General features: G+C 65.0%; 111 protein-coding genes, 2 tRNA genes and 1 pseudogene (1 of these 114 cut by a window edge). 48 read left to right on the top strand and 66 right to left on the bottom strand.

The features are described from left to right. From G566_RS0112100 to G566_RS0112070, 7 genes are all read left to right on the top strand, one after another. A protein-coding gene (locus tag G566_RS0112100) for a CoA-acylating methylmalonate-semialdehyde dehydrogenase (protein ID WP_022680935.1) crosses the window boundary here: on the top strand, positions 1-28 show its 3' end. 1,469 nt of this gene lie to the left of the window's left edge; only the last 28 of its 1,497 coding nucleotides appear in the window; its start codon lies off the left edge, out of view; it ends in the stop codon at positions 26-28. A gap of 147 nt (positions 29-175) precedes the next feature. After that, complete coding sequence (locus tag G566_RS15495) at positions 176-436, top strand: hypothetical protein (RefSeq protein WP_156874517.1); 261 nt, start codon at positions 176-178, stop codon at positions 434-436. 18 nt (positions 437-454) lie between these two features. After that, complete coding sequence (locus tag G566_RS0112090) at positions 455-1,228, top strand: enoyl-CoA hydratase (RefSeq protein WP_022680933.1); 774 nt, start codon at positions 455-457, stop codon at positions 1,226-1,228. Next, entirely contained in the window at positions 1,167-2,108 is a 942-nt protein-coding gene (gene mmsB / locus G566_RS0112085; protein ID WP_084706866.1) for a 3-hydroxyisobutyrate dehydrogenase, read from the top strand. Before G566_RS0112090 ends, mmsB begins: the two co-directional genes overlap by 62 nt. A 49-nt stretch (positions 2,109-2,157) precedes the next feature. After that, positions 2,158-2,820: an ATP phosphoribosyltransferase gene (hisG, locus tag G566_RS0112080; protein WP_029131622.1), complete on the top strand. Its 663-nt coding sequence runs from the start codon at positions 2,158-2,160 to the stop codon at positions 2,818-2,820. Beyond that, positions 2,804-4,102 carry a histidinol dehydrogenase gene (hisD, locus tag G566_RS0112075; protein ID WP_022680930.1) on the top strand — a complete coding sequence of 433 codons (1,299 nt, stop codon included), beginning with the start codon at positions 2,804-2,806 and terminating at the stop codon, positions 4,100-4,102. The genes hisG and hisD overlap by 17 nt, the downstream gene beginning before the upstream one ends. Next, positions 4,099-4,536, top strand: a complete 438-nt coding sequence (locus G566_RS0112070; RefSeq protein ID WP_029131621.1) for a hypothetical protein — start codon at positions 4,099-4,101, stop codon at positions 4,534-4,536. The genes hisD and G566_RS0112070 overlap by 4 nt, the downstream gene beginning before the upstream one ends. Positions 4,537-4,538: 2 nt before the next feature. Here G566_RS0112070 and G566_RS0112065 read toward each other — a convergent pair whose 3' ends face one another. The 6 genes from G566_RS0112065 to G566_RS0112040 form a co-directional block, all read right to left on the bottom strand. After that, on the bottom strand, positions 4,539-5,687 hold the full coding sequence (locus tag G566_RS0112065; protein WP_022680928.1) for a serine hydrolase domain-containing protein: 1,149 nt from the start codon (positions 5,685-5,687) through the stop codon (positions 4,539-4,541). A gap of 82 nt (positions 5,688-5,769) precedes the next feature. Beyond that, positions 5,770-7,356, bottom strand: coding sequence for a bifunctional phosphoribosylaminoimidazolecarboxamide formyltransferase/IMP cyclohydrolase (gene purH / locus G566_RS0112060; protein WP_022680927.1), 1,587 nt, complete (start codon positions 7,354-7,356; stop codon positions 5,770-5,772). A 57-nt stretch (positions 7,357-7,413) separates the two neighbouring features. Further along, positions 7,414-9,171, bottom strand: a complete 1,758-nt coding sequence (locus tag G566_RS0112055; RefSeq protein WP_022680926.1) for a heparinase II/III family protein — start codon at positions 9,169-9,171, stop codon at positions 7,414-7,416. Continuing rightward, complete coding sequence (rpe, locus tag G566_RS0112050; protein ID WP_022680925.1) at positions 9,171-9,833, bottom strand: ribulose-phosphate 3-epimerase; 663 nt, start codon at positions 9,831-9,833, stop codon at positions 9,171-9,173. Before rpe ends, G566_RS0112055 begins: the two co-directional genes overlap by 1 nt. A gap of 89 nt (positions 9,834-9,922) precedes the next feature. Next, positions 9,923-11,143, bottom strand: coding sequence for a peroxiredoxin family protein (locus G566_RS0112045; RefSeq protein ID WP_022680924.1), 1,221 nt, complete (start codon positions 11,141-11,143; stop codon positions 9,923-9,925). A 72-nt stretch (positions 11,144-11,215) separates the two neighbouring features. Beyond that, positions 11,216-11,761, bottom strand: coding sequence for a DnaJ domain-containing protein (locus G566_RS0112040; RefSeq protein ID WP_022680923.1), 546 nt, complete (start codon positions 11,759-11,761; stop codon positions 11,216-11,218). Positions 11,762-11,855: 94 nt separating this feature from the next. Between G566_RS0112040 and G566_RS0112035 the strand changes: the two genes are divergently transcribed. Continuing rightward, positions 11,856-13,097: an MFS transporter gene (locus G566_RS0112035; protein ID WP_029131620.1), complete on the top strand. Its 1,242-nt coding sequence runs from the start codon at positions 11,856-11,858 to the stop codon at positions 13,095-13,097. Here G566_RS0112035 and G566_RS14385 read toward each other — a convergent pair. Both G566_RS14385 and G566_RS0112025 read right to left on the bottom strand, forming a co-directional pair. After that, entirely contained in the window at positions 13,048-14,100 is a 1,053-nt protein-coding gene (locus G566_RS14385; RefSeq protein ID WP_022680921.1) for an SO2930 family diheme c-type cytochrome, read from the bottom strand. The two genes, G566_RS0112035 and G566_RS14385, sit on opposite strands and share 50 nt — an antisense overlap. Beyond that, positions 14,097-15,314, bottom strand: a complete 1,218-nt coding sequence (locus G566_RS0112025) for a parallel beta-helix domain-containing protein (RefSeq protein ID WP_022680920.1) — start codon at positions 15,312-15,314, stop codon at positions 14,097-14,099. Before G566_RS0112025 ends, G566_RS14385 begins: the two co-directional genes overlap by 4 nt. Positions 15,315-15,446: 132 nt before the next feature. Between G566_RS0112025 and G566_RS0112020 the strand changes: the two genes are divergently transcribed. Next, a complete protein-coding gene (locus G566_RS0112020; protein WP_022680919.1) occupies positions 15,447-16,196 on the top strand; it encodes an ABC transporter ATP-binding protein in 750 nt (249 codons plus the stop codon). Then, the gene (locus tag G566_RS0112015; protein WP_022680918.1) at positions 16,193-17,662 is read left to right on the top strand and encodes a hypothetical protein; all 1,470 of its coding nucleotides are present in this window, start codon (positions 16,193-16,195) and stop codon (positions 17,660-17,662) included. The genes G566_RS0112020 and G566_RS0112015 overlap by 4 nt, the downstream gene beginning before the upstream one ends. Here G566_RS0112015 and eda read toward each other — a convergent pair whose 3' ends face one another. Genes eda through zwf form a run of 3 tightly spaced genes read right to left on the bottom strand, consistent with a single transcriptional unit; the run spans position 17,663 to position 20,686 of the window. Further along, the gene (eda, locus tag G566_RS0112010; protein ID WP_022680917.1) at positions 17,663-18,274 is read right to left on the bottom strand and encodes a bifunctional 4-hydroxy-2-oxoglutarate aldolase/2-dehydro-3-deoxy-phosphogluconate aldolase; all 612 of its coding nucleotides are present in this window, start codon (positions 18,272-18,274) and stop codon (positions 17,663-17,665) included. Further along, positions 18,274-19,248, bottom strand: a complete 975-nt coding sequence (gene glk, locus G566_RS0112005; protein ID WP_022680916.1) for a glucokinase — start codon at positions 19,246-19,248, stop codon at positions 18,274-18,276. The genes eda and glk overlap by 1 nt, the downstream gene beginning before the upstream one ends. Next, entirely contained in the window at positions 19,241-20,686 is a 1,446-nt protein-coding gene (gene zwf / locus G566_RS0112000; RefSeq protein WP_022680915.1) for a glucose-6-phosphate dehydrogenase, read from the bottom strand. The genes glk and zwf overlap by 8 nt, the downstream gene beginning before the upstream one ends. 108 nt (positions 20,687-20,794) lie before the next feature. Here zwf and G566_RS0111995 point away from each other — a divergent pair, with 108 nt between their 5' ends. Then, on the top strand, positions 20,795-22,117 hold the full coding sequence (locus tag G566_RS0111995; protein WP_029131619.1) for a flavin-containing monooxygenase: 1,323 nt from the start codon (positions 20,795-20,797) through the stop codon (positions 22,115-22,117). Here G566_RS0111995 and G566_RS0111990 read toward each other — a convergent pair. From G566_RS0111990 to typA, 4 genes are all read right to left on the bottom strand, one after another. Beyond that, positions 22,077-23,465: an MATE family efflux transporter gene (locus G566_RS0111990; RefSeq protein WP_022680913.1), complete on the bottom strand. Its 1,389-nt coding sequence runs from the start codon at positions 23,463-23,465 to the stop codon at positions 22,077-22,079. The two genes, G566_RS0111995 and G566_RS0111990, sit on opposite strands and share 41 nt — an antisense overlap. A 73-nt stretch (positions 23,466-23,538) precedes the next feature. After that, positions 23,539-24,093, bottom strand: a complete 555-nt coding sequence (locus G566_RS14380) for a hypothetical protein (RefSeq protein WP_022680912.1) — start codon at positions 24,091-24,093, stop codon at positions 23,539-23,541. Between the two features lie 59 nt (positions 24,094-24,152). Beyond that, positions 24,153-24,749 carry a GTP cyclohydrolase I FolE gene (folE, locus tag G566_RS0111980; RefSeq protein WP_029131618.1) on the bottom strand — a complete coding sequence of 199 codons (597 nt, stop codon included), beginning with the start codon at positions 24,747-24,749 and terminating at the stop codon, positions 24,153-24,155. A gap of 204 nt (positions 24,750-24,953) precedes the next feature. Then, a complete protein-coding gene (gene typA, locus G566_RS0111975; RefSeq protein ID WP_029131617.1) occupies positions 24,954-26,789 on the bottom strand; it encodes a translational GTPase TypA in 1,836 nt (611 codons plus the stop codon). A 221-nt stretch (positions 26,790-27,010) separates the two neighbouring features. Between typA and G566_RS14900 the strand changes: the two genes are divergently transcribed. From G566_RS14900 to G566_RS0111950, 5 genes are all read left to right on the top strand, one after another. Further along, complete coding sequence (locus tag G566_RS14900) at positions 27,011-27,922, top strand: helix-turn-helix domain-containing protein (protein ID WP_022680909.1); 912 nt, start codon at positions 27,011-27,013, stop codon at positions 27,920-27,922. A 17-nt stretch (positions 27,923-27,939) separates the two neighbouring features. Next, complete coding sequence (locus G566_RS14370; protein WP_022680908.1) at positions 27,940-28,848, top strand: tol-pal system YbgF family protein; 909 nt, start codon at positions 27,940-27,942, stop codon at positions 28,846-28,848. Then, complete coding sequence (tilS, locus tag G566_RS14365; RefSeq protein WP_243442449.1) at positions 28,845-29,831, top strand: tRNA lysidine(34) synthetase TilS; 987 nt, start codon at positions 28,845-28,847, stop codon at positions 29,829-29,831. The genes G566_RS14370 and tilS overlap by 4 nt, the downstream gene beginning before the upstream one ends. 107 nt (positions 29,832-29,938) lie before the next feature. Then, the gene (gene ftsH / locus G566_RS0111955; RefSeq protein ID WP_022680906.1) at positions 29,939-31,885 is read left to right on the top strand and encodes an ATP-dependent zinc metalloprotease FtsH; all 1,947 of its coding nucleotides are present in this window, start codon (positions 29,939-29,941) and stop codon (positions 31,883-31,885) included. 41 nt (positions 31,886-31,926) lie between these two features. Then, complete coding sequence (locus tag G566_RS0111950) at positions 31,927-32,298, top strand: VOC family protein (RefSeq protein WP_029131616.1); 372 nt, start codon at positions 31,927-31,929, stop codon at positions 32,296-32,298. Here G566_RS0111950 and G566_RS0111945 read toward each other — a convergent pair whose 3' ends face one another. Continuing rightward, the gene (locus G566_RS0111945; protein WP_022680904.1) at positions 32,299-33,696 is read right to left on the bottom strand and encodes an MFS transporter; all 1,398 of its coding nucleotides are present in this window, start codon (positions 33,694-33,696) and stop codon (positions 32,299-32,301) included. It abuts the gene before it with no gap. Between the two features lie 28 nt (positions 33,697-33,724). On the opposite strand from G566_RS0111945, the gene G566_RS0111940 reads away from it, so the two are divergent. After that, positions 33,725-34,738, top strand: a complete 1,014-nt coding sequence (locus tag G566_RS0111940; protein ID WP_022680903.1) for an NAD-dependent epimerase/dehydratase family protein — start codon at positions 33,725-33,727, stop codon at positions 34,736-34,738. 1 nt (position 34,739) lies between these two features. Here the strand turns inward: G566_RS0111940 and G566_RS0111935 are convergent, their stop codons facing one another. The 4 genes from G566_RS0111935 to G566_RS0111920 form a co-directional block, all read right to left on the bottom strand. After that, entirely contained in the window at positions 34,740-36,563 is a 1,824-nt protein-coding gene (locus tag G566_RS0111935) for a DUF885 domain-containing protein (RefSeq protein ID WP_022680902.1), read from the bottom strand. Positions 36,564-36,614: 51 nt separating this feature from the next. Beyond that, positions 36,615-37,892, bottom strand: a complete 1,278-nt coding sequence (locus G566_RS0111930; RefSeq protein ID WP_022680901.1) for a metal-dependent hydrolase family protein — start codon at positions 37,890-37,892, stop codon at positions 36,615-36,617. Positions 37,893-38,042: 150 nt separating this feature from the next. Beyond that, on the bottom strand, positions 38,043-38,468 hold the full coding sequence (locus tag G566_RS0111925; RefSeq protein ID WP_022680900.1) for a CoA-binding protein: 426 nt from the start codon (positions 38,466-38,468) through the stop codon (positions 38,043-38,045). A gap of 4 nt (positions 38,469-38,472) precedes the next feature. Continuing rightward, positions 38,473-39,495, bottom strand: a complete 1,023-nt coding sequence (locus tag G566_RS0111920) for an Mrp/NBP35 family ATP-binding protein (protein WP_022680899.1) — start codon at positions 39,493-39,495, stop codon at positions 38,473-38,475. 133 nt (positions 39,496-39,628) lie between these two features. Here G566_RS0111920 and hflK point away from each other — a divergent pair, with 133 nt between their 5' ends. The 3 genes from hflK (at position 39,629) to G566_RS0111905 (ending at position 43,256) form a co-directional block, all read left to right on the top strand. After that, positions 39,629-40,741 carry an FtsH protease activity modulator HflK gene (gene hflK, locus G566_RS0111915; protein WP_022680898.1) on the top strand — a complete coding sequence of 371 codons (1,113 nt, stop codon included), beginning with the start codon at positions 39,629-39,631 and terminating at the stop codon, positions 40,739-40,741. A 14-nt stretch (positions 40,742-40,755) separates the two neighbouring features. Next, positions 40,756-41,604: a protease modulator HflC gene (hflC, locus tag G566_RS0111910; protein WP_022680897.1), complete on the top strand. Its 849-nt coding sequence runs from the start codon at positions 40,756-40,758 to the stop codon at positions 41,602-41,604. Between the two features lie 86 nt (positions 41,605-41,690). Beyond that, entirely contained in the window at positions 41,691-43,256 is a 1,566-nt protein-coding gene (locus G566_RS0111905; RefSeq protein WP_022680896.1) for a Do family serine endopeptidase, read from the top strand. Positions 43,257-43,307: 51 nt separating this feature from the next. Here the strand turns inward: G566_RS0111905 and G566_RS0111900 are convergent, their stop codons facing one another. The 5 genes from G566_RS0111900 to G566_RS0111880 form a co-directional block, all read right to left on the bottom strand. Continuing rightward, positions 43,308-44,462, bottom strand: coding sequence for a hypothetical protein (locus G566_RS0111900; RefSeq protein ID WP_022680895.1), 1,155 nt, complete (start codon positions 44,460-44,462; stop codon positions 43,308-43,310). Between the two features lie 42 nt (positions 44,463-44,504). After that, positions 44,505-45,605, bottom strand: a complete 1,101-nt coding sequence (gene lptG, locus G566_RS0111895) for an LPS export ABC transporter permease LptG (protein ID WP_022680894.1) — start codon at positions 45,603-45,605, stop codon at positions 44,505-44,507. 9 nt (positions 45,606-45,614) lie between these two features. Beyond that, positions 45,615-46,832 carry an LptF/LptG family permease gene (locus G566_RS0111890; RefSeq protein WP_022680893.1) on the bottom strand — a complete coding sequence of 406 codons (1,218 nt, stop codon included), beginning with the start codon at positions 46,830-46,832 and terminating at the stop codon, positions 45,615-45,617. Positions 46,833-46,916: 84 nt separating this feature from the next. Then, complete coding sequence (spt, locus tag G566_RS0111885; protein ID WP_022680892.1) at positions 46,917-48,146, bottom strand: serine palmitoyltransferase; 1,230 nt, start codon at positions 48,144-48,146, stop codon at positions 46,917-46,919. A gap of 4 nt (positions 48,147-48,150) precedes the next feature. Then, a complete protein-coding gene (locus G566_RS0111880) occupies positions 48,151-48,402 on the bottom strand; it encodes an acyl carrier protein (RefSeq protein WP_022680891.1) in 252 nt (83 codons plus the stop codon). Between the two features lie 72 nt (positions 48,403-48,474). Between G566_RS0111880 and G566_RS0111875 the strand changes: the two genes are divergently transcribed. After that, positions 48,475-49,050 (top strand): Pycsar system effector family protein, encoded by a 576-nt coding sequence (locus G566_RS0111875; RefSeq protein WP_156874516.1) that lies wholly within the window; start codon positions 48,475-48,477, stop codon positions 49,048-49,050. A 9-nt stretch (positions 49,051-49,059) separates the two neighbouring features. Here G566_RS0111875 and G566_RS0111870 read toward each other — a convergent pair whose 3' ends face one another. Both G566_RS0111870 and G566_RS0111865 read right to left on the bottom strand, forming a co-directional pair. Then, positions 49,060-49,992: an NAD-dependent epimerase/dehydratase family protein gene (locus G566_RS0111870; RefSeq protein ID WP_022680889.1), complete on the bottom strand. Its 933-nt coding sequence runs from the start codon at positions 49,990-49,992 to the stop codon at positions 49,060-49,062. Positions 49,993-50,022: 30 nt separating this feature from the next. Then, positions 50,023-51,783, bottom strand: coding sequence for a fatty acyl-AMP ligase (locus G566_RS0111865; protein ID WP_022680888.1), 1,761 nt, complete (start codon positions 51,781-51,783; stop codon positions 50,023-50,025). A 123-nt stretch (positions 51,784-51,906) separates the two neighbouring features. Here G566_RS0111865 and G566_RS0111860 point away from each other — a divergent pair, with 123 nt between their 5' ends. Then, a complete protein-coding gene (locus tag G566_RS0111860; protein WP_022680887.1) occupies positions 51,907-52,476 on the top strand; it encodes a regulatory protein RecX in 570 nt (189 codons plus the stop codon). Here G566_RS0111860 and G566_RS0111855 read toward each other — a convergent pair whose 3' ends face one another. Beyond that, the gene (locus tag G566_RS0111855) at positions 52,477-52,680 is read right to left on the bottom strand and encodes a hypothetical protein (RefSeq protein WP_022680886.1); all 204 of its coding nucleotides are present in this window, start codon (positions 52,678-52,680) and stop codon (positions 52,477-52,479) included. A 125-nt stretch (positions 52,681-52,805) separates the two neighbouring features. Then, positions 52,806-55,148 carry an ATP-dependent Clp protease ATP-binding subunit ClpA gene (gene clpA / locus G566_RS0111850; protein WP_029131609.1) on the bottom strand — a complete coding sequence of 781 codons (2,343 nt, stop codon included), beginning with the start codon at positions 55,146-55,148 and terminating at the stop codon, positions 52,806-52,808. A gap of 214 nt (positions 55,149-55,362) precedes the next feature. Between clpA and G566_RS0111845 the strand changes: the two genes are divergently transcribed. Continuing rightward, positions 55,363-56,118 (top strand): acid phosphatase, encoded by a 756-nt coding sequence (locus G566_RS0111845; RefSeq protein WP_022680884.1) that lies wholly within the window; start codon positions 55,363-55,365, stop codon positions 56,116-56,118. Positions 56,119-56,172: 54 nt separating this feature from the next. Here G566_RS0111845 and G566_RS0111840 read toward each other — a convergent pair whose 3' ends face one another. From G566_RS0111840 to G566_RS0111820, 5 genes are all read right to left on the bottom strand, one after another. Next, complete coding sequence (locus G566_RS0111840) at positions 56,173-57,399, bottom strand: acyl-CoA dehydrogenase family protein (RefSeq protein ID WP_022680883.1); 1,227 nt, start codon at positions 57,397-57,399, stop codon at positions 56,173-56,175. A gap of 59 nt (positions 57,400-57,458) precedes the next feature. Beyond that, entirely contained in the window at positions 57,459-58,556 is a 1,098-nt protein-coding gene (locus G566_RS0111835) for an acyl-CoA dehydrogenase family protein (protein ID WP_022680882.1), read from the bottom strand. A gap of 94 nt (positions 58,557-58,650) precedes the next feature. Further along, positions 58,651-59,367, bottom strand: coding sequence for a sulfotransferase-like domain-containing protein (locus G566_RS0111830; protein ID WP_156874515.1), 717 nt, complete (start codon positions 59,365-59,367; stop codon positions 58,651-58,653). Then, on the bottom strand, positions 59,364-60,305 hold the full coding sequence (locus G566_RS0111825; protein WP_022680880.1) for an aminotransferase class IV: 942 nt from the start codon (positions 60,303-60,305) through the stop codon (positions 59,364-59,366). The genes G566_RS0111830 and G566_RS0111825 overlap by 4 nt, the downstream gene beginning before the upstream one ends. 6 nt (positions 60,306-60,311) lie before the next feature. Beyond that, complete coding sequence (locus G566_RS0111820; protein WP_022680879.1) at positions 60,312-60,509, bottom strand: DUF1192 domain-containing protein; 198 nt, start codon at positions 60,507-60,509, stop codon at positions 60,312-60,314. A gap of 45 nt (positions 60,510-60,554) precedes the next feature. On the opposite strand from G566_RS0111820, the gene G566_RS0111815 reads away from it, so the two are divergent. Continuing rightward, positions 60,555-61,553 carry an NAD(P)H-quinone oxidoreductase gene (locus G566_RS0111815; protein WP_022680878.1) on the top strand — a complete coding sequence of 333 codons (999 nt, stop codon included), beginning with the start codon at positions 60,555-60,557 and terminating at the stop codon, positions 61,551-61,553. On the opposite strand, the gene G566_RS0111810 is transcribed toward G566_RS0111815, so the two are convergent. Next, entirely contained in the window at positions 61,546-62,766 is a 1,221-nt protein-coding gene (locus tag G566_RS0111810; protein WP_022680877.1) for a kynureninase, read from the bottom strand. The two genes, G566_RS0111815 and G566_RS0111810, sit on opposite strands and share 8 nt — an antisense overlap. A 100-nt stretch (positions 62,767-62,866) precedes the next feature. Here G566_RS0111810 and G566_RS0111805 point away from each other — a divergent pair, with 100 nt between their 5' ends. Then, positions 62,867-63,553, top strand: coding sequence for a DUF1013 domain-containing protein (locus G566_RS0111805; RefSeq protein ID WP_022680876.1), 687 nt, complete (start codon positions 62,867-62,869; stop codon positions 63,551-63,553). Between the two features lie 58 nt (positions 63,554-63,611). Here G566_RS0111805 and scpB read toward each other — a convergent pair whose 3' ends face one another. The 6 genes from scpB to G566_RS14360 form a co-directional block, all read right to left on the bottom strand. Next, on the bottom strand, positions 63,612-64,193 hold the full coding sequence (gene scpB, locus G566_RS0111800; RefSeq protein ID WP_022680875.1) for an SMC-Scp complex subunit ScpB: 582 nt from the start codon (positions 64,191-64,193) through the stop codon (positions 63,612-63,614). Continuing rightward, positions 64,186-64,998 (bottom strand): segregation and condensation protein A, encoded by an 813-nt coding sequence (locus G566_RS0111795; protein ID WP_022680874.1) that lies wholly within the window; start codon positions 64,996-64,998, stop codon positions 64,186-64,188. Before G566_RS0111795 ends, scpB begins: the two co-directional genes overlap by 8 nt. Next, complete coding sequence (locus G566_RS0111790; RefSeq protein WP_022680873.1) at positions 64,959-66,011, bottom strand: glycoside hydrolase family 3 N-terminal domain-containing protein; 1,053 nt, start codon at positions 66,009-66,011, stop codon at positions 64,959-64,961. Before G566_RS0111790 ends, G566_RS0111795 begins: the two co-directional genes overlap by 40 nt. Next, positions 66,011-66,865 (bottom strand): SPOR domain-containing protein, encoded by an 855-nt coding sequence (locus G566_RS0111785; protein WP_022680872.1) that lies wholly within the window; start codon positions 66,863-66,865, stop codon positions 66,011-66,013. Before G566_RS0111785 ends, G566_RS0111790 begins: the two co-directional genes overlap by 1 nt. Beyond that, positions 66,865-68,586 (bottom strand): arginine--tRNA ligase, encoded by a 1,722-nt coding sequence (argS, locus tag G566_RS0111780; RefSeq protein ID WP_022680871.1) that lies wholly within the window; start codon positions 68,584-68,586, stop codon positions 66,865-66,867. Before argS ends, G566_RS0111785 begins: the two co-directional genes overlap by 1 nt. A gap of 93 nt (positions 68,587-68,679) precedes the next feature. Continuing rightward, complete coding sequence (locus G566_RS14360; protein WP_022680870.1) at positions 68,680-69,279, bottom strand: J domain-containing protein; 600 nt, start codon at positions 69,277-69,279, stop codon at positions 68,680-68,682. 194 nt (positions 69,280-69,473) lie between these two features. On the opposite strand from G566_RS14360, the gene G566_RS14895 reads away from it, so the two are divergent. Together G566_RS14895 and G566_RS0111765 are read left to right on the top strand one after the other, a co-directional pair. Next, positions 69,474-69,971: a globin gene (locus G566_RS14895; RefSeq protein WP_022680869.1), complete on the top strand. Its 498-nt coding sequence runs from the start codon at positions 69,474-69,476 to the stop codon at positions 69,969-69,971. 27 nt (positions 69,972-69,998) lie between these two features. After that, positions 69,999-70,682, top strand: a complete 684-nt coding sequence (locus G566_RS0111765) for an aquaporin (protein ID WP_084706865.1) — start codon at positions 69,999-70,001, stop codon at positions 70,680-70,682. Between the two features lie 11 nt (positions 70,683-70,693). On the opposite strand, the gene G566_RS15490 is transcribed toward G566_RS0111765, so the two are convergent. The 5 genes from G566_RS15490 to G566_RS0111745 form a co-directional block, all read right to left on the bottom strand. Beyond that, positions 70,694-70,870, bottom strand: coding sequence for a hypothetical protein (locus G566_RS15490; protein WP_156874514.1), 177 nt, complete (start codon positions 70,868-70,870; stop codon positions 70,694-70,696). A 53-nt stretch (positions 70,871-70,923) separates the two neighbouring features. Then, positions 70,924-71,070 (bottom strand): hypothetical protein, encoded by a 147-nt coding sequence (locus G566_RS15485; protein ID WP_156874513.1) that lies wholly within the window; start codon positions 71,068-71,070, stop codon positions 70,924-70,926. Positions 71,071-71,241: 171 nt separating this feature from the next. Beyond that, positions 71,242-71,448 carry a cold-shock protein gene (locus G566_RS0111755; protein WP_022680866.1) on the bottom strand — a complete coding sequence of 69 codons (207 nt, stop codon included), beginning with the start codon at positions 71,446-71,448 and terminating at the stop codon, positions 71,242-71,244. Positions 71,449-71,675: 227 nt separating this feature from the next. Further along, a complete protein-coding gene (gene cpaB / locus G566_RS14890; protein WP_243442448.1) occupies positions 71,676-72,605 on the bottom strand; it encodes a Flp pilus assembly protein CpaB in 930 nt (309 codons plus the stop codon). 48 nt (positions 72,606-72,653) lie between these two features. Further along, positions 72,654-74,396 carry an acyl-CoA dehydrogenase gene (locus G566_RS0111745; protein ID WP_022680864.1) on the bottom strand — a complete coding sequence of 581 codons (1,743 nt, stop codon included), beginning with the start codon at positions 74,394-74,396 and terminating at the stop codon, positions 72,654-72,656. Positions 74,397-74,441: 45 nt separating this feature from the next. On the opposite strand from G566_RS0111745, the gene G566_RS0111740 reads away from it, so the two are divergent. After that, a complete protein-coding gene (locus tag G566_RS0111740) occupies positions 74,442-75,380 on the top strand; it encodes an L-threonylcarbamoyladenylate synthase (RefSeq protein WP_022680863.1) in 939 nt (312 codons plus the stop codon). Between the two features lie 88 nt (positions 75,381-75,468). Here G566_RS0111740 and G566_RS0111735 read toward each other — a convergent pair whose 3' ends face one another. After that, positions 75,469-76,071, bottom strand: a complete 603-nt coding sequence (locus G566_RS0111735) for a PadR family transcriptional regulator (RefSeq protein ID WP_022680862.1) — start codon at positions 76,069-76,071, stop codon at positions 75,469-75,471. A 146-nt stretch (positions 76,072-76,217) separates the two neighbouring features. On the opposite strand from G566_RS0111735, the gene G566_RS0111730 reads away from it, so the two are divergent. Continuing rightward, entirely contained in the window at positions 76,218-77,897 is a 1,680-nt protein-coding gene (locus G566_RS0111730) for an N-acyl-D-amino-acid deacylase family protein (RefSeq protein ID WP_040605644.1), read from the top strand. Positions 77,898-77,901: 4 nt separating this feature from the next. On the opposite strand, the gene G566_RS0111725 is transcribed toward G566_RS0111730, so the two are convergent. The 7 genes from G566_RS0111725 to G566_RS15480 all read right to left on the bottom strand — a co-directional run bounded on the left by G566_RS0111725 (position 77,902) and on the right by G566_RS15480 (position 84,078). After that, positions 77,902-78,957, bottom strand: coding sequence for an alpha/beta fold hydrolase (locus tag G566_RS0111725; RefSeq protein ID WP_022680860.1), 1,056 nt, complete (start codon positions 78,955-78,957; stop codon positions 77,902-77,904). Between the two features lie 70 nt (positions 78,958-79,027). Further along, entirely contained in the window at positions 79,028-79,450 is a 423-nt protein-coding gene (locus G566_RS0111720; protein WP_022680859.1) for an FG-GAP repeat domain-containing protein, read from the bottom strand. Further along, positions 79,447-80,514 carry an FG-GAP-like repeat-containing protein gene (locus G566_RS0111715; protein WP_022680858.1) on the bottom strand — a complete coding sequence of 356 codons (1,068 nt, stop codon included), beginning with the start codon at positions 80,512-80,514 and terminating at the stop codon, positions 79,447-79,449. The genes G566_RS0111720 and G566_RS0111715 overlap by 4 nt, the downstream gene beginning before the upstream one ends. A 697-nt stretch (positions 80,515-81,211) precedes the next feature. Further along, positions 81,212-82,843, bottom strand: a complete 1,632-nt coding sequence (locus G566_RS0111710) for a sulfatase-like hydrolase/transferase (protein WP_022680857.1) — start codon at positions 82,841-82,843, stop codon at positions 81,212-81,214. Next, positions 82,840-83,295 (bottom strand): hypothetical protein, encoded by a 456-nt coding sequence (locus tag G566_RS0111705; protein WP_022680856.1) that lies wholly within the window; start codon positions 83,293-83,295, stop codon positions 82,840-82,842. The genes G566_RS0111710 and G566_RS0111705 overlap by 4 nt, the downstream gene beginning before the upstream one ends. Then, positions 83,292-83,924: a hypothetical protein gene (locus G566_RS0111700; RefSeq protein WP_022680855.1), complete on the bottom strand. Its 633-nt coding sequence runs from the start codon at positions 83,922-83,924 to the stop codon at positions 83,292-83,294. The genes G566_RS0111705 and G566_RS0111700 overlap by 4 nt, the downstream gene beginning before the upstream one ends. Beyond that, positions 83,917-84,078, bottom strand: a complete 162-nt coding sequence (locus tag G566_RS15480; RefSeq protein WP_156874512.1) for a hypothetical protein — start codon at positions 84,076-84,078, stop codon at positions 83,917-83,919. Before G566_RS15480 ends, G566_RS0111700 begins: the two co-directional genes overlap by 8 nt. Here G566_RS15480 and G566_RS0111695 point away from each other — a divergent pair. The 3 genes from G566_RS0111695 to G566_RS0111685 are packed head-to-tail and all read left to right on the top strand — an operon-like array spanning position 84,077 to position 86,567. Continuing rightward, positions 84,077-84,697 carry a TetR/AcrR family transcriptional regulator gene (locus tag G566_RS0111695; protein ID WP_022680854.1) on the top strand — a complete coding sequence of 207 codons (621 nt, stop codon included), beginning with the start codon at positions 84,077-84,079 and terminating at the stop codon, positions 84,695-84,697. The two genes, G566_RS15480 and G566_RS0111695, sit on opposite strands and share 2 nt — an antisense overlap. Next, on the top strand, positions 84,697-85,611 hold the full coding sequence (locus G566_RS0111690) for a formylglycine-generating enzyme family protein (RefSeq protein ID WP_022680853.1): 915 nt from the start codon (positions 84,697-84,699) through the stop codon (positions 85,609-85,611). Before G566_RS0111695 ends, G566_RS0111690 begins: the two co-directional genes overlap by 1 nt. A gap of 59 nt (positions 85,612-85,670) precedes the next feature. Next, positions 85,671-86,567, top strand: coding sequence for a haloalkane dehalogenase (locus G566_RS0111685; RefSeq protein WP_022680852.1), 897 nt, complete (start codon positions 85,671-85,673; stop codon positions 86,565-86,567). A 61-nt stretch (positions 86,568-86,628) separates the two neighbouring features. On the opposite strand, the gene G566_RS14345 is transcribed toward G566_RS0111685, so the two are convergent. The 5 genes from G566_RS14345 to G566_RS0111660 form a co-directional block, all read right to left on the bottom strand. After that, a complete protein-coding gene (locus tag G566_RS14345; RefSeq protein WP_156874511.1) occupies positions 86,629-87,738 on the bottom strand; it encodes a hypothetical protein in 1,110 nt (369 codons plus the stop codon). A 128-nt stretch (positions 87,739-87,866) separates the two neighbouring features. Continuing rightward, a complete protein-coding gene (locus G566_RS0111675) occupies positions 87,867-89,657 on the bottom strand; it encodes an arylsulfatase (RefSeq protein ID WP_022680850.1) in 1,791 nt (596 codons plus the stop codon). Further along, positions 89,654-90,649 (bottom strand): glutathione S-transferase N-terminal domain-containing protein, encoded by a 996-nt coding sequence (locus G566_RS14335; protein ID WP_022680849.1) that lies wholly within the window; start codon positions 90,647-90,649, stop codon positions 89,654-89,656. Before G566_RS14335 ends, G566_RS0111675 begins: the two co-directional genes overlap by 4 nt. Positions 90,650-90,811: 162 nt before the next feature. Then, complete coding sequence (locus tag G566_RS0111665) at positions 90,812-91,591, bottom strand: sulfite exporter TauE/SafE family protein (RefSeq protein WP_022680848.1); 780 nt, start codon at positions 91,589-91,591, stop codon at positions 90,812-90,814. Between the two features lie 21 nt (positions 91,592-91,612). Continuing rightward, complete coding sequence (locus tag G566_RS0111660) at positions 91,613-91,933, bottom strand: ArsR/SmtB family transcription factor (protein WP_022680847.1); 321 nt, start codon at positions 91,931-91,933, stop codon at positions 91,613-91,615. 65 nt (positions 91,934-91,998) lie between these two features. On the opposite strand from G566_RS0111660, the gene G566_RS0111655 reads away from it, so the two are divergent. Further along, complete coding sequence (locus G566_RS0111655) at positions 91,999-92,865, top strand: MBL fold metallo-hydrolase (RefSeq protein ID WP_029131602.1); 867 nt, start codon at positions 91,999-92,001, stop codon at positions 92,863-92,865. On the opposite strand, the gene G566_RS15475 is transcribed toward G566_RS0111655, so the two are convergent. Beyond that, positions 92,851-93,192: a hypothetical protein gene (locus tag G566_RS15475; protein ID WP_040605641.1), complete on the bottom strand. Its 342-nt coding sequence runs from the start codon at positions 93,190-93,192 to the stop codon at positions 92,851-92,853. The genes G566_RS0111655 and G566_RS15475 overlap by 15 nt on opposite strands. Before the next feature lie 77 nt (positions 93,193-93,269). Next, positions 93,270-93,356, bottom strand: a tRNA-Leu gene (locus G566_RS0111645). Positions 93,357-93,498: 142 nt separating this feature from the next. On the opposite strand from G566_RS0111645, the gene G566_RS0111640 reads away from it, so the two are divergent. The 6 genes from G566_RS0111640 to G566_RS14325 all read left to right on the top strand — a co-directional run bounded on the left by G566_RS0111640 (position 93,499) and on the right by G566_RS14325 (position 102,453). Beyond that, positions 93,499-94,482 carry a complex I NDUFA9 subunit family protein gene (locus tag G566_RS0111640; protein ID WP_051136043.1) on the top strand — a complete coding sequence of 328 codons (984 nt, stop codon included), beginning with the start codon at positions 93,499-93,501 and terminating at the stop codon, positions 94,480-94,482. Next, positions 94,479-95,285: an undecaprenyl-diphosphate phosphatase gene (locus tag G566_RS0111635; protein WP_022680843.1), complete on the top strand. Its 807-nt coding sequence runs from the start codon at positions 94,479-94,481 to the stop codon at positions 95,283-95,285. Before G566_RS0111640 ends, G566_RS0111635 begins: the two co-directional genes overlap by 4 nt. A gap of 150 nt (positions 95,286-95,435) precedes the next feature. After that, a complete protein-coding gene (locus G566_RS0111630; protein WP_022680842.1) occupies positions 95,436-96,860 on the top strand; it encodes an NAD(P)-dependent oxidoreductase in 1,425 nt (474 codons plus the stop codon). A gap of 22 nt (positions 96,861-96,882) precedes the next feature. Beyond that, on the top strand, positions 96,883-97,476 hold the full coding sequence (locus G566_RS0111625; RefSeq protein ID WP_022680841.1) for a DUF2059 domain-containing protein: 594 nt from the start codon (positions 96,883-96,885) through the stop codon (positions 97,474-97,476). A 5-nt stretch (positions 97,477-97,481) separates the two neighbouring features. Continuing rightward, positions 97,482-102,026 carry a glutamate synthase large subunit gene (gene gltB / locus G566_RS0111620; RefSeq protein ID WP_029131600.1) on the top strand — a complete coding sequence of 1,515 codons (4,545 nt, stop codon included), beginning with the start codon at positions 97,482-97,484 and terminating at the stop codon, positions 102,024-102,026. Between the two features lie 61 nt (positions 102,027-102,087). Then, on the top strand, positions 102,088-102,453 hold the full coding sequence (locus G566_RS14325) for a hypothetical protein (protein WP_040605640.1): 366 nt from the start codon (positions 102,088-102,090) through the stop codon (positions 102,451-102,453). Here the strand turns inward: G566_RS14325 and G566_RS0111610 are convergent. Both G566_RS0111610 and G566_RS14320 read right to left on the bottom strand, forming a co-directional pair. Continuing rightward, positions 102,450-102,749 carry a PepSY domain-containing protein gene (locus G566_RS0111610; RefSeq protein WP_029131599.1) on the bottom strand — a complete coding sequence of 100 codons (300 nt, stop codon included), beginning with the start codon at positions 102,747-102,749 and terminating at the stop codon, positions 102,450-102,452. The two genes, G566_RS14325 and G566_RS0111610, sit on opposite strands and share 4 nt — an antisense overlap. Continuing rightward, entirely contained in the window at positions 102,746-103,327 is a 582-nt protein-coding gene (locus tag G566_RS14320) for a ferric reductase-like transmembrane domain-containing protein (protein ID WP_022680839.1), read from the bottom strand. Before G566_RS14320 ends, G566_RS0111610 begins: the two co-directional genes overlap by 4 nt. A 98-nt stretch (positions 103,328-103,425) precedes the next feature. Here G566_RS14320 and G566_RS0111600 point away from each other — a divergent pair, with 98 nt between their 5' ends. Next, complete coding sequence (locus G566_RS0111600; protein WP_029131598.1) at positions 103,426-104,091, top strand: glutathione S-transferase family protein; 666 nt, start codon at positions 103,426-103,428, stop codon at positions 104,089-104,091. A gap of 27 nt (positions 104,092-104,118) precedes the next feature. Next, positions 104,119-105,345, top strand: a complete 1,227-nt coding sequence (locus G566_RS0111595) for an MFS transporter (RefSeq protein WP_022680837.1) — start codon at positions 104,119-104,121, stop codon at positions 105,343-105,345. 105 nt (positions 105,346-105,450) lie between these two features. On the opposite strand, the gene G566_RS0111590 is transcribed toward G566_RS0111595, so the two are convergent. Together G566_RS0111590 and G566_RS14315 are read right to left on the bottom strand one after the other, a co-directional pair. After that, positions 105,451-105,849 carry an SMI1/KNR4 family protein gene (locus G566_RS0111590; RefSeq protein WP_169522855.1) on the bottom strand — a complete coding sequence of 133 codons (399 nt, stop codon included), beginning with the start codon at positions 105,847-105,849 and terminating at the stop codon, positions 105,451-105,453. 210 nt (positions 105,850-106,059) lie between these two features. Continuing rightward, positions 106,060-106,749: pseudogene (locus G566_RS14315) on the bottom strand (NAD-dependent deacylase); the annotation flags it as partial. A gap of 128 nt (positions 106,750-106,877) precedes the next feature. Between G566_RS14315 and G566_RS0111580 the strand changes: the two are divergent. From G566_RS0111580 to dapB, 3 genes are read left to right on the top strand one after another with little or no spacing between them, the layout of a single operon-like run. Continuing rightward, entirely contained in the window at positions 106,878-107,462 is a 585-nt protein-coding gene (locus tag G566_RS0111580) for a hypothetical protein (RefSeq protein WP_022680834.1), read from the top strand. After that, entirely contained in the window at positions 107,462-108,172 is a 711-nt protein-coding gene (locus tag G566_RS14310; protein ID WP_022680833.1) for a cytochrome c3 family protein, read from the top strand. The genes G566_RS0111580 and G566_RS14310 overlap by 1 nt, the downstream gene beginning before the upstream one ends. A gap of 40 nt (positions 108,173-108,212) precedes the next feature. Next, positions 108,213-109,016 carry a 4-hydroxy-tetrahydrodipicolinate reductase gene (dapB, locus tag G566_RS0111570; RefSeq protein ID WP_022680832.1) on the top strand — a complete coding sequence of 268 codons (804 nt, stop codon included), beginning with the start codon at positions 108,213-108,215 and terminating at the stop codon, positions 109,014-109,016. On the opposite strand, the gene G566_RS14305 is transcribed toward dapB, so the two are convergent. Further along, positions 108,986-109,465: a DUF2244 domain-containing protein gene (locus G566_RS14305; RefSeq protein ID WP_022680831.1), complete on the bottom strand. Its 480-nt coding sequence runs from the start codon at positions 109,463-109,465 to the stop codon at positions 108,986-108,988. The two genes, dapB and G566_RS14305, sit on opposite strands and share 31 nt — an antisense overlap. Positions 109,466-109,525: 60 nt before the next feature. Here G566_RS14305 and nth point away from each other — a divergent pair, with 60 nt between their 5' ends. From nth to G566_RS0111545, 4 genes are all read left to right on the top strand, one after another. Further along, entirely contained in the window at positions 109,526-110,191 is a 666-nt protein-coding gene (gene nth, locus G566_RS0111560; RefSeq protein ID WP_022680830.1) for an endonuclease III, read from the top strand. Positions 110,192-110,247: 56 nt separating this feature from the next. Then, complete coding sequence (locus G566_RS0111555; protein ID WP_022680829.1) at positions 110,248-110,637, top strand: hypothetical protein; 390 nt, start codon at positions 110,248-110,250, stop codon at positions 110,635-110,637. 46 nt (positions 110,638-110,683) lie between these two features. After that, a tRNA-Arg gene (locus G566_RS0111550) sits at positions 110,684-110,760 on the top strand. Positions 110,761-110,912: 152 nt separating this feature from the next. Beyond that, a partial coding sequence (locus tag G566_RS0111545; protein ID WP_022680828.1) for a tyrosine-type recombinase/integrase occupies positions 110,913-112,006 on the top strand: 1,094 nt, incomplete at its 3' end.

Here is a 112,006-nt window from a genome sequence, read left to right as displayed (position 1 = left end):
GGCGTTTGTCATCCCGACGATGGGGTGAGGCATGCCGGCCAGGTCCTTGCTTGCGCTTGGGCTGATGCTTGCAGGAGTGCCGGCATCGGCGGCCGGCCCCCCGGTTCCCAAGCCATTCTGGGGGCGCTGGAGCTCTTCGGTTGCGACCTGCGAGGCTGGGCCGCCGCTGCACGAAGTGAGGATCGATGCTAATGGCCTCCATTATTGGGAAACCAGCCACGAGCAGATCAGGATCGTTTCTCAAAGCCCCAGTCGTGTGCGCATTCGCGCTGCGTTCTGGAATTCCGAAGCAACCGATCCCAACAAACCGGAGGCCACGGAAAGCTTGGAAATCAGGTTGCTGGCCGGCGGGCTGCGGCTCGCTATTCAGGTCGACGGGCAGTCTCCGGTCTTCTATGTGCGCTGCAAGGGCGAGCGCCGTGACCAGAATTGGTAAGACTGTCGGAGTGAACCTATGAGCTTTGAAACCATCCTCGTGGAAACTCACGGCGCCGTCACTCTGCTGCGCCTCAACCGGCCGCAGGCGCTGAATGCACTGAACTCCCAGGTGCTGGCCGATCTGATCGCCGCCTTTGCTGCGTATGATGCCGATGCTTCGCAGCGCTGTCTGGTCATCACCGGTAGCGAAAAGGCCTTCGCCGCCGGCGCCGACATAAAGGAAATGAGCGGGCAGTCGTTCGCCCAAATGTACGGCGGCAATTTCTTTGCCGGCTATGACCATGTCACCGCCACCCGCAAGCCGTGGATCGCGGCCGTGTCCGGCTTTGCGCTCGGCGGCGGCTGTGAGCTGGCGATGATGGCGGACATCATCATTGCGGCAGAGAACGCAAAATTCGGCCAGCCCGAAATCAAGCTGGGCGTGACGCCCGGCATGGGTGGATCGCAGCGGCTGGTGCGCGCCATCGGCAAGGCCAAGGCCATGGAAATGTGCCTGACCGGCCGGATGATGGACGCGGCCGAAGCCGAACGCTCCGGCCTCGTCGCCCGCGTCGTTCCCACCGAAGCGCTGCTCGATGAAGCGCTGAAGCTGGCCGAGACCATTGCCGGCATGGCCCCTCTCGCCAGCATCGCGGTGAAGGAAGAAATCGACGCCGCCTTCGAAATGAGCCTGAAGGAAGGCGTCCTCTTCGAGCGCCGGCTGTTCCACGGCCTGTTCGGCAGCGCCGATCAGAAGGAAGGCATGGCCGCCTTCGTGGAAAAGCGGCCCGGCAACTGGACGGGGCAGTAACATGGCCATCATCGCCTTCATCGGGGTCGGCAACATGGGGGGCGGCATGGCCCTCAACCTGGTCAAGGCCGGCCACGAAGTGTGGGCGTTCGACCTGTCCGCCGATGCGCTGGCGCGGGTCGTGGCGGGCGGTGCAACGGCCGCCACCAGTGCGGCCTATGCCGCCGCTGGCGCTGATGTGATCATCACCATGCTGCCGGCGGGCAGCCATGTGCGCGCGGCCTATGAAGGCGATCTGTTTGCCGTCGCCCAGCCGCACGCCATCCTGATCGATTGTTCCACCATCGATGTCGCCACGGCCAAGGCGATGGGCGAAGCGGCCGCCAGCAAAGGCCTGGCGATGGTTGATGCGCCGGTTTCGGGCGGCACGGCGGCGGCGGATGGCGGCACCCTCACCTTCATGGTCGGCGGGCCCGATGCGGCCTTTGCCACGGCGCAGCCGATCCTGGAAAAGATGGGCAAGGCCGTGATCCACGCCGGCGGGGCCGGCATGGGCCAGGCCGCCAAGATCTGCAACAACATGATCCTCGGGGCCACCATGGTCGCCACCGCCGAAGCTTTCGTGCTGGCCGAAAAGCTGGGGCTGGAGGCGCAGACCTTCTTCGACATCAGCAGCAAAGCCAGCGGGCAAAGCTGGTCCATGACCAGCTATTGCCCCGTCCCCGGCCCGGTGCCCACCGCGCCGTCCAACCGCGATTATGCCGGCGGGTTTGCAGCAGCGTTGATGCTGAAGGATCTGAAACTGGCGTGCCAGGCCGCGCAGGGTGCCGGTGCCAGCGTGCCGATGGGGGCGGAAGCGGAAGCGCTTTACCAGCTGTTCGTCAACAACGGCGGTGCTGCCACCGATTTTTCCGGCATTATTCGGTTGCTGCGCGGCTGATCTGCCGCGTTGGCATTTCGCTGCCATCCGCGCTATGCCGCGCCGCATCATGTCCACGCCGCTGATCATCGCGCTCCCCAAGGGCCGCATCCTGAAGGAGGCGCTGCCGCTGTTGGCGCGCATCGGCATCGTGCCGGAAGCGGATTTCACCGACGAAAACAGCCGCAAGCTGACCTTTGCCACCTCCCGCGACGATGTGCGGGTGATCCGGGTGCGCAGTTTCGATGTGGCGACGTTTGTGGCGTTTGGCGCGGCGCAACTGGGCATTGCCGGCAACGATGTGCTGATGGAGTTCGATTTTTCCGAAATCTACGCGCCCGTCGATCTCGGGATCGGTCATTGCCGGCTCAGCGTGGCGCAGCCGGCGGCGCTTGATCCCGATTTGTCGCGCCTTTCGCACGTCCGGGTGGCGACCAAATATCCCGGCCTTACCCGCCGGCACTTCGCGGCGCGTGGCCTGCAGGCCGAGGTGATCAAGCTGAACGGTGCGATGGAGCTGGCGCCGCTGGTTGGCCTGTCTAGCCGCATCGTCGATCTGGTTTCCACCGGCAAGACGCTGGCCGAGAATGGCCTGGTAGAAGTGGAAGTGATCGCCAACATCACCAGCCGCCTGATCGCCAACCGCGCCGCCTTCAAGACGGATAGCCGTGTCGTCGCCATCATCGATGCCATGCGGGAACTGACGGAAAAATCCGATGCCGCAACGGCTTGACGCAAGCGACGCTGGTTTTGCCTCTGCTTTCGCCGCGCTGGTTGATGCCAAGCGCGACGATGCCGCCGATGTGTCGGCCACCGTTGCCGCCATCATCTCGGGCGTGAAAGCGCGCGGCGATGCCGCTGTGGCCGAACTCACTGCCAAGTTTGATCGCGTCGATCTGAACGCCGCTGGCTGGGAGATTCCCGGCGTCGATCTTGATGGGGCGCTGGCGAGTTTGGCCCCAGAGTTGCGCGCTGCGCTTGATCTCGCCGCCGCCCGCATCCGTGCCTTCCACGAACGCCAGAAGCCGCAAGGCAATGACGCGGTGGACGATGCCGGCGTGCGCACCGGCGTGCGCTGGTCGCCGGTCGACGCGGCTGGCCTTTATGTGCCAGGTGGGCGTGCCGCCTATCCCTCATCGGTTCTTATGAACGCTATTCCCGCCGTGGTGGCCGGCGTGCGTGATCTGATCATGGTGACTCCCACCCCCGATGGCGTGGTTAACCCGCTGGTGCTGGCCGCGGCGCGCGTGGCCGGTGTCAGCCGCGTGTTCCGCATCGGCGGTGCCCAGGCGGTGGCGGCCCTGGCCTTTGGCACCGCACACATCCCGCGGGTCGATGTGATCACTGGCCCCGGCAATGCCTTTGTCGCCGAAGCCAAGCGCCAGCTGTATGGCATGGTCGGCATCGACATGGTGGCCGGACCATCCGAAGTGGTGATCGTGTCCGACGGCAAGTCCAATCCTGAATGGATCGCGGCTGACCTGCTGGCCCAGGCTGAACATGATCCGGTGGCACAATCCATCCTGATCACCACCTCGCCGGCCGAAGCCGATGCCGTGGAAGCTGCTGTGGCCCGCCAGCTTGAAACCTTGCCCACAGCCGCCGTGGCCGGCGCCTCGTGGCGCGATTTCGGCGCAATCATCCTGGTGCCCGATCTCGCCGCCTGCCTGCCGTTGCTCGACGCGCTGGCCCCTGAGCACGCCGAATTGATGGTGGATGATCCCGATTGGCTGTTCGCCCGCATGCGCCACGCTGGCTCGGTCTTCCTGGGTCGCCACACGCCGGAAGCCGCGGGCGATTATCTGGCTGGGCCCAACCACGTGCTGCCGACCGGCCGCCGCGCCCGCTTTGCGTCCGGCCTGTCGGTGGTGGACTTCATGAAGCGCACCACCTTCCTCGATTGCGGCCCGCGCGGCTTGGCCGCCATCGGCCCGGCCGGCGCTGCCATTGCCGATGTGGAAGGCTTGGCTGCCCACGCCGCGTCGATCAGGCTGCGACTGGAGACCGGAAAATGAACGCTCAAACAATGCGGCGCATCCGCCAGCTTCATCTTTATATTGGCGTGTTCTTTCTGCCAGCGATCCTGTTCTTTGCCATCAGTGGCGGGTTGCAGGCCTTCCGGCTGCAACAGGCCAGCGGCTGGGATGGGGCGCCGCCGCCGGCATGGATGGGCAGCGTGCATATCGATCAGACGGTGCCGCACGCCGAACCGTCGAAACAGCCGGCGGCTGCCAAAGCGCCAGCTGATCCTGTCAAGGAGGCAGAGCGGGCGGCCCGCAAGCGCGCTGCGCTGCCGATGAAGATCTTCGTTGCGGTGTTGGCAGCGGCGCTTGCCCTGTCCGCCTTGCTGGGCGCGGCCATTGCGCTGAACAGCCGCGCGACGCGGCGTACGGCCGTGTTGATGCTGGTGGCTGGCACGGCGGTTCCGTTGGCGCTGCTGCTGGCCTGAACCTATTTGCCGTAAACCGCGCGTTCGAACGCCCGCAGCACTTCCACCGTGGTCGGTTCGCCAAAGGGCAGATGCTGCATGCACAACACGGCGGCGATATCGGATTCGGGATCGATCCAGTAATAGCTGTTGGCGATGCCGGCCCAGGCCAACGAGCCTGCAGCGCGGCCATCCGGTCCGGGTTCCGGGTTGATTAGGAAGCCCAGGCCCCACCCGCAATCCATCATCGGGAACAGATCGAAATCGCTGGAAAAGCCGGGCAGGTTGCTGGTCATCCGGCCGGCTGGCATGGTCACCTGGTTGCTGGCCATGTCGGTGACGGTTTCGGGGCGCAGGATGCGGGCACCGTTCAACTGGCCGCGGTTCAGGAACATCCGGCAAAATTGCAGATAATCGCGCGCGGTGGAGATCAGGCCACCGCCGGCGCCCTGAAACTCGGCCTTGTCCCCGCCGCCGAAATGCACCGGGAAGGGCATCAGGCCACCATCGGGGGTGCGCTCGTGCAGCGGCGTTAGCCGCGCCTTCACCGCATCGTCGAAAGCGAATGTCGTGTCGTTCATGCGCAGCGGCCCGGTGACATGACGGGTCAGCCAGTCGCCCAGCTTCATGCCCGAGGCGGCTTCCACCGCCAGCCCCACCCAATCGGTGGAGATGCCATAGATCCACTGCGTGCCGGGATCGGCCAGCAGCGGCGCTTTCAGGCTGGCGAGGCTGCCGGGTGCGGCCGGGTTGTGCTGGCGAAACTGGGTCAGCTCCGCCGACATGAATTCATAGCCAAAGCCTGACGTGTGGGTGAGCAATTGTCTGAGCGTGATCGGCCCGGCGGCCGGCCGGGTGACCGGTTTGCCCTCGTCGTCAAAGCCTTCCAGCACTTCGGGGCTGGCGAGCTGCGGTAGCAACGTGCCGAGATCATCATCAAGGTTGAGCCGGCCCTGTTCCACCAGTTGCATGGCGGCGACGCTGGCGATGGCCTTGGTCATCGATGCGATCTGGAACAGATCATCCTGGCTCAGGGGCGGGCCGCCGGGGCCCTTGGTGCCCACCGCCACTTCCGCCAATGTGCCGCTGCTGTTGCCGACGACGGCCACGGCTCCGGGTACGTTGGCTGAGGCAAGCGTGGTTTCGAGTGCCGTCTTGATCCGTTCGAGCATGGGAGCCTCTCCTTCGCCGCCAAGCTTAGGGAAGATGCCCACCCACGGCCCCTCCCGCAAGCGGGAGGGGAGCAGCAAAATCTCAATGCCGGAAGTGGCGCATCCCGGTGAACACCATCGCCAGCCCGCGCTCATCAGCCGCTGCGATCACGTCCTTGTCGCGGATGGAGCCGCCGGGCTGGATGATGGCGGTGGCGCCGGCTTCGGATGCGGCGATCAGGCCGTCGGCGAAGGGGAAGAAGGCATCGGAGGCGACACAGCTGCCGATGGTGCGCGGCTGCGCCCAGCCGGCAGTTTCGGCCGCATCAATGGCCTTCCTTGCAGCGATGCGGGTGGAATCGAGCCTGCTCATCTGGCCGGCGCCAACGCCCGCCGTCGCACCGCCATTGGCATAGACGATGGCGTTGGACTTCACGTGGCGGGCCACGGTCCAGGCAAACAACAGATCGGCCCATTCAGCCTCGGTCGGTGCGCGCTGGGTCACCACCTGGCAGGCATCGCGCAGCACGGCGCCATTGTCGCGGCTCTGCACCAGCATGCCGCCGGAAATCGGCTTCAGCATCAGGCCGGGCCGACGCGGATCAGGCAGATCGGCAATCAGCAGCCGCAGGTTCTTCTTGCCCGCAAAGATCTTCAGCGCATCTTCATCTGCATCAGGCGCGATCACCACTTCGGTGAAGATGCCGGTGATGGCTTCGGCTGTCGGGCCGTCGAGCGGCTGATTGACCGCGATGATGCCGCCGAACGCCGAAACCGGATCGCACTGGAACGCCTTTTCATAGGCCTCGGCCAGCGTGTTACCCGTGGCGACACCGCACGGATTGGCGTGCTTGATGATGGCGCAAGCCGGGCCGGCATCGCGCCATTCGGCGATCAGATCGAGCGCGCCATCGGCATCATTCAAGTTATTGTAGCTCAGTTCCTTGCCCTGCACCTGGCTCGCGGCGGCGAGGCCATAGCTGCGGCCCTGCGGCAGATAGAGTGCGGCCTGCTGGTGCGGGTTCTCGCCATAACGCAGCGTTTCCTTGCGGGTCAGCGCCACCGCCAGCACGGCGGGGAACATCTCTTGCTGGTCGGCAAAGGCAAACCAGCTGGCGACCGCGGCATCATAGGCGGCGGTGTGCGCGAAAGCGGCGGCGGCGAGCTTGCGGCGCAGCGCCAGCGGGGTGGCGCCGTCGTTCGCGTCCAGCGCGGCGATGAAGTCGTCATACTGATCGGGGCTGGTCAGGATGGCGACGAAATCATGGTTCTTGGCGGAGGAGCGGACCATCGCCGGGCCGCCAATGTCGATATTCTCGATGATCTCGTCCCGCGGCGCGCCCTTGGCCACGGTGGCGGCGAACGGATAGAGGTTGATCACCGCCAGATCAATGGCGCCGATGCCGTTGTCGGCCATCGCCTGCACATGGTCTTCATTGTTGCGCAGGGCGAGCAGGCCGCCATGCACGCGCGGGTGCAGCGTCTTCACGCGGCCATCCATCATCTCGGGGCTGCCGGTCAGTTCGGCAACGTCCTTCACGGCGTGGCCGAGCGCCCGCAGTGCTGTTGCCGTGCCACCGGTGGACACCAGCTCCACACCGCGTGCCACCAGGGCGGCAGCCAGCGGCTCCAGCCCGGCCTTGTCGGACACCGAAAGCAGGGCACGGCGAATGGAAACGAGGTCGGTCATGGGGAGCGGCTTTCCGGAGCGGTGGACGAATTCGCGCCCGCCTAGCGCCTCAGCCTGCTATTTGCCAGCCCGCTTCAGGCTCCAATGCACATCGGCGGCCATTTTCTGGGTGCCGCCGGAAACCACCAGCTGCTGGGTGCGCTGGATGGTGCCGGCCCCATCCACCCAAACCGATGGTTCGATGGCCAGGCGGCCCGCGCCGCTTTCCAGCCGCACCTTGAACGCCCAGATGCGGCCCGAAGGCGTCTTCAGCAGCGCACCCATGCCATCGGCGGTGGGCGTGGCCGAAACGCCAGGGCCCAAGTGGAAGCGCACATCGAAATTGCGTTCGGCGCGGCGGCGCAGCAGGCCGGCAGGGGCGGCCTCGATCAGATCCTCGCCGGCCAGTTCATTGCCATCGGCGGTGAGGAAGAGGCGCCGGCGCACCAGCATGCCGAACCGCTTAGCATAACCATTGTGGCTGGTCTCGATCAACTGGCCTTCGGCGCTGCTGCGCAGGGCCAGCGTCACTTCCTCCACCCCGGCGGCCAGCGTGCCATCGTCGCGGATGCGGGTGCTGTTGGTGTCGGCAATCACCAGGGTCGAATGGGCGGCGGTGGTGGACAGGCCTGATGCCAGCGCCGGCGCCAGTGGCGCGGCGAGGCCGCGCACGCCGCCGCAATTGCTGATCAGCCGGTCGGGCCCGTCGCTCATCTCAAAGGCGAGGGTACCGGCGTGGCCGCTGTTGGACAGGCGGGCCGATGGCGGCGGCCCGGCATCGATCACCACCACGCTGCGCCCGGCCGAGAGGCGGTGATAGCCGCTCCAGCGGCCGCCGCGGCGGATTTCGGTGCCTGTCGCCGCCTTGCGCGAAAGCCGGTCAAGGGCATCGGCGCCGATCACTGCGCCGCCATGCCACGCACCGATCTGGCCATCGCCCAGCATGAGCCCGCGCAGCGCCGGGGCGAGCCGGGCCAGCGTATCGGCAAATACCGGCGGCGCGCGGTTGCCCAGTGCTTCCGGCGCGCCGGCGGTGAAGATCAACAGATCGGCCAGCGTCAGGCCATCAATCGGCGCGCGGCTGGCGATGCCGCCGTCGGGAAGCACCAGCGCCGGCAGCAACTGGTTGAGCCCGGCCAGCGCCGCACTGGCGCGCACGTCGCCGCCGGGGATCAGTGTGCCAGCGGCATAAAGCCCGCACAGCGCCTTGGCCTGCGCCAGGCCTTCGGTGCCACGCCGGGCGGCGCGATCAAGGTGGCGGGCCCAGGTCGCCATCGCCGACAGCACCGCCGAACGATAGATCTGGTTCGATGATGACAGGATCAGCGGCGCATGGCCCAGCGCCATCAGCAGCCGCGTGCCGGCCAGATCGGCGCGCCAGCCCAGCGCATCATACTCGCCCATGCTGGCCAACCAGCGTTCGACCAGATTCTCCGCCGCGCGCCGCGCGGCCTCGCGATCGGGCAGGATCGCCAGATCGCGCAGCCATTCCCAGCCATGCGCCCATTCCAGCCACTCCGGCGGCGGGCCGGCTTCGCGGAAATTGATGTCCCGCGTCATTTGCGTATGACCGGCGTGGATCAGGCGGCCGGCGATGATGCGCTCACCGATATGGGGGTCGCCGGGCACCGGATCGGCCGGCGCAGCCAGCAGTTTCAGCGGAAAGCGGCCGCGCAGGCGAAAGCTGTGCAGCGGCGAGGCATAGAGCCGCGACGTGAGCCCCGCAGCCAGTTTTTCCGATAGCGACAGGCCGCGATCACCGCTGCCACGGCGCAGGCTGCCATTCTCATCTTCAAGTTCGGGATGAGCCGTGGGAGATTGGGGCGGTTTTGCCATCAATGCCCCTTCAAGGCCGCGATATTAGCGGCATACTGCGCTGCGCCGCCCTTGAAGCTGGCGGTGCCGGCGACCAGCACATCGGCCCCGGCGGCAATCACGGTGGCGGCATTGCCGGCATCCACGCCGCCATCCACTTCCAGATGGATCTGGCGCCCGCTGTCGTCGATCATCCGCCGCAGCCGTTCGATCTTCTTCAGCTGGCTGGTGATGAAGCTCTGCCCGCCGAAACCGGGGTTTACGCTCATCACCAGGATAAGGTCGATATCGCCCAGCACTTCGGCGACCAGTTCCACCGGGCTGGCCGGATTGAGCGATACGCCAGCCTTTTTCCCCAGCGCCTTGATGCGCTGGATGGTGCGATGCAGGTGCGGGCCGGATTCGGGGTGGACGGTGAGGATATCGGCGCCGGCCTCGGCAAAGGCTTCTAGATACAGGTCCACCGGGCTGATCATCAGGTGCACGTCGAATGGCAGGTCGCTGTGCGGGCGCAGCGCCTTCACCACGGCCGGGCCAATGGTGATATTGGGCACGAAATGCCCGTCCATCACGTCGACATGGATCCAGTCCGCCCCGGCGGCGCTGATCGCGCGCACCTCTTCACCCAAGCGGGCGAAATCCGCCGACAGGATCGATGGTGCGATGCGAACGGGAAGGGTCATGCCCGTTATCTAGCAGGGGCTTTGCGGCTGCGGTAGTGGCTGGCCACCACCCGCTGCAACCGACTGTGGATGGTTCGCGTCGGCCTGTCTCAGGCCTTCTGCTTGAGCAGCTTTGTCACCGTCTCGTCGAATTCGCGCTTCACCTTCTCGCTCAGCGCACCGGTCGCCGGCCCGGCCCAGCCCACGTGCACTTCCTTCACCCGGCCATCACGACCGATGAAGATCGTGCTCGGCCACACCTTTACCGGGGCCAGATCGCCCAGCACCTTCTTGGTGTCTTCGGCGTTCGGCTGGCCGCCATAGACCATCGGGTAGGGCAACTTGTACCGGGTCTTGAAGCTGGTGATCTGGCGCATGGCGCGGGCCTGATCGGTGCCATATTCGAACTGCAGGCCGATCATTTCCAGGCCTTCCTTTTGTCGGCGCGCCGCGTAGGGGCCCATGAAAATGGCTTCGTCGTGGCAATTGGGACACCAAGCACCGCCCAGCGTGATCACCACCACCTTGCCCTTGTAGCGGGCGTCGTTCAGGCTGATCATCTGGCCTTCCGGGGTCGGCAGGCGGAACGACAGCCGCTCACCGCCGGGTGCCTCGACCAGCACGGCATTCATCGTCGCTTGGCGTTCCTTCTTCGCTTCCCACGGATTGCCGGCCGGCCGGCTGGTGGCGGCAAACGATGCGCCCTTCAGCGTGTCGCCGGCCAGCGTGCCCTGCCACAGGCTGGTGAAGCTGCCATCGAAAGTGGAAAGCTTGAGCTGGGTGCCGTTCAGTTCGCCCGACAGATAGCGCATGTCGCCTGTTGGCAGCTGCACCGTGCCCGATACCTGGGAACCCACTTGCTTCAGCAACACCAGGCCCTTCACCTTGTTGTCGCCATAGGTGAGGTTCCAGCGGCCGGCCACGTTACCCGCCGGCTTTACCGCGGTTGGCGTGAAGCGCCAGCTGCCGCGCTGGGCGCGGGCAGCGAGCGTGACGGTTCCGGTGGCGCGCAGCACGGTCGCGGTCCCGGCCAGCGTGCCGTTGCCGGCGGCTTTCAGCTCCAGCTTGCTGTTGTAGCTGGGGAAGATCAGCGTGATGCTGTCCCCCGTCACCTGCACCTGCTCAACCTTAAGCCGTTCCGGCGCATTGACCAGCCAGGCCTGCGGGCCCGATTTGCCTTCGCGCACATCCAGCGTGAACGGTAGCGGCCCGCCGGGGTGGGCGTCAAAGCTGACGCGCCATTGGCCATAAAGCCCGGCGGCCAGTGCCGGGGTGGCGGTGAGGCCGGCAATGAGGCCGGCGGCGAACAGGGTGCGAAATCTTGCCATCATGATCCCCCTCAAACAGCGTTGGCCGGTTTTGCTCAACCCCGGCTTTTCTTGTGCTTGCGAAAGCTGGGCTTTCTAACGTGCATCGCGTTCGGCGGCTTGGGCGCGCGCGGCATCTGCAGCCTGCAACACCGCCCATGCCGCCTGCACGGCGCGGAACCGCTCGGCCACTTCAGGGCTCGTGCCGGCCACGTCCGGGTGGCTGGCCTTGGCCGCCGTACGCCACGCGGTTTTGATGCTATCGGTGCTGGCGTCGGCATCCAGCCCCAGCACCCTCAGCGCATCAAGTTCAGCGCGGCTGCGGCTGCCATCGCCTTCGCCGCCCCATTCCCAGTGGCTGGCGCGGCGATAATTGCGCTGCCGGTCTTCCGAAGCCGCGCGGGCGGCGGCCTCTTCTGGCGTCAGGCCGCGGAAATAATCCCAGCCGGCGTTATATTCAGCGGCATGTTCCTGGCAGAACATCCAGCGTTCCGGGCTGTTGGGCGCCTTGGGGGCAGGGCGGTCACCCACGTTGGTGCACCCGTCGCGATCGCACAGGCGCACGGTGGTGGCGGCGCGTTCAGCGCCATAATCCCGCCAGCGCGGGAAGCCCCAATCATCGTTGCGCCGCTGTTTTGGCACGTGCCCGCGTCTCCTCAATCGCTCCTTTTATGCCATGCCGGCCGCCGTTGCGAGTCTGGACGGCTGCGGCACAAACGGGCATGGCTCGCGCCAGATGTTGGCCCTGTTGACCACGCGGCGCTTCGGCCCCCTGTTTGCCACCCAGTTCCTGGGCGCCTTCAACGACAATCTGTTCCGTACCGCGCTGGTGTTCATCGTTGCCTATGATGTGGCGGCGGCTGATCCCAAACAGGCGGCGTTGTTGGCCTCTACGGCGGCCGGGCTGTTCATCGCGCCCTTCTTCCTGTTTTCTGGCATTGCCGGTTCCGTCGCCGATGCGCGTGACAAGGCCGGGATTACACGCCTGGTAAAGCTTTCCGAGATCGCCTTCATGGCATTGGGCTGGGCGGCGCTGGCAATTGGGTCGCTGCCGCTGGCGCTGGTCGTGGTGTTCCTGATGGGATGCCATTCAACCCTATTCGGCCCGGTCAAATATGCCATTCTGCCCCAGCATTTGAAGCCGCAGGAACTGATCGCCGGTACCGGCCTGGTGGAAGGTGCAACCTTCGTGGCCATCCTGCTCGGCCAGGTCGCTGGCGGCCTTCTGGCAACGCAGGCGGTCGGGCCGATCGCGCTCGCCATTGCCGGCCTCGGCTGGCTGGCGTCGCGCTTCATTCCGCCGGCGCCGCCCGAACCGGGGCGCACATTGAACTGGAACCCGGTGTCGAGCAGCCGCGCAGCGTTGGGCCATGCCTTTGCCAATCGCCGGCTGCTCATCGCCACGCTGGCGATCAGCTGGTTCTGGGCGCTGGGCGCGGTTTACACCAGCCAGTTCGTGCCGCTGGCCAAGAACGACATGGGGGCCACGCAAGGTGTCGCCACCCTGTTTCTGGCGGCCTTTTCGGTGGGTATCGCGGCTGGATCAGTGGCGGTGGGGCGCTGGCTGAAGGGGCGCATTTCCACTCGGCTGTGCGGTGCCGCCGGGCTGGCAATGGCGCTGGCCGGCATTGATCTGTGGTTCGCCATCGGCGCGGTGGGCAGTGCGCCGAAGGACGTCACGGCGTTCTTTGCCACGCTGGCCGGCTGGCGTGTGTTGATCGATCTCACCGTGCTGGCGCTGGCCGGCGGGGTGTTTTCGGTGCCGCTCTATGCCGTGCTGCAAACTGCGGGCGAGGCTGGCAGCCGGGCCAGCGCCATCGCCGCCAACAACATCATCAACAGCCTGTTCCAGGTGTCGTCCGTGCTCGGTGCCGGCGCGGCCGTGGGGGCAGGGCTGGGTGTGCCGTTGGTGCTGATGCTGGCCGGGCTTACGGTGCTGCCGCTGCTGCCGGCGCTGAATCGGCTGGGTCGGGCATAGCGGCGATCCACTTGCGGATCAGCGCGTTCCCCTCGTCATGGGCCAGCGCGCGGCCGAATTGGGGCATCATGATGCCGGGTTCGGACGAGGTCATGCGGTGTAGAAGGATGGATTTGTTGGGCTGGCCGGGCAGGATCGAAAACTCATTCCCGCCCGAACCGCGCCCGGCCGCTACCGGACGTTTCAACACGCCCAGATGGGCCGGCGTGACTTCTTCCGGCACCAGATAGAGGCCGGAGTTGGACGCAAAACCGCCCCGACTGTGGCAATGGGCGCAATTTACCGCCAGATAGGCGCGGGCGCGGGCGTTGAGCGGCTCGGCCGCATTGTCCCAGCGTGCCAGCCTTGGCCAACCATCAGCGGGCAGGCCGGCCAGCCGGCCCGATCTGGCCCATGTCATCAACTGGTTCGGCCCGGTGCCATGCAGGCTGCCGTTGAGATTGCCCGCCGTGGGCCCGATCGGCGTGATCGCCTCGCCATCCTGGTGGCAGGTCTTGCACTGGTTCTGGTTGGGCACGGCATAATCGATGGCCTGCGCGCGGCCCGCCTTGTCGATGAACTCCACGGGCACTTTCACGCCGGCGCGCTTCAACACGGCGCCGCCGTCCTGTTCAACATAGCTCAACGCCATCCAGCCGGCCGGCCGGTGGATCAACAGGCGCGTCTCGATGGGGCGCACATCTTTCGCGGGCTGCCGCAGATCAGCCGGGAAGGCAAAGCGTTTGACCAGCACCGTGCCCACCGGAAAGGCCAGCGCGCCCAACGCACGATATTGCGCCTTCGTCCCCGGCGGCAGCCAGGCAAAGCGGAATTTTTCCGCACCATCCGAAAACAGCGGCGTGTTGAGCGTGTAGGGCTGCACCCCCGGCGCCGGGTGGCCGGCGGCATCGAACAGGCCATAATCAGCCAGCCGCGGCGCATCGGTGGTCAGCAGCAATTGGCTCTGCACCACGGGCGCAGGCGCCGCCCCCAGCAACAACAGCGCCGCCCAGATCCGTCTCACTTGGCGCGCGCCTCCAGCGCTGCCGGCAGCACGATGGCGGGCCGTGTGCTCACCACCAGATTTTGCTGCATCGGCGCAGGCCTGGCCTGGGTGGCTGGCGTGCCTTGCAGGCCCAGATTGAGGCTGATGCCCGGTGCATCGATGTTGATGCCGCCCTCGGCCAGCTTCTCGCCGCCACCGCCCGGCACGGCATAGCGGGTGATGCCATCCCACAGCACCGGCGGAATGGTACCGCCCACGGCTGCGGCAATCTCCTTGCCGCCGGCAAAGGCCGGGGCCTTGCCGTTGTCCATGAAATGATTGCCGGCCACCGATACACTGCGCGGCAGCGGGTTGTAGGCCTTGTCAGTGAAGGCCTGGGTATAGGCGACGATCATCACGGCGCTGCCGTTGTTGCCCATCACGTGGTTGTTTTCCACCATCACCTTGGCATTGGCCATCACCATGATGCCGGTGCCCGATGGCACGCCCGCCACGATATTGCCGGGCGCGGCGAAGTTCACATGATTATTGGCGATCACCTGATTGTTCGTCAGCTTCACGTTGCGGCCGCCCTGTTGCGGCAGATCGGGCAGATCGAACACCAGGATACCGCCGGCATTGTTGGTGGCGGTGTTGCCCACCACGTCGGCGTCATAGCTGTTCTCGATCTCGATCCCGGCGACGTTCATTTCGGCCCGGCTGTTCCGCACGATGATGTTCTGCGACTGGCCCACATAGATGCCGGCATCCGAAGCGCCCTTCACCACCGACCGGTCGATCAGTACGTTCTTGGAACTGACCGGATACAGGCCATAGGCGCCGTTGGTGGATTTCGGCCCGCCGGTCCATTCCACCCTGAGATTGACCAGCGCGATGCCGTCGCTGCCCTTGGATTTCACCCCGTTGCCGGCGGCATTCTCGATTCCCAGATCGCGCACCACCACATTGTCCGACGTGATCAGCAGGCCTTCGCCGGCGACTTTCTGCGCGGTGAAATCAAGGATGGTCTTGTCCGGTCCGTCGCCTTTAACGGTGACGCCATCGACATCGAGCGACAGACCATCTGCGAGCGCATAACGCCCGGCCGCGATATGCACCGTGTCACCCGGCTGGGCTTCGATCAGCGCGGTTTGCAACTTTTCCTGGGCGTTGCCGCCCGGCCCGACGTGGATCATCTTCGCCTGCGCCAGCGATGAACTGGCCAAGAGTGCAATCAGAAGCGCCATGCGCATGTGGTGATCCTTCCCCGGTTCCTATTCTTGGGAATGACTTTCCGCCCTTCTGCAGTGCCACTCAACCCCTGAATTCGTCCGGTTAACGCCCATTTATCGCATTGGCGTCGGGGGTTTGTTATCGATGCGCCCATGCACGCTCTGATTCCTGCCCTACAGATCCACGGCCTGGCCAAGGCCTTTGACGGCTTTCTGGCCGTGAATGGCCTCGATCTCGTCGTGCCGGCCGGGCAGATCTATGCGCTGCTGGGCCCGAATGGCGCCGGCAAGACGACAACGCTCAGGATGGTTACGGGCCTCGCCCGCCCTGACGCCGGGGATATCAGCGTGTTCGGGGTGGATGCGCTGGCCGATCCGATTGCGGCCAAGCGCCTGATCGCCTGGCTGCCCGACGAGCCCTTGCTGTACGACAAGCTGACACCCATCGAGTATCTGGCCTTCATCGCCGGCCTGTGGAACGTGCCGGCTGCTGACGCCGAACCGCGCGCCGAAGCCTTGCTGAAGCGCCTGACCCTGTGGGACAAGCGCGACAGCCGCTGCGAAGGCTTTTCGCGCGGCATGAAGCAGAAACTGGCGCTGGCTGGCGCGCTCATCCACGAACCACGCCTGCTCATCCTTGATGAACCGCTCACCGGGCTTGATGCCGCCGCGGCGCGTTCGGTGAAGGACATATTGCTTGAACAGGTCGCGGCGGGCGGCACCGTGATCCTGACGACGCACATATTGGAAGTGGCCGAACGCATTGCCCAGCGCATTGGCATCATCCGCGCCGGCAAGCTGGTGGCGGAAGGCAGCATGGCCGAGCTTTCCGCCGGCCGGGCTGAAGGCACCACGCTGGAACAATTGTTCCTTGAACTGGCACAGGAAGACGTGCCGGCATGATTGCGCTGGCGCGGCCGGGCAGCCTGCCGTGGCTGGTGCTGCACGATGTGCGGGTGAAGGCGCGTGGCCGTGAAGGCCGCTGGGGGCGCATCATCGCCATGCTGCTGCTGGCGCTGTTGCCGATTGCTGGCGGTGCGGTGATGGCGTGGCGTGTGCGGGGCGGCGCCGATCTGCCGCTGGCCGCGCTCGGTTCGGTCGGCGCGGTGCTGCTGGGCATGATGCTGGTGATGGTCAGTTCCGCCTATGCCCATGTGCTGCGGCTGGGCCGGGATCGCGGCGAGCTGGAATTGCTGCTCACCGCGCCGCTGCCGGTGGCTCGGGTGGTGGCGGCCCGGGTGGCGGGCGTGCAGGCGGTGGTGGCGCTGCCGTTCCTCCTGCTCACCGCGCCCTTCTTCCTGTTTTCCGCGGCTTTTGGCCATGTCACCTGGGTGGCCGGCCCACTTGTGGTGATGTCGGTGGCGCTGGTGGCGACCGCACTGGCGCTCACCATCGCCACGCTGCTGGATCGCCTGCTTGGCCCCAAGCTGGCCAAGCTGGTGGCGCAGGTGGCTGGGGTTGGCCTCGCGGCGGCCGTGTTTGCGCTGGGCCAGGCGCCCAATTTTGCCCCCAAATGGTTCGATGCCCAATTGACCTATTTTTCACAGCGCCCACCCGCACCGCTTGATTGGCCAGCGCAGGCGGTGTTTGGCCAGCCGCTGCCGCTGATCACCGTGCTGGGGCTGGCGTTGGCGGCATCGCAATGTTCGGCGTGGCTGGCGGCGAGCCGGATGGAGGCAGCGCCGGCCGATCCCACCGCGGCCCCCCATGTGCCGCGCCGCGGCCGGGCGGTGCGCTTTGGCGGCAGCGCCACGGCCGTGTTGTTCGGCAAGGAACTGAAATTGCTGGGTCGCGATCCGGAACTGATTTCGCAGATCGGCCAGCAGCTGGTGTTCATGGTGCCGATTCTGGCGCTGATCTTCACCGATGGCCAGGTGACGCCGGCGCGGCTGGCGGCGGCCGGCGTGTTTCTGGCCGGCGCCTTATCCTCGTCGCTGGCCTGGCTGGTACTGTGCGCCGAAGATGCGCCCGATCTGATTGCGGCTGCCCCCTTGCGCCCGGGCGTTGCTATTCGGGCCAAACTGGCAGCGGCGCTTACCCCGCCGTTGCTGATGGTGTCCGTGCTGGCGCTGGTGGTGCTGCCGAAGTCCCCGGTCGCGGTGGCGGTGATGCTGCCGATGGCGCTGGTGGCTGGCCTCGCCAGTGCGGCCATGCAGGCCTGGACCCAGCCGCCCGCTCGCCGCAGCGCCTTTCGCAAACGCTATCGCAGTTCGCTGCTGATGGCGGTGGGGGAATTCGTACTGCTGGGTAGCCTCGCCGGTGCAACGCGGCTGATTCTGACTGGCAGCTGGTGGACTCTGGCGGTGCTGGTGGTGCCGGCGCTGATGCTGGCGGGCGTGTGGTGGTTCCGGCCGAAACCGGCTGAGTGATCAGTCGCGCAGGGCTGCTGCTGCTCGCGCCCGCGCTTCGATCGCGGCCCAATCCGTTTCGCCGCGCTTGGCGATCCAGCTGCCGCCCACACAGGCGACGGCCGGGTCCGCAAGCCATTCCGGCGCGCTTTCAAGCGTGATGCCGCCGGTGGGGCAGAAGCGCACGTTGCGAAACGGCGCGGTCAGCGCGCGCAGCATCGGCAGGCCGCCTGCGGCCACCGCCGGGAAGAATTTCAGCCGGTTGAAGCCCATTTCCTGGGCACGGATAATGTCGCTGGCGCTGGAGACGCCAGGCAGGAACGGCACACCGCTGGTGCGCGCCGCCGATCCTAGCGCTGCCGTGATGCCGGGCGAAACGACAAAGCGCGCCCCGGCCACCAGCGCGGCGGCAAGATCACCCGACGAAATCACCGTGCCGGCGCCGACGACGGCACCTGGCACCTTGGCCATTTCGGTGATCACGTCCAGCGCGACCGGCGTGCGCAGCGTCACTTCCAGCACCGGCAGGCCGCCGGCCACCAGCGCTTCCGCCAGCGGCCGGGCGTGGGCGATATCGTCCACCATCAGAACCGGGATCACCGGCGCCAGGCCCATCACGCTGTCGATATCCATCATCGCTTCTTTCGGCCAAAGGCGGCGGCAGCACCGAACAGGCCGGGCTGCGGGTGGGTGATCAGCTTGACGGGAAGGCTGCGCATCAGCGTTTCAAACCGGCCCTTCGCGGCAAAGCGCCCGGCAAAACCGGAACGCGGCAAATGATCGGCCAGGCGAGCGCCCAGCCCACCACCAATTACCACGCCGCCAGCCCCATGCGCTAGCGCGATATTGCCCGCGAACGTCCCCAGCGCTTGGGCGAAGCGGTCGAGCGCGGCGGCAGCCAGGCTGTCTTCACCGCTCATGGCCAGGCTCCACAGGGTCTTGTCGTCCATCGGCTGGATGGCCCGATCGTCCAGCGCCGCCAGCGCCGCGTGGATGTCGGCCAGGCCCGGCCCGGAAATCACCCGTTCCGCCGAAACCCGGCCAAAGCGGCGACGGAAATGCGCCAGGATCGCGTCTTCCAGGCTGTCCACCGGCGAAAAATCGCCATGGCTGCCTTCGGTGGGCAGCACCTGCCAGTCAGGGCCACCGCGTTTCACCAGCAGGCCCACCCCCAGACCGGTGCCGGGGCCCAGCACGGAAATGGTGCCTGTGTCGGGCAACGGCACATCGGGCCCACAGATATGCTGGAACGCGCCTTCCCCGCAGGCCCCTACGGCATAGGCCACAGCTTCGAAATCATTGACCAGCACATGGGCGTCAACGCCCAGTTTCTTGTTCACCATTGCCGGGCGGATCACCCAGGGATTGTTGGTCAGCTTCAGCTCTTTGCCCACCACCGGGCCAGCCACGGCAATGGCGGCGGCACGCGGCAGCGGCCGGCCAATGGTGGTTCCGAAGGTCTCCCACGCCATCTGTAACGACGCATGTTCGGCGCAGCGCATCACCACCGGTTCATCCAGCGCCACAACGTTGCCAGCGCCATCCAGCCGCGCGAGCGCAAACCGGGCGTGCGTGCCACCGATGTCGGCGGCCACAAGCTCAGTCATGCCAACTCACGCCGTCGCGCTCGGTCAGTGCAATGGCGGCGGCCGGGCCCCAGTTGCCGGCGGCATAGGGCTTCACGGCCATGCCGGTCTGGGCCCAGCCGGCGCGGATGGCGTCGATCCAGGTCCATTGTGCTTCCACCTCGTCGCGGCGCACGAACAGCGTTTGCCGACCTTCGACCAGATCGAGCATCAGCCGTTCATAGGCAATGCGCCGGCGCACATCGGCAAAGGCGTTGGTCATGCCGATATCGAGCGGCACGGCGCGCAATTTCAGCCCGTCGCGGTCCAGCCCCGGCACCTTGGCCATCATCTGCAGGCCAACATTCTCGTCAGGCTGGATGGAGATGATCAGCTTGTTGGCTTTCAACGCGGCATCGCCGAACATCGAATGCGGCACGTGGCGGAACTGCACGATGATCTCGCTCACCCGTTCCGGCACGCGCTTGCCGGTGCGCAGATAGAAAGGCACGCCCTTCCAGCGCCAATTGTCGACATGTGCCTTCAGTGCCACGAAGGTTTCGGTATCCGAAGGCTTGGCCAGCTCATCCAGATAACCGGGCACCGGCTGGCCCAATATGGCACCAGCGCCATATTGGCCGCGCACGCTGTGGCTTTCCACTTCGCGGGCGGTGATCGGCCTGAGCGAGCGCAGCACCTTCACCTTTTCATCGCGCACGGCCGCCGGATCAAGCCGCGCCGGCGGTTCCATGGCGACCAGCGCCAGCAGTTGCAGCATGTGGTTCTGCACCATGTCGCGCAGGGCGCCCATGCCGTCATAATAATCGCCGCGGCCTTCCAGCCCCACCGTCTCGCCGACGCTGATCTGGACGGACTGGATGCCGGTGGCGTTCCACAGCGGTTCGAATAAGATGTTGCCGAAGCGCAGGGCGAGCAGGTTCTGGACGGTTTCCTTGCCTAGATAATGATCGATGCGGAAAATCTGGCTTTCGGGGTAGGCAGCGGCCACGGCATCGTTGATCGCCCGGCTGCTGGCCAGATCGTGGCCCAGCGGCTTTTCCAGCGCGAGGCGAGCGCCTGCACAGGCCAGCCCGGCACTCGACAGCCCGGCAATCGTCGATCCGAACAGGCTGGGCGCGGTGGACAGGAAGATTGCCAGCCGGCACGGATCGCCCACTTCAGCGGCGAGTGCGGCAAAGCCTTCGGTGCGGCTGGCGTCCAGCGGCACATAGGCCAGCCGATCAAGGAAGCTGGCCACCGCGGCAGGCGGGCGGCGATCCGCCTCCAGATGCTGTTCCAACGCTTTGGCCGCCAGCTCGCGGAAACTGCCGCTGTCGAGCGTGGAACGGGCGGTGCCGATTATTCTGAGATCGGGGTGAAGCAGGCCATCACCGTGCAGGCCAAACAGCGAGGGGATCAGCATCCGCCGCGACAGATCGCCAGTGGCACCGAACAGCAGCAGGGATGTGGCAGCGGTCATGCCCTAGCCTTGAACAGCATTGCGTGTCCGCCGGCAAGGCGATTGGCCGCGGTGGCACCTGCAAAGCGTCAGGTGGCGCGTCCGCCACATCTGCCTAGGATGGTTGCCATGAGCCCGCTTCCTGTTGCCCTGATCGGTGCCGGCTGTTCCGGTTTCACCACCGCCAAGCGTCTGCGCGACGAGGGGGTGGTGTTCGACTGGTTCGAAGCGTCGGACCGGATCGGCGGCAACTGGGCCTACAACAACCCCAACGGCATGAGCAGTGCCTATCAGTCGCTGCACATCGATACCTCGAAATGGCGGCTGCAGTTCGCGGAATATCCGGTGCCCCCCGACTGGCCGGATTTCCCGCACCACAGCCTGATCGCCCAATATTTCAACGATTATGTCGATCATTTCGGGCTGCGGGGCCTGATCCAGTTCGAAACGCCGGTGACGAAGGTGGCGCGGCGCAGCGACGGCAATTGGGACGTCACCACCAAGAATGGCACCAAGGCTTATCGCGCGGTCGTCGTGGCCAACGGCCACCACTGGAGCCCGAACCGCCCGGTGTGGGAGGGCCCGTTCAACGGCACCATCATCCACGCCCATGATTATCGCACGCCGTTCGAGCCGCTAAACCTGATCGGCAAGCGCGTGCTGGTCGTTGGCCTGGGCAACAGCGCGGTCGATATCGCGTCCGAACTCGGTCAGCGCAGCATCACGGAGAAGTGCTTCGTCTCTACCCGGCGCGGGGTGTGGGTCTTGCCCAAATATTTCAACGGGGTGCCCGCCGACAAGCAGGCCGCGCCGCCGTGGCTGCCGCTGCCGATCGCGCGCTGGATCGGGCGACGCAAGGTGAAAAGCCTGGTGGGCAACATGGAAGATTACGGCCTGCCTACACCCGATCACGAGCCGCTCGATGCGCACCCCACGGTGAGCGGCGAGTTCCTGACCCGGGTCGGCAGCGGCGACATCGGCGTGAAGCCGGCCATCGCCCGGCTCGATGGCGACGGCGTGATCTTCACCGATGGCAGCCGCGAAGTGCTGGACGCGATCATCTGCGCGACGGGCTACAACATCGAATTCCCGTTCCTGTCGCCCGACGACGCGCGGGTGACCGACAATCACATCCCGCTCTACAAACGAATGGTGCAGGCCGATCCCGCCCTGCACGGCCTGTGGTTCATGGGGCTGGCGCAGACGCTGCCAACATTGGTGAATCTCGCCGAGCAGCAGTCAAAGCTGCTGGCGGCATTTCTGGCCGGCCGTTATGCGCTGCCGTCCTCGCAGGAGATGGCACAGACCATCGTGGCCGAGGAAAAGCGTTACCAGGGCCATTATTACGCCAGCCGCCGCCACACGATGCAGGTGAATTTCGAACCTTATGTGGCCGATCTGGCCGCCGAAATCAGACGGGGAGCGAAACGGGCGCCGCGTCTGGCGGCGTGAGCGGCGCGCGGCCCAGGGCCACGAACCGCCCCCACAGCAACACGGCCGACAAGGCGCTGGCGATGACGATCGCCCAGATCAGCCCATCCACACCGCCGCCAGATTTCACCCCCAACCACCAGGCCAGCGGCATCATCACCACCACATAGGAAAAGATGTGGATCACCGCCGGCGCGCGGATGTCTGACCTTGCTCGCAGTGCTTGCGCGGCCACCACCTGCAGGCCATCGGCAGCAAAGAACAGGCTCGAAAGGATCATCGCGCTGGCGATGCCGGCCACCACGGCGGCTTCGCGGGAGTACGCCGCGGCAATGGCTTCGGGGAACAACCACACCCCCAGCGACACGATCAGCAGCACCGCCGCTGTCACACCGAAACCCTGCCCGGCCGAAGCCAGCATGGCACGCCGATCACGCGCACCATAGGCCCGGCCCACCAGCACCGATGTCGCCACCGAAAGCCCCAGCGGCACCATGAACACTGTTGCCGCCACGTTGATCACCACCGCCCAGATCGCCACCGCCGTGACGCTGATCCAGCCGGCAAACACCGCCATCGCCGAAAAGGCCAAGCTTTCGATGAAGTAGCTTACCGCCGCGCCATAGCCGACCGCGCGCATCGCCCGCGCTGCCACGGGATCGCGCGGCGCCGGCGACAGCACGCCCAGTTCCCGCGCGCGCCTCCAGCGCAGGATGACGACCGCCAGCACCACCAGCAGGAACAGCCGGCTGGCAAAGGTGGCCCAGGCGCTGGCCGCGGCCCCGTGCACGCCAAACATATTGTCCCCCGGCACCAGCCACAGATTGACGATGAGATTGACGATATTGGCCAGCCACATCGCCACCATGCCCGGAATGGCGCGGCCATGGGCTTCCAGCCAGAACAGCCCGGCATCGGCAACGATGATCGGCACCAGCGACACCGCCTGCACCTGCAATACCAGGGTCGCGCCTTCGGCCAGGCCCTGGGCCATATCGAAGGCCACCAGCATCGGCCCGCCGGTCACGGCAAGGAACAGCGCGCACGCCACCGAAATCCACGTGGCATAGGCCAGCCCGCGCCGCAGGATCGCCCCGGTATCGGCTTCGCGGCCTTTACCGATGGCCTGGCTGGTCATCACCTGCACACCGGAAAGCAGCCCAAGCGCGGTGGTCAGCACCACGCCGGTCACCGCCCAGGCCAACGCGTGATAACCCAGTTCCGCCGCGCTATAGCGGCCAACCACGATGGTATCGACCAGCCCCATTGCCATGATGCCCAGCCGCGATGCCACAACCGGCCCTGAAAGGCGCAGCAGTGCCGACAGGCCGGATCCGGTCGTCTCGGTCGGGGCCATGGCGGCCGTCATTGCGGGTCATTCCAAGGTGAAAGAGGCCGCTCGCCATACAGGCCGCGGCAGATTCGGGCAAATCGGCGGGTGGTTACTTCTTGGGAGCAGGCTTCTCGGGCGGCGCCGGTACCAGCCTGCAGCCGCGCGCCTTCATGATGCCCTTGATGTAGCTGCGCCTGATCTGACCGGCGAGCCGGGCAGCGGCGGCCTGGCGTGCGGCCTTGTTGGCGCCAGTGATCTGCCGGATGATGCCCTGGCCGGGGACCAGGCTGCCGGTGATGCCCTCGGCGTTATCGAACAACTGCTCGGCCGGGCTGCGGCCCTTTTTGCCAACCAGCGCCGGATCGTCGACGTCGGGGCCAACCAGCCCTGCCATGCGGTTCACTTCGGCATTCAGCTGCCGGCACGTGCGCAGGGAGTTCACCGCATAGGGATTGGCCATGATCACTGCCAGCCCCGGCGCAATCTTGGGCTTCATCACGTTCAGGTCGCGCAAAGGGCGGGTGGCGGCGCGGCCCAGCGCATCATCCACGCCGCCCTTGTCCGGCCCGATCACCTGCTCGGTCCCGCTGTTGGATGGCGGCGATGGTGGCGGCGGCGCCGTCTGGGCAGCGAGCAGGAGCAGCAAGACGGGGGTTGTGATCATCGTCCCAGCTTGGCCTTGTCAGGCCGAATCCTCAAGGCGCGGCCAACCCCTACGCCAGTTCAGCCCTTCCCCATCAGGCGCAACACTTCGCTGCGGCTGCTGTGTTCGTTGCGGAACGTGCCCATCATGCGGCTGGTGGTCATCACAACGCCCGGCGTCATCACCCCACGGGCGGACATGCAGGCGTGAGTCGCTTCGATCACCACGGCAACGCCAACGGGATCAAGATGCTGCTGGATGCAATCAGCCACTTCGGCGGTGAGCCGTTCCTGCACCTGCAGGCGCCGGGCAAAGCCGTGCAGCACGCGCGCCAGCTTGGAAATGCCCACCACGCGGCTGCGCGGCAGATAGGCGATGTGTCCCTTGCCGATGATCGGCGCCATATGATGCTCGCAATGCGACTGGAACGGGATGTCGCGTAGGATCACTATCTCATCATAGCCGCCCACTTCGGCAAAGGTGCGCGACAGGTGCAGGCCGGGATCTTCGGCATAACCCTTGGTATACTCGCGCCACGCCTTGGCGACGCGCTTGGGCGTGTCGAGCAGACCTTCGCGGGACGGATCATCACCTGTCCAGCGAATCAACGTGCGGATGGCATCTTCGGCTTCGGCCTGCGGGATGGTGACGAAATCGGCGGGCGCCGGCGCGTCCATTGGGCTGTCGTCGTCGTAAATCGAACCGTTCATGGCGGAAAACTCCAGCTCGAGGACTGTGCCAACTCGGTGTCAGCCTGGCCCGCTGCGGCCGATGGGGACAATGGGATGGCTCCGGTAGGCGCTGCAGCGACCCCAGACAATCGTTGCATTGTCGCAGCAGCGACTGCTCGCCGCTGCGACTCTTTCCCAATGGATAGGCTGTCAGCCCGCCGAACGCGCTCGGCTGGCGCGCTTGCGCTCGTTCGGATCGAGGTGGATCTTGCGCAGGCGGATGTGATTTGGTGTCACCTCCACCAGCTCATCCTCGTCGATATAGGCGATGGCCTGTTCCAGCGTCAGCTTCTTGGGCGGGCTCAACTGGATGGCATCATCCTTGCCGCTGGCACGGAAGTTGGTGAGCGCCTTTGACTTCAACGGGTTGACCTCAAGGTCTTCCTCGCGGGCGTTCTCACCGATCACCATGCCTTGGTAAACCGATTCGCCAGGGCCGATCATCAATATGCCGCGCGGCTGCAGATAACCCAGCGCATAGGTCACGGCTTCACCGCTTTCGGTGGAGATCAGCACGCCATTGGCGCGGCCCGAGATCGTGCCCTTGTGCGGGCCATATTTCTCGAACAGTCGGTTCATGATGCCGGTGCCGCGCGTGTCCGACAGGAATTCTCCGTGATAGCCGATCAGGCCGCGCGACGGGGCCGAGAAGGTCAGGCGGGTCTTGCCGCCGCCGCTGGGGCGCATGTCGGTCATCTCGGACTTGCGCATCGCCATCTTCTCGACAACCGTGCCGGAATAGGCCTCGTCCACGTCGATCACGACAGTTTCATAGGGTTCGGTGCGCTTGCCAGCTTCGTCGGTGCCGAAGATCACCCGCGGGCGCGAAATCGACAGTTCGAAACCTTCGCGGCGCATGGTTTCGATCAGCACACCCAGTTGCAATTCGCCGCGGCCGGCCACTTCGAATGCGTCCTTCGACGGCAGTTCGGTGATGCGGATCGCCACATTGCCTTCGGCTTCGCGGGCCAGGCGATCAGCGATCATGCGGCTCGTCACCTTGCTGCCGTCCTTGCCGGCATAGGGGCTGTCGTTAACGCTGAAGGTCATCGACAGGGTCGGCGGATCGATCGGCTGGGCGGCCAAGGCTTCGCTCACGCTCTGCTCGGCGATGGTATCGGCCACGGTGGCCTTGGTCAGGCCGGCCAGCGCGATGATGTCGCCGGCAACGGCTTGATCGACGGCAACCCGTTCGAGGCCACGGAAGGCAAAGATTTTCGAGGCGCGGCCGATCTCGGCCACCGTGCTGTCAGGGTTCAAGGCATGGATCGGGCTGTTGACCTTCAGCGTGCCCGACATGATGCGGCCGGTCAGGATGCGGCCCAGGAAATTGTCTCGGTCCAGCAGCGAAACCAGCATGCGGAACGGGGCTTCCGGATCGCCGCTGGGCGACGGTACATGATCGACGATCTTCTGGAACAGCGGCTTCAGGTCGCCAGAACGCACGTCGTCGGTCGGCCCGGCATAACCGCCGCGGCCGGAGGCATAAAGGACGGGGAAATCGAGCTGGTCGTCGTTGGCTTCCAGCGTCACGAACAGATCGAACACTTCATCCAGCACTTCGCTGGCGCGCGCATCCGGACGGTCGATCTTGTTGACGACGACAATCGGTCGCAGGCCCAGCGCCAGCGCCTTGCCGCACACGAACTTGGTTTGCGGCATCGGGCCTTCGGCGGCATCGACCAGCAGAATCACGCCATCGACCATCGACAGGATGCGCTCAACCTCGCCGCCGAAATCGGCGTGTCCGGGGGTGTCGACAATGTTGATGTGGTAGGGATTGTTGTCAGCGTCTGCCCACTCGATGCTGGTGCACTTGGCCAGGATGGTGATCCCGCGTTCCTTTTCCAGGTCATTGGAATCCATGGCGCGTTCGGCCACGCGCTGGTTGTCGCGGAAAGTGCCGGACTGGCGGAACAGCTGGTCGACCAAGGTGGTCTTGCCATGGTCGACGTGCGCGATGATCGCGATGTTGCGGGTGGACATGCGGTACTTCCGGATCAGATGGGCAGGGGCTGGGCGGGCAAAATCGCCAGCATTGCGCCGGCCATATCGGCTGCGCCCATAGGGCAAGCCCGCCGCAAGGGCAAGTCAAGGGTCTCCCGGGGGTGCTGCACTGCCGCAATAACCGGCGAATCCGCCTGCAAATGATTGACTCCAGACGATGACAATGGCCATGTCCGTGTCAAAGCTTGGGGCTCGCCCGGATGGTCGAAGACGAACAGGGAAATGCTGGATATCCGCAAGGTGCCTATCGGGGCCTGACGGTTGGTGCCCTGCTGGCGGAAGCTCGCGCTGCCGCTGGCCGCGAACTGGCCGATCTGGCCCGCGAAACCCGCGTGCCCTTGCGCCACCTGATGGCCATCGAAGCCGATGATCATGAAGCGCTGCCGGCGCTGCCTTACGCGCTGGGCTTCGTGAAGACCTTTGCGCGCAGCGTCGGGCTCAATCCGGAAAGCGTCGGCGCCCAATTCCGCGCCGAAACCCGACTGACCCCGCATGTGCCATACGCGCCCAGCCTGGAACCGCTGGATGAATTCCGATTGCCGTCGCAGGGTCTGGCCTTGGCCGGGTTGGCTGTGCTGGTGCTCGTGATCGGCGGTCTCGGCCTTTATGGCAGCGGCGTGCTCGATCCGGTGCCAAGCGCTCCGCAAGTGGCAGCCCCGGCCCCGGCGGCGATAGACACGGCCACTGCAGCAGCCTCCGCTCCGGCGCCCGCCCCGGCTGCTGCTGCGCCGGGCGCCAGTGCCGCAGCTGCGGCGCCCGCCATCATCCCAACCAGTGGCCCGGTGACGTTGACCGCGCGAACGGACGTGTGGGTGAAAATCTACAGCCGCATCACCGGCCGCAAGGCATTTCAGGGCCTGATGGTTGCCGGCAGCATCTACAAGGTGCCGGAGGACAATGGTCCCCTCGTCCTGCGCGCGGGTCGCGCCGGCGAGATCGAGGTGAGCGTGGCTGGCGTCAAGCTGCCACCGCTGGGCGGGTCGGTCGAAACCGTTGATGGCGTGGTGCTGACCGCGCCGGCCCTGGCGGAACGCTTTGCCGGGTCCGCTGCTGCCGCTGCGCCTGTTCAGGGTTCGGCAAGTCAGGCTGCGCCACAACCGGCGCCACGTTGAGTTTCGGGAGCCTGTTTGTGAGCCGTTTCGTGCCTGTTCTGCTTGCTGCCGCCGTGCTGCTGCCCGCCCCTCTCGCGGCACAGGCGGTGGATGTTGGCAAGCTCGATCGCCGGGTGGGTACGCTCGAATCGGAAATGCGCGCGGTGCAGCGCAAGGTTTTTCCCGGCGGCAACGCGCGATTCTTCGAACCGGAAATCCCCGCTCAGGCTGCAACGCCCGCACCTGCGCCGGAAACGCCGCCCGCCACCACGCCGATTGCCGATCTGACCGGCCGGGTGGACGCGCTGGAAGGCCAGTTGAAAACGATGACCGGCCAGATTGAGGCGATGGAATATAAATTGCGCCAATTGGAAGACGGCCAGCGCCGATTGAAGGGCGATGCCGAGTTCCGGCTGAACGCGCTGGAGAATCCTGGTGGTGCGCCGCCGGCCCCCGCCGCCGATCCCGCCGCGGTGCCAGGCAAGCTGCCCGCCCCCTCAGCTGCAACGCCCGCACCGGCGCCCGCCAAGCCGGCTGTACCCGCCGCCAAGCCCGCCACTGACACGGCGGCCTGGACCGCCGCCTATCCCAAGGTGACAGCACGCGATTGGCCGGGCGTTGAATCGGCGATGAGCCAGTTCATCGCCGATTGGCCGAAATCTATCCACGTGCCGCAGGCCAAATACTGGCTGGGCCGCAGCTTTGCCGCGCGCACCCAGTATCCGCAGGCGGCCAAGGCGTTCCTTGATGTCTATCAGTCCGCCCCGCGTTCGACGCCGGCCCCCGATGCGCTGATCGCGCTGGCTGGCGCCCTGAACGCGATGACCAAGCCCAAGGACGCCTGCCAGGTGCTGGGCGAGCTTGAATCGGTCTATGGAGCCAAGTTGACCGATACGCAGAAGGCCGACGCCGGGCGCCAGCGCACGAAAGCCAAGTGCACTGCGTGAGCGGGCCAAACGTGCGGCCTGATCTGGCCGCACTGATTGCGGCGGCGCTGGGCCGCCCGGTGGCCGCCGATGAACGCATTGCCGTGGCGACTTCGGGCGGGCCTGACAGCCTGGCGCTGCTGTCGTTGGCCGCTGCGGCCTTTCCCGGCCGGGTGACGGCGCTCACCGTTGATCACCGCCTGCGGTCCGAGGCGGCCGCAGAAGCCGCCAGCGTTGCCGCTCAGTGCGCCGCCCGCGGCTTGCCGCATGTGACGCTGGTGCGTGAAGGCGGGGATTTCACCAGCAATATCCAGGCCCGCGCCCGCGCCGCCCGCTATGCCCTTATGGGCGATTGGTGCGCCGCCCACGGCTACGGCCTGCTGCTCACCGCCCATCACGCCGACGACCAGGCCGAAACGCTGCTGATGCGCCTGAACCGCGCCAGCGGCAGTTATGGTCTGGCCGCGATCCGACCGGCCCGGCGATTGCAGCCCGGCGTGATGCTGGTGCGGCCTCTGCTGGCGGTCCGCAAGGCCGATCTGGCGGCGCTTGCCGCGGCTGATGCTTGGCAGCAAGTGGATGATCCCACCAACCGCGATCCCCGCCATGATCGCACGGCCATGCGGGCCTTTCTGGCGGCCACGCCGGCGCTGGATGTGACGGCCCTGGCGGCCAGTGCGGCGCACCTGGCTGCCGACGCTGAAGCACTTGCCTGGGCCGCCGATCTGGCCTGGGCCGGGCGGGTTCAGGAAGCCGATGGCCGGTTGCTGGTTGATGCCGGCGGATTGCCGGCAGCGCTGGTGCAACGGCTGCTGGCAAGCGCGGTGGAAACGCTGGCCGGGCGGCCGGCGCGGGGCAGCGAGATCGCCCGGCTGGCCGCGCGACTCGGGGCCGGAGCAACCGGCACGCTGGCCGGCATCGTCGCGCGTCCCGGCACAATCTGGCAACTTTCCGTCACCCCGCCGCCACAGACGGGCGGCAAAAAGCCACAAAACGCCGCCTGAAACGGGGCAGAACAGCACAGGCGGATTGCAACCCCACCATTCCACCTTATCTTGGGTTGTGCGTGTGATCGCTAGTATCGCCGTGTGTATCTGATCAGGAACTGTCCATGTCCGAAGGCCCCAACAAGCGTCCGCCCAACCCCTGGATGAAGAATCTGGGGTTGTGGATCGTCATCCTGCTAGGCCTCGCCGTGGCAGTGAACGTGATGCAGGGCACCGGCTCTTCGCGCAGCGGTGATACGCTGGCCTATTCGGATTTCCTGGCGCGCGTGGATGATGGCGCTGTGAAATCGGTGGAGATCCGCGGCGAGGAAATCATCGGCCGCACCAGCGGTGACGAGGAGTTCCGCACCTTCAACCCCGGCGACACCCAGTTGATCGAGCGTCTGCGCACCAAGGGCGTGCGGTTTGATGCCCGCCCGGAAGAAAGCCGTTCGGTGATCGCGCAGCTGTTCTTCAACATGCTGCCCTTCATCCTGATGATTGGCATCTGGATCTTCGTCATGCGCCAGATGCAGAATGGTGCTGGCCGTGGCGCCATGGGTTTCGGCAAATCCCGCGCCAAGCTGCTGGTGCAGAAGGAAGGCCGCGTGACCTTTGACGACGTGGCCGGCATCGACGAAGCCCGCGAGGAACTGCAGGAAATCGTCGACTTCCTGAAGGATCCGGGCCGTTTCAGCCGACTGGGTGGCAAGATTCCGAAGGGCGCGTTGCTCGTTGGCCCGCCCGGCACCGGCAAGACGCTGCTCGCCCGCGCCATTGCCGGCGAAGCCAATGTGCCGTTCTTCTCCATCTCCGGCTCCGATTTCGTTGAAATGTTCGTCGGTGTCGGCGCCAGCCGTGTCCGCGACATGTTCGAACAGGGCAAGAAGTCGGCCCCGTGCATCATCTTTATCGATGAAATCGACGCCGTGGGCCGCAGCCGCGGCGCTGGTCTGGGAGGTGGCAACGACGAACGCGAGCAGACGCTGAACCAGCTGCTGGTGGAGATGGACGGTTTCGATGCCAATGAAGGCATCATCATCATCGCTGCCACCAACCGGCCCGACGTGCTCGATCCCGCCCTGCTCCGCCCCGGCCGTTTCGACCGCCAGGTCGTGGTCGGTCGCCCCGATATCGATGGGCGCGAGAAGATTTTGGCCGTCCACATGAAGAAGGTGCCGCTGGCGCCTGACGTCAACGCCCGCACTATCGCCCGCGGCACCCCGGGTTTTGCCGGGGCCGATCTTGCCAACCTCGTCAACGAAGCCGCGCTTTTGGCTGCCCGCCGCGGCAAGCGGCTGGTGTCCATGCGCGAGTTCGAAGACGCCAAGGACAAGGTGCTCATGGGCACCGAACGCAAGACCATGGCGATGACCGAAGACGAGAAGAAGATGACCGCCTATCACGAGGCTGGCCACGCGCTCGTCTCGCTGCACGAGCAGGCGTCTGACCCAATTCACAAGGCCACCATCATCCCGCGCGGCCGCGCGCTCGGCATGGTGATGCGCCTGCCGGAACGTGACCAATACAGCTATCACCGGGACAAGATGTACGCCAACCTGGCTGTGGCTATGGGTGGCCGTGTCGCGGAAGAAGTGATCTTCGGCTATGACAAGGTCAGCTCCGGCGCCTCGTCGGACATCAGCTATGCCACCGATCTGGCGCGCTCGATGGCGACTCAGTGGGGCATGTCCGATAAGTTGGGCCCGCTGAAATATGTCGAGAACCAGGAAGAAGTGTTCCTCGGCCACAGCGTGACCAAGGCGCAGAACATGTCGGAAGAAACCGCGCAGATGATCGATAGCGAAGTGCGCGCCATCGTCACAACCGGCTATGATCGTGCCAAGCAGGTGCTGACCGACAATATTGACCAGCTGCACGCCATCGCCGGCGCCCTGCTGGAGTATGAGACGCTGACCGGTGACGAGATCAAGAAGGTCATGGACGGCGGCACCGTCGATCGCGGCAGCGCCACCACCACCCCGGTAGCGCGGCCTTCGTCTGGCTCGTCTGCCATTCCCAAGGCCGGCCGTCGCGGCACCGGTCTGGGTGAGGCACCAGCTGGCGCGTGAGGTGGCTGGCCATTGCGCTGGCCCTGTTGGTGGCGGCTCCTGTGGCTGCCACTGATGCCTCGCTGATCGCGTGGTTCGAGATTCCGGTCAGTAATCTGGACCGAGCGATGCGCTTTTACGAAGCAGTGTTCGGCAAGCCGCTGATCCGGGACCGGGTTGATGGCTACGACATGGCGATGTTTCCTGGCACCGATGGCCCAGAAGGCGCGCTGGTCAAGGGCGACGTTTACGTGCCGGGCAAGGCCGGACCGATTCTTTATTTTCGCGTAACCGATGTTGATGCCGTGCTGAGCCGCGCCAATTCTGTCGGTGGCCGCACCCTTTATGCAAAGAAGGACATCGGTTCCAATGGCTGGGTGGCCGAGTTCGAAGACAGTGAGGGCAACCGGATCGCCCTGTTGCAATCGCGCTAGTTAATCCTCGTGAAATTCGCCGGGTTCGCGGCCTAGGGCGGGCTGGGTGAAAGCATAGACCACCAGCGCCACCAGCGCCGCCGCTCCAAGCCAGTAGGTAACCGACGGGCCGATCTGATAGAGCCCGATGCCGACCGCCGGCGCCACGATGAAGCAGCTGCCGTTGACCGAGGTTACCGCGCCCGCAACGCCGCCCTGTTCTGCGCGGGAAACGGCAAGACTGGCCCCAGCCGTGAAACCCGGCCGCGCCAGGCCATAGCCCATGCTCATCAGCGCAAAGGCCAGCACCAGCGCATACAGGCTGCCCGATACGGCGATGCCTGCCGTGCCGACAGCAGCCAGCAACGTGCCCCAGCGCATCAGCGCCGGCGGGGTGAGCCGCAGCTGCGGGATCAGCACCCACTGCGCCAGCAAGGTTGAAAACGCCCCGGCCATGAAGATCAGCGCGGTCGACCGCTGTGAATCAAGCGCGTCACCGCCCAGCGTGTCGATCACCAGAAAGCCCAGCGCCTGGCCAGTGGCAGCTTGGATGGAGCCTGACACAAAGCCAAATATCATGAAGGGCGCAATTCGACTGTCTTTCACACTCAGTCGCTTGGGCCGGCCGGCGGCGGCGGCGCTCACGCTGGCGCCGGTGGCGGCTCCGGCCAGATTGGGCTCCGACGATGGTGCGCCGCTGCCCATTTGGGCCTGGCCAGGCCGATGGGTCGGATCATCATCAGGCAGCACTCGTGCCACTGCGGCCATCACCACGGCGGCAATGGCGGCAAAAGCGAACATTGGTCCCGAAAGCCCCAATGGGGCGAGGATGAACAATGGCGCCACTGCTGGCCCGATGATGGTGCCCAACCCGAACGCGGATGACAGGCTGGACAGCGCGGCGGTGCGATCCTGTTCGTTGGTACGCCCGGCGACATAGGCCTGTGCCGCCGGATTGGCCGCCGATCCGAATATGCCGAACAGGCTGCGCAGGCTGGCGAACAGCGCGAAGGTGGCGATCGGCGCCAGCCAGCCGTTGAGCCCGGCATAGATGGCAATGCCGCAGCCGGTCATCGACACCATGAAGCCCAGCGAGCCGACCAGCATCAGCCGCCGCCGGCCGCGGATGTCGCTCTGCCGCGCCCAATAGGGCGCGCTGACCGTCCACAGCAGGGCAGAGAAGGAGAAGATCACCGCAACCAGCATGTCGGGCAGATGGATCACACGCGCGATGGCGGGCAAAACGGTTTGCAGCGCCGTATTGCCAGCGGCCACAGTGAGCAACGCGGCAAAGACCACGGCGAATTCACGGCGCGGCAGCGATGTGGCGCCAAGGCCGGCAAAGGGATTGCGGGGTTGCACGCCTGCTTCATGGCCCTCACCGACGCGCTTGCCAAGCCGGCACTTGCCCACCACCATGCCATCCTGACAGCAGCGGGAGGGTGATATGGCAACGGGCAAGGTGTTGGTGACCGGCGCATCGGGTTATATCGCCGGTTTCATCATCAAGGCGCTGGTGGCCGACGGCTGGGCAGTGCGCGGCACCATCCGCAATCTGGCTCGCGCTGGCGAAGTGCGCGCCACGCTGGGCCTGCCCGATCTGGAGCTGGTGGCCTGCGATCTGATGAGCGACGCCGGCTGGGCCGAGGCGATGGATAACATTGCCTTCGTTCAACACATCGCTTCGCCGATCCCGGCTGGCGAGCCGAAGGATCCCGATGAACTGATCGTCCCGGCCCGCGAAGGCGCCTTGCGTGCGCTGCGTTTCGCCCATGCTGCCGGCGTGAAGCGTGTGGTGATGACCAGCAGTATGGCAGCAATCGCCTATGGCCATGGTGAGCGCGGCACGCCGTTCACGGAAGGCGATTGGTCCAACATCAACAGCCTGGAATCATACGCCTATATCAAGTCAAAGACGCTCGCCGAACGCGCGGCGCGGGAGTGGATTTCGGCTCATGGGCAGGGGATGGAGTATGTGTCCATCAACCCCGCTGCCGTGCTCGGCCCTGTGCTTGGCGCCGATTTTTCGACCAGCTTGGAAGTGGTGAAGAAGTTGCTCGACGGGGCGTTGCCTGGTCTGCCGCGGCTGGGTTTTGGTGTCGTTGATGTGCGCGATGTCGCCGCCTTGCATGTGCTGGCGATGGTGACGCCGGGGCTGGATGGTGAGCGCTTCATCGCGCAAGGCAAGTTTATGTGGATGCGTGAGGTGGCGGACGTGCTGAAGGCCGGGCTCGGCGATCACGCGCGACGTGTGCCGACGCGTGGCCTACCGGATTTTCTGTTGAAATTGCTCGCCAATTTCGATGCGACGGTGAAGATGGTAGTGCCCGAACTTGGTCGCCGCCGCGAAGCCAGCGCCGCGCACGCGCTGGAGCGGCTGGGCTGGAAGACCCGCGACGAGGCGACGACCATCCTCGATTGCGCCCACAGCCTGATCGATAAGGGGCTGGTGAAGGCCTGACTTACTCGCCGCCGCTGGCAATCCACCTGTCGATCTTGGCCTCCAGCACCGCCATTGGCAGGGCGCCCGTCATCAGCACTTCGCGGTGGAAGTGCTTGATGTTGAAGTTTGATCCAAGTGCCTTTTCAGCCTTCGCCCGCAGGCGGCTGATGGTGAGCTGGCCGATCTTGTAGGCCAGCGCTTGGCCGGGGATGGCGATATAGCGCTCAACTTCGGCGGTGGCATCGGTGCGGCTCATGCTGCTGTTGGCCAGCATATAGTCGATCGACTGATCGCGGCCCCAACCCTTTGAATGGATGCCGGTATCAACAACGAGCCGCAGGGCGCGCAGCATCTCGTCTTCATATCGGCCCTGCAGCTGATAGGGGTCCTTGAACATGCCCAGTTCCGGCCCCAGGCTTTCGGCATAGAGGCCCCAGCCTTCGGCAAAAGCGGTGTTGCCGCCAAAGCGCTGGAAAGCGGGGAGTTTCTCATTCTCTTGCGCAAGGCTGACCTGGAAATGGTGGCCGGGCACGGCTTCGTGCAGGAAGAGCGTTTCCACACCATAGTTGCTGCGCGAAGGCAGATCATAGCTGTTGTAATAGAAGATGCCGGGGCGGCTACCGTCGGGCGTGCCGCCCTGATAACTGCCGCCGGCATCGGTCTTTTCCCGGTGCGGCGGGACCGGGCGGATCTCCAGCGGCGATTTCGGCAGCGTATCAAACAGCTGGCCGATCACTGCATCGACGCTCTTGCCCGTATCGCGAAAGGCATCCCCCATGGCTGTGGCGGAGGCGAACTTGAAGCGCGGATCAGTGCGCAGTTGGGTGAAGAAGGCGGCGCGGTCGCCCTTGAAGCCAACGCGGGCTTGCACCTCGTCCATCCCCTTGAGAATACGGGCAACTTCGGACAGGCCAATGTTGTGGATCTCGTCGGGAGTGAGGCTGGTCGTGGTGTTGGCGGCGACCAGATAGCGATAAAGCGCCGGTCCGCCCGGCATGGCGCCCAGGCCGGGCGCTTCGCGGGCGACCGGCAGATATTCGACTTTCAGGAAATCGCGTAGGCGCAGGAGCGCCGGATTGACCCGTTCGCCCACCGCCTTAGCATAGGCCGCCTTCAGCCGCGCCTGGTCTGCAGCACTGATATCGTTGGGGAATTTCTGCACCGGCTTCATCATGATGGAAGCGTCCGTGCCGCCGGTGGTGAGGTTGTTCAGCTGGTCGATGATGTTGTTCACCACCAGCTTAGGCTGCACCACGCCGGTCTTCATGCCCTGGCGGAACCGCAGGATCGAAAGATCGAGCAGCAGCGCGAACTGGTCGTGGCGCTTCAGCGCATCTTCGTAATCTTTCAATGACTTGAAGGGCGCTGCACTTTCGCCGGATTGGAGTTCCGCGATGAAATTGTGGAAGCCGAAAAAGTGATCGATCGGACGCGGCAGATTGGCGGCGAGCAGGTCGGGCTGCACGCCGGCAAGATCGGTTTCGCGCTGCCATTTGAACGTGTCGTAACTCACTTGCTCGTCCGCAGTGAGGGCGCTGCGGTCGATGGCAGCCAAGGCCCCCAATTCGGACTCCGCGGCGCGCTTTTCGGCAGCAAAAGCCGCGTCGGTGATCATTTCGCCCAACTGGTCGGCACGGCTGGTATCACCGCGGAACAGGCCATAGAGCGGATTGCGTTTCAGACTGTCGGTATCGCTGGCAGCAAACAGCGCGCTGAGGGCGGCGGCTGGCGTTTGGGTGCCGGCCTGTGCCGTACCGGTGCCGGCGGCTGGCGCCATGGTGGTTTGTGCGGCCGCGGGCACAATCGCGATCAGGCTGGCGGCAAGCAGAAGAAAAGCGCGCATGGAAAGGCTCCGGAAGATCAAGCGTATTGCTGCAATAAGACGGTTGGCGAATCAGTCAATCACCTTCCCACGCGCCATCACCCATTTCACCTGCGCCAGCTGTTTCGCGTCCGCGGTCGGGTCGCCATCAGTGGCGATGATGTCGGCGGCCTTGCCGGGTTCGAGCGTGCCGGTTTCGGCAGAGAGCCCGAGCAGTTCGGCGGCGCCGGTGGTGGCGCTGATCAGCACCTCGCGGGCCGTCATGCCGCCAAATTCCACCATGTCGCTGGCTTCCTGGCCGTTGCGGCCATGTTCGAACACGCCGGCATCGGTGCCAAAGGCGATGCGGGCGCCGGCGGCGCGGGCGGCGATGATCTGCTTGCCGCGGCGTTCCAGGATGGCGCGCACCTTGGCTTCCACAACCGGGGTATAGGCGCCGCTGCCCAGCCGTTCGGCGGTGGCGCGGAAGGGCAGCAATGTTGGCACGAGCCAGCCCTTGTTGGCGGCAAGTGCCTTGGCGCCGGCTTCATCGGTGAAACTGCCATGCTCCACCGAATCGACGCCGGCGCGCGCTGCCGCCTCGATGCCGCGCGGGCCGTGGGCGTGGGCGGCAACCTTCAGGCCCAGGCTGTGCGCGGTCGTCACGATGGCGCGCATTTCATCATCGGTGAAATGCTGATCCAGCCCGCGGCCCTGCTGGCTGAGCACGCCGCCGGTGGCGGTGAACTTGATCACATCGGCGCCGTGCTGGCTGGCTTCCCGCACCCTGGCGGCGCATTCCACCGCGCCTGTGCAGGTGTTGCCCTGATCGAGCGCGTCATTCACCACCGGGGCAAAGCCGGACACGTCGCCGTGGCCGCCCACGATGGAGAGTGACGCCCCGGCGGCGAGGATGCGCGGGCCGGGGAACATGCCGCTGTTGATGGCATCACGCACGGCGAAACCCGAAAGCCGCGCGCTGCCCAGATCGCGCACGGTGGTGAAGCCGGCCTTTGCCGTGATGCGGGCGTTCTTCAGGCCATAGGCCACCGAGAGTTCGGCGCTATCGATGGCTTCGCGCCAGAACGGCGTGCCGGGATCGCCGGTGAGGTGAACGTGGCTATCGATCAGCCCAGGGCTGAGGGTGCGGCTGGACTGGTCGATGACCCGCGCGCCGGCCGGGATGGGCGCGCTGGCCGGGTTGATGGCGGTGATGCGGCCATCGGTGACGATGATCGTGCTGGGACCGAGGGCGGGCTTGGCGGCATCGGTGATGACGCGGCCGGCCCGGATTGCAATTATATCTTTGGCGATGGTTTCGGCGGCGGCCGGGCTGGCGAGGAGGAGGGCGGCGATGAGGGTGGTGCGCATGTTTGGGTCCCCTGTTGTTGGTGGCTGTTTGCGCTGCTGTGGGAGCGGGGGCCAGTTGCAAATGCGACAGGTGGCAGAGCGCCTTTCACCCGGGCCGCCCGAGAACGAAAGTGGGTGCAGGGCCTCAGGCCCTGCCCGCCGGAGGCCCGCTTACTTCTTCCTCAACCCAAGACGGCGAATCTCGATCTTTGGGCAGCGATCCATCACCACATCCAGCCCGGCGGCTTCTGCGCGGGTGGCGGCCACAGGGTCGATGACGCCAAGTTGCGTCCAGACGGCGCGCGCACCCACCGCGATGGCCTCGTCCACCACGCCGGAAACAAACTCGCTGCGGCGGAACACGTCCACCATGTCGATGGGTTCGGCGATGTCGGCCAGCTGCGCCAAAACCGCCTGGCCGTGGATCACCTGCCCGGCGAGCTGCGGGTTGACGGGGATCACGTGGTAGCCATGGGCGAGCAGCATCCCCATCACCTCAAACGCGGCGCGGTCGGGGCGGTCGCTGGCGCCGACGAGCGCAATCGTGCGGGTCTGCTCCAGCAGGCGGGCGATGTCGGCGTCGGCGGTGAGCGGCATGGCGTTACAGCCCGACTGTGACGATCACGCCGCGGGCGATTTCGTCGAAGATGGCGGCCGCCTCGCCGCTCACCGGCTGGGCGGTTTCCGATGCTGTGCGCACCGCCATCTGCAGGGGGATGCGGCCAAGGAAGGGCACGCCCATCGCTTCGGCTTCCTTTTCCGCGCCGCCGTGGCCGAACGGATCGGAGACATGGCCGCAGTTGGGGCAGCAGTAACCGGCCATGTTTTCGACCACGCCGAGCACGCGCACGTTCACTTCGCCGAACATGGCGACGGCGCGGCGGGCATCGATGAGGGCGAGATCCTGCGGGGTGGAGACGATCAGCGCGCCATCGGGCTTGAGTTTCTGTGCGAGCGTGAGCTGCACGTCGCCAGTGCCGGGCGGCAGATCGATGACCAGCACGTCGAGCGCGCCCCAATCACATTGTTCGACCATCTGGACGAGCGCAGAGGACGCCATCGGCCCGCGCCAGACGATCGCCTTGTTGGGATCGGTCATCATGCCCATCGAAAGCGCCTTGATGCCATGGCGCACTTCGGGTTGCAGCTTGTCATTCTCCACCCGGGCGCGGCCTTCGATGCCCAACAGGGTGGGCACGGAGGGGCCGTAAATATCGGCATCGAGCAGGCCGACCGTTTGCCCGGCGCGGGCCAGGGCGAAAGCCAGGTTGGCGGCCACGGTGGATTTGCCAACGCCGCCCTTGCCGCTGGCCACCGCAACCAGCTTGCGGATGCCCGGCACGGTGCTGGCCTTCGGTGCGGCCGTGGGCGTCGCGGCTCTGTCGGCGGTGAGAATGATGCGCGCGACGCTCACACCGGGCACGCGCTTCACGGCGGCTTCAACGGTGGCCTGCAGGCGCTCGGCCGTGGTCTTGTCGAGGCCGTCCACCGCCAGCACCAGGCCCACGGTGCCATCGTCCTTCACCACGACGCCAGCGGCGCGGCCGGTTTCCACCACGGTGCCGCCGCCGGCCGGATCAGCCACCGCGGTCAGCGCGGTCATCACATCGTTCTTCACGGCCATCAGCCTGTTCTTCCTTGCAGTCGAGGCCATAACCGCAGACAAATGCCGCCGCATTGCCGCATGGTCTCGCAATCCCCGTTTGGCGTCCGTATATAGATGTTTCAACGTCTTTCGATAAGGTTTCATCCAGTCCATGCCATGGCAGAACAATGGTGAAGGTGGCGGCGACAGCCCGTCCGGTGCCGAAGGCGAAGAGCCGGCGGCCAAGAAGCCCGAAAACCGGCCCGTCAATCCATGGGGCGAAGGCCCGCCGCGCCGCCCGATGGGCAAGCCCGGGCAGAGCCGCGGCGGCGATTTCGATGATCTGATCCGGCGCAGCCAGGAACGTCTGAAAACCCAGTTTGGCGGCGGCAGTGGCGGCAGCGGCGGCGGTTTCGATGTTGGTGATGGCCGCTGGCTGGTGTGGGCCGGCGGGGCGATCGTGGCGGCCTGGGTGGTGTTTTCCAGTTTTTACTCGGTGGATGCGCAGTCAGCTGCGGTGGTGCAACGTTTTGGCGCCTATGTTTCGACCACCGGCCCGGGCGTGCATTTCAAGCTGCCGTGGCCGATTGATGCGGTGGAACTGCGCAAGGTTGAGCAGATCAACATCATCGATATTTCGTCGAGCGAAGGCGCCAACGAGAATCTGATGCTCACCGGCGATCAGAATATCATCAACCTTGCCTACACTGTGCGCTGGAAGATCCGGAATCCGGAAAGCTTCCTGTATGAGCTTTCGGATCCAGAAAAAACCGTGCGCGAAGTGGCCGAATCGGCGATGCGTGCCGAAATCAGCCGCGCCTCGCTGAATGATGCACTGGGACCGCAACGCGCCCAGATCGCCGATCGGGTGCGCGAACGCATGCAGGAACTGCTCGACAGCTATCGCAGCGGTGTTGATGTGCGCGGCGTGGATATCAAGCAGGCCGATCCGCCCGCCGCCATCGATGGCGCGTTCAAGGATGTTTCCGCGGCCCAGCAGGACGCGCAGCAATATCTGAACCGCGCCCGCACCTATGCCCAGGCGCTGGTCGCCAAGGCTCAGGGCGATGCCGCCGGCTTTGATGCCGTTTATGCCCAGTATCGCCTGGCCCCGGAAGTGACGCGCAAGCGCATGTATCTGGAAACCATGGAAAAGGTGCTGGCCAAGGTGGAAAAGACCGTGGTGGATGCTCCAGGTGTGGCGCCCTATCTGCCGCTGCCTGAAGTGCGCCGCCGCGCGGCAATCGCGCCGGCCGAGCCGGCCCCGGCCCCGGCACAGCGGTAACGGAAAGAATCACGATGGCCACCTTGACCCGCAATCCTGCAATACTGGCCGGCTTGGGCTTTGCCCTCGTCGTGCTGGCGATGAGCAGTTTCTACACCGTTCCCGAAACCCAGCAGGCCGTGGTGCTGCGCCTGGGCAAACCGGAGCGGATCGTGAACGAATATGATCCGAAGGCAAAGCTGGGCGAAACCGGCGCCGGTCTGACGATGAAGGTGCCCTTCATCGAAGACGTGCGCTTCATCGACAAGCGCATCATGGATCTGGATATCGATGCGCAGACGGTGCTTTCCACCGATCAGCTGCGGCTGGTGGTGGATGCCTTTGCGCGTTTCCGCATCGTCAACCCGCAGCGCATGGTGGAAACCGTGGGCACCGAACAGAATGCGGCCGACGCGCTGAAGCGAATCCTGGCATCGAAACTGCGCAACGAGCTGGGCAAGCAGCCGTTTGCCGCGTTGCTGTCGCCGGAACGCGGGGCGCTGATGGATGATATCCAGTCCAGCGTGAACAGCCAGGCCAAGCAATATGGCGCCGAAATCGTGGACGTGCGCATCAAGCGCGCCGATCTGCCGTCGGGCCCGCCGCTGGAAGCAGCGTATGCGCGCATGGCCTCGGCCCGGCAGCAGGAAGCGGCGACCATCCGCGCCCAGGGCAACAAGCAGGCGCAATTGGTGCAGGCCGAAGCCGATGCCAGCGCCGCGCGCATCTATGCCGACAGTTTTGGCAAGGATCCGGAATTCTATGCCTTCTATCGCGCCATGCAGGCCTATCGCACCACGTTCGAAGACGGCACCGCCACCGTGATCCTGGGGCCGAACAATGAATTCCTGCGCGAGTTCGAAGGCCGCAAGGGCAATCGCTGAGCCGTTCGGCCTTGTTCATGCACGGTTAGGCGTGTTGTTCGCATAAGCCAGGTGGGCTCAACCGCATTGCAACCAGAAAGACAAACATGAAGTCAAAGATCGTTCGTTCGCTTGTTCCCGTCGCCGTGCTGGCCACTGGCTTGGCTGCCATTGCCGTCGCGCAGGCGCCTGCCACCCAGCCGGCGCAGAACGCCGTGGCACCGGCCGTGGCCATTGCGCCACCCGGTGGCGCGCCGCGCAGCTTTGCCGATCTGACGGCGCGGTTGGCGCCGGCGGTGGTGAACGTGTCGACCACACAAAAGGTAGAAATCGGCCGCATGCGCCGCATGCCCGGCCAGCCCGGCGGCAATCCGCTGGAAGATCTGTTCCGCCGTTTCCAGGAACAGCAGGACGGCGGTGAGCCGGTGACGCGCGAGGCGACCAGCCTGGGCAGCGGATTCGTCATCGCGGCTGATGGCTATATCGTTACCAACAACCACGTGATTTCGGCGGGCGAAGGCCGCAACCAGCCGGTGGAATCGATCACGGTCACATTGTCGGACCGGCGCGAGTACAAGGCGCGCGTGGTCGGCCGCGATCCGCTCACCGATCTGGCCGTGCTGAAGATCGAAGCGACCGGCCTGCCGTTCGTGCAGTTCGGCAACAGTGAGACCACGCGCGTCGGCGATTGGTCTATCGCCATCGGCAACCCGTTCGGGCTGGGTGGCACCGTCACCGCCGGCATCATTTCCGCCCTGCACCGCGATATCGGTTCGGGCCAATATGACCGCTATATCCAGACTGATGCCAGCATCAACCAGGGCAACAGCGGCGGGCCGCTGTTCGATCTGGCCGGCAATGTGATCGGCATCAACACGGCGATCTTCTCGCCCACCGGCGGCAACGTTGGCTTGGGCTTTGCCATCCCGGCCGAACTGGCCAAGCCGGTGGTCGATCAGCTGAAGGCGACCGGTGCGGTGAAGCGCGGTTATCTGGGCGTCGCCATCCAGCGGCTTTCGGCAGATATCGCCGCCGGCCTTGGCCTGCCCAAGGACAAGGGCGAGATTGTTGCCAGCGTCGAACCCAACGGCCCGGCCGCGCGCGCCGGCGTGCGCCAGGGCGATGTGATCGTGACGGTGGCCGGCCGCGAGGTGAATTTCGACAACAGCCTTTCGTACATCGTTGCCACCACGCCGATCGGCTCCACCATCCCGATCGAAATGATCCGCGAAGGCAAGCGCCTGAAGGTGAACGCCATCATCGCGCAGCGCCCATCCGAAGCCGTGGTGGCGCAGCGCGCTGGCCTGCCTTCGGACGACGAACCGGCCGCTGAAGACACCAGCAAGGCCCCCGGCATCGAAGCTGCCAAGGCCAGCCTGGGCATCACCCTTCAGCCGCTCACCCCGGTGCTGCGCCAGCAGCTGAAGCTGGATGAAAAGGTGCAGGGCGTGGTGATTGCCGGCATCAGCCCGTCGTCGGACGCAGCCACCAAGGGCCTGCAGCGCGGCGACGTCATCCTAAAGATCGGTCAGAAGCCGGTGACCAGCCCCGCCGAAGCGGCGGCTGCCGTCGACGCCGAACGCAAGGCCGGCAAGGACACGGTGCTGATGCTGGTGCAGCGCGGCAACACGCCGGGCCGCTATACCGGCGTGAAGCTGATCCCGGCGAAATAAGCCCGGGTATTCTGAATGAAGGGGGGAGCGGGCGACCGCTCCCCTTTTTCGTTACAGCGCCCGTTCGTAGATGCGGTAGGTGCGCGTCACGTGGCTGTCGATGGCGTCCGCGATGGAGCGCATCGGGCCGTTGTCATCAAGGATCCAGCCGATTTCGCCTTCGCTGGCGCCGAATTCCGTCACGCCAACGCGGCGGATATATTCGATCATCTGGAACGCCATCAGCGAAGCGACGCGGTGGCCCTGCAGTGACTTCCTGATGCCCATCAGCGGCACGCGCATGCGTTTCACCTTGGGCGCGCGCAGCCGCCAGAGCAATTTTGCCCAGCCGAACGGGAAGAGATTGCCGTTGAGATCGCGGGTCAGCTCGTTGATGTCGGGCAGAGTGATCATGAAGCCAACCGGTACGCCTTCATATTCGGCGACGCGCACCAGGCCTTCGAAGATGATCGGCTTCAGCTTCTTGCCGACATAGGCCATTTCGGCCGGGGTGAGCGGCACGAAACCCCAGTTGTCCGACCAGGCATCGTTGAGGATATCGAGGATCAGCGCGGCTTCCTGGTCGAACTTCGACTTGTCCACCGGCCGCGTCACCAGCTTGGCGTTGCGTTCGGAGAAAGCGACGATGCGCTGCACCATTTCCGGGAAGGGCTGGCCGATGGGCAGCGACCAGGCGTGCAGATCCTTGGCGCCGGTGTAGCCGCGCGCCGTCACCATCCGTTCGTAATAGGGCCGGTGGTGCCCCATCATCACCGTGGGCGGCCCTTCAAATCCCTGCACCAGCAGGCCTGGCTCATCCCACACGGAAAGGCTGAACGGGCCAAGCGCGCGGGTCATGCCCTTGGCCTTCAGCCAGTCTTCTGCGGCACCGAACAGCGCTTCGGCCACGGCGGCATCGTCGATGCATTCGAACATGCCCCAGTGGCCGGTGCCGGGCCCGCCGCCCGGCGCCGTGGGGGCGATCACCAGTTGATCGACCTGCGCCGAAATGCGGCCGACCACGTCGCCATCTTTCAGGGCCAACCAGAAGGCGGCTTCGGCATGGCCGAACCAGGGGTTGGATTTGATGCCGCCAATCAGGCCGAGCATTTCGGCTTTCAGCGGCGGCACCCAGTGCGGATCATGGGCGTAGAGTTTCCACACCAGATCGACGAAGGCCTTGCGGTCGGCAGCGCTTTCAACGCGCTTGAGGGTGATAGTGGTCATCGCTGGCGGTGATAGGGGGAAATCAAGGCAAATTTGCGAAGCTTATTCTTCGGTGCGGATCAGCACGGCCTCGCCAATCAGCAGGAACAGCAGGAACGGCGCCCACGCCGCCATCAGCGGCGGTACCGTGCCAAAATTGCCCATCGCCAGCATGAAGTTATCGGCCACGAAGAAAGCAAAGCCCAGCGCCATGCCGATCACGGCGCGCACGAACAATTTGCCCGATCGCGCCAGCCCAAAGGCGGCGACCGCGCCCAGCAGCGGCATCAGTACGGCCGACAAGGGCCCCGAAATCTTGTGCCAGGCGGCGGCTTCCAGCACGTCGGTGGGCTTGCCGGCGGCGCGCTGTTCGCCGATCTGCGGCCACAAATCCCACAGCGCGATGAAGTTGGGATTGATGCTGGTGGTGTTGAACTGGCGCGGCACCACCTCGGTCGCAAAATCCAGGCTCGCCCGCGATTCCAGCCCGCCGCTGGCCACATCGAACAGACGCACGTCGCGCAATCGCCAGCCGCCACCGATCGGCGTGGCGCTGGCCGCCATCACCACCTGTACCAGGCCATTGTCGCGCCGGTCATAGATGGTGACGCCGGTGAGGCGCGTGCCGTCGCCGCGCCCGGCCACGGCATCGGCATGAAACAGATCATCGCCGCCGCGCACCCAGCTTTGCGTGCTCTTGGGCGCAGCGGTGGGGGATTTCCGGTATTCCTGTTCCTGCCAGGCCTTCAGCGTTGCACTGGCACTGGTGCCGATGCGTTCGTTCCACAGGAAATTGGCGGCCGCCACGCCCAGCGCCGCCACCATCAGCGGCGCCAATATATGGTGCGCGGAAAGGCCGGCGCCCTTGAAGATCACCACCTCGCTGTTCTGGTTGAGCGTGGCCAGCGTCACCAGCGTCGCCAGCAGCACCGAGAACGGCAGGAACAGCTGTACGATCTGCGGCGCGCGCAGCGAAACATAGACCCACAGATCGGATTCGGTGTTGCCGGCCGCCGCCAGTACCTTGCCCGATTCCGAGAGCAGATCGAGCGACTGCAGGATCACGGTCAGCCCGATGATGAAGGCCGCGACCCGCACCAGGAACATGCGCGCCGTGTACCACGCGATGGTGCGCGACGGGAACAGGATGGAGAGGAGCTTCACGGTGCGCGCTTACCCGGCCGACAACACGTCGTCGGCCCAGTTCTGGCGCCGCACCAGTTTGCCGGCGAGGCCGGAGAGGAAGCCGGTGATCTTGCCGAACCAGCGATCGAGCGCGCCGATCGGCTGACCGCCCGGCCGTTCCAGCACGCGGAACAGCCATAGCGCCACGCCGAGGAACAGGGCAAAGGGCACCCATTGCGCCAGCACAGGATCAATTCGGCCCAGCGTGCCCATGCGTTCGCCATATTCGGTGAACTTGTGGAAGGTGACGAGCGCGATGATGGAGAGGAACACGCCCAATGCCGAGGTCGAGCGTTTTGGTGGCACCGCCATCGGAAACGCCAGGAACGGCAGCAGGAACATGATCACGCACTGCACGATGCGGCGATTGAAACTGGCCGAGGCGCTGCGCTGCTCGGTCGCGTCGGTGGCGGTGACCATGGTGTGCAACAGTTCCGGCAGCGTGGCTTCCAGATTGCCTTCGCCGCGTTTGCGGAAGGTGGCCATTTCCGGCAGCCGGATCGGCAGATCATGCTGGGCAAAGGCGAGCACGCGCGGGGTGGCACCGGGTTTGGGGCTGTGCACCAGCGTGCCATCGCTCAGGCGCAGCAGGATATATTCGGGGTCGTCGGTGGCCAGGAAGGTGCCGCGCGCGGCGGTGGCGGCAACGATCTGACCATCCTTGCCAGCGGCGCGCACGAACAGACCGCGCAGATCGGCGCCCTGGTTGCGGGATTCCTCCACGCGCAACGTGAGTCCGCCACCGAGATTGGCGAATTCGCCCACCTTGATCGAGGCGCCGAGCGCGCCGGAGCGCAGCTCGAAGCGCAGATTTTCATAGGCATAGCGGGTGACGGGTTGCAGCCAGCCGACGATGCCGAAATTGACCACGGCAAACACCGTGGCAAACACGAACGGCACGCGCAGCAGCCGCTTGTAGGACACGCCCACGGCCAGCAGCGTATCGAGTTCCGACGACATGGCGAGCCGGCGGAAGGCGAGCAAGATGCCCAGCATCACGCCGATCGGGATGCCCAGCGACAGATATTCCGGCAGCAGATTGCCCAGCATGCGCCAGACCACACTGACCGGCCCGCCTTCGTTGATGACGAAATCGAACAGGCGCAGCATGCGATCAAGCACGAGCAGCATGGCGGCCACCACCAGCGTGCCGAACAACGGCACGATGATCAGGCCGAACAGATAGCGATCGATGCGCTTTGTCACGCCGCAGGCAAAGTCCTTCTCCGGGCGCGACGGCGACCGGGCGGCTATCCTATAGCCGCCCGGGATGGCCCCGTCATGAACAAATCAGGCGTGTTCGTGCAGGGCCAGTTGGGCCATTTGCGCGGCCTGTTCGAACTTGGCGAGCACGATGTCGATCTGCTCATCGCTGTGCAGCGCGCAGATGGAGCAGCGCAGCAGGAACACGCCAGCCGGCGTGGCGGGCGGCCGGCTCATGTTCACATAGACGCCCAGCTCGATTAGGGTGGACCACATCAGCGCGGTGGTTTCCTGATCTGGCATCAGCACCGAAACGATGGCGCTTTCCGGCGTATCGGTGGCGAGGCGGAAGCCGCGCGCCTTCAAGCCGCCGTGCAGACGCCGCGTTGCTTCCCACAGCCGGGCGCGCTTGTCGTGCGCCGTCATCAGCTTGCGGATGCTGGTGGTGGAACAGGCAATCACCGCCGGCGGCAGCGAGGCGGTGAAGGTGTAGGGCCGGCAAACAAGGCGCAGGATCTCGAACTTGGGGTGGTTGGAGACGCAGAAGCCGCCCACCGTGCCGACGGACTTGGAGAAGGTGCCGACGACGAAATCAACGTCGTCCGCCACGCCCTGTTCTTCATAGACGCCGCGGCCATGCTCACCGAAGAAGCCCATGCCGTGGGCTTCATCGACCAGCACCATGGCACCGTGCGCCTTGGCCACCGCCACCAGTTCCGGCAGCGGCGCAACATCGCCCAGCATCGAATACACGCCTTCAAGCACCACCAGCTTGCCGGCTTCGGGCGGCAGGCGCTTCAAGCGCTTTTCCAGATCGGCGACATCATTGTGGCGGAAGCGCACGATATCGGCGTTGGACATCTTGCAGCCATCGTAAATACTGGCGTGGCTGTCGGCATCGAGGATGATGAAATCGCCCTTGCCGGCCAGCGTGGAGACCATGCCGAGATTGGCCTGGTAACCAGTGGAGAACGCCATGGCATGGGACATGCCATAGAAGCCTTTCAGGGCTTCTTCGCAGGCGGCGTGGGTTTGATAGGTGCCATTCAACACGCGGCTGCCGGTGGTGCCGGCGCCGAAATCGGTGAGCGCCTGCCGGCCGGCTTCGATGACGTCGGCATCGAAGGTCATCCCCATGTAGTTGTAGGTGCCGAGCAGGATGGTGTGGCGGCCCTTGATGATGGCTTCGGTTGGGGAAAGCACCTTTTCCATCACGATGCCGAACGGATCGCGGATGCCGGTGGAGAGCAGCCCGGCGTGTTCGGCGATCAGCGGATCATATTTGGCGAGAAGATCGAGGACAGGAGGATTTGTCATTGCCTCAACCCTTCTTGGCGAGCAGCCCGGCCACGGCATCGGCCACCTGGCCGATGGTTTCCAGATCGGGCAGCAGGTTCAGAGGGATCATGATGTCCCACTCGTCTTCCATGCTGGCGACAAGGTCCATCACGGTCAGGCTGTCCATTTCCATGTCGCCGGCAAAGCTGGTGGCTTCGGTGAGTGCCACTTTCTTGGTGTTCAGCGGCTCGATCAGTTCGATGATGCGGGCGTAAACGGTTGCGCGGTCGGTCATGAAGGCTCCAATGATAGGCTTTCTTGGCCCCTTGCCCTCACATCATGGCCAAATTGCGGAGCGCGGGCGTTGGTGCCATCATGCCGCGCATGGGGGGACACAACAGACATCATTATCGACGCGACAACCGAGGGCGCGCCGCCGCCCTTTCCGGGTGTCAGCCACGCCAACGCCATCCATCTGCTGCGCACCATGCAGCAGCACCATGTCACGCTGTCGGCGATGGCCGATCAGAAGGCCAGCATCATCATCGGGGTCAATTCGGTGGTGTTTGCGCTGGTGGTGAAGGAAGCCGCGACCAACCCGGCGCTTTTGGTGCTGGCGGCGTCGTCCGGGCTGGCCGCGGTGCTGTGCATGCTGGCGGTTCTGCCCAAACTGGGCGGCGGGAAGGGGCCGGCAGCACCTCCCAACCTGTTGTTCTTCCGCGGTTTCACCCAGATGAGCGAAGCGGACTGGATCGGCTGGCTGGACCGCACCAACGCCGATGATCACGCCATCCAGGTGGCGATGGCCCGCGATGTCTATCAACTGGGCCAGGTGCTGGCGCAGAAGAAGTATAAATATCTCGGCTGGGGTTATCGCGTGATCATCGGCGGGCTGATCGCCACCTTTGTCGTGTTCCTGCTCCAGACGGCGCTGGGGCTATAGCCAGCCGCGTTACAGCCAACCTCTTTGGCGGTAATCGCGCACCGTATCGGCCATGCCATCATCCAGCCCGATCTGCTGCTGCCAGATGGCGCCGAGCCGTTCATTGCCGCCGCGCGCCACCCAATCGGGATGAGCAAGATAGAAGGCGCGGTCGCGGCTGAGCTTGGGCAGTTCGCCTTTCCAGCCGGCAACCAGCGTGGCCACGCTGGCCGCAAGGCCGAGCAGCCGGTTGCTGATCGGGATCATGCGCGCACGGCTGCGTCCCATCGCGCGGGCCATCGCGCTGGCATGCTGGCCGTGGGTATAGCCGCCGGACCCATCATCGATTTCCAGGATCTCGCGGGATGGGCCGGCGTTCGCCAGCGCAAGCAGGGCGCGGGCCAGATCGTCGACATGGATCAGGCTGATGCGGGCGCCAGGCCGGCCGGGAGCAAGGCCCAGGCCGAAGCGCGCCAGGCTGAACAGGTCGCGCATCTCGGCATCGCCGGGGCCATAGACGCCGGGCGGGCGCACGATCACCCAATCAAGGGTGCTGGCCATCACGAGGGTGTCGCCTTGCGCCTTGGATGCGCCATACAATGAAAGCCGCGGTTCGCGTGCAGCGAGGCTGGAGACATGGACGAAGCGCGGTACGCCAGCTGCGGCGGCCAGCACATTCGCGGTGCCGGTGACATTGCCGGCGACGAAGCCGGCTTCATCGGCCGTGTTGACCACCCCGGCGATGTGCAGCACGGCCGCCGCGCCCTCGCACAGGCGGGCCAGCGCGTTTGTGTCATCAAGATCGCCCAGCACCCATTCAACGCCGGGCTGCGGCGGCTGCGGCCGGCGGGTGAGGGCGCGCACGGGGCGATTGGCGAGCGCCACGACGCGGCGGCCGACGAAGCCGGTGGCGCCGGTAAGGGCGATCGGGGGGAGCGCGCCGGGCGCGGTGATTTCGGTCATCGGCTGGCGCGACGCTGACAGCGCGGCGCGTTAAGCTGCGATTTCAAACGGCTGAATTTCACCCGACAAATACTGCAACCGCGCCTTCGACCGGCTCAGCTTGCCCGACGAGGTGCGCGGCAGGGTGCGCGGCGGCACCAGTTCAACCACGCAGCTCATGCCGGTGATGGCCTTCACCTTGGTCTTGATGGCGTCTCGCAGCTTGATGCGTTCATCGTTGCAGCTGGTGCGGCACTGCACCAGCACGGCAGGCGCTTCCTCACCCGACGGGGTGGTGACCGAGAAGGCGGCGATGTCGCCGGCCTTGAAGCCGGGCAGCTGCTCGATCGCCCATTCGATGTCCTGCGGCCAGTGGTTCTTGCCGTTAATGATGATCATGTCCTTGGCGCGGCCGACGATATAGAGCGAACCGTCCTTCATGTAGGCCATGTCGCCGGTGTCGAGCCAGCCGTCCTTCATGCAGGCGGCGGTGGCATCGGGATCGCGGAAATAGCCGGCCATGATGCCGAGGCCCTTCACGAACACGCGGCCGATCTTGCGGTCGGGCAGCAGCTTGCCGTTTTCGTCACGCACTTCGATGGTCAGTCCGGGCACGGCCTTGCCACAGTTGACGATGGCGCGATAGCGGGTGGGCAGGCGGTGATCAGTCCGCGGCTCGGTGGCGCCCGACAGCGTGCGCTCATCGATCAGGTCGCACTGGATGCCTTCGCCCACCGGCATGATGGTGACAGCCAGCGTCGCCTCGGCCAGACCATAGCTGGGTAGGAAAGCAGATGCCTTGAAACCGGCCGGCGCGAACGTATCGACAAAGGCCTGCATCACTTCCGGGCGGATCATGTCCGCCCCGTTGCCGGCAACGCGCCAGCGCGACAGGTCATAGCGTTCGGCAACCGGGATCGACGGCGAGATGCGGCGGGCGCAGATGTCGTAGCCGAAGGTGGGCGAATAGCTGAGCGAGGCATCCGGGTTGCGGCTGATCAGCGTGAGCCACGACAGCGGGCGGCGGGCGAAATCTTCGGTGGCGAGATAATCGACCGACACCTGGTTGGACATTGGCGCGAGCATGCAGCCGACTAGGCCCATGTCGTGATACCAGGGCAGCCAGCTCACCACCCGGTCGCCTTCAGCGGCATGGGTGCAAGTGGCGTGGGCCGACAGATTGGCCAGCAGCGCTTCGTGGGTGACCGCAACGCCGTGCGGAAAGCGGGTGGAGCCCGACGAATATTGCAGATAGGCGATGTCGGTCGGCTTGGCCTTGGGCAGGGTGACGTCGGGCGCTTCGCCGCTGAACCACTCGTCCCAATCATGGGCGGCACACAGGCCGGTGGCGGCATCCTTCACGATATCGTGAAGGCCGGGCGGGGAGAGCAGCATCAGCGGATCGCAGCTGGTGAGCTGCACCCGGATCTGATCGACATAGGCTTCGCGGCCGCCAAAGCTGGTCGGCAGCGGCAGCGGCACCGGCAGCGCGCCGGCATAGATGGCGCCAAAGAAGGCGGCAGCAAAACCGGCACCGGTTTCGGCGATCAGGGCGATGCGGTCACCGGGTTGCACGCCTTCGGCAATGAAGTGCGCGGCGTGGCGGCGGGCATCGGCGGCGAGTTCCGAAAAGGGGTAAGCGCGCACCAGATCGGCGCGGGCATCGTGGAAGTTGAAGCCCTTCTGCCCCTGCGCGGCGTAATCCAGAGCATCACCGAGCGTGGCGAAATTGGAGCGGCGCTGCGGCAGCGCATCGCTGGTGGCAGTGGGTTTCAGCGTCGAGGCTGAAGCGGCCTGGGGGGTGTCGGCCATCGGTATCTCCCTTGCCGCAACGCCAGAGCCCGACCCGGCCCGCGTTGCATGTCATTTTTCTACACCATGACTGTTGCACGCGGGGGCGTTCAAATTCCGGCCCGAAAGTGGCAGGAAAGTGGCATGGATGATGAAAAGCAAGGAAATGGCCGCCCAAAGCGCGGTGGCGAGCGCCGGGTCCCGCCGCCGCTGGACGAGGCTGGCTTGCGGGATTTGGCCCTGCATTATGCCGCGCGCTTTGCCACCACGCGTTTGAAATTGCTGCGCTATCTGGCCCGCAAGTTGAAGGAGCGCGGCTGGGCCGGGGATCAGCCGGCCCCACTGGAAGCGCTGGCGGACCGGATGGTAGAGCTGGGTTATGTCAATGATGCCGCTTTTGCGGCCATGAAAAGCCGGGCGATGGCGGCGCGCGGACTGGGCCATCGCCGGGTGACGGAGCAGTTGCACGCGGCTGGAGTCGGCGAAGCTGATCGCGGTGAGGCGCCCGATGAGCAAGCGGCGCTGGCCACGGCGCTGGCCTTTGCCCGGAGGAAGCGGCTGGGGCCGTTCGCGCGCGAGAGCAGTGACGATCCGGCCAGCCGGCAAAAGGCGCTCGCGGCCATGCTGCGCGCCGGGCACGCGATGGGGGTGGCGCGGCAGATATTGGCGGCGCGCAGCGTGGCGGAAGCGGAAGCGTTGATTGCGGCGGATTGATCAGCGCAAAAGCTGACGGCTGCCGCCCGACCAGCTGATCACCAATCCCAGCGCCTTGCCCATCACCTCGCCGGTGAGGGCAAAGCGCTTTGGCCGCGGATCGCCGACCTGTTCGAAGGCGAGGGTGAGGCGTGGTTCGGCAGCGATCAACGCCGCCACCATCAGGGCCATGAGCCCGATGCGTGATGCCAGTTGCCCGATCATCGCCCGATTCCCCTTGCAAGTCTTCCAAGGGATAAACTGCCGACTTCCGGCTGACCGCAGGCTGAACGATTACGACCGTGGCCAGCAAAACCCCCCGCCGGGCGACCGGCGGGGGGTGATGATCTTCAGGCCTCCGTGGCCGGCGCTGGCAGCGCCTTGGGGGCCTTCTTAGCCTTCAGCTTCTTGATCGCCGGCACGATCTCAAACGACAGATCCTCGTCCTTCACGTGCACGCGCACTTCGCCGCCGTTGACCAGCTTGCCGAACAGCAGTTCCTCGGCCAGCGGCTGCTTGATCTTCTCCTGGATGAGCCGGCCCATCGGGCGGGCGCCATACAGGCGATCATAACCGCGCGCGATCAGCCAGGCCTTGGCTTCTTCGGTCAAGCTGATGTGCACATCGCGATCGGCCAGCTGCATTTCCAGCTGCAGCACGAACTTGTCGATCACCATGGCGACCACCGATGGCGGCAGGTAACCGAACGGCACGGTGGCATCCAGCCGGTTGCGGAATTCGGGTGAGAACATCTTCTTGATGGCTTCCTCGTCCTCACCGATGCGGGTGGTGGCGCCGAACCCAATGCCTTCACGCGCCATGTCGGCCGCGCCGGCGTTCGTGGTCATGATCAGGATGATGTTGCGGAAATCCACCGTCTTGCCGTGGTGATCGGTCAATTTGCCGTTGTCCATCACCTGCAACAGGATGTTGAACAGATCGGGGTGGGCCTTTTCGATTTCGTCGAGCAGCAGCACCGAATGCGGCTGCTGATCGACGGCATCGGTGAGCAGACCGCCCTGATCAAAGCCGACATAGCCGGGAGGCGCACCGATCAGCCGGCTGACCGAGTGGCGTTCCATATACTCCGACATGTCGAAGCGGGTGAGCGGGATGCCCAGAATGCTGGCCAGCTGCTTGGCCACTTCCGTCTTGCCAACCCCTGTGGGGCCTGAAAACAGGTAGGAGCCGATCGGCTTGTTGGGTTCACGCAAGCCCGCACGCGCCAGCTTGATGGCGCTGGACAGTTTTTCGATGGCGGCATCCTGGCCGAACACCACGCGCTTCAGATCGCCTTCCAGCGTCTGCAACTGAGTCTTGTCGTCGGTGGAAACGCTCTTGGGCGGAATGCGCGCCATGGTGGCGATCACCGCTTCCACTTCCTTCACGCCGATGCTCTTCTTGCGCTTGTTCTCGGGCAGCAGCATCTGCGAGGCGCCGGTTTCATCGATCACGTCGATGGCCTTGTCGGGCAGCTTGCGATCGTTGATGTAACGCGCTGAAAGCTCCACCGCCGCCTTGATGGCATCGGCGGTGTATTTCAGCTTGTGATGCTCCTCATACGAAGGCCGCAGGCCCATCAGGATCTTGATCGAATCCTCGATGCTCGGCTCGTTCACGTCGATCTTCTGGAAGCGGCGCAGCAGCGCGCGGTCCTTCTCGAAGTGGTTGCGGAACTCCTTGTAGGTGGTCGAACCGATGCAGCGGATCGCGCCCGAAGACAGCGCGGGCTTGAGCAGGTTCGATGCGTCCATCGCCCCGCCGCTGGTGGCGCCCGCGCCGATCACGGTGTGGATTTCATCGATGAACAGCACGGCGTGCGGCAGCTTTTCCAGCTCGTTCACGACATTCTTCAGCCGTTCCTCAAAATCACCGCGATAGCGCGTGCCGGCAAGCAGCGCGCCCATGTCGAGGCTGTAGATGACGGCGGGCAGCAACACATCGGGCACCTGGCCTTCGACGATCTTGCGGGCCAGGCCTTCGGCGATCGCCGTCTTGCCCACGCCCGGATCACCCACATAGAGCGGGTTGTTCTTGGACCGGCGGCACAGGATCTGGATAGTGCGGTCCACCTCGGCATGCCGTCCGATCAGCGGATCAACCTTGCCGATCTTGGCCTTCTCGTTGAGGTTCACCGTGAACTGCTTGAGGGCGCTTTCGCCGCCCTTCTTGTCGCTCTTCTCCGCCTTGGCCGGCTTTTCTTCCGGCTCTTCCCGATCAGCCGAGCCCTTGGGCGGCTTGGCTTCGGACTGGCCAGACTTGGCGATGCCGTGGCTGATGAACGAAACCGCATCCAGCCGCGTCATGTCCTGCTGCTGCAGGAAGAACACGGCGTGGCTTTCGCGTTCGGAAAACAGCGCGACCAGCACGTTGGCTCCGGTCACTTCTTCGCGGCCAGAGCTTTGCACATGCAGGATGGCGCGCTGCACCACGCGCTGGAAACCGGCGGTGGGCGACGGATCGACGCTGGCATCGGCCTTCAGCGCCTGCAGTTCGGTATCGAGATAGCGAATCAACTGGCCCTGCATTTCTTCCAGATCGACATTGCAGGCCTTCATCACCTGGGCGGCGTGGGTATCGGTGGTCAGCGCCAGCAGCAGATGCTCCAGCGTGGCATATTCGTGGGTGCGGCGCGCGGCTTCGGCCAGCGCGTTGTGCAGGGTCTTTTCGAGTTCGCGGGTGAACGAGGGCATCAACATCTCCGTGGCGCGCCCTTCGGGGGAAAGGAGCGCCGTTGGCCGGCCCGGCCGTATGGAGGGCCTACAGCCAATGTCTGCCCGGCTGGGCCAGATATCAAGGGGCAAACGGCCCACTGCAACACGTTTGTAATGTCGCAGTGGCGAACAGGAAGCACTGGTCAGCCCGGTAGCGGCGCGCCATGATGGATTTCCTGCATGGGAGATTGAAATGCGCCTGATGCTGATAGCCCTGATGCTCACTGCCGCGCCGCTGGCGGCCCAGCCCATGATGACCGCCGCCGCACCGGCGGCCTCAGGTTATGTGGCGGACAGGCCGCCGCTGGCCCTGATGCGACTGTTGCCGCCGCCGCCCGAAGCCGGCAGCACCGATGAGCAGGCCGACAAATTCCTCTATCGCCAGAGCAAGCGCGGCATCGGCGGGCCACTGTGGCAGAGCGCCATCGGCCAGTTGAGCGTGACCAGCCCCAGCTTCGTCAAGACCGTGAGTTGTGCGCTCGGCGCCACGCTCACCCCGCAAACCACGCCGGCCACCCTGATGTTGCTTCGGCGCGCCGGCACCGATCTGGGCCGCGCCGTGTTCCTGGCCAAGGATTATTACAAGCGCCCGCGGCCGTTCAGCACGGATAGGGGCAAGGCCTGCGACCCGGATGCCGCGAAGGACGGCGGGAAGGCGCTGGGCTTTGCCTATCCGTCCGGCCATGCTGCGGTCGGCTGGCTGTGGGGCCTGATCCTGTCGGACGCGCGGCCGGAACGCAGCGCCGCGCTGCTGAAGTTCGGCAAGGCCACGGGCGATCTGCGCATCGCCTGCCGGGTGCACTGGGCGTCGGATGTGACCGGCGGCCGCCTGATGGCCACGGCGCTCTATCAGCAGATCGCGGACGCAGCGGATTACAAGGCGGATCTGTTGAAGGCCAAGTCGGAACTGAGCCTGGCGCCGGTGCCGGAAGGCTGCCCGGCCGATTGACGCGAAAAGGGGCGCCGGCCGATTGGCCACCGCCCCCTTGTCACTATCCGTCGTTTACGCTGGCACGCTCTGATTGAACGGCGTGTCCTTGTCCGGACGCATGTCGCCGGGCAGGCCCAGCACGCGCTCGGCGATGATGTTGCGCAGGATTTCGTCCGTCCCGCCGGCGATGCGGAGGCCGGCCGAACCGATGTACGACCCTTGCAGCTTGGCCAGTTCCGGATCGGCGTCGGCGCCGGCCACAAAGCCGTCACCGCCCGACAGATCAAGCGCGAAGCTGGCCAGATCCTGCATGGTCTTGGCCACCACCACCTTGGAGATGGACTGTTCCGGGCCGGGCACCTGGCCCTTTGACAGGGCCGAAAGCGCCCGCATCTGGGTGAGCTTGATGCCCTGATCGTTGATGTAGGTCTGGGCGATCTTCTGGCGCACGTCGCTGGCACCGATGGCGGGGCTGCCGTCCGGCGCTTCCACGTCCTTGGCCAGCTTCATCAGCGTTTCATAGCCGGGCGCGTAACGCGGCTTGCCGCCGACCGCCAAACGCTCGTGCATCAGCGTGGTCAGCGCCGCCTTCCAGCCGTCGCCAACGGCGCCCAGCCGGTGCGAATCATTCACGCGCACGCCATCGAAGAAGACTTCGTTGAAATCGCTGCCGCCCGACATCTGCTTGATGCCCTTCACGGTCACGCCCGGTGCCTTCATGTTCACGATGAACATGGTGAGGCCCTTGTGCTTGGGCATGTTCGGATCGGTGCGGCAGACGACGATGCCGAAATCGGAGGCGTGGGCGAAGCTGGTCCACACTTTTTGGCCGTCGATCACCCATTCATCGCCCTCACGCACCGCCTTGGTGCGGATGCCGGCGAGATCGGAGCCCGCCGCCGGTTCGGAGAAGAGCTGGCACCAGACTTCCTCGCCCAGCAGCGCTTTGGGCACATAACGCTGCACCACTTCGGGGTTGCCGTGGGTGAAGACGGTGGGGATGCACATGCCAAGGCCAATGGAATAGAGGCCCTGCGGCACGTGCCAGCGGCTTTCTTCCTGGCCATAGATGATGCTGTGCATGGGCGTCAGGCCCTGGCCGCCGAACATCTTGGGCCAAGTGATGCCAGTATAGCCGGCGGCGTGCTTCTTGGCCTGCCATGCCTTGGATCGCGCGATGAATTCCGGCAGCTTCATGCCTTCCGGGGGCGGATCGCGATATTCGGTGGCATTCTCGTTCAGCCAGGCGCGCACAACGGCGCGAAATTCGGCTTCCTGCGGGGCGTCGTTAAAATCCATGATGTCTCTCCCGAAGCTGTTTTCACCCTCGACCGCTCAATCTGTCGAGGCGCATTTCGTCACGCGGCAGCGCTGTTGCGCTGTTCCAGCGCGCGCACCAGCCGATCGGCCCACCAGCCGCGCGGACCAAGCGCGGCGACCAGCGCCCGGTTGCGGCGGTAATAGAATTGGCAATCGCTTTCCCAGGTGAAGCCGATACCGCCGTGCAGCTGGACATTTTCCTCGGCACAATAGGCCAGCGCATCCAGGCTGGCGACGCGGGCGGCAGCTGCCACCTGACGCAGTTCGGCACCATTGGTGCCAATCATGGCCAGGCCATGCAGCGCGTGGGCGCGGGCCAGTTCCAGCTTGATATACATGTCCGCACACTTGTGCTTGACCGCCTGATAACGGCCGATCTTCTGGCCGAAGGCGACGCGGGTCTTGGCATAATCCACCGTCATCGCCATCGCGGCGCCAGCGGTGCCAATGGCTTCATAGGCAAGGATCACCGCGGCGCGGTCGAGCCAATCCTGATAGTCGCTGGCCGTGCCCAGCGCTTCGGCCGGGGTGGCGCTCAATGTCAGCTTGCCGTGGCGGCGGACGAGATCGACGGTTTCCACCGCCGCCGTCTGCGCGCCCTTCAGATCGACGATGTAAAGCCGCGGGCCATCAGCGCCAGCGGCCGCCACGATGGCGACATGGGCAACGGCAAGATCGGCCACCGGCTGCTTCACGCCGGTCAGGGCGCTGCCGCTGGACACGGTCTTCACCGTGGCCGGGCTCACGGCACCGGGTTCGCTCCAGGCGACGCACGCGATGATCTCACCGCTGGCGATGCCGGGCAACCACTTGGCCTGCTGGGCTTCCGTGCCGGCCAGCACCAGCGCTTCGGTGGCGAGCAGGGTGGAGACGAGCGGCACATGGGCGAGGCTGCCACCGGCGGCTTCTGCCAACTGGGCCACTTCCTCGACCGTGAGGCCAAGGCCGCCATGGGCTTCCGGCACGCGTGCAGCGGTCCAGCCCAGTTCGGCAATCTCTTTCCACAGGGCGGCGTCCATCGCCGGTGCGTCAGCGGCCATCGCCCTGCGCGCCGGGCCCGTGCCGGCCTTTTCGGCGAGCAACTTGCGCGCCTGTTCGCCGAGTTCCTTGGCTTCGTCGGAAAAATCGAAATTCACGGGTCTACTCCCCAAAGCTGATTGGGTGGCAGATTACGCGCACGTCAGCCTTGGGCAACCTGTCGCTTTTGACGCGGTGATGGACAGGGGGGAGTCAGAGCTTGTGCGCGCTGAGGAACTCATAATGCGGCCGGCATTCGTCACGCACGTTTGCCGCTTCGCCCGTCAACGCCGGCAGCGGCCCTTCGCGGCCATCAAAGCCGGTGGAAGCCAGCACCCGGCCATACCAGTGCGGCGCCCACACGCCATCGGTGTCGCGGGGGCCGGCGGGCCAGTGCAGCATGGAGTCGGTCCACGCGATGCCCAGCGCCGCGCACAGGCGGGAGAGCGTCCCTGCCGGGTCGGCCAGCACATCGGCCGAATCGACCACCGGCGGAGCGTGGCCCAGCCGGTCGGCTTCCGCTTCGAACCAGGCGCGCTGCTGGGCGAACCCCAGGCCTTCCGCCGTCACCACCTCCCGCTTTTCGGCGTAGGAGGCGATCACCCGTTCCGGCGCGCGGATCAGGAAGGCGTGTTGGAAGCCCTTCAGATCACCCAGTGCTACCTCCCCGACCATGTGGTGCACCATGTGCTTCTGGTACCATATTGGCTTCGCGCACGGCCCGGAAAGCGCGGCGGTGACGCTGAGCCAATCGCAGTCCATGTCGGCGATCACGTCGCCGGCCATCGGGTGATCGTCGCCGGTGTGGTGAAGGTAGGCGCCGTAAAACGGCTCGTCACTCACATGGCAATCGCCGCGCGCCCCAAAGCTGCGCATCATCGCCGTCGACAGGTTGCGCGGCCCTGACCACATTGCAATCCGGGTGGTCACAGCCGGCCCCGCGCCGTGACGTCGGCTTCGATCAACGCGCGATACAGGCCCTGCAACCGCGCCACCATCGGGCCGCGCGCATCGGTCAGTTTGCGGCCATCGATGCTGGTCACGGGCACCACGCCGGCAAAGGTGCCGGTCACAAAGGCTTCGCTCGCGGAATAGACGTCGGTCAGCGAGAAATTCTTCTGGAAAACCGGGATGCCATTGTCCTCACACACCGCGATCACGTTGCCGCGCGTGATGCCGGCGAGGCAATAATCGCCCGACGATGTCCACACTTCCTCCACCCCGCGGCGGTTCTTCTTCACGATGAAGAAATGCGTGCTGTTGCACGTCGCCACAAACCCGTGCGGATCCAGCATCAACGCCTCGTCCGCGCCCGCTTGCGTCGCCTGGATGCAGGCGGTGATGCAGTTCAGCTTCGAATGACTGTTGAGCTTCGGGTCCTGCACGTCCGGGTAACCGCGCCGCACGTGCACGGTAGCGAGACGGATGCCCTTCTCGATGGTGGCGGGCAGCGGGTCCTTGTACTCGGCGATGATGACGATGGTGGCGGGTGAGACCACCACGCGCGGATCCTGATAGGGGGTGGAACGCAGCCCGCGCGTCACCATAAGCCGGATATGGCAGGCGCTCATCGCGTTGGCGTCGATGGTGTCGTAAATGCGCCGCTCCAGCTCCTCGCGGCTGATGCCGATATCCATGTAGATGGCCTTGGCGCCTTCCCACAGCCGATCGAGATGTTGATCCAGAAACGCGATGCGGCCGGCGTGGACGCGCAGGCCTTCCCACACGCCGTCGCCCAGCATGAAGCCGGAATCGAACACGCTCACCATCGCCTCGGCGCGGCGGAGCAGCTGGCCATTGACGTTGATCAGGATCGTCTCGTTGCGCGTGTCCGCAACGAAATCATGGGTACCCAGGGATGTGGTCATGGTTGGTTACTTCTTGAACAGGCTGTCGGCGGCAGCGCGGAATTGCGCTGCGCCTTCGCGCTTGGCTTTCGTGCGCACCAGCTCCGCTTCCAGCCCGGCGATGCGCTCGTCGAGATCGGCGATGGAGAGGCGATCGAGGTCTTCTCGGGCCAGATCGGCCAGCAGGTCACTCTTCTTCTTGGGCAGGTCGGCTTCGTCGAACATGGTCCAACGGTTGACCGCGCGGGCTGCCCTGTCAATATCCGGCGCATGACCATTCCCACAACCATGACCGCCATCGACCCCGCTGCACCGGGAGGGCCGGAGGTGTTGCAACCCGTCTCCCGCCCCGTCCCGCAGCCCGGGCCCGGCGAAGTGTTGGTGAAGGTGGCGGCGGCCGGCGTGAACCGGCCCGATGTGCTGCAGCGGCTGGGACTCTATCCGATGCCGCCTGGCACGCCGACAATCATGGGCCTGGAAATCGCCGGTACCGTGGTGGCGGTGGGCAGCGAGGTAACGCGCTGGCGGCCGGGTGATGCGGTGTGCGCGCTGGTGGCGGGCGGCGGTTATGCCGAATATTGCACGGCGCCGGCCGGCCAGTGCCTGCCCGTGCCCGCCGGCATGAGCATGACGGATGCCGCCGGCCTGCCGGAGACCTGGTTCACCGTCTGGTCCAACGTGATGGACCGTGGCCGGGCACGACCGGGGGAGACGATCCTGATCCACGGCGGCACCAGCGGTATCGGCATCACCGCGCTGCAACTGGCGAAGGAAGTCGGGCTGACCGCGATTGCCACCTGCGGCAGCGATGAAAAATGCGCGGCGGCCGTGGCACACGGTGCGGCGCATGCGATCAATTACAAGACGCAGGACTTTTCGGCCGAAGTGCTGGCGCTGACCGGCGGCAAGGGCGTCGACATCGTGCTCGACATGGTGGGCGGCGATTATGTGCCGAAGAATATCGCCTGCATGGCCGACGATGCCCGCCACGTGAGCATCGCCTTCCAGCGCGGGCCAACGGCGGAAGTGAACCTGGGGCTTGTGATGCGCAAGCGGCTGGTGCTGACCGGTTCCATGCTGCGCCCGCGCCCCATCGCCTTCAAGACGGCGATCGCCGAAACGCTGGAAGGCGTGATCTGGCCGGCGTTCGAGGCCGGGCGGCTGACGCCGGTGACCGACATGGTGTTCCCGCTCGCCGAAGCTGCTGCCGCCCATGCGCGGATGGAGGCTGGCACACACGTGGGGAAAATCGTGTTGCAGGTCAGCTGACGATACCCCTTGGCGCGAAACGCTCTTCCCGCCATTCGTCGCTGGTCAGCACCGCCTGCAACGCCTCGAGCGCCAAGCCGATATCGGCAAAACGGGTGGTCAGCGCCGGGAAACCGAAACGCATGGCATCGGGCGGGCGCATGTCGCCGATGACACCGCGGGCGATCAACGCGGTCATCAGGCGACGGGCTTCAGGGTGGCGAATGATGACGTGGGCACCGTGGCGAACAGCGGGTGGCGCGTCCACTGTGACGCCGGGCAGCGTTGCCGCGCCGGCGGCAAAGAGGTGGACGAGCTGGCGCGACTTTGACTCGGCGGCGGCAAGATCGATGCCGTCGAAGGTCGCCACCCCGGCCTCCAGCGCGCGCATGGCTAGGATCGGCGGCGTGCCGGTGAGCAGGCGGCGCGCGCCGGCGGCAGGGGCGTAATCGGCGGTGAAATCGAAGGGGGCGGCGTGGCCCATCCAGCCGGTGAGCGCCGGTTCTGCCGTGTCCCAGTGGCGGCGGGCCATATAGGCGAAGGCCGGCGCGCCGGGTCCGCCATTGAGAAATTTGTAGCCACAGCCGACCGCGAAATCGGCCCCATCGGCATCGAGATTGACCACCAGTGCGCCCGCCGAGTGCGACAGATCCCACAGGCTGAGCGCGCCGGCCTTGTGCGCAGCAGCGCTCATCGCGGCCATGTCATGGACCTGGGATGCCACGTAATGCGCATGCGTCAGCAGCAGTAGCGCCACATCGCCATCCAGCGCGGCGGTGAGATCGGCACGTTCGACGCGCTTCAGCGTGACACCGGCCAGCTGCGCCAACCCCTGCATCACATAGGCATCGGTGGGGAAGTCGCTGGCCTCCATTAGGATCGTGCGGCGGCCAGGCCGCAGCGCCAGCGCCGCGCTGGCAAGCTTGAACAGGTTGAGGCTGACCGAATCGCAGGCCACCACAGATGCGGGCTCGGCGCCGACGATTGGCGCGATGGCGGCGCCCAACGAGACCGGCAGATCGATCCAGCCGGCATCATTCCAGCTGCGGATCAGGCCATCGCCCCATTCGCTTGCCACTGTCTGTGCCAGGCGCTCGGGCAGGGCGGCGGGCAATGGCCCCAATGAGTTGCCGTCGAGATAGACGATCCCCGGTGGCAAGCGGAAGCGGGCGCGGGCGAAGTAGAGTGGATCGGCAGCATCAAGCGCGGCCAGTTGGGCGGGGGAGGGCAACATAGAGCGCCCTTGCGCCACAGTGCGCCCTCCATTACAAGCTGTCTGTGTCAAGCCGTCCCGCAAGGGGCGGCTGTTTTTATTCCGCAAAGGAGCCAAGACCATGGCCACCACCCTGCCCCTGATGCAGCATGCCACCGCCGCCTGGCTGGTGGACAACAGCGCGCTCACCTTTTCGCAGATCGCCGATTTCTGCGGCCTGCACATCCTGGAAATCCAGGCGATCGCCGATGATACCGCCGCCACCAAGCTGAAGGGCCGCGATCCGATCCGCGCTGGTGAATTGACCCGCGAAGAGCTGGACAAGGGCGAAGCCAACCCGGATTACGATATCAAGATTTCGCGCATGCCGGAACAGGCACGCCGCACGTCGGGCCCGCGTTACACGCCGGTGTCCAAGCGCCAGGACAAGCCGGATGGCATCTTGTGGATCATCAAGAACCACCCGGAAATCACCGACGGCCAGATTTCCAAGCTGATCGGCACCACCAAGACGACGATTGCTGCCATCCGCGACAAGAGCCATTGGAACTACGCCAACCTCCAGCCGCGTGACCCGGTGACGCTGGGCCTGACCAGCCAGCGCGAAATGGATGCGCTGGTCGCCGCTGCCGCCAAGAAGGCCGGTATCGACACGACCGTCGATCCGGAGAAGGTGGAAGCCGATCGCGCCGCGCTGATCAATCAGCTGCAGGCCGAACGTTATGCCGCCGCCAATGCGCCGGAAACGCCGGTTTCGAACACGCCCGGCACCGCGCTGGAGCAGGGCGAGGCGCTGTTCCGCCGCTGATCCTGCGCTTGCGCTGAAAATTCAAAGCCCGCTCATGCCCATGGCGTGAGCGGGTTCTTCATTCCTCGCGCCCGCCCAGCGGCAGCGGCAGTTCGCGCGGCGGCTCGCGGTCGAGCAGGCCAGCGGCCTTCAGATCCGCCATACCGGGCAGGTCGCGCCGGCTGGTGAGATTGAAATGGGCAAGGAATTCCGGCGTCGTTGCATATTGCAGCGGCCGGCCGGGGGTTTCGCGGCGACCGGCGGGACGGACCCAGCCAGCTTCCATCAACACGTCGATCGTGCCGCCGGAAACCGCAACCCCGCGGATTTCCTCGATTTCCGGTCGCGTCACCGGCTCGTGATAGGCGATCACCGCCAGTGTTTCGACGCCGGCGCGGCTGAGTTTCTTCACCGTTTCGCGGCTGGTGCGCAGGAAATGGCCGAGATCGGGCGCGGTCTGGAACTGCCATTTGCCGCCGCGTTCGACGAGGTTGATGCCGCGCGGTTCGTAACTGGTGGCGAGCGCCCGCAGCGTGGGCAAAAGGTCGCCGCGTTCGCCGACATGGCGGGTGATCTCGGTCAGGCTCAAGGGCGCGTCGGCCGCGAACAGGATCGCTTCCAAGGCGCGGGTCAGGGCGAAATCCACAGTCTCGTCAGTCATGACGGGCCCTCAGCAAGATGGGGGCAAAGGCGACGCCCTGGCTGAGCGTCGCCTTGCCCTGACGGGTGAGTTCCAGCGCGGCGACAAAGCTGGAGGCCAGCACCGAGCGGGCATAAGATTCGTCCGCCAAATCGGCCGGCAGGAAGCGCACAAGCTCCGTCCAGTCGATGCTGCGGCCCAACAAATGTTCAAGCCGTTCAATGGCTTCATCCAGCGCCATTACCGGCCGGCGGCGGACGACATGGACGGAGCGTGAGCGCCGCGCGGTAATTGCGCCATAGGCGGAAAGCAGATCATAATAGCTGCATTCAAAGGTGGCGCGCTTCTCTTCGGCCAGACCTTCCGGATTGGGGCGGCGGAACATGTCCCGGCCCAGCTGCGGGCGGGCGAGCAGTTTTTGGCCGGATTCGCGCATGGCTTCCAGCCGTTGCAGCTGGAATTGCAGTTTCAGCGCCAGCTCAGCCGGATCGGGTTCGGCCTCCGGGTCCTTGGGCAGCAGCAGCAGGGATTTCAAATAGGCCAGCCAAGCAGCCATGACGAGGTAATCGGCGGCCAGTTCCAGGCTGAGCGCCTTGGCGTCGCGGATGAAACCCAGATATTGATCGACCAGCGCCAAGATGGAAATCTGCGCCAGATCAACCTTTTGCGCCCGCGCCAAGGTGAGCAGCAGATCGAGCGGGCCTTCCCAGCTGCCCAGTTGCAGGATCAGCGTGGCCGTTTCCGGTGCGGCCCGCACCGGCAGATCGAACTGCTCGTCCGCTTCGATCACGCCAGCGCCAGCAGAGCGTCGCGGGCGGCGGCCCATTCGGCGACAGGGGTGGAATCGCCCCGTGCTTCACCGCTCCCCATCCACGCCATGGCGGCAGCGAGGCGCGTCGCGGCGGCGTTGCTCATCACCGGAGCGGCTTCGACGATGGAACGCATCTCATTGAAATCACCCGAACAATGCAGGGCGATGTCGCAGCCGGCATCGAGGCTGGCGAGCGCGCGGGCGCCGAAATCCTGCAAGGCGTTGCTGCCCGGCGGGTGGCCGCCCGATTGCGGGTTGCCGAGGGCGTGCATGCCCAGATCATCGGACATCAACAGGCCGCCGAAGCCAATATCCTGGCGAATGAAATCAATCACATCCGGCGAAAGCGTGGCGCAGCGCGCGGCGTCCAGCGCGGTGTAGGTGATGTGGGCGGTCATCGCCATCGGGGCGTCGGCGAGGCGGCGGAACGGCTCGAAATCGCGCTCCAGCTCTTCGCGACTGGCGGTGACCACAGGCAGTTCCAAATGGCTGTCCGCCCGGGCGCGGCCGTGGCCGGGGATATGCTTGACGACGCCGCAGATGCCGCCGGCGCGGAAGCCATCAAGCACCGCTTTGCCGAGCGCGGAGACCACCATGGGTTCCGTACCGAAGCTGCGATCACCAATGATATCATGGCCTTGCGTGTCACGCACGTCGAGCAGCGGCAGGCAATCGACGTTGATGCCGAGGTCCTTCAGCAAGGCTGCCAGCGCCAGCGCATTCAACCGGCAGGCCTCGATCGCGGTAATCGGCGCCTTGTCATAGAGCAGGCCAAAGCGCTCGCCGGTCGGGAACTCCGGCCAATGCGGCGGGCGCAGGCGGGCGACGCGGCCGCCTTCCTGATCGATCAGGATCGGCACATCGCGGCCGGCCAGATCGAGCAAACTCTGGGTCAGCGCGCGCACCTGATCCGGCGAATCGACGTTTCTTTTGAACAGGATATAACCGGCCGGATTGGCGGCGCTGAACAGCGCGCGCTCGTTGTCATTCAGGGCAAGGCCGGCGAGCCCGAGGAAAAGCGGCTGCATCACTTCTTCACCTCGCAGGCGCCCTTGACTGCCAGGATGGCCTTGCAGGAGGCATCGGGATCAGCGGCCGTGCCGCGCACCCGCCACATTGTCTTGCCGCTGGACGAGGTCAGTTTCTGGATCTGCTTGGCCGTAAGCTTGGCCTTGCCGGATACCCGGGCCCATTCCTCTTCGGCCTTGGCCTCGCTCGAAAAGGCACCGATCTGCACCGTCTTGCTGCCGGTTGCTGCCGGCGGGGTGACGGGCGCTGGCGGTTTGGTGACGGTTTTGGGCGTTGCGCTGGCGGCGGCTGGCGGTTTGCTGGCGGGCGCCGGCGGTACCGCAACGGGCCTGGCTGGCACTGGCTTCACGGCCACGGGCGCCGGCTGCGGCACCGCGGGTTTGGCCAGCGGGCGGGCGGGTGCCGGCCCGGCCGGCATCACCTGCACCTGCACCGGCTGGCCAGCTGGCGCGGCGGGCGGCGGCGCTGCGCTGCCTGGCGGCAGCAGATCACGCGGCCGGCCCAGCGGTTCTTCGGGCAGGGCGCCCATGTCGATCACCGCGCCCGGATTCTCGCCGCGCACGGCTTCATGGATCACTTCGCCGTCGCCCTGCACATCCATGCCCTGACGATCAGCGGGCGGCACCTTGTAGGGGCCGGCATCGGCTTCGATCAGCGGTGCCTGATCGGCTTCCATATAACCCTGGGACGAGCCGCCATCGCGCCGGCCGAGCAGCATCAGCAGCGCCACCGCCGCCACCGCGCCCAGCGCCAGCACGGCGATGATGATGTTGAGCAGCGGGCGCTTCTTTGGCGCGGCCCGCAGCGCCGCCGCCTCAGCCAGCCAGGGGGCGTCTTCGTCCCTTTGCGCCATCAGTGCAGCTCCTCGGCAGCGGCCACCCCGATCACCGCGAGGCCGTTCCTGATCACCTGCCCCACCGCGCGCGCCATGGCCAGCCGCGCTGCGGTCAGATCAGGCCGATCGGCCAGCACGAAGCGACGGGTCGCGTCATCATTGCCGGCGTTCCACTGGCTGTGGAAGGCGGCGGCGAGATCGCCCAGGTAAAAGGCGATGCGGTGCGGCTCACGGGCATCGGCGGCCTGTTCGACGATGCGCGGAAAGTTGGCGGCCATTTTCACGACGTTCAGCTCATCGGCGTCGAGCAGCGTCAGGTCCGGTTCCGGCAGGGCCACGCCCGCCTCAAGCACCTTGCGGCCCAGCGAGGCGATGCGGGCATGGGCGTACTGGACATAGAATACCGGGTTGTCGCGGCTCTGTTCCACCACCTTGGCGAAATCGAAATCCATCATCGATTCCGGCCGCTTGGTGAGCATGACGAAGCGGACCACATCCTTGCCCACTTCCTCAACCACTTCGCCCAGCGTCACGAACGTGCCGGCGCGCTTGGACATCTTCACCGGTTCGCCGGCGCGCAGCAGCTTCACCAGGTTCACGATCTTGATATCGAGCGGCACGCGGCCATCGGAAAGCGCCTTCACCGCCGCTGTCATCCGCTTCATATAGCCGGCGTGATCGGCGCCGAAGATGTTGACCAGCGCGTCATAGCCCCGGGTCAGCTTGTCCCAGTGATAGGCGACGTCGCCGGCGAAATAGGTCCAGTTGCCGTTCGATTTCTGCATCGCCCGGTCTTGATCGTCACCGAAATCGGTCGAGCGAAACAGGGTCTGCGGGCGGGCTTCCCAATCGTCGGCAGCATCGCCTTTCGGCTTTTCAAGCACGCCTTCATAGATCAGGCCCTTGGACTTCAGCGTGTCGAGCGCGTCCTGCACCTTGGTGCCGAGCGAGGCTTCGGAGAAGAACACTGACTGTTCGATGCCGAGCAGGGCCAGATCGGCACGGATACGCTCCATCATCAGGGCGACGGTGCGGGTGCGGAACAGGGCCAACCAATCGGCTTCGGGCGCGTTCACATGCGTGTCGCCGAACTCGGCGGCCAGCGCCGCGCCCACCGGCACCAGATAATCGCCGGGGTAGAAGCCTTCCGGGATCTCGATCGTCTCACCCAGCGCCTCGCGATAGCGCAGGTGGGCGGAACGGGCGAGCGTATCGACCTGGCCGCCGGCATCGTTGATGTAATATTCCTTGGTCACGTCCCAGCCGGCATATTCCAGCAGACCCGCCAGGGCATCGCCCACCACCGCACCGCGGCAATGGCCCATGTGCATTGGCCCGGTGGGATTGGCGGAGACATATTCGACGTTGATGCGCTTGGCCTGGCCCACGTTGGAGCGGCCATAATCGCTGCCGGCGCCGAGCATGGCGTTGATCTGTGCGTGCCACACGCTGTCGGCCAGCTTCAGGTTGATGAAGCCCGGCCCGGCCACTTCGGCGGCGGCGATGCCCGGCTTTGTGCGCAGGGCGGTGACCAGCGCTTCGGCCAATGCGCGCGGGTTCATACCCGCAGGCTTGGCCAGTACCATCGCGGCATTGGTGGCCAGATCGCCGTGGCTGGCATCGCGCGGCGGTTCCACGGTGACGTTGGCATGGGACAGGCCGGTGGGCAGGGTGCCAGCGTCGGTCAGCTCAGCCAGCGCCGCCTTCAGAACGGCGGCATAGTCGGTAAACAGGTTCACGAGGGTCTGCTTTGCATGAAGAAACGGGATTGCCCGTTCCCTAACGCCAAGCAGCGCGTGCGTCTATCAGCTTGGGGTGCAAGCTGGCCCGGTTCAGGCGGCGGCGGCGTGTGGCCAGGCGCGTGGGCCCGCATTGCCGGCGAACTGGGTGATGCGCAGCTTTTCCTGCGCCACAGTGCGCGACGTGCTGATCACATGATCCACCCCAGCGATGGTGATGGCCAACGATCCGGCGTCGGTGGTTTCGATCAGGCCCTTGGCCTTCAGATACCAGGCGTGGAAATCAAAGGCTTCGGTGGTGCAGCCCAGCATGCGCTGCAGTTCATACTGGCCCACGCCCGGTTCCTGGGCGCGTTCGCGGCGGCGCTTGTACAGGTACAGCAGCACTTCGGCATGAACATCGGCATCGGACAGCGCGGTGCGCTCTTCAGCCAGGATGTCATCGTCGGCGGAAAACGCGAAGCCGGTGTTGCTGCTGTAGAGCGTGTCATAGGCCAGGCGCTTGCCGTGATCCTTGAGCGCGCGATAGGCCTCGATCACCGCATTGAACATGTCGATGTCGGCGGTTTCCGGATGATCGGGGTGATAGATTTTCGCAAGGTTGCGATAGGCGATTTCCAGCGTGCGGTGATCGCACTCGGGATGAACCCGCAGGATCGCATAATAATCAACGAACGGCCGCGCCTCGGACATCGGAACATCCCCCCACTTCGGCGTTGGCCTTACGCAAACACACCAACGCAACAATATTAGAAACTCTTTGTTAAAGTTTGTCACAAATTTATCAATGGCAAACCCAATAATAAAGGGTTAACGCCGGTCCGGCGTTGCTGCCCTCTGCAAAACCGGCACTTGTGGCCAGCCGGGTCACAGCGCAGCATGGGTTCATGCACCACCGCGCCGCCGTCGAATCCAGCCTGGAACTGGCCGTTGCTCGAATCGGCGATCCGCAGCCGGCGATCTATGCGCGACTGTTTGCGCTGCACCCGGCCATGGAAACCGAATTCTGGCGCGACACCTCGGGCCGCATCCGTGGCGAGATGCTCAACCGCAGTTTCGAGATGGTGCTGGATCTGGCCGCTCCCTACGCGCCGGACGGCGGCTGGGGCGGGGCGTTCCTGGGCACTGAAGCCATCACCCACGATGCCTATGGCATCCCGCGCGCCGTGTTTGCCGATTTCCTGCCCGTGGTCGCCGCCGTGATCCGTGATGGCTGCGGCGATGGCTTCACGCCGGCCATGGCGGCGGCGTGGGATGTGGTGCTGGATCGCGCCGCCGCCACGCTGGCCGCCCTGCCCGGCAGCAGCAATGAAGCGCGGGTGATCGATTTGGATGACGTGCTGCCGCCGGTGGGGGAGCGCGGGCTGCCCTTCCCGATGCGCTGAGCGGTTGACAGCCGCGCCAGCGCCCCGATGATGGCGCCAACAACAAGGGCTGGGGGCAGCATGCGGGCGATATTGGTGGGCGAGGCGCTGGGCAGTTTCCTGCTGTTTGCCTGCGTGGTGGGATCGGGCGTGATGGCGGAGCGGCTGGCCGGCGGCAATGTCGCGGTGGCGCTGATCGGCAATGTCGGGGCGATCGCCGCGATGCTTTATGTGCTGATCGCCATGCTGGGACCGATATCGGGCGCGCATTTCAACCCGGCTGTCACCATCGTCACACGGTTGCGCTGCGAAGGCACGTGGGCCAGCGGCGCGGCGATGATGGCGGTGCAGCTGGTGGCCGGCATTGCCGGCGTGTGGTGCGCGCACGCCATGTTCGATCTGCCGATCCTGCAGTTTTCCGGCCATGTTCGCGACGGCGCCGGGCAGTGGCTGGGCGAGTATATCGCCACCTTCGGCCTGCTGCTCACCGTGCTGCTCACCGGGCGGCATCGCCCGGAAGCGGTGCCGGCCTGCGTGGCGCTTTATATCACGGCGGCCTGCTGGTTCACGTCGTCAACCAGTTTCGCCAATCCAACGCTCACCTTTGCGCGCAGCCTGACCGATACATTCGATGGCATCGCACCGGCCAGCGAGCCGGCGTTCGTGGCCGCGCAACTGGCGGGGGCGCTGTGCGCGCACTGGGTTGATCGGGCGATGCATCCGGCGCCCTGAACCGATCTGGTTCAGGCCGGCAGGCGCTTGTCGCGCTCAGCCTGGGCGGCGATTTCCTTGTCGGCCAGCGTTTGCCAGGCAGCCTGGGCACGCAGGAACATGGTGCGTTGATTGTCCAGCACGGCATCGGCGGCGTTGCGGGCGCATTGTTCGATTTGGGTGGAGTAGAACAGGCTGGTGGCGCGCATGCTGTGATCCTTTGCGGGACCGGCCAGAGCGGGGTGGCGGGCCGGGTGGCTGGTCAACCTAGCTGATCGAGCACCAGCTGGCGCAGTTCGCTGCGGGAGAGGACTGGTGAACGGCGATATTCGCGGTTGCCGTAATGCGGGGTAAGCGTGCGGCGCACAGTTTGCGCCCGGCTTGTGTTTTCAATCGTGGGTATGGTCATCAAAGTCCTGGCCCAGTTGAGCGCCCACTATGCTGTCGTGATTGGGTGGTGTGAACAGGAAGGCAGCAACCCTGCGCGGGTGTTTTCCGGCCCGAAGGCTAGAACGACCGCCGCGCAGGGGCGCCTCGAAGGGCGGGCAGCAGCCTTGCGGCGCTGCCCGGCCCCTGCCGCTTACGCAGCTTCGAGGTTGACAGCCGAGGTCTTGCCGCGGCGATCAGTTTCCAGTTCGTACTTGACGCGCTGGTCCTTGTTCAGGGTGCTCATGCCGGCGCGCTCGACGGCGCTGATGTGGACGAAGTTGTCATCGCCACCATTTTCCGGCGAGATGAAACCATAGCCCTTGTCGGCATTGAAGAATTTGACGGTTCCGGTGATCATGAGATGTTTTCCTTTCGCGAAAACAAGAAACCCAGCCGCAAATGCACGGCTGGAGCTGGTAGCGCGAGAAAGGAAGAGGAGCCGATTTTAACGAGTCGATTTCCGTCGCAGGCGACGATTAGCAATCCTCATGTGGGCGTGATTTAGGGGAAAGTCAAGGAAAGCCCGGATCATCATGGTTTGGTGCCCGTGCTGATTGGCGGATTGCCGGGGCTTTTCACTGCCAATCAGGGGAGCACGTCTGCCGCGCTGGCTGCCCCTGCGCGCATCACGATCACGCTTTGGGCGGGGCGTTGGTGCGGGGCCGCCGGTCGGGGGGCGGCGGCTGGTGCGTTGCCGGGCTTGCGCACCAGCCTTGTGGTGGTGCCATCGTTCAGGTCGCTCACCTGCAGGCTTTGCAGCCGCACCCGCGCTTCGTTGCCGAACGGGCGCAGGGCCAGCCGGATTTCGCCGGTGGCCATGGCGAGCGGGAGCTTCTGCGCCTGCAACGGGTTCACTTCAATTGTGACGGTCTTCACCACGCCGGGCTTGTCGCGGGCGATGTTCATGTCGCTGCCCACCGCCAGCACGCGGATATTCTGTGCCAGCAGATCGGCATAGGGCATCGCTTCATCGGGCTGGCGGATCAGGAACAGGTCCACCCGATCGCCGGGGAACACCAGCCCCGATACGCCGGCCACCTCGTTCACCGGCACCGCCAGTGCGCGCATGGTGGGGCCAAGCAGCGGCGCGGTGGAAAGCCGGGTGGCGCGGGCCACCAGCGCGGCCTCGATCACGAGCTCATTGGCCGGAATGGGGCGCAGCGCGGTGCGGCCCTGGCCCAGGATCAACGCATCGATGCGCGCGAAATGCCCCTTGGGACGCTGCTGGGCCGGCACATCAACCAGCTTGAGCTTGTTCGGCGTCAGTTTTTCACCAAAGCCGATGGGTGCCGCGGCCACCACGGCGGGCGCCATGGGAATCGCGGATTTTGCGGCACCGCGGCCCGGCCCGTGCGGCAGCCAGCGCGCCAGCATCATCGCCACCAGCAGCAGCGCACTGCCGGCAATCAACATCCAGCGCGAGCGTTGCTGCACCCGGCTGTTGCGGTCATCCCGCCCCCGCCAGGCTGGCACGCGGCGCGGCACGCGATCCTGCCAGCGTTCTTCCACCCCCATTCTGCCACCTCCATCTGGAGGGGGTAACGGGCGTGTGCAGGCGCGGGTTTAGGCTGCGGCCAATCCGTCTTCCGGAATCGCATAGAGCAGCGCAGCGCCGCGCATGGCGGACGCGCTGAGCGCCTGCACTTGCGGCAGCAATTGTTCAGCAAAGAATCGCGCGGTGGCGCGCTTGGCGGCGGCGAAGTTCGGATCGGGGTGGGCGCGGCTGGCCAGCGCTTGCTTCGCCAGCAGCCAGCCACCCAAAGTGAGGCCCATCAGGCGCAGATAGGGCGTGGCGCCGGCGGCGACATCATCGGGGTTGTTGGCGCCGGCGAGCCAGATGCTGCTGGTCTGCGCGGAATCGAGCGCGTCCTGCAGCCACGGGGTGATGAGCTTCAGCTCGTCATCCTCATCCAGATCGGATAGCGTTGCGCGGACGTCACCGAGCAGGTCCTTCCAGTGCTGGCCGCCGTCCATGCCGAGCTTGCGGCCGACAAGGTCCATGGCCTGGATGCCGTTGGTGCCTTCATAGATCGGAGCGATGCGGGCATCGCGCAGATATTGGGCGGCTCCGGTTTCTTCCACATAACCCATGCCGCCGAACACCTGCACACCAAGGCTGGCGACCTCGACGCCGATATCGGTCGCCCAGCTTTTGGAGATGGGGGTGAGCAGATCGGCCAGGCCCTGCCCGGCGGCATCGCCGGCATGGGCGCGATCGACGGCGGCGGCGTTGAGATAGACAAGCGCGCGGCTGGCTTCGGTGAGCGCGCGCATCGTCATGATGGTGCGGCGCACGTCGGCATGTTCGATGATACGCACCGCAGCGGGCCCGGCGCCGAACTTGGCGGACTGCACACGGGTGCGGGCATAATCCAGCGCATGCTGCATCGCCCCTTCGGCAATGGCGACGCCCTGCAGGCCCACCTGCACGCGGGCGTTGTTCATCATGGTGAACATGGCGCGCATGCCGCCGCCTTCCTTGCCCACCATCCAGCCGATGCACTGGTCGTGATCACCGAAACTCATCGTGCAGGTCGGCGAAGCGTGGATGCCGAGCTTGTGTTCAAGGCCGACGCATTTCAGATCGTTGCGGGTGCCGTCGGGCAGAACCTTCGGCACCAGGAACAGGCTGATGCCCTTGGTGCCGGCCGGGCTGTCCGGCGTGCGGGCCAGCACGAGGTGGACGATGTTGTCCGCCGCGTCATGCTCGCCCCAGGTGATGAAGATCTTGGTGCCCTTGATGCGCCAGCTGCCGTCCGGGTTGGGTTCCGCGCGGGATTTCAGCGCGCCGACGTCGCTGCCGGCGGTTGGCTCGGTGAGGTTCATCGTGCCGGTCCATTCACCGGTGACGAGCTTGGAGAGGTAGCGCTCCTGCAATTCCGGGCTGGCGTGGGCGGCGAGCGCCTCGATCGCGCCCTGGGACAGCATCATGCACAGCGCGAAAGCCATGTTGGCGGAGGTGAGCTGTTCCTGCACGGCGACCGCGACGGCGAAGGGCAGGCCCTGGCCGCCATGCGCTTCTGGCACGCCCAGCCCGGCCCAGCCGGCCTGCACATATTGGCTGTAAGCCTCCACGAAGCCGGCGGGCAGCGTCACCACGCCGTCGCCCAGTTTCGCGTGAGCTTTGTCGCCGGACTTGTTGAGCGGCGCAAAGACGCCCGAGGCCAGCTTGCCGGATTCAGCCAGGATCGCGTCCACCATATCCGGCGTGGCGTTGGCATAGGCGGGCAATGCGGCGAGGCCCGGCAGATCGGCGATCACGTCGAGCACGAAACGCTGTTCGGTGGTGGGAGCGGTGTAGGGCATGAGCTGGTTTCCGTTTTCGCTATCACCCCGGTATAGACGCGCGCCATGGCCAGCAAAAGCCGCATCCTTCTGCCCGACGCCGCCGGCATTGCCGCAGCGGCGGATGTGCTGCGCGCGCGCGGACTGGTCGCGGTGCCGACGGAGACGGTGTACGGCTTGGCGGCGCGCGCGGATGATGGCGCGGCGGTGGCGGGCATTTATGCCGCCAAGGGTCGGCCGAGCTTCAACCCGTTGATCGTGCATGTGGCCGATGTGGCGCAGGCCGAGACGCTGGCGGTATTCTCGCCGCTGGCGCACGCGCTGGCGCAGTCCTTCTGGCCGGGGCCGCTGACCCTGGTGCTGCCGCGCCGGGCGGACGCACCGGTGGCATCGCTGGTGACGGCGGGGCTCGACACGATCGCGCTGCGCTGCCCGGCGCACGCTGTCATGCAGGCACTGGTGCGCATCGTGGGTCCGCTGGCGGCGCCGTCGGCCAATGCCTCGGGACGGATTTCACCGACGCGGGCGGGGCATGTGCTGGCCAGCCTAGCCGATGTGCCGGTGATCGATGCCGGGCCGTGTGCGGCGGGGGTGGAATCGACGATTGTTGCAGTGGAAGCGGGCGGGTGGCGTTTGCTGCGGCCCGGCGCGGTGGCGGTGGAGGCGATTGTTGAGGTGGCGGGCGAGCCGCTGGCGTCAGAGGCCACGCCGTCTGTGCAGGCCCCCGGCATGATGGAATCGCACTATGCCCCAGAGCAGCCGGTGCGGCTGGAGGCGGACACGGCGCAGCTAGACGAATTTCACATCGGCTTCGGCCCTGTGAAGGGCGATGCCACGCTGTCGGCCAGTGGCGACCTGACCGAGGCCGCCGCCTGTCTGTTCGATCTGCTCCACATCGCGCAGGCGTCCGGCCGCGCTGGCATTGCTGTCGCGCCGGTGCCGCGGCACAGCCTCGGCCTCGCCATCAACGACCGTCTCGCCCGCGCCGCCGCACCGCGGGGCTAGGCATCTGCCAAACGAAAGCGGGTGCAGGGCCTCAGGCCCTGCCCGCCGGAGGCACCTTGGTCTCCGTTGGGGCAGGGCGTCTCGACCGTCAGAGCTTGCCGATCTTCTCTGCCGCTTCACGCAGGATGGCAGCGATGGCTTCGGCGCGTTCGGCGCGGGATTCGGCGTCACGCACCGCGTCGCGCGCAGCGGCGCGCAGATCGTGCATCGCCTCGCGCAGCGGTTCGCGGCCATCGTCTGCATTGCAGCGCGCCATGTCGGCCAGGCGTTGCAGTGCGTCTTTTAACTGCGCTTCCGCTTCATCCAGTGCGGCACGGCCGGCATCGGTGATGGCATAGCGGCGGCGGCCTTCCTCGCCGGCGACTTCGGTGATCAGGCCTTCATCGGCGAGCATGTTGAGCATCGGGTAGATCATGCCCGGCGACGGCGAATAAAGGCCGGCGGACAGATTCTCGATGGCCTTGATCAGGTCGTAGCCGTGGCGCGGTTCTTCCTTGAGCAGGTGGAGGATGAGGATCTTCAAGGCCTCGGCGCCGAAACGCCGGCGGCGCGGACGCGGGCTATCGCCGCCATCACCGAATTCATCGGCAAAGCGCTGCGCAAAGGCGGCCCAGCGGCTGCTGCGGCCAGACCAGCGGCCACCGAATTCCTTGTGGAAGCCATCGCGATCGAAGTGGAAACGGAAGTGCATGGGGGCGACTCCGGTTGGGGGTGTGGAGCCCTTAAGATATATCTTGAACGAGTGTATTGCAAGACCAATACAGCCAAGATCGCTGGACCCTTGCTGGCAGCGGTGGCGCGCCATAAGCTGCCATCAACACCCAAGGGGGAAAGATCATGCGTGTATTGGCTTTTGCCGCTGTTTTGATGGCGTCATCCGCATTGGCGAAACCGGTCGTCCTTACCGGTGGCCTGATCGTCGATGGTTCGGGCGAAGCGCCCTATGTCGGCTGGCTGGCGATGGATGGGGACCGGATCACCGGCATTGGCAAGGGCGCCGCGCCCGCCAGTGTGACGGGCGGCGCCAGCGTCACCGACGTGAAGGGCCAGGCGATTTCGCCGGGCTTCGTCAACATGCTGAGCTGGGCGACCGAGAGCCTGCTGATCGACGGCCGCGCGCAAAGTGACATCCGCCAGGGCGTCACGCTGGAAATCATGGGCGAAGGCACGTCGATGGGCCCGCTCAACCCGGAGATGAAGCGGCTGAGCGCGCTCCGGCAGGACGATATCAAATACAAGATCAGCTGGACGACGCTGGGCGAGTATCTGGCCACGCTGGAGAAGAAGGGCATCGCGCCCAATGTTGCCAGTTTCGTGGGCCATACCACGGTGCGCGTGCATGAAGTGGGCGAAAGCGATGTTGATCCGACGCCGGAGCAACTGGCGCGCATGCAGGGGCTGGTGCGCGCGGCGATGAACGAGGGCGCGCTGGGGCTGGGCACGTCGATGATCTATGCGCCGGCCGCCTATGCCGAAACACCGGAGCTTGTGGCGCTGGCCAAGGCAAGTGCGGCCTGTGGCGGCATGTATATCAGCCACATGCGTTCCGAAGGCGACCGCATCGAGGCTGCGGTGGATGAACTGATCACCATCGCGCGCGAATCCGGCGGCCCGGCGGAAATCTGGCACATGAAGATGTCGGGCCGGAAGAACTGGGGCAAGTTCGACACCATCCTCGGCAAGATCGAGGCAGCGCGGGCCAGCGGCATCCGCATCACCGCCAACATGTACAATTATACCGCCGGCGCCACCGGGCTGGATGCGGCGATGCCGTTGTGGGTGCAATCGGGCGGGCTGGAACAATGGATCGAGCGGTTGAAGGATCCGGCCCTGCGCGCCCGGGTGAAGGCCGAGATGATGGACGAGAATGCCGATTGGGAGAATCTCGCCAAGCGCGCCGGCAATCCGGAAAATGTGCTGCTGTTAGGCTTCAAGAACCCCGCGTTGAAGCCGCTCACCGGCAAGACGCTGGGCGAGGTATCCCGCATGCGCGGCACCAGCCCGGAAGACACCGCCATCGATCTGGTGATCGAGGATGGCAGCCGGGTGGGCACGGCCTATTTCCTGATGGATGAGGCCAATGTGAAGCGGCAGACTGCGCTGCCGTGGATGAGTTTTGGATCGGATGCGGGTGCGCCCAGTGCCGAGGGCGTGTTCCTGCTCAGCCAGGATCACCCCCGCGCCTATGGCAATGTCGCCCGGCTGCTGGGCAAATATGTGCGCGAGGAAAAGACGACGACGCTGGCCGATGCCGTGCGCCGGCTGAGCCACCTGCCGGTGACCAATATGGGGATCAAGGAACGCGGGCTGCTGAAGCCGGGCTATTTCGCTGATGTTGTGGTGTTCGATCCGGCCACCATCACCGCTCACGCGACGTTTGCGAAGCCGGCGCAATATGCCACCGGCGTGTCCACCGTGTTCGTCAACGGCGTACAGGTGCTGAAGGATGGCGAGCCGACCGGGGCGGCGGCGGGGCGGTTCGTGAAGGGGCCTGGCGCCGGCCGGTGCCCCGCCTGACGCCTCACTGGCTGCGCGCCAGCAGCCCCTTCAACTCGCCTTCCCAGAAGATGCTCCACGTGTGGGTGCTGTGGCCGCGGGTTTCCGTGCTTTCGGGGATCAGCACGTAACGCGCCTGCGGCATCGCCCGCACATGGCGTTCAGGCTCACCCACGCCGGGTGGATTGATGAAATCATCGGCGCTGTTCACCCAGGTGACGGGCACGGTGATGCGCGCGAGGTGCGGCGCGGGGTTGTAGTTGCGGCTGGCTTCCAGCTGATAAATGCGATCATTGGCGTCGGCACTGCTGGCAAGTCCCGCAGCCATCGCGCGTTCGGCCAGTGCATCGGAACTGGCGTGATCGGGCGTATCGGCCTGCATCCGCACCGGGGCGGAACTGGCCATCGCCTGCAACGCCACGCCCACGCGCATGCCATTCAAGGGCGGCCTGGTGAAATTGCCGCCCTGCCAATCGGGATCGGCCTTGATCGCCTGGATCGCCATCGCCCGCCACATACGGTTGCGCCCCGCCAGTTCGATCACGTTGCAGGCCAGCGGCATGATGGCGGCGGCGCGGCCAGGCAGATCGGTGCCGAACTGGAAACCCATCATGCAGCCCATCGATGTGCCCATCAGCAGCCGCAATTGCTTCACGCCCAGATGATCGAGCAACTGTCCCTGCGCGCGCACCATGTCGCCATAATCATAGGCGGGGAACGCCATTTTCAGGCCGTCGCTCGGCTTGGACGATCCACCGTGGCCGATGGCATCAGGCAGGATAATGAAATATTTGGCCGCATCCAGCGTGCCGCCCGGTTCGAGCAGGCGGGCGAACTGCGGCACAAGGAATTGCGCGCCAGTGCCGCCGGTGCCGTGGCCCACCATCACGGCATTGATGATCTCGCCCTTGGCGTTGCGAACCGGCGTGCCGATGGTGCGGTAATGCTGCTTCAGCGCGGGCAGGGTCTTGCCGTCGGAAAAGCGGAAATCCTTCGCGACAAAATCGGCTTCGGTAACCGCCGGCGCGGCAGTGGCAGCGGTGGCGATAAGGGCCGCGATCGCGGCAACGGCGGGCTTCATGGCGGTGGCTCCCTGTTGGTGTGACGGGGATGCCATCGCCGACGGGGCAGGCGCAATGGGAATGTTGGAATTACGGCTTTTTGAAATCCAGCCGGTAGACGTTGATGAAATACAGCTTCTCCGTCTCGGAGCCGCCGTACTGGTAATAGAGCAGATCCTGTTTTCCGTCGGCGTCGAAATCGGCGACCGTGAGCAGCACGCCATTCTCGCCGCGCGGCAGTGTGGTGGTCAGGCGGGTGAAGCGGCCTCCGCCCTGGTTGAAAAACACCAGCAGCCGGCCATTGTTGATGCCATAGACGATATCGACGAGCCGATCGCCATCGAGATCGCGCACGAACACATTCGGCGACCATGACAGACGTTCGCCCTTGATCTCGCTTTCGACCTGAGAAAGCGCCGTTGCCGTGATGTCGGTGAAGCTGCCATTGTCGTTGCGCAGCAGCTGCAGATAATTACCGCCGTAATAAGGCACATAGCGCGTGTGCTGGATCAAGAGATCGAGATCACCGTCGTTGTCGAAATCGGCGCTCGGGTTTCGAGGTGCAGGTTGGTATCGATGCCATAGGTTGATGCCGGCAGCGCCTGGCGCTCATCGAAATTGAACTGGCCGTTCTTGTTGATGAACAGCAGGCTGGGCGTCGAACCATGCCCAAAGCCGGCGATCAGATCGGCGAACTTGTCCCCGTTCAGGTCGGCCAGGTGGAGATCAAGCAGCAGGTTGAAGCCTTCGTTGCCGGCCGATTGCGGGTTGGTCACCGGCACCGACAGCAGGCGGGCCAGGAACGGATCGACGCGGGCGCTGAAACGGCCATCGGCCTGTTGCAGCAGGAACAGCGGCGGGTATCCGCCGCCAAAGGCGTTCCAGTTGCCGATCAGGATATCCTCAAGCCCGTCTCCGTTGACGTCGCCTACCGCCATCGAATGGGCATCGACCGCGTCCTCCGGCACGCCATCGCGGGTGTTCAGACGGGGGAACGCGCCCATTACCTGGCCGACCGAGCCCGAACGTTGCGCCAACAGCACCGCGGTGCCGTGCGCTCGGGGGTCGTTGTAGATGCCCGACACATTGTGGGCGACGAAGAACGCCGCCGGATTGCCGGCCACAGTGAGCGTTGCCGCGCGCCGCGCGCCGAACACTGACGGCAATTGCGCGTTGAGCGCGCCATCGTGGCGGAGCCGACCACTGGTGTTGGACAACACCACATAGGGCAATGCCGCATAGGCCGGCGTGGCATAAGCCTTGTTGAGCGGGACCACGACTTCGGGGAAGCGGTCACGCTCGAAGTCGACCGCGATGCCGCCCTGCGGGAAGATGTCGGCCACGCCGCCGGGATAGTTGACGCCGGCATAGGTGTAAGGCGGCACAATGTCTTTGGTGCCAATCCTGTGCGCCTCGTAGGCAAAGCTGAGTTCAACAAAGGGCAAAACCGGCGGCGCCACTATTGTGGCGGGCGGCGAAGCGGTGGCCGTGTCGGGTGATGCGGTACCGCTGCCGCCGCATCCGGCAAGCAGCAGGCAAGCCAAAAGGGTCGCGGAATGCGCGAAGATGGGTTTCATTGGCGGTAGGCTCCCTTTTGTGGAGGCAGGGATGCCGGCAGGATTAGGGGCCGCGCAACGGGAAAACTGCTGCTGAGTGATTAACTATCTATTGAATAAGGCTCTCTGCCAGAGATTGTGAACTGATGAATCTGCACGCACGATTGGCCAAATTGGAAGCCCAGCGCACCGCAGCAATCTGGCCCTGTGGGGATCGTCGAACAGCGGGCGCAGCGCCGGTTCGAACAGTAGCGCCGCCGCTCATCCCGGTAAGCCGCCGGGTGGCAGGCCCTCACGGCTGTTCATGGTCAACCCGGCGCTGCAAGCCGTTTCCCGATCAGCAAGTAAACGGCAGCTTCGCGCCTTCATCTCGGACATCGGAGACCTTTCTTCGGCCACTCAAAAGCGGACATCAGTTGGCTGAAGCTTGAATAGCTAGAATTTCGGACGGTGCCAAAAGTTCGATTTTAGAAGATGATTATGGCCAGCAGATATTCGGACAGGTGAATCGAAATATTTCAGAAATGCGCCACTGTTGTTGCCGGCATCAAGGCATTGAAACGACTTCAACAATCAAAAGGCATGACGGGTCAGGTTCTGTGAATTTTGGATCAGCCTTGACAGCCGGAGCCATTGTGCAGACCATACGCGCTGTTCAACGGAAAGAAGAGAAGGCCGCTGTACAAGCGACGGACATGACCGAAACATCGCTGCGCGGTCAATTGGTCCAATAGATGTATTCCTGATCCTTCCTCCACGCCGCATTGAGTGGGACGTCGATGCGGATCGCGCCTTCGAGCAGGCCGGGCCAGAGCGGCTTGGGCATTTGCGCATTCTGATCTTCGATCATCTTGCGCAACTGGGCAACACGCTGCGGTTCGCGCGCGGCCAGGTTGACGCGCTCGGCAGGATCACTCGCCAAGTTGAACAACCAGGCTTGGTCAGGGCGCTTCGAAACTTGCAATTTCCAGTCGCCCGCACGCACCACGCGGTAGTCGCCAGAGCGCCAGAAGGTGATTTCGCGCTTCGGTCCGGCAGCGAGCAGGTTGAAGCTGTCCATCTTGCGATCTCCTGGCACGTTCGCACCGGTTGCCGCGGCAATCGTGGCAAACATATCAAGGTGCTGGGCAACATCGCTTCGGACCGTGCCCGGCGCGATCCTGCCCGGCCAGCGCATCATCATCGGCACATGAATGCCGCCTTCGAAGAAAGTTCCTTTGTAACCGCGATAGGGCGTGTTGTGATCCTTGATGCCGGTATACCAGGCGCCGCCATTGTCGCTTGTGAAGATCACAAGAGTATTCTCGTCGAGCCCCGTGTCCTTCAGCTTTTGCATCACATCGCCGATCCGCCGGTCGAGCTGGCGCATCATCGCGCCATAAACGCGCTGGGTATGGTCCTTGATCTGCGGTAGCGCATCATAGTCACTCTTGAGCGCCTGCAGCGGAGTGTGCGGCGCATTGTAGGCGAGATACAGGAAGAAGGGTCGGTTCTTGTTGGCCTCGATCGCGGCCAGCGCATTGTCGGTGAAATAGTCCGTCAGATGGCCCTTTGGGCGAAAGCGCTGACTGTTTCCCCAGTAAACGGCATGGGGCAGGTTCGCCCATAAAAAGCGGTCGATTGGATCCCATGGCAGCTTCGCGTTGACGACCTGAGGATCGTGTTCGGCCATGAAAAGATCTGCGCCCGAACGCATGCCAAGGCTTTCGTCAAATCCCTGCGACGTCGGCCGCAATGGTTCGGCCTCGCCCAGATGCCACTTGCCGATGTGGATCGTGTGATAACCTCTGGCTTTCAGGATTTCTGGCAACATGATCTGGTCATGCGGCACACCCATGTCGGCATAGGCAGGCAGATCGTGGTTCAGCTCTTCATGATAGATCGCTGGGTAGGGTGATTTGCCACCGCTGTGAGCCAGGTTTGAAGCAAGGGCGGCTGGAACGGCGGTAAATTCAAAACCGAAACGCGTCGGATAACGCCCCGTCATCAAGGCTGCGCGCGATGGCGAACAGGTCGCATTGGCGGCATAGCCGTTGGCAAAGCTAACCCCTTGCTTGGCAATCACATCGATGTTGGGGGTCGGCACAGCGCCACCAGCAACGCCGCCGCCGTAGAGCGAGATGTCATTCATCCCAAGATCGTCGGCGACAATCAGGATGACATTGGGCGGACGCTCGCCAGAAGGGGCCACCGCAGGACCCTGCGCCCAACTGATCGGGCGATTCTCTGCAATTGGTTCCCGCCATTCGCCGATGATGCCGGGAAGGTAGATCTTATACCGCTGAAAACCCAAATAGCCCGCGCCAACCAGCAGGGCCAAGGCGCCCAGCCACTTCATCGTGCGTGTCATCGTGGACCTCCGGGTTGAATCGCGGCAGGGCGCAGGGCGAGCAGCAGGAATAGAAGGATAACGGGGACCAGGATCAGGCTGGCATAATGTTCGGGTGGATGATGCACGCCCGGCTGCGCGCGGCCAACCCAGGCCGACCAACTGAGCAAACTGCGCTCCAGCAGGCTGACCAACAAAAACAAGGGCACCAACGTGCGATAATGGAGGGCGACCGCCAAGGTCACCATTCCGTGCGCGATCTGCGTGGCGCCGGCCCAAGCGAACAGGCCAATGATCAGCGCCGTATTGTGGCCCAGATCAAGCCCTGCAATCGTGCCTGCACCACCATCGGGCAGGAAGCTGTGGATCATCCCCGGCACGATCCAGCCAACGCCGTACAGCGCCAGGAACCAGGCCGCAGCGCGCGCGCCGCGATAATGGTGGTTGGTGCTGGGCGGCAGCAGCGCGGTCATGATGCGATGGTCAGCATCATCAGGTGCGACAGGGCGGCAATCAGCGCCAGCGCCAGCGCCACGGTGACCCGTGGGCCCACATAGAAGGACAGCACCCGCTGCGTCGGGAAGGAAAAGGTCGCCAGCGTGCCGAGCAACTTGTCCGGGTGGCCTGCCATGAAGGCCGGGTCCATCACCAGTTTGATCATGTCGCGGCGGCTGCGGTATCGCATCAGGCCGAAAACCGTCCAGCCGGGATCGGGTTCGGTGTTCCAGGCATCGACATAGCCGCCCACTTTGCGCCCGACGATGCCGGGATGGCCGCCATTGCGGAACAGCACCGGCATGAAGCGTTTGGAATAGCGTTTCAGCAGTTCAAAGCCCTGCACCATCTGCCCGGTCTGCGGATCTTCCACCGGGTCCAATTGCGCCTTGACCAGATTGAGCATCACGAACTCACGGCCATCATCGGCCGCAAGGAAAGCGCGCAGGACATCCGGGCTGTTCCCGGTTGCTTCGAAACGGCCGGCCATTTGGGCCAGAAAGGTATCGATCTCCGCGGGTTTCAGCGGGCCAGACCAATTGTCATACCAGAGCCGGAAAGCGCCATAAGCCAGCAGCGCCGTGCCCCAGATGATCCCCTCAGCCATCACGCCAACCGCTCCATTCCGGGCCGTCCATGGCGTCGCGTCGCACGGCTGCCGCCAGATCGAACCCTGATATTGACATTAAAAGTGCCAAGAAATTTTTGCAATCACTATTGTTGCTTGCACCATTGCTGGTTTGCCGCAAAACAGGGTTCATGGCCAATGTATCGCACAAGATGGCATCACGTTCGCAAGCGCCGCTGGCCGATGGCCGACGCGAACGGAGTCGATCCAGCCGGGGCAAGATTGTCGCCGCGATGCTCGATCTGGTCAGCAAGGGCGATGTTTCGCCCAGCGCGGCGCGGGTTGCGGAGGTGGCGGGCGTCGGCCTGCGTTCGGTCTTCCGCCACTTTGACGACATGGATGAGCTGTACCGCGAGATGGGCGAAGTGATCGAGGCACAGGTGATGCCGATCATCCTGCAAGCCCCCGCCGGCGCAGACTGGAAGGAAAGGCTTTTCGATATCGCCGACAAGCGATCGAAGGTGTTTGAAACCATCCTGCCCTACCGGATTTCGGCCAGTCTCAAACGCTTCCAGTCGCCCTATCTGATGCAGGATTATCGCCGCATGCTGCGGTTGGAATTCGAAACTCTGGAGGCCCATTTGCCGGCGACGGTAAAGGTCGATCTGGCCGGCACCCGCGGTCTGCATGTCATCCTGAGTTTCCAGACCTGGCGCCTGTTGCGCCATGATCAGGAACTGCCCGTTGAAGAGGCCAAGGCGGTGGTTCGGCGTTTACTGGGCAATGCCTTGGCCGCGATGCCGGACAACTGATGCAACGTCTGGCGTTCACGGCCAGTCTTGTGCTGCTGCTGTCAGCTTGCACGGAGGCGCCGGCGCCGCCCGGCAAAGCCTGCGCCGGCCTGCCCGATGACAGGATGGTCTGGGTGCCCGGCGGCCGCTTCGTGATGGGCGATCATCCGCAGTATCCGGAAGAAGGCCCGCCGCGCACGGTCACGGTCAAGGGGTTCTGGATCGACGCCCATGAAGTGACCAACGCCCAGTTCGCCGCCTTTGTGCAGGCCACCGGTTACCGGACAATGGCCGAGCGCGAACCACCCCAAATTCCCGGCACCCCGCCCGAGATGCTGGTGCCGGGGTCAGCCGTGTTCAACATTCCATCGCAAGCGGATCCGCACTGGTGGCGGTGGGTCACGGGCGCCCAGTGGCGGCACCCATCCGGATTGCAAGAAAGCATCACCGGGCATGACCGCGAACCCGTGGTCCAGATCGCTTGGCAGGATGCGCAGGCCTATGCGCGCTGGGCCGGCAAGCAACTGCCGACCGAGGCGCAATGGGAATATGCCGCTCGCATCGGGGCAGCAGCACTGCCGGAACCGGTTGACGCGAAAGGCCAGCCGCAAGCCAACTATTATCAAGGCATTTTCCCGGTGAGGAATCTGGGCACCGATGGCTTTGCCGGGCGTGCGCCCGTGGGCTGCTTCAAACCCAATGGCTTTGGCTTGTACGACATGATCGGCAATGTCTGGGAATGGACCAGTTCCAGCGGATCGCGCGCCGATGCTGGCGAACCGGTCAACATCATCAAGGGCGGATCCTATCTGTGCGCCGCCAACTATTGCGCCCGCTATCGCCCGGCCGCGCGCCAGTTCCAGGAGCGCGGGCTGGGCACCGATCATATCGGGTTCCGGCTGGTGGATACGGCGAAACCCGGGCCTTCGGCTTGACCTTGCGGCGGTAATACGGCACCAATAGTGCCAATATTAACGAAAGCAGGGGATATATCGTGAAGGTCTTACGCACGCCCGATAGCGCCTTTGCGGCGATCAGCGATTTTCCCTTCGCGTCGCATTATGTGGAGATCGCTGATCCTGGCGATGGCACGCCCCTGCGCATCCATTATGTCGATGAAGGGCCGCGCGACGCGCCCGTGGTGCTGATGATGCATGGTGAGCCAAGCTGGTGTTATCTGTATCGGCACATGATCGGCCCGGTGGTGGCAGCCGGTTTTCGCGTGATCGCCCCCGATCTGATCGGCTTCGGCAAATCAGACAAGCCGACCCGGAAGACCGACTACAGCTATGCCCGCCATGTCGGCTGGATGCGCCAATGGGTCGAGGCGCTGGACCTGACGCGGATGACGCTGGTCTGTCAGGATTGGGGCTCATTGATCGGCCTGCGCCTGGTCGCAGAAATGCCGGATCGTTTTGCCAGCGTGGTGTTGTCCAATGGCGGCCTGCCTGAAGGTGGCCCGCCCCCGCGCGCCTTTGCCCTGTGGCGGGCCTTTTCCAAATGGAGTCCGGTCTTCCCGATCGGCCGGATCATCAACGCCGGGGCCAAACGCGCGCTCAGCGCGGCCGAGATTGCCGCTTACGACGCGCCATTTCCGGATAGCAGCTACAAGGCCGGTGCGCGCATCTTCCCCAGTTTCGTGCCGTTCGAAAACAACGTCGCCATCCCGGACCAGAAGCGCGCGTGGCAGGTGTTCGACCAGTGGCACAAGCCCTTCCTGTGCTGCTTCAGCGACGGCGATCCGGTGACCCGCGGCGGTGAAACGCGTTTCATCGGCCGCGTTCCCGGTACCGCAGGCCAACCGCACCGCACGCTGAAGGGCGGCCATTTCATCCAGGAAAACGACCCGCAGGGTTTTGTGCAGGCGATATTGGAGGTAGCGAAATTATGAACATCACCAAACAGCTTCACCCCAGCCCCGAACACGCCGGGCTATTTTTCGGCGGCGCGGATCACGTCAACGCGATCCGCGTCACCTGGTCCATCGAGCACCAATAGAAATCTTCATTCCAGCCGGGCGAGGGAAACACCACGCCTTGCATGAACCCGCCTGTTTCGACCCGCGCAACTGTCGCTCCGCTAGCGATATCGAGCAGGACGATCGCTTCGCGGCGCTGATAATCATTGGTGCAAATCAGGCCACTTTCGGGGAAATGCAACATGTGGCTGGCGCAGCCAAAACCGTCTTGCCTCCACAGTGGCACGAGCGCGCGCTTCTCTTCCTCGAACCGGAAGCCGCAGATGACGCGATTGGCGCTGTCATATGCGATGACGATCTGCCTTGCTTCGTCCCAGAGCGGCGGGTTGGTGATGCTGCCACCCGGTAAGCCGCTGACGTCGATGCCCTGCCAGTCCTCAGCGTCTGCAAGTGCAACGCGGATGAGCCGGTTGGGTGCCTGCGCAACGCCGCGCCCGACCATGCTTGTTCGATAGCGATGCTGGCCGTTGTCCATCAGCCAAAGGTGCCGGTCCCCGATCACCGCATCCCAGCCATGGCTGCGCTGGCTGTTGCCGATATAGGGGCAGGCCCAGCTATCGTCGCGGCGCAAGGCAGTGCCATCCCAATGATAGCGGGTTATCGTACGCACACCCACCACATAGACGGTATTTCCAACGGCGCTGAGCCGCGCGACCGATGGCTCGCCGCAATCGAGCGGCGGGCAGGCCATGGTCAAATCGTCCGGATCGATCACACAAAGTTGTGCTGTGGAGCGAACTGACAGATTCTTCGTCACAATCAGCCCAGAATCGAGGATCACGAAACTGTTATAGGGCTGATCGACCGGCAATCGCGCTGCCGCGCGGACAGCGAGATCTGCGCGGTCTAGGCGATGGATGTAGCGCCCATAGACGATGTAAAGATCGCCATTGCGGTGGACGGCCATCCCGCCCGGCCAGATCGGGCCGCCGTCGAGGCGCGGGCTGCGGGCGAGAGGGCGCAGCGTCAACGGATCGATACGCTCGACCTGCGCGGTGGTAGGCAACCCGATCCGCGATCGCAGCGCCTGATGGGTCAGCAGAAAAAGCTCGCCCGGATCGCCGAGTACGGTCATCGTCGTCATCAACCGGCGCCGCGAGGTCGCCGCGAGCCGCAGACTGGCAGGTTCTGCCAGGGCCTTGGGATCGGGAACCGACTGCAACCGGCGTGGGCCGCCGTCCTCGCAGGGCCAGCGGCCTGGCCAATAGCCCTTCACCGTTTAGCGCGGCGGCGGCGCCACCGGATCAAGGTCGCTAATGCTACCACCAATATGGCACCAGCTGGCCACAGTTCGAGCAGCCGCGGTATGAGCAACGTACGCAATGCATTGGCGAAAATCTGGTCGGGCGCCGTGTAGCCTTCGGGCATCGGCAGCACCTGGTTGGCCCTGGCAAAGGCGGCATAATCGCTTTGCATGACGGCAAATCGTTCCGGATCGGCGCGCGACAGATCATCAGTCTCGCCGGGATCGGCGCTGATATTGTAGAGCCGCCAGCGGGCATCGCCATAAGGTGGCAGGTTCTTGACCAGCTTGTAATCGCCTTTGAACAGCACCGCGTTGCCCGACAGTTCATAGCCCAGCGGCTTGTCTGCCGGATGGACGGATGGCGTACTCCCGGTGAGCATCGGCGACAGGTTCAACCCGATCATGGGCTCGACACGGCGCCCGGCAAAAACGCCTTGCTGCGGCGTCACCCCGGCCAGCGCCAACAACGTGGGCGGCATATCGGTGACATGGGCAAAGCCGGTCGCAACGCTGCCACCCCTGATCGCCGGATTGCCCGGCCAGGCCATGATCATCGGCACACGCAAGCCCCCTTCGCTCGCGCTGAACTTGTATCCCCGCAGCGGCGAGACCGATGCGCTGGCAAAGCCAGCGCCTTGTGCAGTCAGCGAGCCCGGGCGACCCTGCCTGGCGATGCTTTGATCATAGAGATGATTGGCGTTCCAGCGCGCAAATGCCCCCATCGCCATCGGGTCGGTGGCTTCGGCGCCATTGTCAGACAGAAAAACGAATATGCTGTTCTCATATTCGCCGATGGCCTTCAGATGCGCGACCAGCCGGCCGATTTCACGGTCCATGGCTGTGGCCATGCCGGCATAGGCCGCCATCGCACCGGCGCGCTGCTGCCGTTCCTGAGGCGACAATTGCGACCAGTCGCCACTGGTATTCATGGTTACCATGGCAACGCCTGCGGGCATCATGCCCTTGGCAATCACTGCGGCCCGGCGCTGGTTGCGCAGCGCTGTCCAGCCCGCGGTGTAGCGCCCGGCATAGGCCGCGATGTCGGCATCGGGCGCCTGCAATGGCGTGTGGTTGGCGATGAAGTTCACCGAAGCCAGAAACGGTTTTCCGCTGGCGTTGCCGCTGTCAATATAGCGGATCATCCTGTCGACAATCAGGGTCGAGGAATAGAAACGCGCCGGCAGTTTCGCCGGCTTGCCGTCCTCGCTCCATTCGGTCTGGTCATAAATGAGCAGATTGGGCTTATCTTCAAAATTGTCGGCGCCCGATTGGGCCAGCGCAAGCGCATGATCATAGCCGCGCGCCGTGGGCAGGCTGTCGGGCGTGTGGCCCAGATGCCATTTCCCGGTCAGATAGGTGCGGTAGCCGCCAGCGCGCAGCTGATCGGCAATGGTCACCACGCGGTTGTTGAGGTGCGCGTCATAGCCGGGCTTGCCCTGATGTTCCGGTGGGATTGTCTCCGGCATGTTGCCCAAGCCGGCACGGTGGTTGATCACGCCCGTCTGCAGCATCGCCCGCGTGGGCGAGCATGAACCGGCGACGTGGAAATTCGAAAAACGCACACCCTTGGCCGCGAGCGCGTCGATATTGGGCGTCGCAATTTCGCCGCCGAAGGCGCCGACATCACTGAACCCCCAATCATCGGCAAGCAGGATTACGATGTTGGGGCGCTTCGCAGGGGCCGCGTGGGTGCCGGGCGCAAGCAGATGCAGCACGGTCAGAGCGGCCAGAACGGCTGCCGGTCGCTTCGGGCTCATCGGCTCAGCAAGGCGTCGAGACACCCCGCCTCCGCCAGCAGCGGATCGATGCGTCCCCGCGCGGTCGCATCCAGCGCGGCATGGCGCGCGCGCAGATCAGCCAGGCATTTGGCCTGATATTTGAACACACCCTGGGTGTAGGGCAGGCCCATGGCGGTCATGCTGAAGGTCGTTTCGCCGGCTTCGATCGCGGCGGCATTGGCGAGGAGGAAGGGCATGTAGATGTCGCCCACCTGCTTCAGCCATGCGGCGATGATCGGCGCAAAGGGCGCATCTGCTGCATCCCATTGGCCCTCGATGCCCGACATATCGTCAATATGGAGCAGCCAGCGGAAGCTGTAGGGATAGTCCTTGCGCATCATTGTTTGCGCGGTCGGGTCAACGCCAAGCTGCGATAACTGGCCATATATGCCGAATTCCGCGAGGCTGGGGCGCGTGCCGAACAGGCAATGGCGATCGACCACATGCGCCTCCAGCGCCGCCATCAGCGCGTGGGTCGAGGCTTCGATCAGCGGGAAATTTTCGCGCGTGCAGCCGACAATCGCCATCCGCCCGACCTGGCGGGCGCGGAACTGTTCGGCAAAGCCCTGGCTCGTCGCCAGCCCGCCGCCCTTCATCGCGTCAAAGGCGAGCCAGCGGCTCATCTGGATCTGGTCCACATCCTCCAGCCAGCGGTAGCCGAACATCGCCTTGGTCACCCATTCATCGGCAAAATCCTCGATCAGGTGCGCGATGAAGGCACTTGCCGGGTCTGGCGGAACCACGGAACGTTCGGCGTGACGCGCCTCCAGATCATAAATCAGCGGGGTGGAATCATTGTGGAACGTCCCATCGGGATATTCCATCACCGGGATGACCGGTGCTTTGACCCTGGCCAGCGCCTCGCGCGAGTCCGCACCGTGGACCCAGAGGTGCGGAATACGGCGATAGCGCATCAGCGCGCGCATCTTCATCGAATAGGGTGAACCGAGCGCGCCATTGATTATGTACATGGTGATGGTGCCCTTTCTCGATCTGGTGCGGCTGATCTGCGCCCGCGAGGAAGGTTTGACAACTGGCATCTGTTCGGGCTGGCCAGTTCAATCCTGCTCACCCTGCTGGTGATCCCGGCCATCTATGTGGTGCTGTGCGACGATGGCCTGGCGCTGCCCGCCTCATCCCAGTGAGCGCCAGCCGACGTACAGCGCCGTCAGGATCACCATGATCGCGAACAGCCGGCGGGCCAAGGCGGCGCGGGTGGCAAGACGCGGCGCCAGTGGTTTGGCGGCCAGCACGCCGATGAGCCCGCCGGCCACCATCGCCAGCAGTGCCGGGCCATCCACTCGGCCGGCCACTGCATAAGTGCCGGCCGTCGCGACGCCGAACACCATCACCGAAACCAATGAGGAGGCCGCGGCGTTGGCCAGCGTCATGCCGGTGGCCGCCATCAGGCCGGGCACGATCAGGAAACCGCCACCGATCCCGAAGAAGCCCGCCGCAAGGCCAACAACAAGCCCGGCCGGCACCAGCTTCAGCGTCATCGGCAGATCAAGCCGCACCGCTGGGTCGCCTTCGGCTTTCGCCGGGCGCAGCATGGCCAGCCCCACCGCCAGCATGGCCAGCGCAAAGGCGCTGAGCAGCGCCTGCCCGTCCACGCGCTGCGCCAGAACCGCGCCGGCCAGCGAACCGGCGAGGCCAGCCCCCGCGAAGGAAAGCGCACACGGCCATTTCACGGTGCCGGCCCGCGCCTGCACCGCCAGATTGGCCGCCGCGTTCATGGCAACGGCCGCCGCCCCCGTGCCGATGGCCACGTGCGGATCAGATATGCCGACGATATAGAGCAGCAGCGGCGTCGCCAGCACGGAGCCGCCGCCGCCAAACAGGCCGAGCAGCAGGGCGATGATGGCCCCGCCGGCAACGGCCGCTGGAAGTCCGAGTGCCAGTCCGGCTTCCATGGCAATATCCTTGTTGGCGGGTCAGGCCGGCAGGCCGGCAAGTTCCGGGCAGTAGATTTCCGCCAGGGTCTGAATCACCTTGTGCACAGCCGGATTGGCGATCGAATAATAGATGGTCTGCGCCTCGCGCCGGGTTTTCACGACGCCCTCTTCGCGCAGCAGCGCCAGATGCTGCGACAGGGCCGATTGCGACAGGCCGACGTTGAGCGAACCCACCGAGCGTTCCCCATCGGCAATCTGGCACAGGATCAGCAGCCGGCGCTCATTGGCGAGCGCCTTCATCAGCTTGGCCGCCTCTGCGGCGCTGGCCTCAAAGGCCTCAAGATTCGCGGAAATGTTCATGGCGGTGGATATACCTACTTGAAACTAATTTAGCAAATGCTAATGTCGCGGCATTGGAGATCGATATGAACCGCCCTGACGTCACTCCGTTCTTTGACCATGCGACCAACACGTGGACCTATCTCGTCTCAGATCCCGACACGGGCGAGGCCGTGATCATCGATGCGGTGCTGGATTATGAACCCAAGGGCGCCCGCGTCTCACACAACGGCCTTGAGGCGTTGTACAGCGTCGTTGAGCGGCGCCAGCTCAAGCTGCGCTGGATCCTCGAAACCCACGCCCACGCCGACCATCTGGCCGGCGGCCACTGGCTGCGGGACAAAAGTGGCGCACCGCTGGTGATCGGCGCCCGCATTGCCGAGGTGCAGAAGGTGTTCGCACCGCGCTTTGGCATGGACGATCTGCCCACCGATGGCCGCCAGTTCGACGTTCTGGTGGAAGATGGCGCCACCCTGCCGCTGGGCAATTTGACCATCCGCGTGATGCACACGCCCGGCCACACGCCTGCCTGTCTGACCTATCTCATCGGTGACGCCGCCTTCGTTGGCGACACGCTGTTCATGCCCGACTATGGCACCGCGCGCTGTGATTTTCCCGGCGGCGATGCGGCAACGCTGCATGCCTCGATCCTGAAGATCCTGGCGCTCCCGCCCGAAACCCGGATTTTTGTTGGCCATGATTATCTACCAACCGGCCGCGCAGACTATGCCTGCGAAACCAGCGTCGCCGCGCAAAAGGCGGGCAATATCCATGTGCATGATGGCGTTGATGCACGGAGCTTTGTCGCGATGCGTCAGGCCCGAGACGCAACGCTGGCTCCGCCAACGCTGATCCTGCCAAGCCTGCAGGTGAATATCGCAGCTGGCGAGCTGCCGCCGCCCGATGCGCAGGGGCGGCGCTTTCTGCGGCTACCGCTGTCATTTGCCGGCTAACACCAAGAACCAGTGTCGGCTTTGGGTTAGGATGCGATTGACCATATTGGCCGAAATGAGGTCGCAATGCGGAAGTAGCAGCAAGGGAGGGATGCCCACCCGACGGTAACTGACTGCCCTCATTGGCACCACCTCCGCCCCCTTGCGGAGGACATCGAGATGGTCCGCCCACCATTGCGCCATGTCCACGCGCGCCTGCCAAATGGGCGCCGCGGTCATTGGCCGTTTGCCCAGGGACGGCGAAAGCTTCGACAGCAGCCAAAGGGTTTTGGCGATGGTACTGAAGGCCCCAGAAAACTGCGCTTGCCGACGGATGTCGGCGAACACAGGCGGTCACCGCGAGAGCTGGCCCAGCTGATTTTGAAGGTTTTTCAATCTCCGGCGGCCGCTGGCGGCCGGAGTGATGGTGCCCAGAAGAGGACTCGAACCTCCACGCCCTTGCGAGCGCCAGCACCTGAAGCTGGTGCGTCTACCAATTCCGCCATCTGGGCACGGGGTAGGCGGCGGCTGATATGGGTGGAATCGGGGGATGTCAATCGTCTGTGCCGGGCAATCGCGATTTTTCCGCCAGCAGCAGCGTCGCGGGGCAAGATGAGCCAAGACAAGGCCGGCGCCAGCGGCTAAATCGCCGGCATGACTGATCTTCACAGCACAAGCACTGCTTCCCCGTTGCCTGTTGGCGCGCTGGTCACCGTCATTGGCGGTGCGGGCTTCATCGGCCGGTACGTGGTGGAGGCGCTGGCCCGGGCCGGATACCGGGTGCGTGTTGTCTCCCGCCATGCCGACAGCGCGCTGTACCTGAAGCCGCTCGGTGATCTTGGCCAGATCCAGGTGGTGACCGGCAATATCCGTTCCGATGCCGATATGGCTGCCGCCTTTGTCGGCGCATCGGCGGGCGTGAACCTTGTTGGCATCCTTGCCGAAAGCGGGGACCAGCGCTTTGCCGGTCTGCAGGCCGAAGGCGCCGGGCGGGCGGCGCGGGCCGCGGCGGCGGCGGGCGTAAAGGCCTATGTGCAAATGTCCGCGATCGGTGCCGATGCCATCAGCGCAATCGCCTATGCCCGCAGCAAGGGCGAGGGCGAGCAACAGGTGCTCAGCGCGTTGCCGTTTGCTTGCCTTCTGCGGCCCAGCCTGGTCGCCGGGCCGGAAGATCAGTTCTTCAATCGCTTTGCCGGCATGGCGCGATTGTCCCCCATCTTGCCGGCAATCTGCGGGGACAGCCTGTTCCAGCCGGTCTATGTGCGTGATGTCGCCGATGCGGTGCTGGCGGCGCTGCAATCGGGCGATGCGCGCGGGCGCACCTTTGAACTGGGCGGGCCGGATGTGCTGAGCTTCACCGCCATCCTGCAGATGATTTCCGATCTGACCGGTCTCGACCGGCCGGTGGTGCCATTGTCGGACTTCACGTCCGGCCTGCTCGCTAAGATGGGCGATATCTTGCCGTTCATGCCGATGAACAGCGATCAGCTGGCGATGCTGAAAAAGGGCAATATCTGCGCGACCACCTTGCCAGGGCTGAAGGATCTGGGCGTCACGCCGACGCCGCTGGCCGGATTCATCCCGGAAATGATGGCGCGCTTCCGCCGTGGCGGGCGCTTTGCGAAAGTGGATGCGTGAACCAGCCCGATCTGCTCACCATCATCCTGCTCGGCATTGTCGAGGGGCTGACGGAATATCTGCCGGTGTCCTCCACCGGGCATCTGATCCTGGCGGGCGAGCTGCTCGGCTTTTCGGGCGAGGCCGGGGCGACCTTCGATATCGCCATCCAGTCCGGCGCGATTCTGGCTGTGTTGGTCGCCTATTGGGGGCGGTTCATAGGGGTGGCGCGTGGCCTGCTGGTGCGGGAACCGACGGCCTTTGCCTTCATCCGCAACGTGTTCCTGGGCTTCCTGCCGGCCGCGATCATGGGCGTGCTGTTCATCAAGGCCGTGGAAGCCATGCTGGAAAGCCCCACCACCGTGGCCGTCTCGCTGATCGTTGGGGGCTTTGCGATTCTGTGGATCGAAAAGCGCATGGGCGAGGCCAAGGTGTTCGGGGTGGAGGCACTGACCCCGCGCAATTCGCTGCTGATCGGGCTGGGCCAGTGTGTTGCCATGATCCCCGGCGTGTCGCGCTCGGGCGCCACCATCATGGCGGCGCTGATGCTGGGGGTGGACCGCAAGACGGCCGCCGAGTTCAGCTTTTTCCTCGCCGTGCCGACGATTTCGGGCGCCACCGTGCTGATGCTGTGGAAGAACCGCGACAGCCTTGATGCGTCCAACCTGTCGGCCATCGGCATCGGCTTTGCCGTCAGCTTCGTGGTGGCGCTGGCCGTGGTGAAGGGCTTTGTCGCGCTGGTCAGTCGCTTTGGATTCGCCCCGTTCGCCTGGTACCGAATCATCGCCGGCAGCGCCGCGTTGGTGTGGTTGGCGATGAGATAGGGCCGAACCGGTCATAAAATGCCGGTCAAACCGCCCGAATCTGGCGAGTTGATCAGATTTAGGGCAGAAATATTGCCCTATTTCCCGCTTTTCACGTGACAAGCGCCGGCGCTTGTGGTTTCGCGCATCCGAACGAAAGGATAAGCGACCATGGCCGCAACAAAATTGCTGAAGTTCGTCGAGCGGACCCAGGCTTACCCGGCCAAGCGGTCAGCCGATGAGCGTGCCCATGATTTCCTCGAAATCAGCCGCCCCTATATCCTCGCCAAGGCCGAAGAGCAGGCCGGGCGCTGCAGCCAGTGCGGTGTGCCCTTCTGCCAGGTGCATTGCCCGTTGCAGAACAACATCCCCGATTGGCTGAAGCTGACGGCGGAAGGCCGCCTGCAGGAAGCCTATGAAGTATCGGCGGCAACCAACGCCATGCCGGAAATCTGCGGCCGCATCTGCCCGCAGGACCGGTTGTGCGAAGGCAATTGCGTGATCGAGCAAGGGTTCGGCAGCGTCACCATCGGTTCGGTGGAGAAGTTCCTGACCGATAATGCCTGGGAGCAGGGCTGGGTGAAGCCGCTGCAGCCCGTCGCTGATCGCAGTGGCCAGAGCGTGGCCATCATCGGCGCCGGTCCGGCCGGGCTGACGGCCGCCGAGGCGCTGCGCGTGAAGGGCTATGACGTGCATGTCTATGACCGGCACGATCGCGCGGGCGGCCTGCTCACCTACGGGATTCCCGGCTTCAAGCTGGAAAAGCCGGTGGTGATGCGCCGGGTCGAGCGGCTGCGCGAGGGCGGCGTGCATTTCCATCAGGATTTCGCCGTGGGCCGTGATGCCAGCCTGGCCGATCTGCGGGCGAAGCACGATGCCGTGCTGATCGCAACTGGCGTGTACAAGGCGCGTCAGGTCGAAGTGCCGGGCGCCGATGGCCCGACGACGATGGAGGCGCTGGATTATCTGATCGCCGCCAACAAGGCCGGCTTTGGCGATGCGCTTCCGGATGCCGCCACCTTTGATGCAACGGGAAAGCATGTCGTGGTGATCGGCGGCGGCGATACGGCGATGGATTGCGTGCGCACCGCCATCCGCCAGGGCGCCGCCAGCGTGAAGTGCCTTTATCGCCGCGATCGCGCCAACATGCCGGGTTCGGCGCGCGAGGTCGCCAATGCCGAGGAAGAGGGCGTGGAGTTTGTCTGGCTGGCGGCCCCGGCACAGATCACGCCCGCCGGCGTGGTGGCGCAAGGCATGCGGCTGGGCCAGCCAGGCCCCGATGGCCGCCGCAGCCCGGAACCAGATGCCGATAATCGCTTCACGCTTCAGGCTGATCTGGTGATCAAGGCGCTGGGCTTTGATGCTGAAGACCTGCCGACCCTGTTTGGCGCGCCGCAATTGCCGGTGACGCGCTGGGGCACGGTGCGCATCGATCACAAGACCATGATGACCGGCGTGGACGGCGTGTTCGCCGCCGGCGACATTGTGCGCGGCGCCAGCCTGGTGGTGTGGGCGGTGCGCGACGGGCGTGACGTGGCGGCGCAGATGCACCAATATCTGCGCGCCCGCGTGACTGCAGCCGCAGCCGCAGCCTGACCAACTCCAAGGAATTGCCCAAATGAAGACACTGATCGTCGCTTTTGCCGCTCTTGCCGTTGCTGGCGCAGCGCAGGCCCAGACCAAGCCGGCCGCGGCGCGTCCGATGGATCCGGCCACCCTGCAATCGGCGGCGGCGATCGTGGCGCAGCTGAACATCAAGGCCAAGTTGCAGACGCAGATGGCGGGCAGCATCGCCCAGATGAAATCGGGCGCGGTGATCCGTGCCATGCTGGCCCAGCAGCCGGGTTTCATCCCCGCCTATCAGGCCAACAAGGCGAAATTTGATCCGGTGCTGGCCAAGGCCGGCGCCATTCAGGCTGAAGTCGCGCAGGGCGTGGTAAACCAGAATCTGAACAGCGTGGTGACCGCCGCCACCCAGGCCTATGCCCGCCAGTTCACCAACGCAGAACTTGACGCCATCCTGGCCTTTTATCGCACGCCCGCCGGTCAGGCGCTGATGCGCAAGGAACCGGCGGTGGCCGCTGCCATCGGTCAGGCCACCGGCCAGTTGATCGGGGCGAAGATCGATGCGGCCATGCAGGCCAATGCCAAGCGGCTGGGCGCAGCGCTGGCCCCGCTGAGCAGCAACGCACAACAGGCAAAGAAGCCATGACCCAGATGCCCGCACCCTTCGTCGTTTCGCCTGAGGAACGCGCCCGCATTGCCGATGTCGGCATGTATCGCCCCGATTTCGAAGGCGATGCCTGCGGCGTGGGGCTGGTGGCGGCCACGGATGGCAAACCGCAGCGCCGGGTGGTGACCGCGGCCATCGATGCGCTGAAGGCGGTGTGGCACCGCGGCGCGGTCGATGCCGATGGCATGACGGGCGATGGTGCGGGCATATTGGTCGAGATCCCGGTGGATTTCTTCCACGAACATGTCGAAAGGCACGGCCAGAAGCCAGTCGCCGGTCTGCTGGCTGTGGGCCAGGTGTTCCTGCCGCGTACCGATCTGGCCGCGCAGGAAGCCTGCCGGACGATCGTTGAATCTGAAATCATCGGTTTCGGCTACAAGGTCTATGGCTGGCGCCAGGTGCCGGTGGATATCAGCTGCATCGGCGACAAGGCGATGCTGAGCCGTCCCGAGATCGAGCAGATCATGATCGCCGGGCCGAAGGACGATGGTGAGGATGCCAAGGAGCGGTTCGAGAAGGACCTCTATCTCATCCGCCGCCGCATCGAGAAGAAGGTGATCGAAGCCCAGATCCAGGGCTTCTACTTCTGCTCGCTGTCGTGCCGCACGCTGATCTACAAGGGGCTGTTCCTGGCGGAATCGCTCAGCGTTTTCTATCCCGACCTCAACGACGAGCGCTTCGTTTCGCGCTTTGCCATTTATCACCAGCGCTATTCCACCAACACCTTCCCGCAATGGTGGCTGGCGCAGCCGTTCCGCACCTTGGCGCACAATGGCGAAATCAACACGATCCGCGGCAACAGCAACTGGATGAAGAGCCACGAGATCAAGATGGCGGCCGCCGCGTTTGGCGAACATTCGGAAGACATCAAGCCGCTGATCCCGGCCGGCGCGTCGGATACGGCGGCGCTTGATGCGGTGTTCGAAGCCTTTGTGCGGTCGGGTCGCGATGCGCCGACTGCCAAGTTGATGCTGATCCCGCAGGCCTGGCAGCGTGATGCCAGCCTCGATCCGGCCACGCGCGCCATGTATGCCTTTTTCGCGTCGCTGATGGAGCCGTGGGACGGGCCGGCGGCGCTGGCCATGACCGATGGCCGCTGGGTGGTGGCGGGCCTTGATCGCAACGCGCTGCGGCCGATGCGGTACTGCCTCACGCGTGATGGCCTGCTGATCACCGGCAGCGAAGCCGGTATGGTGGTGGTGCCGGAAGGTGACGTGGTGAAGAAAGGCGCGCTTGGCCCCGGCGAGATGATCGCCGTAGACCTCGATGCCGCGCCGTCTCGCTTCTACGCCGATGCCGAAATCAAGGCCAAGGTGGCCGGCGCACAGGATTATGCGTCGCTGGTCGCCGGCTTCACCAATTTCGAGGATCTGCCGGGACGCGCCAAGCCGGAGCCGGCCGCGGCCTATGATCGGGACAATCTGCGCCGCCGCCAGGTCGCCGCTGGCCAGACACTGGAAGACATGGAGCTGATCCTCGCGCCGATGGTGGAGGATGCCAAGGAAGCCGTCGGCTCGATGGGCGATGATGCGCCGCTGGCGGTGATTTCCGAAAACGCCCGCAATCTGTCGCACTTCTTCCGGCAGAATTTCAGTCAGGTCACCAACCCGCCGATCGACAGCTTGCGCGAAACCGGCGTGATGAGCCTGAAGACGCGTTTTTCGAACCTGACCAACATTCTGGACGATGAAGCCACCCAGGCCGGCGTGATGGTGATGGACAGCCCCGTGCTGTCCAACCGCGACTGGCATCTGCTGAAGGGCCATTTCGGCCGTCAGGTGGCCGAGATCGACTGCACGTTCGAGATCGCCGGCGGCCCGGCTGGCCTGAGGGCCGCCATCGCCCGCGTGCGCGCCGAAGCCGAAACCGCGGTGCGCCAGGGCAAGACGCAATTGTTCCTCACCGATGAGCATCAATCGGCCACGCGGGCCGGAATCGCCATGATCCTGGCCACGGCCGGCGTGCACACGCACCTGGTGCGCAAGGGCTTGCGCGCTTACGCCAGCATCAACGTGCGGGCCGCCGAAGCGCTCGACACACATTATTTCGCGGTGCTGGTTGGCGTGGGGGCGACCACCGTCAATGCCTATCTGGCGCAGGAAGCCATCGCCGATCGCCATGCGCGCGGCCTGTTCGGCAGCCAGACGCTGGACGAGTGCATTGCCCGTTACAAGAAGGCGGTGGACGACGGTCTGCTCAAGATCATGGCCAAGATGGGGATCGCGGTGATCTCCTCCTATCGCGGCGGCTACAACTTCGAAGCGGTTGGGCTGAGCCGGGCGCTGGTGAATGATTTCTTCCCCGGCATGCCGGCCAAGATCAGCGGCGAGGGCTTTGAATCGTTGTTCGTCAACGCCCAGATGCGCCACGAAAAGGCCTGGGACGAGGATGTGATCGCGTTGCCGGTCGGCGGCCTGTATCGCTGGCGCGCCAATGGCGAGGCCCATGCCTGGAATGCCCAGCTGATCCACCTGCTGCAAACGGGGGTGAGCCGCGACAGCTACAGCGACTATCAAAAGTTCAGCCGCGGCGTGCAGGCGCTGCCGCCGATTTCGCTGCGCGACCTGATGGATTTCGTGCCCGGAACGAAAGCCGTGCCGATTGAATCGGTGGAATCCGTCACCGAAATCCGCAAGCGCTTCGTGACGCCGGGCATGAGCCTGGGCGCGCTGTCTCCGGAAGCGCACGAGACGCTGGCGATCGCGATGAACCGGATTGGTGCCAAGGCGGTTTCGGGCGAAGGCGGCGAAGACCCGATCCGGTTCAAGCCCTATGCCAACGGCGACAACGGCAACAGCGTGATCAAGCAGGTGGCGTCTGGCCGGTTCGGCGTGACGGCGGAATATCTGAACGCCTGCGAGGAAATCGAGATCAAGGTCAGCCAAGGCGCCAAGCCCGGCGAGGGCGGGCAGCTGCCCGGCTTCAAGGTGACGGAACTCATCGCCAAGCTGCGCCACTCGACGCCGGGCGTGACGCTCATCTCGCCGCCGCCGCACCACGATATTTACTCGATCGAAGATCTGGCGCAGCTGATTTACGATCTGAAGCAGATCAACACGCGCGCCCGCGTCTGCGTGAAGCTGGTGTCGAGCGCGGGCATCGGCACAGTGGCGGCCGGCGTGGCCAAGGCGCACGCCGATGCCATATTGATTTCCGGCAATGTCGGCGGCACCGGCGCGTCCCCGCAGACCAGCATCAAATATGCTGGCACGCCGTGGGAAATGGGCCTGTCAGAGGTCAACCAGGTGCTCACGCTGAATGGCTTGCGCCACCGGGTGAAGCTGCGCGCCGATGGCGGCCTGAAGACCGGCCGTGACGTGGTGATCGCCGCCATTCTGGGTGCGGAAGAATATGGCATTGGCACGATGAGCCTGGTCGCCATGGGCTGCATCATGGTGCGCCAGTGCCATTCGAATACCTGCCCGGTGGGCGTTTGCACGCAGGACGAAGCCCTGCGCGGCAAGTTTGACGGCAGCCCGGAAAAGGTGATCAACCTGATGAGCTTCATCGCCGAAGAAGTGCGCGAGATTCTCGCGCGGCTGGGCTTCCGCAGTCTTGATGACGTCATCGGCCGCACCGAATTGCTGCGTCAGGTCAGCCGCGGTGCCGAGCATCTGGATGATCTCGACCTGAACCCGGTTCTGGCCAAGGTCGATGCGCCCGATCACATGCGGCGTTGGGGCTTGGGCAACGGCCGCAACCCGGTGCCGGACAGCCTGGATGCCGAAATGATCCGCGATGCCGGCCATCTGTTCGAAGGTGGTGAGAAGATGCAGCTGGCTTACACGGTGCGCAACACGCACCGCGCCGTGGGCACGCGGCTTTCGGGCGAGATCACCCGCCGCTTCGGCATGACGGCGCTCAGCCCCGGGCATGTCCACGTCCGGCTGCGCGGTTCGGCCGGGCAATCGCTGGGCGCGTTTGCCGTGCAGGGCGTGAAGCTGGAAGTGTTCGGCGAGGCCAATGACTATGTGGGCAAGGGGCTTTCCGGCGCCACCATCGTGGTGCGGCCCTTTCCGTCCAGCCCGCTGGCCAGCCAGGACAACGCCATCATCGGCAATACGGTGCTTTATGGCGCGACGGCGGGCAAATTGTTCGCCGCCGGCCGTGCGGGCGAGCGTTTTGCCGTGCGTAACAGCGGTGCCACCGTGGTGGTGGAAGGCTGCGGCGCCAACGGCTGCGAGTATATGACTGGCGGCACCGCCGTGATCCTGGGGCCAACGGGTGACAATTTCGCTGCCGGCATGTCGGGCGGGATGGCCTTTGTGCTGGATCGCGACGGCCAGTTCGAGCGGCGGGTGAACCGCGAAAGCGTGATCGTGCAGCGGCTGGAATCGGCGCACTGGGAAAGCGTCGTGCTGGCGCTGATCGAGGAACACGCTGCCGAGACCGGTTCCAAATGGGCGGCCGGCCTGCTGGCGGAGTGGGACCGCACGCGGGAGGCGATCTGGCAGGTGTGCCCGAAGGAAATGGTCAGCCGGCTGACGCATCCGCTGAACGACAGCCCGGCCAGCATCGCGGCGGAATAGGGCGCCATCTTGAAACCGGGTCCTTCGCTGCTATATTTCACTATAACAGTTGAAGGACCCGATGATGGCCAAGAGCAATGATCCGCTGATCGAAAGCCTGATGCAGATGGCGGTGGCGGCAGCCCCGCTGATCCGCAAGGCGCGCGAGAGCGGCATTTTCCGTGAACGTGAAACGGTGGTGGACGCCGAGATCGTGACGCCGGAACCGGCCAAGGCACCGACTCCGCCGGAGTCGCCCAAGGCCCCGGAAGCGGCCGCGCCGCCGCCGGTGAGCCCGGACACCAGCGCCTTGCAGGACATTGTCGTCCGCCAGGCGCTGCGCATCAACGAGCTGGAGGCCGAAGTGGCTGCGCTGAAGGCAAAGGCGGCCAAGCCGGCCAAGGCGAAGCCCCAAAGCAAGGCAAAGCCCCGGCCCGCCAAGGCTTAGCCCTTCTTGAACAGCACCTTGCCGCGCTGCTCGACGTACAGCTTCTCGAACGTCGCCGGATCGAAATAGGCTTCGACGCGGCCGGTTTCCGGCATCACGCCATAGACTTCATAGCAGCCGCCATCGACCTTGGCCTTGGCCACGGTCCAGCCCTGCTTGGTGAGTTCGGCCTTCAGCGCCTCGATCGGCTTCATGTCGGCTGCCGCCACGTTGCACTTGATCTTGCCGGTGGCCAGCGCCGGGCCGGCCATCATCGTTGCGGCCAGAGCCGCCATCATCATTACGCGCATCGTCATACCTTTCGGGTTGCAGGGAAAAATCGAACCAGTTGCAGGCCGGCAACGATGCCGGCAACTGCCATGGCCAGGCCGAACGCATCATGCACCACGGCCATGTGTGCCAGCGCCACACCGGCCGCTGGCCAGGCCAGGCGCTGCACCGGCTTCCACGACCGGCGCAACAGGCGCATCGCGGCATCCTTGCTGGCCAGCGCCGGCGGCAGCATCAGGGCGAGCGCAATCCAGCCGGTGAGGATGCCGGGCGTGAAGGCCTCGTCCCAGATCAGCGCCCACTCGCCGCTCGGTTCTGCAAAGCTGCGCATCGCCAGCACGTAGAGCCACAGATGCAAAAGGCTGGCCGCAAACGCCGCCAACCCGACCGCGCGGCGCAGCCACAACAGGCGCGCCAGCGGTCGCCACAGCTTTGCCAGCGGCGTCATCACCACGGCAATCGCCAGCCAGGCCATGGCCCAATTGCCGGTATCGGCCACCAGTGTATCCAGATCGGCATCTTGGCTGGCCGCCTGCCACCACAGCCCGGCCAGCGGCGCCATCAGCACCGCCCACAGGGCCAACAGGGCAAGACGCCGGTTCATGCTTGCCGTGCTAGCGTTGTTGCGAATGATTTGCAACAAGCCTGTTGGGCGGCTGCGGCCTTCCCAAGACGGCAAAGATGATTATGAAAAGGCAGGCAATGTGGCGTCTCTATCATTTCACGCTGTGTCCGTTCAGCCGCAAGGTGCGTTTCGCGCTGGCGGTGAAGGGTGTCACGCACGAACTGGTGCAGGAACGGCCGTGGGAAAAACGGCCGGGCTTCACCGCGCTCAATCCCGCCGGGCAGACGCCGGTGCTGCGGCGCGATGCGCTGGTGCTGTCGGATTCGACCGCCATTCTTGAACATATCGAGGAAACGCTGGAACGCACGCCGCTGATCGGCTCCACCCCGGAAGACCGTGCTGAAACCCGGCGCCTGGCGGCCTGGTTCGATCAGAAATTCTATGCCGAAGTGAACGCCCCGCTGCTGGGGGAGCGCATGTACAAGCGCGCCGTGGTGCGCGGCACGCCCGATGGCGGCATCATCCGCGCCGCCAGCCGCATGGCGGACATGCATCTGGATTACATTGATTTCCTGCTCGAACGCCGGGCCTGGTTGGGCGGTGGCCAGTTCGGGCTGGCCGATATTGCGGCGGCGGCGCATCTTTCGGTGGCGGATTATCTGGCCGGGCTGGAATGGGACGGGCATGAACCCGCCAAGACCTGGTATTCGGCGATCAAGTCACGGCCAACGTTCCGGCCCTTGCTGGCCGAACGGCTGGAAGGGCTGCCGCCGCCGCAGCATTATGACAAGCTGGACTTCTGATCCGGCTGCCTGTGGGGGAGAGGCGCGTTGGCAACCACTGAACAGGCTGAAGCCCGCGCGCGCTGGCTGCTGATCACCTTGCTGTTTGCCGGCACGGCGCTGAACTATGTCGATCGGCAGGTGCTGGCGCTGCTGAAACCCACGCTGGAAGCCGAATTCGGCTGGACCGATCAGGAATTCGCTCATCTCGGCAGCGTGTTCCAGCTCTCCGCCGCGTTCGCGCTGCTGGCTGTGGGCTGGTTTGTCGACAAATTTGGCGTGCGCTGGGCCTATGGCGTGGCGGTGGCGATCTGGAGCGCCGCCGGCATGGCCCACGCCGCCGCCGCCACCGTGAGCCAGTTCGTTGTCGCCCGTTCCGTTCTGGCGGTGGCCGAAAGCGTCAACACGCCCGCCGCGGTGAAAGCCGCCGCCACCTATCTGCCACTCACCCAGCGCAGCCTGGGCCTTGGCCTCGTCAACACCGCGCCCAACATCGGCGCCATCCTCACCCCGCTGCTGATCCCGCCGCTGGCGCTGGCCTTTGGCTGGCAATCGGCGTTCGTCGTCACCGGCGCACTCGGCTTTATCTGGCTCGGCTTCTGGATCTTCGGCACCCGCCGGCTGCTGCCGGTGAACGTCGCCAAGAACGCCGCGCTCGAAGGCAATTGGGGCGAGCTGCTGAAAGATCACCGCACCTGGACGATCGTGGGCGCCAAAGCCCTCACCGATTGCGTCTGGTGGTTCGTGCTCTTCTGGTCGACCGATTTTCTGGTGAAAACCTTCGGCCTGGGCCAGGGCGAGGTCGGCGTGCCCAACGCCATCATCTTCACCATGGCGGCGCTGGGCGCCTTCAGCTGCGGCTTCCTGTTCCCGACAATGCTGAAACGCGGCATGAGCGTGAACAAGGCGCGCAAGACCAGCATGTTCCTCTACGCCATCCTGATCCTGCCGATCCCATTGGCCCTGCAAGCCCCCGGCCCTATCGCGGCCGCCCTCATCATCGGCCTGGCGCTGTTCGCCCACCAGGGCTTTTCCACCAACATCTTCGGCCTCGCCGCCGATACCGTGCCCACCTCCCGCGTCGCCGGGGTGATGGCGCTGGGCGGCGTCGCCGGCAACCTCACCGGCACCGGCATCATCGAACTCACCGGCTGGTGCCTCACCAACGGGGTGGGCTACTGGCCCATGTTTGCCATCGCCGCCGGCGCCTATCTGACGGCGCTGCTGTTCATCCAGCTGATGCAGCCGGATATCCGCGCGCTGGACGAAGGCTGAAGCAAGGGGCCTCCGGCGGGCAGGGACGCAGTCCCTGCACCCGTTTGATTTGAAGTGTGCGGGTTGCAGGTGCGTCCGCTCGCGACTCAATTACCGAATAAGCGCCTAATTGGGTGTTACGCTGCAAAACTCGTCGATCCACTGGGAAGACGTCGAAGCGATCTTATCGACAGCTCCGCTGTCATGATTGAAGTAATATACTGGCAGTTCGTCGCTAGCCTCTGAGTTCTTGGGAAAGCAAAACAGGTTGCCCATGCAGTCGGTAGCGAAGGCGACGAACTGCTCGGGTAGAACCAATTCACGCCAGTCCTCGGTTACAGACACAATCTCCGACGGGCTGAGAAAGTCGCTCACATCTCGTAAACGGAGTTCCTGATCGACGATCGCTTCAAGTAGCGCGCTGGTTGGACGAGGCAGACCGAACTGAAGCACGGCCTCTCGGTATTCGGCTGGCAGGCGTGTCTCAAGACGGCCTTCAGTGCTTTCCAATTCGCTTTCTGCCACGGGGTCAGGCGCGAAGCTAGGGTGAGTCCACTGCGTGATGAATCGGCTCAAATTCATTTGGTTAGGTTAGCATACCGCCGGTAGTTTAAGAAGTTGCCATTGTCCCCTTTCAACCCCAAAGCTGCCATGAGGCGCCGCCCGAAAACAATCGGGTGAAGGGTCTGCGACCCTGCCCGCCGGAGGCCCTCTTCCTTCCCTACACCGCTCCGCCAGCATTTCCTCCACCCACGCCGGCACCAGCGCGCTGGCCGGGCCTTGGCGGGCTTCGTCGAAAAGGGGTGTGCCAGCGGACGGTTCGAGGTTGAGTTCCAGCGTACGCGCGCCGGCGTCGCGGGCCCATTGCACGAAGCCGGCGGCGGGGTAGACCGCGCCGGAGGTGCCGATGGAGACGAACAGGTCGCAGGCGGCGATGGCCGCGCTGATCTTGTCCATGTGGTAGGGCATTTCGCCGAACCAGACGATATCGGGGCGTAAGGACCCCACCTGCGCGCAGGCTGGGCACTTGGGATTGCCGAGCAGCGGCCCGCGCCAGGGCCGGGCGGCGCCGCAGCGGGTGCAGAGGGCGGAGTTCAGCTCGCCGTGCATGTGCAGCAGGCGATTGTGGCCGGCGCGATCGTGCAGATCATCGACATTCTGGGTGACGAGCAGGAAATCACCCGGCCATTCCGCCTCCAGCCGCGCCAGCGCCATGTGGGCGGCGTTGGGGACGACCTGGCCGAGGAAGGCGCGGCGTTGATCGTAGAACTGCTGCACCAATGTGGGGTTGCGGCGGAAGGCTTGCGGGGTGGCGACATCCTCCACGCGGTGGCCTTCCCACAGGCCATCGGCGGCGCGGAAGGTGGGCACGCCGGATTCGGCCGAAATGCCGGCGCCGGTGAGGATGACGATGTTGCGGCTCATGCCCGCCACGATAAGGCCGGCCAGCGCGGCGCGGCAAGCATGGCGCAACCATATTGATGCGCGTGCGTTGACTCACATCAATGCCGGTGCCGCATCCGGAGCCCAATGCTGCTGGGAAGGGAACGGGCATGCCGCGCGCCGCCAGCTTGATCAGTCGTGAAGTTCTGCCGTTTGCCGCGTCGTTGCTGGCGCTGGCGCTGGCGGCGCTGCTGGTTGATGCGGTGCTGCACTATTTTGATCAGGTGTGGGTGGGCCGCTGGCTGGGCATTCTCGGCGTAGCGCTGATCCTGGCGTCGCTCCATTATTCGCTGCGCAAGCGCAAGATCGTCACCCGCGGCAACCCGGTGACCCTGCTGCGCCGGCATGAGTATATGGCCTGGGCGGGATCGCTGCTGGTGCTGGTGCATGCCGGCATCCATTTCAACGCGGTGCTGGCCTGGCTGGCGCTGCTGGCGATGCTGGTGAATGTCGCCAGCGGGCTGACCGGCAAATATCTGCTGGCCCACGCCCGCACCCGCCTGATCGACGCGCGGGCGCGGCTGGCGTCGCAGGGCCTGGACGCCGCCGCCATCGATGAACGGCTGCACCGCGACAGCCTGACCATGGATCTGGTGCGCAAATGGCGGGTCGTGCATGTGCCGATCACGCTGGCCTTTGCCGTGTTGGCGACGGCGCATCTGGTGGCGACTGCGCTGTTCTGGGATTGGCAGTGATGCCGAAGCCGGGAACCCTGTTCATCCTGGTCGTGCTGTTCGGCATCATCCTGCTGGCGATCTTTCGGCCGGAACCGATGCTGGCGCCCGGCCCGGTAAAGCCCGCCCATGCCGCCATCGCCGATAATTGCTTTGCCTGCCACGCGCCGTTCAAGGGGGCGGCGGCAGAACGCTGCATCACCTGCCACGCGCCGGCGCGCATCGGCCTGTTCACCACCAGGGGCAAGCGGCTGGCGGGCGGCAAGGCGGCGTTTCACCAGCAACTCACCACCCCGGATTGCCTGGCCTGCCACACCGATCATGCCGGCCCGGCGCTCACCGGCCACAGCCCGGTGCGCTTCCATCACGATCTGCTGAAACCCGCGGTGCGCGGCCAGTGCGCCACCTGCCACGTGGCGCCGGCCACCACGCTGCACCGCCAGTTTGCCACCACCAGTTGCGCCACCTGCCACACCACCAGCGGCTGGAAGCCGGCGCATTTTGCCCATGATCGGCTGTTCCGGCTGGACCGCGATCACTATGTGGCCTGCACCACCTGCAACGTGGGCGGCAACACGCGGCGCTATACCTGCTATGGCTGCCACGAGCACAAGCCCGCCGCCACGCTGGCCGAACATCGCGAGGAAGGCGTGCGCGGCAACATCGACAACTGCGCCCGCTGCCACCGCAGCGCCGAAGGCGAACGCGAGGGCGAGGGGGACGACGAGTGAGGCGGTTGCACTGGCGCGCGCAAGCCGTCACAACCGACGCATGACAAAGAAACCGATCCGCATTGGTGTGCTTGGGGCTGGCGGCCGCATGGGGCAGGCCATCATTGGCGCGCTGTCGGATTGGCCGGGCCTTACGCTGGCCGGGGCGGTGGAACGGGCTGGCCATGCCAGTTGCGGGCGGGCAGCGGGGCCGGGCCATCCCGAAACGCTCACCATCTGCTCCAATGTTGGCGCCATCGCTCACAAATGCGACCTGCTCATCGATTTTTCGGTGCCGGCGGCGCTGGCGGTGAGCCTGGAGGCGGCGCAGGAAGGCCGATGTGCGCTGCTGATCGGGACCACCGGGCTGGAGGCGGAACATCACGCCGCCATCGATGCCGCCGCGCGCGACATCGCCGTGCTGCAGGCCGCCAACACCAGTCTGGGCGTCACCCTGTTGGCGCGGCTGGTCGAACAGGCGGCGCGGGCGCTGGGGCCGGATTGGGATATCGAGATCGCCGAGCTGCACCACCGGTTGAAGGTGGATGCGCCGTCGGGCACCGCGCTGGCGCTGGGCGAGGCGGCCGCAACCGGCCGTGGCGTTGATCTGGCCAGCCACAGCGATCGGGGCCGCGATGGCATCACCGGCGCGCGCGTGGAAGGCCAGATCGGCTTTGCATCGCTGCGCGGTGGCAGCGCGGCCGGCGATCACATGGTGCTGCTTGCCAGCGAAGGCGAGCGCATCGAATTGTGGCACCGCGCCGAAAACCGCAGCATCTTCGCGCGCGGGGCCCTGCGGGGGGCGCAGTGGCTGGCCGGCCGCAAGCCCGGGCGCTACGTGATGGCCGACGTGCTCGGTATCTGATTGCGGTAACGCGCCAGCGCCTCGCGGATCAGCGCGCCGACTTCGCGGCGCTCCGGCGCTGACAGGAACTGCCCCACCCGCAAACGACGCCCGCGCGCGCTGAGGAACAGCAGCGCATCGCCCAGCGGGGTTTCCTCGATGTCGACCCGGGTGAAGAACGGCTCCAGCACTTCTTCCACTGCCTTGCCCCACGGATCGATGCGGGTGAGGGTGAGGGCATCGTCGGCCAGCACCAGCCGCTCACGTGCGCCGCCTGATCGGTAATTGCTCCTGAACGCCCAGGCCAGCAGGGCGACATCGGCGATCATGAACGGAATCACCGGCCACAGCCCCAGGATCAGGAAGCGGATCGAGCCGATCAGGAACAGGCCACCAATTGCCAGAATCAGCAGGCGCGCGTGATCACGCGGCAAGGAGCGATTCGGCGTGAGGGTGAGATCAAGCAGCACCCGGACTCCCTATTCGCTGCAGGCTTGCCCTGCCAGCCGCTTTGGCGGAAGGGCGACATCATGACCAAGCTCTACCAGCGCCTGATGACGGCGGCCGAAATCGATGAGTATTTCCGCATTCTGGCCGCCGCTCGGCCAGAGCCGGAGACGGAACTGGCCTATGGCAATGGCTATCAGCTGCTGGTCGCGGTCGTGCTGTCGGCCCAGGCCACCGATGTGGGGGTGAACAAGGCCACGAAGCGCCTGTTTGAAGCCGTGCACACCCCGCAGCAGATGCTGGATCTGGGCGAAGACGGCCTGAAACAACATATCCGCACCATCGGCCTGTTCAATGCCAAGGCCAAGAATGTCATCGCCCTGTCGCGCCGGCTGGTGGACGAGTTCGGCGGCGAGGTGCCGCACAGCCGCGACGTGCTGGAAACCCTGCCCGGCGTGGGCCGCAAGACGGCGAACGTGGTGGTGAACGTGCTGTTCGGCGAGGAGACCTGCGCGGTCGATACCCACGTCTTCCGCCTCGCCAACCGCACCGGGTTGGCGCCGGGAAAGTCGGTGCTGGCGGTGGAAAACGGCATCATGAAACGGGTGAAAGCCCCGTGGCGGCGCCATGCCCATCACTGGCTGATCCTGCACGGCCGTTATGTCTGCACGGCACGCAGCCCGAAGTGCCTCGATTGCCCGGTGGCGCATCTGTGCCAATTCAAGGCGAAACAGGTTCTGGTAAAGTGAAGTTCAGCGCCGGTTCAGCGCCAAGGCTGCAGGCTTTGTAGGTTGGAGGACGAACGATGCGCGCACTCATCCTGCCCCTGTCCCTTTCGATGCTGCTGCTTGCAGCCCCTGCCTTGAGCCAGACGAGCGAACCCGCCCCACCGGAAACCCGCAACTGCCTGCAGCTGATGCAGATCCGCAGCAACACCGTGGTGGATGGGCAAACCATCGATTTCCGGCTGCGTGATGGCAGCGTGTGGCGCAACCGGCTGCCGCGCGCCTGCCCCACGCTCGGCTTCAACCAGGCCTTCAGCTACAGCACCAGCATCCCGCAGCTGTGCAATGTCGATATCATCCGCGTGATTGTGCAGGGTAACCCCGGCATCATCGGTGCTTCCTGCGGCCTCGGCAAATTCGAGCGTCTGCCGCCCAAGCCGACAAAGGCAAAGGCCGGGGCCAAGGGCTGAATCAGGCTGGCGCACTCCGGCAACCGCTGCTAACAGCGCAGCATCCGCACCCGTAGCTCAGCTGGATAGAGCGCTGCCCTCCGAAGGCAGAGGTCACAGGTTCGAATCCTGTCGGGTGCACCATCTAAATTATTGATATATAACGATATTTAAACGCACACAGATATGGAGTGCGGCTAAAAATGTGCATTTTTGCTATGCACAAATCGTGCACAAAAACGATGTTATTCTCCCATGTTCCTGATTAGGCTGACGAAGTCGGATGGGAGCGGGTTATGGCTGTCGATACTGAGGACCGTATCGACCTTCGTGGTGACGGTCGGGTCATTCTCTACAAGAGGGCAGGTCTGAAAGATCCTGTCTGGCAGGCTCGTATCCGAGTTCCCAATTCCACTGGCTACAAGCGAATCACCACCAAAACGGCAGATCAGCGGGAAGCCGAACGCTTCGCCATCAACTGCTACGAAGACCTCTATATCCACGTCAAAACGGGCGGCAGCATCAAGTCCAAGACCTTCAAGCAGGTCTTTGGCGAATGGGAGAAGCACGTCACCACGGTGGGTCATACCCGCAAGGGCGGTTCCTGGGAGGACACCATCGAGCGGGTTCGGGTTTATGCCCTGACCTTCTTCGGTCCGATGCGGATGACCGATATCGGACCCGTCGAGTTCGCTGACTACTGGGAATGGCGGAAGAAGAACTTCAATCGCACCAAGCCATCCAACGGGACCCTGCGGCGTGAGCGGACCAGCATCCTCCCCGTGTTCAAGTACGCCGTATCGAAGGGCTACATCACGGCTGCCCCCGACACCGATCCGCCGAAGGCAACGCTGGAACGGCGCCCGACCTTCACGCAGGACGAATGGCGGAAGATTTACACCAAGGCACGGGACTGGGTGAAGGAAGGCGAATCGCTCGCCACATGGCGTCAGCGGTTCATTACCCAGCAGTATGTGCTGGTCCTTGCCAACACAGGTCTGCGGGTTGGTGAACTTCGTGGGTTACGGTGGAGTGACCTACGGACCGTACAGACCGCCGACGGCACTCGTCTCGTTGCCGAGGTTCGTGGCAAGACTGGCATTCGAGAGGTGGTCTTTCAGGACGGAGCCGAGAACTACATCAAGCGTGTTTACGATCAGCGGACGGACGAGCTTGGCAAAGCGCCGCCCGATGACGAGGTGATCTTCAGCCATAAGGATGGGACGCCGATACAGACGATGAAGACCGCCTTCCACTCGCTCCTCAAGTTTGCGGGTGTGCCGATCGAGCGCAATGGTGGGTCACGGACGATCTACTCGCTGCGGCACTTCTACGCCACGATGCGGCTGTCGAACGACACCAGCCCATTCCTTCTGGCGAAGCAGATGGG

Origin of the sequence: Sandarakinorhabdus limnophila DSM 17366, from assembly GCF_000420765.1 — a bacterium.
Classification (GTDB): Bacteria; Pseudomonadota; Alphaproteobacteria; order Sphingomonadales; family Sphingomonadaceae; genus Sandarakinorhabdus; species Sandarakinorhabdus limnophila.
This window is presented reverse-complemented; position numbering and strand designations above follow the sequence as displayed.

What these genes read in the sequence shown, in the direction of transcription:
- G566_RS0111945 (WP_022680904.1), bottom strand. Translation starts at nt 33,696, where the DNA reads ATGGTGGTGGGCAAGTGCCGGCTTGGCAAGCGCGTCGGTGAGGGCCAT.
- G566_RS0111700 (WP_022680855.1), bottom strand. Translation starts at nt 83,924, where the DNA reads ATGGCTGAGGGGATCATCTGGGGCACGGCGCTGCTGGCTTATGGCGCT.
- G566_RS0111815 (WP_022680878.1), top strand. Translation starts at nt 60,555, where the DNA reads ATGACCATTCCCACAACCATGACCGCCATCGACCCCGCTGCACCGGGA.
- G566_RS0111795 (WP_022680874.1), bottom strand. Translation starts at nt 64,998, where the DNA reads ATGGGCCGCCGCCCGCGACGCTCTGCTGGCGCTGGCGTGATCGAAGCG.
- G566_RS0112025 (WP_022680920.1), bottom strand. Translation starts at nt 15,314, where the DNA reads ATGCGCATGGCGCTTCTGATTGCACTCTTGGCCAGTTCATCGCTGGCG.
- glk (WP_022680916.1), bottom strand. Translation starts at nt 19,248, where the DNA reads ATGACTGAGCTTGTGGCCGCCGACATCGGTGGCACGCACGCCCGGTTT.
- G566_RS0111765 (WP_084706865.1), top strand. Translation starts at nt 69,999, where the DNA reads ATGATGGCGCCAACAACAAGGGCTGGGGGCAGCATGCGGGCGATATTG.
- G566_RS0112065 (WP_022680928.1), bottom strand. Translation starts at nt 5,687, where the DNA reads ATGCTCGAACGGATCAAGACGGCACTCGAAACCACGCTTGCCTCAGCC.
- G566_RS0111810 (WP_022680877.1), bottom strand. Translation starts at nt 62,766, where the DNA reads ATGTTGCCCTCCCCCGCCCAACTGGCCGCGCTTGATGCTGCCGATCCA.
- clpA (WP_029131609.1), bottom strand. Translation starts at nt 55,148, where the DNA reads ATGCCCTCGTTCACCCGCGAACTCGAAAAGACCCTGCACAACGCGCTG.
- nth (WP_022680830.1), top strand. Translation starts at nt 109,526, where the DNA reads ATGACCAAGCTCTACCAGCGCCTGATGACGGCGGCCGAAATCGATGAG.
- G566_RS0111855 (WP_022680886.1), bottom strand. Translation starts at nt 52,680, where the DNA reads ATGATCGGGCAACTGGCATCACGCATCGGGCTCATGGCCCTGATGGTG.
- G566_RS0111925 (WP_022680900.1), bottom strand. Translation starts at nt 38,468, where the DNA reads ATGCCGCTCACCGCCGACGCCGACATCGCCCGCCTGCTGGAGCAGACC.
- G566_RS0111555 (WP_022680829.1), top strand. Translation starts at nt 110,248, where the DNA reads ATGCGCGCACTCATCCTGCCCCTGTCCCTTTCGATGCTGCTGCTTGCA.
- G566_RS0111705 (WP_022680856.1), bottom strand. Translation starts at nt 83,295, where the DNA reads ATGACCGCGCTGCTGCCGCCCAGCACCAACCACCATTATCGCGGCGCG.
- G566_RS0111790 (WP_022680873.1), bottom strand. Translation starts at nt 66,011, where the DNA reads ATGCAGCCGCTTTTCCTCGGGCTCGCCGGCCTTGCCCTGAATGACAAC.
- G566_RS0111785 (WP_022680872.1), bottom strand. Translation starts at nt 66,865, where the DNA reads ATGGCGCAAAGGGACGAAGACGCCCCCTGGCTGGCTGAGGCGGCGGCG.
- G566_RS0111920 (WP_022680899.1), bottom strand. Translation starts at nt 39,495, where the DNA reads ATGGCCGTGAAGAACGATGTGATGACCGCGCTGACCGCGGTGGCTGAT.
- G566_RS0111660 (WP_022680847.1), bottom strand. Translation starts at nt 91,933, where the DNA reads ATGAACATTTCCGCGAATCTTGAGGCCTTTGAGGCCAGCGCCGCAGAG.
- G566_RS0111860 (WP_022680887.1), top strand. Translation starts at nt 51,907, where the DNA reads ATGGATGATGAAAAGCAAGGAAATGGCCGCCCAAAGCGCGGTGGCGAG.
- G566_RS0111940 (WP_022680903.1), top strand. Translation starts at nt 33,725, where the DNA reads ATGGCAACGGGCAAGGTGTTGGTGACCGGCGCATCGGGTTATATCGCC.
- G566_RS0112020 (WP_022680919.1), top strand. Translation starts at nt 15,447, where the DNA reads ATGCACGCTCTGATTCCTGCCCTACAGATCCACGGCCTGGCCAAGGCC.
- G566_RS0112070 (WP_029131621.1), top strand. Translation starts at nt 4,099, where the DNA reads ATGAACGCTCAAACAATGCGGCGCATCCGCCAGCTTCATCTTTATATT.
- G566_RS0111805 (WP_022680876.1), top strand. Translation starts at nt 62,867, where the DNA reads ATGGCCACCACCCTGCCCCTGATGCAGCATGCCACCGCCGCCTGGCTG.
- typA (WP_029131617.1), bottom strand. Translation starts at nt 26,789, where the DNA reads ATGTCCACCCGCAACATCGCGATCATCGCGCACGTCGACCATGGCAAG.
- G566_RS0111740 (WP_022680863.1), top strand. Translation starts at nt 74,442, where the DNA reads ATGGCCAGCAAAAGCCGCATCCTTCTGCCCGACGCCGCCGGCATTGCC.
- ftsH (WP_022680906.1), top strand. Translation starts at nt 29,939, where the DNA reads ATGTCCGAAGGCCCCAACAAGCGTCCGCCCAACCCCTGGATGAAGAAT.
- G566_RS0111725 (WP_022680860.1), bottom strand. Translation starts at nt 78,957, where the DNA reads ATGAAGCCCGCCGTTGCCGCGATCGCGGCCCTTATCGCCACCGCTGCC.
- G566_RS0111730 (WP_040605644.1), top strand. Translation starts at nt 76,218, where the DNA reads ATGCGTGTATTGGCTTTTGCCGCTGTTTTGATGGCGTCATCCGCATTG.
- G566_RS0111695 (WP_022680854.1), top strand. Translation starts at nt 84,077, where the DNA reads ATGGCCAATGTATCGCACAAGATGGCATCACGTTCGCAAGCGCCGCTG.
- G566_RS0111630 (WP_022680842.1), top strand. Translation starts at nt 95,436, where the DNA reads ATGGCCGCAACAAAATTGCTGAAGTTCGTCGAGCGGACCCAGGCTTAC.
- hisD (WP_022680930.1), top strand. Translation starts at nt 2,804, where the DNA reads ATGCCGCAACGGCTTGACGCAAGCGACGCTGGTTTTGCCTCTGCTTTC.
- G566_RS0111665 (WP_022680848.1), bottom strand. Translation starts at nt 91,591, where the DNA reads ATGGAAGCCGGACTGGCACTCGGACTTCCAGCGGCCGTTGCCGGCGGG.
- G566_RS0111580 (WP_022680834.1), top strand. Translation starts at nt 106,878, where the DNA reads ATGCCGCGCGCCGCCAGCTTGATCAGTCGTGAAGTTCTGCCGTTTGCC.
- cpaB (WP_243442448.1), bottom strand. Translation starts at nt 72,605, where the DNA reads ATGGGGGTGGAAGAACGCTGGCAGGATCGCGTGCCGCGCCGCGTGCCA.
- G566_RS15490 (WP_156874514.1), bottom strand. Translation starts at nt 70,870, where the DNA reads ATGCGCGCCACCAGCCTGTTCTACTCCACCCAAATCGAACAATGCGCC.
- G566_RS14325 (WP_040605640.1), top strand. Translation starts at nt 102,088, where the DNA reads ATGATGGCCAAGAGCAATGATCCGCTGATCGAAAGCCTGATGCAGATG.
- G566_RS0112055 (WP_022680926.1), bottom strand. Translation starts at nt 9,171, where the DNA reads ATGGCAAAACCGCCCCAATCTCCCACGGCTCATCCCGAACTTGAAGAT.
- G566_RS0111840 (WP_022680883.1), bottom strand. Translation starts at nt 57,399, where the DNA reads ATGGATTTTAACGACGCCCCGCAGGAAGCCGAATTTCGCGCCGTTGTG.
- G566_RS15480 (WP_156874512.1), bottom strand. Translation starts at nt 84,078, where the DNA reads ATGAACCCTGTTTTGCGGCAAACCAGCAATGGTGCAAGCAACAATAGT.
- folE (WP_029131618.1), bottom strand. Translation starts at nt 24,749, where the DNA reads ATGGACGCGCCGGCGCCCGCCGATTTCGTCACCATCCCGCAGGCCGAA.
- zwf (WP_022680915.1), bottom strand. Translation starts at nt 20,686, where the DNA reads ATGACCGCTGCCACATCCCTGCTGCTGTTCGGTGCCACTGGCGATCTG.
- hisG (WP_029131622.1), top strand. Translation starts at nt 2,158, where the DNA reads ATGTCCACGCCGCTGATCATCGCGCTCCCCAAGGGCCGCATCCTGAAG.
- G566_RS14310 (WP_022680833.1), top strand. Translation starts at nt 107,462, where the DNA reads ATGCCGAAGCCGGGAACCCTGTTCATCCTGGTCGTGCTGTTCGGCATC.
- G566_RS14345 (WP_156874511.1), bottom strand. Translation starts at nt 87,738, where the DNA reads ATGACGACGATGACCGTACTCGGCGATCCGGGCGAGCTTTTTCTGCTG.
- G566_RS0111675 (WP_022680850.1), bottom strand. Translation starts at nt 89,657, where the DNA reads ATGAGCCCGAAGCGACCGGCAGCCGTTCTGGCCGCTCTGACCGTGCTG.
- G566_RS0111865 (WP_022680888.1), bottom strand. Translation starts at nt 51,783, where the DNA reads ATGGCCGACACCCCCCAGGCCGCTTCAGCCTCGACGCTGAAACCCACT.
- G566_RS0111820 (WP_022680879.1), bottom strand. Translation starts at nt 60,509, where the DNA reads ATGTTCGACGAAGCCGACCTGCCCAAGAAGAAGAGTGACCTGCTGGCC.
- G566_RS0111880 (WP_022680891.1), bottom strand. Translation starts at nt 48,402, where the DNA reads ATGACCGACCGCGCAACCGTTTACGCCCGCATCATCGAACTGATCGAG.
- G566_RS0111690 (WP_022680853.1), top strand. Translation starts at nt 84,697, where the DNA reads ATGCAACGTCTGGCGTTCACGGCCAGTCTTGTGCTGCTGCTGTCAGCT.
- G566_RS0111825 (WP_022680880.1), bottom strand. Translation starts at nt 60,305, where the DNA reads ATGACCACATCCCTGGGTACCCATGATTTCGTTGCGGACACGCGCAAC.
- G566_RS0111990 (WP_022680913.1), bottom strand. Translation starts at nt 23,465, where the DNA reads ATGACGGCCGCCATGGCCCCGACCGAGACGACCGGATCCGGCCTGTCG.
- dapB (WP_022680832.1), top strand. Translation starts at nt 108,213, where the DNA reads ATGACAAAGAAACCGATCCGCATTGGTGTGCTTGGGGCTGGCGGCCGC.
- scpB (WP_022680875.1), bottom strand. Translation starts at nt 64,193, where the DNA reads ATGACTGACGAGACTGTGGATTTCGCCCTGACCCGCGCCTTGGAAGCG.
- G566_RS0111735 (WP_022680862.1), bottom strand. Translation starts at nt 76,071, where the DNA reads ATGCACTTCCGTTTCCACTTCGATCGCGATGGCTTCCACAAGGAATTC.
- G566_RS14335 (WP_022680849.1), bottom strand. Translation starts at nt 90,649, where the DNA reads ATGTACATAATCAATGGCGCGCTCGGTTCACCCTATTCGATGAAGATG.
- purH (WP_022680927.1), bottom strand. Translation starts at nt 7,356, where the DNA reads ATGACCGACCTCGTTTCCATTCGCCGTGCCCTGCTTTCGGTGTCCGAC.
- G566_RS0112045 (WP_022680924.1), bottom strand. Translation starts at nt 11,143, where the DNA reads ATGATGGCAAGATTTCGCACCCTGTTCGCCGCCGGCCTCATTGCCGGC.
- G566_RS0111745 (WP_022680864.1), bottom strand. Translation starts at nt 74,396, where the DNA reads ATGCCCTACACCGCTCCCACCACCGAACAGCGTTTCGTGCTCGACGTG.
- G566_RS0111905 (WP_022680896.1), top strand. Translation starts at nt 41,691, where the DNA reads ATGAAGTCAAAGATCGTTCGTTCGCTTGTTCCCGTCGCCGTGCTGGCC.
- G566_RS14895 (WP_022680869.1), top strand. Translation starts at nt 69,474, where the DNA reads ATGCACCACCGCGCCGCCGTCGAATCCAGCCTGGAACTGGCCGTTGCT.
- spt (WP_022680892.1), bottom strand. Translation starts at nt 48,146, where the DNA reads ATGACAAATCCTCCTGTCCTCGATCTTCTCGCCAAATATGATCCGCTG.
- G566_RS0111755 (WP_022680866.1), bottom strand. Translation starts at nt 71,448, where the DNA reads ATGATCACCGGAACCGTCAAATTCTTCAATGCCGACAAGGGCTATGGT.
- hflK (WP_022680898.1), top strand. Translation starts at nt 39,629, where the DNA reads ATGCCATGGCAGAACAATGGTGAAGGTGGCGGCGACAGCCCGTCCGGT.
- G566_RS0111900 (WP_022680895.1), bottom strand. Translation starts at nt 44,462, where the DNA reads ATGACCACTATCACCCTCAAGCGCGTTGAAAGCGCTGCCGACCGCAAG.
- G566_RS0112035 (WP_029131620.1), top strand. Translation starts at nt 11,856, where the DNA reads ATGTTGGCCCTGTTGACCACGCGGCGCTTCGGCCCCCTGTTTGCCACC.
- G566_RS14900 (WP_022680909.1), top strand. Translation starts at nt 27,011, where the DNA reads ATGGTCGAAGACGAACAGGGAAATGCTGGATATCCGCAAGGTGCCTAT.
- G566_RS0111625 (WP_022680841.1), top strand. Translation starts at nt 96,883, where the DNA reads ATGAAGACACTGATCGTCGCTTTTGCCGCTCTTGCCGTTGCTGGCGCA.
- G566_RS0111610 (WP_029131599.1), bottom strand. Translation starts at nt 102,749, where the DNA reads ATGACGATGCGCGTAATGATGATGGCGGCTCTGGCCGCAACGATGATG.
- G566_RS0111655 (WP_029131602.1), top strand. Translation starts at nt 91,999, where the DNA reads ATGAACCGCCCTGACGTCACTCCGTTCTTTGACCATGCGACCAACACG.
- G566_RS15485 (WP_156874513.1), bottom strand. Translation starts at nt 71,070, where the DNA reads ATGACCATACCCACGATTGAAAACACAAGCCGGGCGCAAACTGTGCGC.
- hflC (WP_022680897.1), top strand. Translation starts at nt 40,756, where the DNA reads ATGGCCACCTTGACCCGCAATCCTGCAATACTGGCCGGCTTGGGCTTT.
- G566_RS14380 (WP_022680912.1), bottom strand. Translation starts at nt 24,093, where the DNA reads ATGATCACAACCCCCGTCTTGCTGCTCCTGCTCGCTGCCCAGACGGCG.
- G566_RS0111995 (WP_029131619.1), top strand. Translation starts at nt 20,795, where the DNA reads ATGAGCCCGCTTCCTGTTGCCCTGATCGGTGCCGGCTGTTCCGGTTTC.
- G566_RS0111600 (WP_029131598.1), top strand. Translation starts at nt 103,426, where the DNA reads ATGTGGCGTCTCTATCATTTCACGCTGTGTCCGTTCAGCCGCAAGGTG.
- G566_RS14360 (WP_022680870.1), bottom strand. Translation starts at nt 69,279, where the DNA reads ATGTCCGAGGCGCGGCCGTTCGTTGATTATTATGCGATCCTGCGGGTT.
- gltB (WP_029131600.1), top strand. Translation starts at nt 97,482, where the DNA reads ATGCCCGCACCCTTCGTCGTTTCGCCTGAGGAACGCGCCCGCATTGCC.
- G566_RS0111715 (WP_022680858.1), bottom strand. Translation starts at nt 80,514, where the DNA reads ATGAAACCCATCTTCGCGCATTCCGCGACCCTTTTGGCTTGCCTGCTG.
- G566_RS0111845 (WP_022680884.1), top strand. Translation starts at nt 55,363, where the DNA reads ATGCGCCTGATGCTGATAGCCCTGATGCTCACTGCCGCGCCGCTGGCG.
- G566_RS14320 (WP_022680839.1), bottom strand. Translation starts at nt 103,327, where the DNA reads ATGAACCGGCGTCTTGCCCTGTTGGCCCTGTGGGCGGTGCTGATGGCG.
- G566_RS0111930 (WP_022680901.1), bottom strand. Translation starts at nt 37,892, where the DNA reads ATGCGCACCACCCTCATCGCCGCCCTCCTCCTCGCCAGCCCGGCCGCC.
- G566_RS0112015 (WP_022680918.1), top strand. Translation starts at nt 16,193, where the DNA reads ATGATTGCGCTGGCGCGGCCGGGCAGCCTGCCGTGGCTGGTGCTGCAC.
- eda (WP_022680917.1), bottom strand. Translation starts at nt 18,274, where the DNA reads ATGGATATCGACAGCGTGATGGGCCTGGCGCCGGTGATCCCGGTTCTG.
- G566_RS0111640 (WP_051136043.1), top strand. Translation starts at nt 93,499, where the DNA reads ATGACTGATCTTCACAGCACAAGCACTGCTTCCCCGTTGCCTGTTGGC.
- G566_RS0111710 (WP_022680857.1), bottom strand. Translation starts at nt 82,843, where the DNA reads ATGACACGCACGATGAAGTGGCTGGGCGCCTTGGCCCTGCTGGTTGGC.
- rpe (WP_022680925.1), bottom strand. Translation starts at nt 9,833, where the DNA reads ATGACCCTTCCCGTTCGCATCGCACCATCGATCCTGTCGGCGGATTTC.
- G566_RS0111935 (WP_022680902.1), bottom strand. Translation starts at nt 36,563, where the DNA reads ATGCGCGCTTTTCTTCTGCTTGCCGCCAGCCTGATCGCGATTGTGCCC.
- G566_RS0111870 (WP_022680889.1), bottom strand. Translation starts at nt 49,992, where the DNA reads ATGACCGAAATCACCGCGCCCGGCGCGCTCCCCCCGATCGCCCTTACC.
- G566_RS0112090 (WP_022680933.1), top strand. Translation starts at nt 455, where the DNA reads ATGAGCTTTGAAACCATCCTCGTGGAAACTCACGGCGCCGTCACTCTG.